The 115343-nt window shown below is 68.8% G+C and carries 104 protein-coding genes, 1 tRNA gene and 1 riboswitch (1 of these 106 running past the window's edge); of the genes, 53 read left to right on the forward strand and 52 right to left on the reverse strand.

The window, feature by feature from the left end:
- Window positions 1-112 precede the first annotated feature (112 nt).
- The 18 genes from Q9R39_RS13390 to Q9R39_RS13475 all read left to right on the forward strand — a co-directional run bounded on the left by Q9R39_RS13390 (window position 113) and on the right by Q9R39_RS13475 (window position 18630).
- On the forward strand, window positions 113-2329 hold the full coding sequence (locus Q9R39_RS13390) for an HAD-IIA family hydrolase (protein ID WP_311277622.1): 2217 nt from the start codon (window positions 113-115) through the stop codon (window positions 2327-2329).
- Between the two features lie 11 nt (window positions 2330-2340).
- The gene (locus Q9R39_RS13395; RefSeq protein WP_311277623.1) at window positions 2341-2631 is read left to right on the forward strand and encodes a hypothetical protein; all 291 of its coding nucleotides are present in this window, start codon (window positions 2341-2343) and stop codon (window positions 2629-2631) included.
- Between the two features lie 52 nt (window positions 2632-2683).
- Entirely contained in the window at window positions 2684-3571 is an 888-nt protein-coding gene (locus tag Q9R39_RS13400) for a TlyA family RNA methyltransferase (protein ID WP_311277662.1), read from the forward strand.
- A 70-nt stretch (window positions 3572-3641) separates the two neighbouring features.
- Complete coding sequence (locus tag Q9R39_RS13405) at window positions 3642-4661, forward strand: NAD kinase (RefSeq protein WP_311277624.1); 1020 nt, start codon at window positions 3642-3644, stop codon at window positions 4659-4661.
- 2 nt (window positions 4662-4663) lie between these two features.
- Complete coding sequence (recN, locus tag Q9R39_RS13410) at window positions 4664-6418, forward strand: DNA repair protein RecN (RefSeq protein WP_311277625.1); 1755 nt, start codon at window positions 4664-4666, stop codon at window positions 6416-6418.
- Between the two features lie 102 nt (window positions 6419-6520).
- The gene (gene steA / locus Q9R39_RS13415; protein WP_058253215.1) at window positions 6521-7708 is read left to right on the forward strand and encodes a putative cytokinetic ring protein SteA; all 1188 of its coding nucleotides are present in this window, start codon (window positions 6521-6523) and stop codon (window positions 7706-7708) included.
- 3 nt (window positions 7709-7711) lie between these two features.
- Entirely contained in the window at window positions 7712-8647 is a 936-nt protein-coding gene (locus Q9R39_RS13420; RefSeq protein ID WP_205333699.1) for a copper transporter, read from the forward strand.
- 142 nt (window positions 8648-8789) lie between these two features.
- Window positions 8790-10589 (forward strand): CTP synthase, encoded by a 1800-nt coding sequence (locus Q9R39_RS13425; protein WP_078113827.1) that lies wholly within the window; start codon window positions 8790-8792, stop codon window positions 10587-10589.
- 5 nt (window positions 10590-10594) lie between these two features.
- A complete protein-coding gene (locus tag Q9R39_RS13430; RefSeq protein ID WP_058253154.1) occupies window positions 10595-11230 on the forward strand; it encodes an NUDIX hydrolase in 636 nt (211 codons plus the stop codon).
- Complete coding sequence (gene xerD / locus Q9R39_RS13435; RefSeq protein WP_058253155.1) at window positions 11227-12147, forward strand: site-specific tyrosine recombinase XerD; 921 nt, start codon at window positions 11227-11229, stop codon at window positions 12145-12147. The genes Q9R39_RS13430 and xerD overlap by 4 nt, the downstream gene beginning before the upstream one ends.
- 138 nt (window positions 12148-12285) lie before the next feature.
- The gene (locus Q9R39_RS13440) at window positions 12286-13254 is read left to right on the forward strand and encodes a ParA family protein (protein WP_374100831.1); all 969 of its coding nucleotides are present in this window, start codon (window positions 12286-12288) and stop codon (window positions 13252-13254) included.
- Window positions 13251-14177: a segregation/condensation protein A gene (locus tag Q9R39_RS13445; RefSeq protein ID WP_311277626.1), complete on the forward strand. Its 927-nt coding sequence runs from the start codon at window positions 13251-13253 to the stop codon at window positions 14175-14177. Before Q9R39_RS13440 ends, Q9R39_RS13445 begins: the two co-directional genes overlap by 4 nt.
- Entirely contained in the window at window positions 14174-14932 is a 759-nt protein-coding gene (gene scpB / locus Q9R39_RS13450; RefSeq protein WP_311277627.1) for an SMC-Scp complex subunit ScpB, read from the forward strand. The genes Q9R39_RS13445 and scpB overlap by 4 nt, the downstream gene beginning before the upstream one ends.
- A gap of 6 nt (window positions 14933-14938) precedes the next feature.
- Window positions 14939-15871 carry a pseudouridine synthase gene (locus tag Q9R39_RS13455; protein WP_058253158.1) on the forward strand — a complete coding sequence of 311 codons (933 nt, stop codon included), beginning with the start codon at window positions 14939-14941 and terminating at the stop codon, window positions 15869-15871.
- The gene (gene cmk, locus Q9R39_RS13460; protein WP_058253159.1) at window positions 15868-16581 is read left to right on the forward strand and encodes a (d)CMP kinase; all 714 of its coding nucleotides are present in this window, start codon (window positions 15868-15870) and stop codon (window positions 16579-16581) included. Before Q9R39_RS13455 ends, cmk begins: the two co-directional genes overlap by 4 nt.
- Window positions 16578-18017, forward strand: coding sequence for a ribosome biogenesis GTPase Der (gene der / locus Q9R39_RS13465; RefSeq protein WP_058253160.1), 1440 nt, complete (start codon window positions 16578-16580; stop codon window positions 18015-18017). The genes cmk and der overlap by 4 nt, the downstream gene beginning before the upstream one ends.
- A gap of 126 nt (window positions 18018-18143) precedes the next feature.
- Window positions 18144-18407, forward strand: coding sequence for a GlsB/YeaQ/YmgE family stress response membrane protein (locus Q9R39_RS13470; protein ID WP_058253218.1), 264 nt, complete (start codon window positions 18144-18146; stop codon window positions 18405-18407).
- Window positions 18408-18556: 149 nt separating this feature from the next.
- Window positions 18557-18630, forward strand: a tRNA-Pro gene (locus Q9R39_RS13475).
- Between the two features lie 57 nt (window positions 18631-18687).
- On the opposite strand, the gene Q9R39_RS13480 is transcribed toward Q9R39_RS13475, so the two are convergent.
- The 8 genes from Q9R39_RS13480 to Q9R39_RS13515 form a co-directional block, all read right to left on the reverse strand.
- Window positions 18688-19776 (reverse strand): ATP-binding protein, encoded by a 1089-nt coding sequence (locus Q9R39_RS13480; RefSeq protein ID WP_254859773.1) that lies wholly within the window; start codon window positions 19774-19776, stop codon window positions 18688-18690.
- A gap of 37 nt (window positions 19777-19813) precedes the next feature.
- Window positions 19814-20287: a GNAT family N-acetyltransferase gene (locus Q9R39_RS13485; RefSeq protein ID WP_265968337.1), complete on the reverse strand. Its 474-nt coding sequence runs from the start codon at window positions 20285-20287 to the stop codon at window positions 19814-19816.
- A 42-nt stretch (window positions 20288-20329) separates the two neighbouring features.
- Entirely contained in the window at window positions 20330-21271 is a 942-nt protein-coding gene (locus tag Q9R39_RS13490) for a diiron oxygenase (RefSeq protein ID WP_205333698.1), read from the reverse strand.
- Window positions 21268-22149 carry a prephenate dehydrogenase dimerization domain-containing protein gene (locus Q9R39_RS13495; protein ID WP_311277628.1) on the reverse strand — a complete coding sequence of 294 codons (882 nt, stop codon included), beginning with the start codon at window positions 22147-22149 and terminating at the stop codon, window positions 21268-21270. Before Q9R39_RS13495 ends, Q9R39_RS13490 begins: the two co-directional genes overlap by 4 nt.
- Entirely contained in the window at window positions 22146-24287 is a 2142-nt protein-coding gene (pabB, locus tag Q9R39_RS13500; RefSeq protein ID WP_311277629.1) for an aminodeoxychorismate synthase component I, read from the reverse strand. The genes Q9R39_RS13495 and pabB overlap by 4 nt, the downstream gene beginning before the upstream one ends.
- Window position 24288: 1 nt before the next feature.
- Window positions 24289-24687 carry a chorismate mutase family protein gene (locus Q9R39_RS13505; RefSeq protein WP_311277630.1) on the reverse strand — a complete coding sequence of 133 codons (399 nt, stop codon included), beginning with the start codon at window positions 24685-24687 and terminating at the stop codon, window positions 24289-24291.
- Window positions 24688-24977: 290 nt separating this feature from the next.
- Window positions 24978-25280 carry a hypothetical protein gene (locus tag Q9R39_RS13510; protein ID WP_065629820.1) on the reverse strand — a complete coding sequence of 101 codons (303 nt, stop codon included), beginning with the start codon at window positions 25278-25280 and terminating at the stop codon, window positions 24978-24980.
- On the reverse strand, window positions 25277-25849 hold the full coding sequence (locus Q9R39_RS13515; protein ID WP_065629821.1) for a recombinase family protein: 573 nt from the start codon (window positions 25847-25849) through the stop codon (window positions 25277-25279). Before Q9R39_RS13515 ends, Q9R39_RS13510 begins: the two co-directional genes overlap by 4 nt.
- A 269-nt stretch (window positions 25850-26118) precedes the next feature.
- On the opposite strand from Q9R39_RS13515, the gene Q9R39_RS13520 reads away from it, so the two are divergent.
- Window positions 26119-27033 carry an alpha/beta hydrolase gene (locus Q9R39_RS13520; RefSeq protein WP_311277631.1) on the forward strand — a complete coding sequence of 305 codons (915 nt, stop codon included), beginning with the start codon at window positions 26119-26121 and terminating at the stop codon, window positions 27031-27033.
- 146 nt (window positions 27034-27179) lie between these two features.
- On the opposite strand, the gene Q9R39_RS13525 is transcribed toward Q9R39_RS13520, so the two are convergent.
- A complete protein-coding gene (locus tag Q9R39_RS13525; RefSeq protein ID WP_211539538.1) occupies window positions 27180-27683 on the reverse strand; it encodes a methylated-DNA--[protein]-cysteine S-methyltransferase in 504 nt (167 codons plus the stop codon).
- A gap of 108 nt (window positions 27684-27791) precedes the next feature.
- Between Q9R39_RS13525 and Q9R39_RS13530 the strand changes: the two genes are divergently transcribed.
- The gene (locus tag Q9R39_RS13530; RefSeq protein ID WP_086536526.1) at window positions 27792-28217 is read left to right on the forward strand and encodes a nitroreductase family deazaflavin-dependent oxidoreductase; all 426 of its coding nucleotides are present in this window, start codon (window positions 27792-27794) and stop codon (window positions 28215-28217) included.
- Window positions 28218-28297: 80 nt separating this feature from the next.
- Window positions 28298-28774 carry a phage tail protein gene (locus tag Q9R39_RS13535; protein ID WP_211539537.1) on the forward strand — a complete coding sequence of 159 codons (477 nt, stop codon included), beginning with the start codon at window positions 28298-28300 and terminating at the stop codon, window positions 28772-28774.
- A 9-nt stretch (window positions 28775-28783) separates the two neighbouring features.
- On the opposite strand, the gene Q9R39_RS13540 is transcribed toward Q9R39_RS13535, so the two are convergent.
- Together Q9R39_RS13540 and Q9R39_RS13545 are read right to left on the reverse strand one after the other, a co-directional pair.
- Entirely contained in the window at window positions 28784-29836 is a 1053-nt protein-coding gene (locus tag Q9R39_RS13540) for a fused (3R)-hydroxyacyl-ACP dehydratase subunits HadA/HadB (protein WP_211539536.1), read from the reverse strand.
- A gap of 64 nt (window positions 29837-29900) precedes the next feature.
- The gene (locus tag Q9R39_RS13545) at window positions 29901-31160 is read right to left on the reverse strand and encodes an oxygenase MpaB family protein (protein ID WP_311277632.1); all 1260 of its coding nucleotides are present in this window, start codon (window positions 31158-31160) and stop codon (window positions 29901-29903) included.
- Window positions 31161-31300: 140 nt separating this feature from the next.
- Between Q9R39_RS13545 and Q9R39_RS13550 the strand changes: the two genes are divergently transcribed.
- Window positions 31301-31951 (forward strand): MBL fold metallo-hydrolase, encoded by a 651-nt coding sequence (locus Q9R39_RS13550; protein ID WP_211539534.1) that lies wholly within the window; start codon window positions 31301-31303, stop codon window positions 31949-31951.
- Here the strand turns inward: Q9R39_RS13550 and poxB are convergent.
- Window positions 31948-33684, reverse strand: coding sequence for a ubiquinone-dependent pyruvate dehydrogenase (poxB, locus tag Q9R39_RS13555; RefSeq protein ID WP_211539533.1), 1737 nt, complete (start codon window positions 33682-33684; stop codon window positions 31948-31950). The two genes, Q9R39_RS13550 and poxB, sit on opposite strands and share 4 nt — an antisense overlap.
- A gap of 130 nt (window positions 33685-33814) precedes the next feature.
- Between poxB and Q9R39_RS13560 the strand changes: the two genes are divergently transcribed.
- Window positions 33815-34846: an LLM class flavin-dependent oxidoreductase gene (locus Q9R39_RS13560; protein ID WP_211539532.1), complete on the forward strand. Its 1032-nt coding sequence runs from the start codon at window positions 33815-33817 to the stop codon at window positions 34844-34846.
- Window positions 34847-34875: 29 nt separating this feature from the next.
- On the opposite strand, the gene Q9R39_RS13565 is transcribed toward Q9R39_RS13560, so the two are convergent.
- The 10 genes from Q9R39_RS13565 to Q9R39_RS13610 all read right to left on the reverse strand — a co-directional run bounded on the left by Q9R39_RS13565 (window position 34876) and on the right by Q9R39_RS13610 (window position 47500).
- A complete protein-coding gene (locus Q9R39_RS13565; RefSeq protein ID WP_211539531.1) occupies window positions 34876-35511 on the reverse strand; it encodes a GyrI-like domain-containing protein in 636 nt (211 codons plus the stop codon).
- A gap of 10 nt (window positions 35512-35521) precedes the next feature.
- A complete protein-coding gene (locus tag Q9R39_RS13570; protein ID WP_211539530.1) occupies window positions 35522-36325 on the reverse strand; it encodes an ABC transporter permease in 804 nt (267 codons plus the stop codon).
- Window positions 36322-37320 carry a daunorubicin/doxorubicin resistance ABC transporter ATP-binding protein DrrA gene (locus Q9R39_RS13575; RefSeq protein WP_058253173.1) on the reverse strand — a complete coding sequence of 333 codons (999 nt, stop codon included), beginning with the start codon at window positions 37318-37320 and terminating at the stop codon, window positions 36322-36324. The genes Q9R39_RS13570 and Q9R39_RS13575 overlap by 4 nt, the downstream gene beginning before the upstream one ends.
- 31 nt (window positions 37321-37351) lie before the next feature.
- Window positions 37352-37837, reverse strand: a complete 486-nt coding sequence (locus tag Q9R39_RS13580; RefSeq protein ID WP_205333689.1) for a PPOX class F420-dependent oxidoreductase — start codon at window positions 37835-37837, stop codon at window positions 37352-37354.
- A gap of 28 nt (window positions 37838-37865) precedes the next feature.
- On the reverse strand, window positions 37866-39065 hold the full coding sequence (locus Q9R39_RS13585; RefSeq protein WP_311277633.1) for a serine hydrolase domain-containing protein: 1200 nt from the start codon (window positions 39063-39065) through the stop codon (window positions 37866-37868).
- A 73-nt stretch (window positions 39066-39138) separates the two neighbouring features.
- Window positions 39139-40446 carry a polysaccharide pyruvyl transferase family protein gene (locus Q9R39_RS13590; protein WP_311277634.1) on the reverse strand — a complete coding sequence of 436 codons (1308 nt, stop codon included), beginning with the start codon at window positions 40444-40446 and terminating at the stop codon, window positions 39139-39141.
- 88 nt (window positions 40447-40534) lie between these two features.
- Window positions 40535-42163: an FAD-dependent monooxygenase gene (locus tag Q9R39_RS13595; protein WP_311277635.1), complete on the reverse strand. Its 1629-nt coding sequence runs from the start codon at window positions 42161-42163 to the stop codon at window positions 40535-40537.
- 116 nt (window positions 42164-42279) lie between these two features.
- Window positions 42280-42693: a hypothetical protein gene (locus Q9R39_RS13600; RefSeq protein ID WP_137810019.1), complete on the reverse strand. Its 414-nt coding sequence runs from the start codon at window positions 42691-42693 to the stop codon at window positions 42280-42282.
- A 57-nt stretch (window positions 42694-42750) separates the two neighbouring features.
- Window positions 42751-44178 (reverse strand): FAD-binding oxidoreductase, encoded by a 1428-nt coding sequence (locus Q9R39_RS13605; protein WP_137810018.1) that lies wholly within the window; start codon window positions 44176-44178, stop codon window positions 42751-42753.
- A 121-nt stretch (window positions 44179-44299) separates the two neighbouring features.
- A complete protein-coding gene (locus Q9R39_RS13610; protein ID WP_311277636.1) occupies window positions 44300-47500 on the reverse strand; it encodes a BTAD domain-containing putative transcriptional regulator in 3201 nt (1066 codons plus the stop codon).
- Between the two features lie 112 nt (window positions 47501-47612).
- On the opposite strand from Q9R39_RS13610, the gene Q9R39_RS13615 reads away from it, so the two are divergent.
- Both Q9R39_RS13615 and Q9R39_RS13620 read left to right on the forward strand, forming a co-directional pair.
- Window positions 47613-47981, forward strand: coding sequence for a VOC family protein (locus Q9R39_RS13615; RefSeq protein WP_058253178.1), 369 nt, complete (start codon window positions 47613-47615; stop codon window positions 47979-47981).
- Window positions 47982-48021: 40 nt separating this feature from the next.
- Window positions 48022-48609: a mismatch-specific DNA-glycosylase gene (locus tag Q9R39_RS13620; RefSeq protein WP_058253179.1), complete on the forward strand. Its 588-nt coding sequence runs from the start codon at window positions 48022-48024 to the stop codon at window positions 48607-48609.
- On the opposite strand, the gene Q9R39_RS13625 is transcribed toward Q9R39_RS13620, so the two are convergent.
- From Q9R39_RS13625 to Q9R39_RS13640, 4 genes are read right to left on the reverse strand one after another with little or no spacing between them, the layout of a single operon-like run.
- A complete protein-coding gene (locus tag Q9R39_RS13625; protein WP_058253180.1) occupies window positions 48590-48886 on the reverse strand; it encodes a DUF503 domain-containing protein in 297 nt (98 codons plus the stop codon). The genes Q9R39_RS13620 and Q9R39_RS13625 overlap by 20 nt on opposite strands.
- Window positions 48886-49716, reverse strand: coding sequence for a polyphosphate kinase 2 (gene ppk2 / locus Q9R39_RS13630; protein WP_058253227.1), 831 nt, complete (start codon window positions 49714-49716; stop codon window positions 48886-48888). The genes Q9R39_RS13625 and ppk2 overlap by 1 nt, the downstream gene beginning before the upstream one ends.
- 11 nt (window positions 49717-49727) lie before the next feature.
- Window positions 49728-50708, reverse strand: a complete 981-nt coding sequence (locus Q9R39_RS13635) for a malate dehydrogenase (RefSeq protein WP_058253181.1) — start codon at window positions 50706-50708, stop codon at window positions 49728-49730.
- The gene (locus Q9R39_RS13640; protein WP_396275669.1) at window positions 50705-51229 is read right to left on the reverse strand and encodes an META domain-containing protein; all 525 of its coding nucleotides are present in this window, start codon (window positions 51227-51229) and stop codon (window positions 50705-50707) included. Before Q9R39_RS13640 ends, Q9R39_RS13635 begins: the two co-directional genes overlap by 4 nt.
- A 54-nt stretch (window positions 51230-51283) precedes the next feature.
- Between Q9R39_RS13640 and Q9R39_RS13645 the strand changes: the two genes are divergently transcribed.
- On the forward strand, window positions 51284-52498 hold the full coding sequence (locus Q9R39_RS13645) for a hypothetical protein (RefSeq protein WP_058253228.1): 1215 nt from the start codon (window positions 51284-51286) through the stop codon (window positions 52496-52498).
- Window positions 52499-52534: 36 nt separating this feature from the next.
- Here the strand turns inward: Q9R39_RS13645 and Q9R39_RS13650 are convergent, their stop codons facing one another.
- On the reverse strand, window positions 52535-54082 hold the full coding sequence (locus Q9R39_RS13650) for a hypothetical protein (RefSeq protein ID WP_058253183.1): 1548 nt from the start codon (window positions 54080-54082) through the stop codon (window positions 52535-52537).
- 153 nt (window positions 54083-54235) lie between these two features.
- Between Q9R39_RS13650 and secA2 the strand changes: the two genes are divergently transcribed.
- The 8 genes from secA2 to gcvP all read left to right on the forward strand — a co-directional run bounded on the left by secA2 (window position 54236) and on the right by gcvP (window position 64064).
- A complete protein-coding gene (secA2, locus tag Q9R39_RS13655; RefSeq protein ID WP_058253184.1) occupies window positions 54236-56647 on the forward strand; it encodes an accessory Sec system translocase SecA2 in 2412 nt (803 codons plus the stop codon).
- The gene (locus Q9R39_RS13660; RefSeq protein WP_058253185.1) at window positions 56644-57273 is read left to right on the forward strand and encodes a CDP-alcohol phosphatidyltransferase family protein; all 630 of its coding nucleotides are present in this window, start codon (window positions 56644-56646) and stop codon (window positions 57271-57273) included. Before secA2 ends, Q9R39_RS13660 begins: the two co-directional genes overlap by 4 nt.
- A gap of 20 nt (window positions 57274-57293) precedes the next feature.
- Window positions 57294-57698, forward strand: coding sequence for a glycine cleavage system protein GcvH (gene gcvH, locus Q9R39_RS13665; RefSeq protein ID WP_055475392.1), 405 nt, complete (start codon window positions 57294-57296; stop codon window positions 57696-57698).
- Window positions 57699-58013: 315 nt separating this feature from the next.
- Window positions 58014-58466 carry a glycogen accumulation regulator GarA gene (gene garA, locus Q9R39_RS13670; RefSeq protein ID WP_055475393.1) on the forward strand — a complete coding sequence of 151 codons (453 nt, stop codon included), beginning with the start codon at window positions 58014-58016 and terminating at the stop codon, window positions 58464-58466.
- 41 nt (window positions 58467-58507) lie between these two features.
- On the forward strand, window positions 58508-59194 hold the full coding sequence (locus tag Q9R39_RS13675; RefSeq protein WP_055475436.1) for a MerR family transcriptional regulator: 687 nt from the start codon (window positions 58508-58510) through the stop codon (window positions 59192-59194).
- 174 nt (window positions 59195-59368) lie between these two features.
- Window positions 59369-59881 (forward strand): bifunctional nuclease family protein, encoded by a 513-nt coding sequence (locus Q9R39_RS13680; protein ID WP_055475394.1) that lies wholly within the window; start codon window positions 59369-59371, stop codon window positions 59879-59881.
- Window positions 59882-60176: 295 nt separating this feature from the next.
- Window positions 60177-60821, forward strand: a complete 645-nt coding sequence (locus tag Q9R39_RS13685; protein WP_058253186.1) for a MerR family transcriptional regulator — start codon at window positions 60177-60179, stop codon at window positions 60819-60821.
- A gap of 29 nt (window positions 60822-60850) precedes the next feature.
- A riboswitch (glycine riboswitch) is annotated at window positions 60851-60954 on the forward strand.
- A 173-nt stretch (window positions 60955-61127) separates the two neighbouring features.
- Window positions 61128-64064, forward strand: a complete 2937-nt coding sequence (gene gcvP / locus Q9R39_RS13690) for an aminomethyl-transferring glycine dehydrogenase (protein ID WP_396275670.1) — start codon at window positions 61128-61130, stop codon at window positions 64062-64064.
- Window positions 64065-64155: 91 nt separating this feature from the next.
- Here the strand turns inward: gcvP and Q9R39_RS13695 are convergent, their stop codons facing one another.
- The 9 genes from Q9R39_RS13695 to Q9R39_RS13735 form a co-directional block, all read right to left on the reverse strand.
- Window positions 64156-65391 (reverse strand): substrate-binding domain-containing protein, encoded by a 1236-nt coding sequence (locus tag Q9R39_RS13695; protein WP_205333676.1) that lies wholly within the window; start codon window positions 65389-65391, stop codon window positions 64156-64158.
- A gap of 138 nt (window positions 65392-65529) precedes the next feature.
- Window positions 65530-67761, reverse strand: a complete 2232-nt coding sequence (locus tag Q9R39_RS13700) for a malate synthase G (RefSeq protein WP_205333675.1) — start codon at window positions 67759-67761, stop codon at window positions 65530-65532.
- Between the two features lie 36 nt (window positions 67762-67797).
- Entirely contained in the window at window positions 67798-68742 is a 945-nt protein-coding gene (locus tag Q9R39_RS13705; protein WP_396275671.1) for a 3-methyladenine DNA glycosylase, read from the reverse strand.
- Window positions 68739-69815 carry a hemolysin family protein gene (locus Q9R39_RS13710; protein WP_269553812.1) on the reverse strand — a complete coding sequence of 359 codons (1077 nt, stop codon included), beginning with the start codon at window positions 69813-69815 and terminating at the stop codon, window positions 68739-68741. Before Q9R39_RS13710 ends, Q9R39_RS13705 begins: the two co-directional genes overlap by 4 nt.
- Window positions 69805-71274: a hemolysin family protein gene (locus Q9R39_RS13715; protein WP_065629845.1), complete on the reverse strand. Its 1470-nt coding sequence runs from the start codon at window positions 71272-71274 to the stop codon at window positions 69805-69807. Before Q9R39_RS13715 ends, Q9R39_RS13710 begins: the two co-directional genes overlap by 11 nt.
- A gap of 1 nt (window position 71275) precedes the next feature.
- A complete protein-coding gene (locus Q9R39_RS13720) occupies window positions 71276-72709 on the reverse strand; it encodes a GuaB1 family IMP dehydrogenase-related protein (RefSeq protein ID WP_311277638.1) in 1434 nt (477 codons plus the stop codon).
- A gap of 16 nt (window positions 72710-72725) precedes the next feature.
- Window positions 72726-74183, reverse strand: a complete 1458-nt coding sequence (gene gndA, locus Q9R39_RS13725) for an NADP-dependent phosphogluconate dehydrogenase (RefSeq protein ID WP_311277639.1) — start codon at window positions 74181-74183, stop codon at window positions 72726-72728.
- Between the two features lie 86 nt (window positions 74184-74269).
- Window positions 74270-75223, reverse strand: a complete 954-nt coding sequence (locus tag Q9R39_RS13730) for a M56 family metallopeptidase (protein ID WP_058253194.1) — start codon at window positions 75221-75223, stop codon at window positions 74270-74272.
- Between the two features lie 44 nt (window positions 75224-75267).
- On the reverse strand, window positions 75268-75666 hold the full coding sequence (locus tag Q9R39_RS13735; RefSeq protein WP_058253195.1) for a BlaI/MecI/CopY family transcriptional regulator: 399 nt from the start codon (window positions 75664-75666) through the stop codon (window positions 75268-75270).
- A gap of 342 nt (window positions 75667-76008) precedes the next feature.
- On the opposite strand from Q9R39_RS13735, the gene Q9R39_RS13740 reads away from it, so the two are divergent.
- The 7 genes from Q9R39_RS13740 to Q9R39_RS13770 all read left to right on the forward strand — a co-directional run bounded on the left by Q9R39_RS13740 (window position 76009) and on the right by Q9R39_RS13770 (window position 81192).
- Window positions 76009-76431: a PaaI family thioesterase gene (locus Q9R39_RS13740; RefSeq protein ID WP_058253196.1), complete on the forward strand. Its 423-nt coding sequence runs from the start codon at window positions 76009-76011 to the stop codon at window positions 76429-76431.
- 133 nt (window positions 76432-76564) lie between these two features.
- Window positions 76565-76867: an urease subunit gamma gene (locus Q9R39_RS13745; RefSeq protein WP_058253197.1), complete on the forward strand. Its 303-nt coding sequence runs from the start codon at window positions 76565-76567 to the stop codon at window positions 76865-76867.
- 85 nt (window positions 76868-76952) lie between these two features.
- A complete protein-coding gene (locus Q9R39_RS13750) occupies window positions 76953-77327 on the forward strand; it encodes an urease subunit beta (protein ID WP_058253198.1) in 375 nt (124 codons plus the stop codon).
- A gap of 3 nt (window positions 77328-77330) precedes the next feature.
- The gene (locus Q9R39_RS13755; protein ID WP_265968354.1) at window positions 77331-79049 is read left to right on the forward strand and encodes an urease subunit alpha; all 1719 of its coding nucleotides are present in this window, start codon (window positions 77331-77333) and stop codon (window positions 79047-79049) included.
- A complete protein-coding gene (locus Q9R39_RS13760) occupies window positions 79049-79714 on the forward strand; it encodes an urease accessory protein UreF (RefSeq protein ID WP_058253200.1) in 666 nt (221 codons plus the stop codon). The genes Q9R39_RS13755 and Q9R39_RS13760 overlap by 1 nt, the downstream gene beginning before the upstream one ends.
- Window positions 79715-79774: 60 nt before the next feature.
- The gene (ureG, locus tag Q9R39_RS13765; RefSeq protein WP_058253201.1) at window positions 79775-80461 is read left to right on the forward strand and encodes an urease accessory protein UreG; all 687 of its coding nucleotides are present in this window, start codon (window positions 79775-79777) and stop codon (window positions 80459-80461) included.
- Window positions 80462-80463: 2 nt separating this feature from the next.
- Window positions 80464-81192, forward strand: a complete 729-nt coding sequence (locus Q9R39_RS13770) for an urease accessory protein UreD (protein WP_058253202.1) — start codon at window positions 80464-80466, stop codon at window positions 81190-81192.
- A 33-nt stretch (window positions 81193-81225) separates the two neighbouring features.
- Here the strand turns inward: Q9R39_RS13770 and Q9R39_RS13775 are convergent, their stop codons facing one another.
- Window positions 81226-82743, reverse strand: a complete 1518-nt coding sequence (locus tag Q9R39_RS13775) for an NAD(P)/FAD-dependent oxidoreductase (protein ID WP_058253203.1) — start codon at window positions 82741-82743, stop codon at window positions 81226-81228.
- Window positions 82744-82913: 170 nt separating this feature from the next.
- A complete protein-coding gene (locus tag Q9R39_RS13780; RefSeq protein WP_058253204.1) occupies window positions 82914-83519 on the reverse strand; it encodes a GNAT family N-acetyltransferase in 606 nt (201 codons plus the stop codon).
- 134 nt (window positions 83520-83653) lie between these two features.
- Here Q9R39_RS13780 and Q9R39_RS13785 point away from each other — a divergent pair, with 134 nt between their 5' ends.
- Genes Q9R39_RS13785 through recD form a run of 4 tightly spaced genes read left to right on the forward strand, consistent with a single transcriptional unit; the run spans window position 83654 to window position 92898 of the window.
- Window positions 83654-84169 carry a thioesterase family protein gene (locus Q9R39_RS13785; protein WP_065629855.1) on the forward strand — a complete coding sequence of 172 codons (516 nt, stop codon included), beginning with the start codon at window positions 83654-83656 and terminating at the stop codon, window positions 84167-84169.
- A 31-nt stretch (window positions 84170-84200) separates the two neighbouring features.
- Window positions 84201-87659 carry an exodeoxyribonuclease V subunit gamma gene (gene recC, locus Q9R39_RS13790; RefSeq protein ID WP_211539516.1) on the forward strand — a complete coding sequence of 1153 codons (3459 nt, stop codon included), beginning with the start codon at window positions 84201-84203 and terminating at the stop codon, window positions 87657-87659.
- Window positions 87656-91039, forward strand: a complete 3384-nt coding sequence (locus tag Q9R39_RS13795) for a UvrD-helicase domain-containing protein (RefSeq protein ID WP_211539515.1) — start codon at window positions 87656-87658, stop codon at window positions 91037-91039. Before recC ends, Q9R39_RS13795 begins: the two co-directional genes overlap by 4 nt.
- Window positions 91036-92898, forward strand: a complete 1863-nt coding sequence (gene recD / locus Q9R39_RS13800) for an exodeoxyribonuclease V subunit alpha (protein WP_211539514.1) — start codon at window positions 91036-91038, stop codon at window positions 92896-92898. Before Q9R39_RS13795 ends, recD begins: the two co-directional genes overlap by 4 nt.
- Here the strand turns inward: recD and Q9R39_RS13805 are convergent.
- Complete coding sequence (locus Q9R39_RS13805) at window positions 92895-93650, reverse strand: PIG-L family deacetylase (protein WP_058253209.1); 756 nt, start codon at window positions 93648-93650, stop codon at window positions 92895-92897. The two genes, recD and Q9R39_RS13805, sit on opposite strands and share 4 nt — an antisense overlap.
- A 172-nt stretch (window positions 93651-93822) precedes the next feature.
- Here Q9R39_RS13805 and htpG point away from each other — a divergent pair, with 172 nt between their 5' ends.
- Window positions 93823-95835: a molecular chaperone HtpG gene (gene htpG / locus Q9R39_RS13810; RefSeq protein WP_065629860.1), complete on the forward strand. Its 2013-nt coding sequence runs from the start codon at window positions 93823-93825 to the stop codon at window positions 95833-95835.
- 31 nt (window positions 95836-95866) lie between these two features.
- A complete protein-coding gene (locus tag Q9R39_RS13815; protein WP_311277640.1) occupies window positions 95867-96859 on the forward strand; it encodes a hypothetical protein in 993 nt (330 codons plus the stop codon).
- Window positions 96860-96884: 25 nt separating this feature from the next.
- Here Q9R39_RS13815 and Q9R39_RS13820 read toward each other — a convergent pair whose 3' ends face one another.
- Window positions 96885-97352 (reverse strand): nitroreductase family deazaflavin-dependent oxidoreductase, encoded by a 468-nt coding sequence (locus Q9R39_RS13820; protein WP_311277641.1) that lies wholly within the window; start codon window positions 97350-97352, stop codon window positions 96885-96887.
- Window positions 97353-97452: 100 nt separating this feature from the next.
- Between Q9R39_RS13820 and Q9R39_RS13825 the strand changes: the two genes are divergently transcribed.
- Window positions 97453-98448 carry a BadF/BadG/BcrA/BcrD ATPase family protein gene (locus Q9R39_RS13825; RefSeq protein ID WP_311277642.1) on the forward strand — a complete coding sequence of 332 codons (996 nt, stop codon included), beginning with the start codon at window positions 97453-97455 and terminating at the stop codon, window positions 98446-98448.
- 308 nt (window positions 98449-98756) lie between these two features.
- On the opposite strand, the gene Q9R39_RS13830 is transcribed toward Q9R39_RS13825, so the two are convergent.
- On the reverse strand, window positions 98757-99599 hold the full coding sequence (locus tag Q9R39_RS13830; protein ID WP_058253511.1) for a crotonase/enoyl-CoA hydratase family protein: 843 nt from the start codon (window positions 99597-99599) through the stop codon (window positions 98757-98759).
- A gap of 110 nt (window positions 99600-99709) precedes the next feature.
- Between Q9R39_RS13830 and Q9R39_RS13835 the strand changes: the two genes are divergently transcribed.
- Complete coding sequence (locus tag Q9R39_RS13835) at window positions 99710-100369, forward strand: PaaI family thioesterase (protein WP_159370916.1); 660 nt, start codon at window positions 99710-99712, stop codon at window positions 100367-100369.
- Between the two features lie 56 nt (window positions 100370-100425).
- Here Q9R39_RS13835 and Q9R39_RS13840 read toward each other — a convergent pair whose 3' ends face one another.
- The 5 genes from Q9R39_RS13840 to Q9R39_RS13860 form a co-directional block, all read right to left on the reverse strand.
- Window positions 100426-100980, reverse strand: coding sequence for a dihydrofolate reductase family protein (locus tag Q9R39_RS13840; RefSeq protein ID WP_311277643.1), 555 nt, complete (start codon window positions 100978-100980; stop codon window positions 100426-100428).
- Window positions 100980-101918 (reverse strand): AraC family transcriptional regulator, encoded by a 939-nt coding sequence (locus Q9R39_RS13845; RefSeq protein ID WP_211539511.1) that lies wholly within the window; start codon window positions 101916-101918, stop codon window positions 100980-100982. The genes Q9R39_RS13840 and Q9R39_RS13845 overlap by 1 nt, the downstream gene beginning before the upstream one ends.
- 69 nt (window positions 101919-101987) lie before the next feature.
- Window positions 101988-103736 carry an alpha/beta-hydrolase family protein gene (locus Q9R39_RS13850; RefSeq protein WP_311277644.1) on the reverse strand — a complete coding sequence of 583 codons (1749 nt, stop codon included), beginning with the start codon at window positions 103734-103736 and terminating at the stop codon, window positions 101988-101990.
- A 103-nt stretch (window positions 103737-103839) separates the two neighbouring features.
- Complete coding sequence (locus tag Q9R39_RS13855; protein WP_311277645.1) at window positions 103840-104652, reverse strand: ABC transporter permease; 813 nt, start codon at window positions 104650-104652, stop codon at window positions 103840-103842.
- Window positions 104649-105563, reverse strand: coding sequence for an ATP-binding cassette domain-containing protein (locus Q9R39_RS13860; RefSeq protein WP_311277646.1), 915 nt, complete (start codon window positions 105561-105563; stop codon window positions 104649-104651). The genes Q9R39_RS13855 and Q9R39_RS13860 overlap by 4 nt, the downstream gene beginning before the upstream one ends.
- Window positions 105564-105723: 160 nt before the next feature.
- On the opposite strand from Q9R39_RS13860, the gene Q9R39_RS13865 reads away from it, so the two are divergent.
- Together Q9R39_RS13865 and Q9R39_RS13870 are read left to right on the forward strand one after the other, a co-directional pair.
- Window positions 105724-106857, forward strand: coding sequence for a histidine kinase (locus Q9R39_RS13865; protein ID WP_311277647.1), 1134 nt, complete (start codon window positions 105724-105726; stop codon window positions 106855-106857).
- On the forward strand, window positions 106854-107504 hold the full coding sequence (locus tag Q9R39_RS13870; RefSeq protein WP_311277648.1) for a response regulator transcription factor: 651 nt from the start codon (window positions 106854-106856) through the stop codon (window positions 107502-107504). Before Q9R39_RS13865 ends, Q9R39_RS13870 begins: the two co-directional genes overlap by 4 nt.
- A 100-nt stretch (window positions 107505-107604) precedes the next feature.
- On the opposite strand, the gene Q9R39_RS13875 is transcribed toward Q9R39_RS13870, so the two are convergent.
- Window positions 107605-108690 carry a diacylglycerol kinase gene (locus tag Q9R39_RS13875; RefSeq protein WP_058253503.1) on the reverse strand — a complete coding sequence of 362 codons (1086 nt, stop codon included), beginning with the start codon at window positions 108688-108690 and terminating at the stop codon, window positions 107605-107607.
- A 135-nt stretch (window positions 108691-108825) separates the two neighbouring features.
- Here Q9R39_RS13875 and Q9R39_RS13880 point away from each other — a divergent pair, with 135 nt between their 5' ends.
- Window positions 108826-109560, forward strand: coding sequence for a glucose 1-dehydrogenase (locus tag Q9R39_RS13880; RefSeq protein WP_055475422.1), 735 nt, complete (start codon window positions 108826-108828; stop codon window positions 109558-109560).
- Here Q9R39_RS13880 and Q9R39_RS13885 read toward each other — a convergent pair.
- Window positions 109535-110548, reverse strand: coding sequence for an arsenic resistance protein (locus Q9R39_RS13885; RefSeq protein WP_175404376.1), 1014 nt, complete (start codon window positions 110546-110548; stop codon window positions 109535-109537). The genes Q9R39_RS13880 and Q9R39_RS13885 overlap by 26 nt on opposite strands.
- A gap of 25 nt (window positions 110549-110573) precedes the next feature.
- Here Q9R39_RS13885 and Q9R39_RS13890 point away from each other — a divergent pair, with 25 nt between their 5' ends.
- Window positions 110574-111284: a CPBP family intramembrane glutamic endopeptidase gene (locus tag Q9R39_RS13890; protein WP_082653006.1), complete on the forward strand. Its 711-nt coding sequence runs from the start codon at window positions 110574-110576 to the stop codon at window positions 111282-111284.
- Between the two features lie 198 nt (window positions 111285-111482).
- On the opposite strand, the gene upp is transcribed toward Q9R39_RS13890, so the two are convergent.
- The 4 genes from upp to katG all read right to left on the reverse strand — a co-directional run.
- Complete coding sequence (upp, locus tag Q9R39_RS13895; RefSeq protein WP_058253501.1) at window positions 111483-112112, reverse strand: uracil phosphoribosyltransferase; 630 nt, start codon at window positions 112110-112112, stop codon at window positions 111483-111485.
- 25 nt (window positions 112113-112137) lie between these two features.
- Window positions 112138-113382, reverse strand: coding sequence for a URC4/urg3 family protein (locus Q9R39_RS13900; RefSeq protein WP_247449343.1), 1245 nt, complete (start codon window positions 113380-113382; stop codon window positions 112138-112140).
- Window positions 113382-114629 carry a GTP cyclohydrolase II gene (locus tag Q9R39_RS13905; protein WP_058253522.1) on the reverse strand — a complete coding sequence of 416 codons (1248 nt, stop codon included), beginning with the start codon at window positions 114627-114629 and terminating at the stop codon, window positions 113382-113384. Before Q9R39_RS13905 ends, Q9R39_RS13900 begins: the two co-directional genes overlap by 1 nt.
- A gap of 169 nt (window positions 114630-114798) precedes the next feature.
- Window positions 114799-115343: the 3' end of a catalase/peroxidase HPI gene (gene katG / locus Q9R39_RS13910; protein WP_311277649.1), read on the reverse strand. 1699 nt of this gene lie beyond the right edge of the window; 545 of the gene's 2244 nt are visible here — the last part of the coding sequence; the start codon falls outside the window, past its right edge — the gene reads right to left on this strand; it ends in the stop codon at window positions 114799-114801.

Genomic DNA, 115343 nt, shown 5'->3' on the forward strand with positions numbered 1-115343 from the left:
TATTCGATGATTTCTTTCGTCGGATACGGGGTCTTTCTCGTGCGTCGGTCGCCTGATGCGTCATCGCCGGGCGGCACAACTCAGCAAGGTTCGAGGGCATAGATTGGCAGCTATGAGTGATCGTGATCGTCCGCGCCGCGACGGGCGCGGCCAGCGGGACACACGTGGACAGCGGGATGGCGGTCGAGGTGGCCGGAATGATCGTCCGGGGCGTGACCGCGGATCTGATCGCGGCAGCCGGCAGCCCGGGCCACCGCTACCCGAGGACATCGCGGCGTCGGATCTCGATCCCGAGGTGCGCCGTGATCTGCTGACGCTCGACAAGGCCAACGCCGAGATCGTCGCGCGGCACCTGGTCATGGTGTCGCGCATCCTGCTCGAAGATCCCGTCCAGGCGCTGGAACATGCACGTGCGGCTCGCGCTCGCGCTTCCCGGGTCGGCGTCGTGCGCGAGACCGTCGGCATCGCTGCCTACAACGCGGGCGAGTGGCAGGAGTCGGCGACCGAACTCCGCGCAGCCAAGCGCATCACCGGCAACCCGGCCCTGTTGCCGCTCATCGCCGACTGCGAACGCGGACTCGGGCGCCCCGAACGTGCCGTCGAGATCGCGCGCGGTGACGAGGGACGGTCACTGACCGGCGACGATGCCACCGAGATGCGGATCGTCGAAGCCGGTGCCCGCATGGACCTCGGTGAACCGGAGAAAGCGGTCGTCACGCTGCAGGCCGAGAACCTCAAGCCCGGGCAGCTCGGTACCGGACCGGCCCGTCTCTTCTATGCCTATGCGTCTGCCCTGGAAGCTGCCGGTCGTCGCGACGACGCGATCACCTGGTTCATGAACGCGGCGGCCGCCGACGTCGACGACGTCACCGATGCCGAGTTCCGGCTGACCGAGCTGGCCAACGACGACCAGCCGACCGAGAGTGTGGGAGTGAACGGCGCTGCGCCAGGCGAGCTCGACAGCCCGCTGTCGGTGCCGGCTGTCGAGCGGGACATCGACTCCGATGCGGACCCGATCCCGCCCGCCTCGGCGCCTGCGCCCGATGTCACTCCCGCAATCGATTCACCTGCTGCGTCCGGTGCCATCGAGAACGACACCATCGAGAAGGACTCCATCGAGGCCGTTCCGGGTACGGCCGACCTGTCACAGACCTCGAATTCGGTGGCGGTGTCAGCCGTTGCCGAGGAAGAGGGAGATGCCGGCGATGACGTGATCGCCGAGTCGACCATCGTGGAAGGGGTGCCCAATCCCCTCGCCACCCTGGACGAGTCGTCGGGAACCGAGTCCGTGGCCGAAACCACCACCGCCTCGCCGTCCGACTCCGTGACCCTCGTCGATCGTCACGACGCACTACTCCTCGACCTGGACGGCACGGTGTTCGCCGGGCATCACGCGCTGCCGAATGCGCTCGATGCCCTCGCCCGGCTGAACATCCCGCGGTTCTTCGTGACCAACAACGCGAGCCGGCGGCCGTCCGAGGTGGCCGCGCACCTGCGTGAGCTGGGGTTCGAGGCGACCGACGACCTCGTCGTCACGAGTGCACAGTCGGGCGCGCGGCTGCTGTCCGAACATCTCGAGCCGGGCTCGCGTGCACTGGTGATCGGTACCGACGGACTCGCGCAGGAAGTCCGCGAGGTCGGTGTCGGGGTGACGCGTAGTGCCGACGACCGACCGGCCGCGGTGATCCAGGGACACTCGCCGGACACCGGTTGGGCGCAACTGTCGGAGGCGGCGCTCGCGATCCGGGCCGGCGCGCTGTGGATCGCGACGAACATCGACGCCACCCTGCCGTCCGAACGGGGCCTGCTCGTGGGGAACGGTTCGATGGTCGCCGCGCTGCGCAACGCGACGGGCAAGGAGCCCATGGTGGCCGGCAAGCCCGCCGCACCGTTGATGGCCGACGCGATCGCGCGTGCTCGGGCGAGTGCGCCGCTCGTGGTCGGGGACCGGCTGGACACCGACATCGAGGGCGGCCATGCCGTCGGTATCGAGAGTGCCCTGGTCCTGACCGGTGTGAGCACGGTCGACGATCTGCTGTCGGCGCCCCCGGAGCAGCGGCCCACCTACGTTCTCGACGACCTCGCCGGCCTGTTCGTCGACATCGACGCCGTGCGGGTGTCCGACCAGCCCGGTTGGGACATCACCGTCGACGGTTCGACCGTGCGGGTCGCCGGTTCCGGCGCGGAGGCGGGACTGGTGCCCGCGCTCGCCGCCGCCGCCTGGGCCGCGGTCGATGCGGGGTCCGCGGATCCGGACGACTTGCGGGTGATCGCGGAGGGAGCCGCGAGGACCAAGCTCGAGTCCCTCGGTGTCACAGTCGTCGGCTAGCGTGGTCCACGATGACTCACCCGACCGCCTCCCCGGCTGACCCAGGACCGTCCCGGCCCACGCCGGGAGCGATGCCGCGTCGGCAGTTCGACCCCGTCGCCGACGCATTCGCCACCGCCGATGGGGTCGGGGAGCTGCCCGACGTGGAGGCCGAGGTCACCGAGATGCTCGCACAGGTCGACGAGATCCGTGAATCGGCGGGTGACGCCTTCTCGCTGGCGGCGCTCGAACGTCAGGCGGCGCTTCTCGAGCAGGCCCATGACTCGCTTACCGCGGCCCTCGACGCCGTGGACCGACGATGAGACCGGCCTCGGTGCGGACGCCGGAGTCGTCCACGAGGGAGCGGTTCTGACCATGGTCGCCAGAGCACGACTCGATGCCGAACTCGTCCGCCGAGGTCTCGCCCGATCGCGCGAACAGGCGCGTGAGCTCGTCGATGCCGGGTCGGTCCGGGTCAACGGGACCGTCGCGTCGAAGGCGGCCACCGGGGTCACCCGGGACACCCCGATCGTCGTCGACGAGGGTCCGCGAGACGACTGGGCGTCACGAGGCGCGCACAAGCTCCTCGGTGCGCTCGAGGCGTTCGAGCCGGCTGGCCTGACGGTGGAGGGGCGTCGGTGCCTCGACGCCGGCGCATCGACCGGGGGATTCACCGATGTGCTGCTGCGCCGCGGGGCCCGCGAGGTGGTCGCCGCGGACGTCGGATACGGACAACTGATCTGGCGGTTGCAGAACGACGATCGCGTCGAGATTCACGACCGGACCAACGTCCGGCACCTCGAGCCCGGGTCCATCGGCGGCCCGGTCGACGTCGTGGTCGCCGACCTGTCGTTCATCTCGTTGGGCCTGGTGCTGCCCGCGCTGGCCCGTTGCTGCGCGCCGGGCGCCGACCTGCTGCCGATGGTCAAACCGCAGTTCGAGGTCGGCAAGGACCGGGTGGGGTCGGGCGGCGTGGTCCGCGATCCCGCGCTGCGCGCCGAGGCGGTACTCGGGGTGGCGACCGAGGCCGCCGCGCACGGACTGCGGACGCGCGGTGTGGTGGCGAGCCCGCTGCCGGGGCCGTCCGGGAACGTCGAGTACTTCCTGTGGTTGCACAACGAGCACGTCGACCGGACGGGCGAGGAGTCGGGGTGGGGCGATAGGGTCGACCGGGCGGACTCGACCGACGCGGATCGCCTCGCCGGGTCCACGGACGAACTCCGGGCCATGATCGAACAGGCGGTCGCCGCGGGTCCGCGCTGACCGTCGGGTCCGCGTGTCCGTACCGACACCGCCCTTGTCCCAGACCGCACTTCGATGGAGGGGATCACCAGTGACCGACGATTCGGCACCGGACCACACCGGTGCCCGTGAGTTCTTGGTGGTCGCCCACACCGGACGCGAGAACGTGCTCGAGACCATCGAGGCGATCGCGCGCCACTGCGCGGCCGCCGACGTCGCGCTGCGCGTGGTCGACCACGACACCCTCGACCGCGACGCCCCCGATCACGATGTGCTGTACCGGAACAACGAGGGCGAGTCGCCCCGTCCCCGCAACGTACCGGTCGACCCTGAATACCTGCGTTCGCTCGGCGCGGTCGTCGAGGTCACGACGGCCGAGTCCGCGACGGCAGAGGGCTGCGAACTCGTCATCGTCCTGGGCGGTGACGGCACCTTCCTCCGGGCCGCCGAGCTGGCCTATCCCGCCGAGGTTCCGGTCCTGGGTATCAATCTCGGACACATCGGCTTCCTCGCCGAGGCCGAGGCGCATCGCGTCGACGAGGTCATGACCCAGCTGATCGCCCGGGACTACCGCATCGAACCGCGGATGACCCTCGACATCGCCATCGTGGACCCGGCCGACCCGGACCCGCCGACCGCGTGCAGCTGGGCGCTCAACGAGGTCGCGGTCTTGAACACGAGCAACAACGGTGTCCTCGAGCTCGTGACCGAGGTCGACGGCCGGCCGGTCTCGGCCTTCGGCGCCGACGGAGTGCTGGTGTCGACACCGACCGGATCGACGGCCTACGCGTTCTCCGCCGGCGGGCCGGTGATGTGGCCCGACCTCGAGGCCATCCTGGTCGTGCCGAACAACGCCCACGCCCTGTTCGCCCGGCCGATGGTGACGAGTCCGCGATCGCGGATCGCGGTGGAGGTGGACAAGAACGGGCGGTCCGCGCTGGCGCTGTGCGACGGCCGACGCGCACTCGACGTGCCCGCGGGAGCCCGGGTCGAGGTGGTGCGCAGCGAACGGTCGGTGCGTTGGATCCGGATCGATTCCGATCCCTTCGCCGACCGACTGGTCACCAAGTTCGCCCTCCCGGTCACGGGATGGCGAGGGAGGCAGGCATAGTCGTGCTCGAAGAGATCTCGATCACCGGTCTCGGTGTCATCGAGGAGGCGCAGGCGCGCTTCCATCCGGGATTCACGGTGCTCACCGGCGAGACCGGAGCGGGCAAGACGATGATCGTCACCAGCCTGCACCTGCTGTCCGGTGCCCGCGCCGACGCGACGCGCGTCCGGACCGGCAGCCCCAAGGCAGTTGTCGAGGGCCGGTTCCGGCTCGCGAACAACGGCGGAGCGCACCGGGATCCGGTCGTCGCCGACATCCTGGACTCCACCGGGGCCGAACTCGACGACGACGACACCGTCATCGCGGTCCGGTCGGTCAGCGCCGACGGACGATCCCGCGCCCATCTGGGCGGCCGGTCCGTCCCGGTGGGCGTCATGGGCCAACTCACCACGGCGGTCCTGGCCATCCACGGCCAGAACGACCAGTTGCGGCTCCTCCGCCCCGAACACCAGCGCGCGGCACTCGACACGTTCGCCGGCCCGAAGGCGGCGGCGGCGCTGGACTCATACCGGAAGGCACGATCGGCCTGGGTCGAGGTCCTCGACGAACTCGACGCCCGCCGCGCCAACTACCGGGAACTCGCGCAGGAAGCCGACCGGCTGCGGTTCGGCATCGACGAGATCGCCGCCGTCGATCCGGTGCCCGGCGAGGACGAGGAGCTGACCGCGACGATCCGTCGGCTCTCCGACCTGGAGTCCATCCGTGGTGCCGCCGACCAGGCGCACGCCATCGTCGCCGGGGATTCGGGATCGTCGGTCATCGAAGGACTCGGAACAGTGCGCACGCTGCTGGAGACCGCGGCCGACGACACGCTGCGTGATCTCGTCCCGCGCGTCGCCGAGGCGCTCACCGTCATCACCGATGTCGGCGCCGAACTGACCGCCTTCACGTCGGGCCTACCCGCCGACGCCGAGGAGCTCGACAAGTTGCTCGCCCGTCAGGCCGAGCTGAAGACGCTCGTCCGCAAGTACGCGCCGGATGTCGACGGAGTGATCGACTGGCGCCACAAGGCCGAGGCCCGGCTCGCGGAGATCGAGGACCCACGGGCCTCCATCGAGGAGCTCGAGGTCGCCGCGACGGCGGCCCGGGACAAGGTGCAGGCCGCGGCGGACAAGTTGCACACGCTGCGGTCGAAGGCCGCGAAGTCGATGGCCGACAAGGTGTCTCGCGAGCTCAAGGGACTGGCGATGGGGGACTCGGCGCTGGCGGTCGCGGTCAACCCGGACGCGGCGACGCCCGACGACCGGCTGACCGTCACCGTCGCGGGCACCGCCGCGCACGCCGGCGCCGACGGCGCGGACAAGGTCGAATTCGCACTTCTCGCCCATCCCGGCGCCACGCCGCTGCCCATCGCGAAGTCGGCGTCGGGCGGCGAACTCTCGCGGGTCATGCTCGCCCTCGAAGTCGTCCTCGCCGCACCCACCTCGGGATCGGTGATGGTCTTCGACGAGGTCGACGCCGGGGTCGGTGGTCGCGCGGCCGTGGAGATCGGGAAGCGGTTGTCGAGGCTGGCCCGAGCACACCAGGTGATCGTGGTGACCCACCTCCCTCAGGTCGCGGCGTTCGCCGACAACCACCTGGTCATCGGCAAGAGCAAGAAGGGGGCGCTCGTCACCAGCAGTGTGCGCACGCTCGATCGGAGCGAGCGAGTGGCGGAGTTGGCCCGCATGCTCGCGGGCCTGGGGGAGTCCGACACCGGGCGCGCCCACGCCGAGGAATTGCTGGCCACCGCGGAGGCGGAGCGCGCCGCCGACTGAGCACCGCGGACGGTGAAACACATGGTACGTGTGTGACAAAAGTTGCTGTTGTTACGGCGCGCCTCCCCGGCTGAGGCGTGCCTTCGGCCGATCATGGCCGTCATGAAGATGCCTGCACTGCTCGCGCGTAACACCGAAGAACTGCCTGGCGTGACCGGTATCGCCAGAATCGACAAGAACACGAAACGGCTGCTCAACCGCGTCGGGCCGGGCGACATCGCCATCCTCGACGAGGTCGACCTCGACCGGGTGACCGCCGACGCGCTCGTCGAGGCCAACGTCGTGGCCGTGGTCAACGCCTCGCGGTCGATCACCGGCCGCTACCCCAACCTCGGACCCGAGGTCCTGGTGGCCTCCGGCATCGTGCTGCTCGACGATGTGGGTCCGGAGATCTTCAAGCGGGTCAAGGACGGTGCCAAGGTGCGGGTCCACAACGACCGGCTCCTCGTCGGCGAACGGCGACTCGCCCTCGGTACCGAACTCGAGGAGCGCGACATCGCCGACATCATGATCGGTGCCAAGGCGGGCCTCGTCGACCATCTCGAGGCGTTCTCGGGCAACACGATCGAGTTCATCCGCAGCGAGTCGCCGCTGCTGATCGACGGGGTCGGTGTGCCGGAGATCGACGTCGACGTCGCAGGCCGTCACGTCGTCATCGTCGGCGAAGGTGCCGACCGTGCTGCCGACCTCCGCTCGCTGAAGCCGTTCATCAAGGAGTACCAGCCCGTCATGGTGGGCGTCGGGGCCGGTGCGGACACGCTGATGAAGGCCGGGTACAAGCCGTCGATCATCGTCGGCGATCCCGAGACCATGAAGACTCCGACGCTGAAATCCGGTGCACAGCTGGTGCTTCCGGCCGACACCGACGGACACGCGACCGGGCTCGAACGCATACAGGACCTCGGCATCGGGGCCACCACTTTCCCGGCCGCCGGGTCGGCCGGCGACCTCGCGTTGCTGCTCACCGACTACCACGGCGCCGACCTGATCGTCACCGTCGGCTACCCGGGATCGCTCGACGACTTCTTCGACCGGTCACGCCGGGAGAGCAATCCGTCGATGTTCCTGACCCGACTGAAGGTGGGCCAGAAGCTCGTCGACGCGAAGGCGGTCGCCACGCTCTACCGCAGCCGGGTGTCCGGTGCCGCGATCGCGTGTGTCGTGCTCGCGGCACTCGTCGCCGTCATCGCCGCCGTGCTGCTGTCGAACGCGGGCACCGACATCACCGACTGGATCGTCGTGCAGTGGAATGCGCTGCTCGACTGGGCTCGAGAGGTCTGGAACCGGTAGCCGATGATCTCGCTACGACAGCATGCGATCTCGCTGGTCGCGGTCTTCCTCGCGCTCGCCCTGGGATTGTTCCTGGGGTCGGGATTCGTCGGGGACCGCGTCAACTCGATGACCGGCACGAGCCGTGACCGCATCGGCGACCTGGAGAGCGAGCGCGACGATCTCAACGCAAAGCTCAACGCCTCCAACAGCTTCGACCTCGCCATCACGCCCCGGCTGATCGCGAACAAGCTCAAGGGGCAGTCCGTGCTGGTGGTCACCGCACCGAACGCGGCGGATGCCGATGTCGATGCGGTCAAGGAATCGATCTCGGGTGCCGGTGCCCGCTTCGGAGGACAGATCGGTTTGACCGACGCACTGCTCGCCGACGGCAAGTCCGAGGAGCTGCGGACGATCGTCGATCAGACCATTCCGCCGGGCACGATGCTGCGCGCGGAGCTGACCGATTCCGGGGGCCGGGTCGGGGACCTGCTCGGGGCCCTCGTGCTGTCGAACGAGACGGCACGGCCGGCGTCGTCCGGGGACCGTCGGACCGGTCTGGCGACACTGCGCGACGGTGGGTTCATCGACTACGCCGACAACGCGATCACCCCGACCGATCTGGTGGTGGTGGTGACCGGTGACGAGTTCGGTCCGGACTCCGGTGCGCAGGGCACGCTGGTCGGCCGCCTGGCCGCCACGCTGTCGGCACGCGGGGTCGGCGGGGTACTGGTCGGACGCACCGGTTCCGCGGCGGGCGGGTCGCCGATCGCCATCGTCCGCTCGGATCCGTCGCTGGCCAACGCGGTCTCGACCGTCGACAACATCGACCAGCCGACGGGTCTCATCACGACGATCCTCGCCCTGGCCGCCGAGGCCGACGGGACGACCGGCTCCTACGGCACCGGCCCGGGCGCGACCGCGATCACCGTCGGTGCCGACGGACGACCGGCCGCCTGAGATCGAGTCCGCCACCGCACGCGAGCACCGCCACACCCGTCGACGGTGTGGCGGTGCGGCGTCGGGCGTCGGTGGTGTTACCCTGGAGTCCCGTAGGTAATCAGGGCATCGGCCCCGATTCGGCCGACGGGAGACATTTCTTTTGCGACCACTTCGCCATGTACACGACACCAAGCACATCTTTGTGACCGGTGGCGTCGCCTCTTCGCTGGGCAAGGGCCTGACGGCCTCCAGCCTGGGTCAGCTTCTCACCTCGCGGGGCCTCCGGGTCACCATGCAGAAGCTCGATCCGTATCTGAACGTCGATCCGGGCACCATGAATCCGTTCCAGCACGGCGAGGTGTTCGTGACCGAGGACGGCGCCGAGACCGATCTCGACGTCGGACATTACGAGCGTTTCCTCGACCGCAATCTCTCGCAGTCGGCGAATGTGACCACCGGACAGGTGTATTCGTCGGTCATCGCCAAGGAGCGCCGCGGCGAGTACCTCGGTGAAACCGTTCAGGTCATCCCGCACATCACCGACGAGCTCAAGTCGCGCGTGCTGGCCATGGCCGAACCCGACGCCGACGGTGAGGTGCCCGATGTGGTCATCACCGAGATCGGTGGCACGGTCGGCGACATCGAGTCGCTGCCGTTCATCGAGGCCGCGCGCCAGGTGCGCCACGACGTCGGCCGCGACAATGTCTTCTTCCTGCACGTCTCGCTCGTGCCCTACCTCGCGCCGTCGGGGGAACTCAAGACCAAGCCGACCCAGCACTCGGTCGCCGCGCTGCGCAACGTCGGCATCCAGCCCGACGCGCTGATCCTGCGCTGCGACCGCGATGTGCCCGAAGGGCTCAAGAAGAAGATCGCGCTCATGTGCGACGTCGAACTCGACGGCGTGATCTCGACCCCCGACGCCCCGTCGATCTACGACATCCCGAAGGTGCTCCACAGCGAGCACCTCGACGCCTACGTGGTCCGCAAGCTCGGTCTGCCGTTCCGCGACGTCGACTGGACGGTGTGGGGCGAGCTCCTCCGCCGTGTGCACGAGCCGCGCGAGACAGTGCGTGTCGCGCTGGTCGGCAAGTACGTCGATCTCCCCGACGCCTACCTGTCGGTGACCGAGGCCATCCGCGCCGGTGGCTTCGCCTGGAAGGCGCGCACCGAGATCAAGTGGGTGCCGTCGGATGAGTGCGCCACCCCGGCCGGCGCGCAGGCCGCCCTCGGCGACGTCGACGCGATCCTGATCCCCGGCGGCTTCGGCATCCGCGGCATCGAGGGCAAGGTCGGTGCCATCTCGTACGCACGGCGGCGCGGGATCCCGCTGCTGGGCTTGTGCCTCGGGCTGCAATGTGTGGTCATCGAGGCGGCGCGCTCGGTCGGCCTCGACGAGGCCAGCTCGACCGAGTTCGACCCGGAGACCCCGCACCCGGTGATCTCGACGATGGCCGATCAGGCCGACGCCGTGGCCGGCGACGCCGACCTGGGCGGCACCATGCGACTCGGTGCCTACGACGCCGTGCTGAAGGCCGGATCCGTCGTCGCCGAGGCCTACGGGACGCGGGAGGTGTCCGAACGTCACCGTCATCGCTTCGAGGTCAACAACGCCTACCGCGACAAGATCGCCGACTCCGGGCTCGTGTTCTCGGGTACCTCGCCCGATGGGCACCTCGTCGAATTCGTCGAGTACCCCAAGTCGGTGCACCCGTACCTGGTTGCCACGCAGGCACACCCGGAGCTCAAGAGTCGGCCGACCCGGCCGCATCCGTTGTTCCGGTCGTTCATCGAGGCGGCCCTGAAGTACAAGGCGGCCGAACGTCTTCCGGTCGACCTCGGCGACGACTACGAGTCGAACGACGCTCCCGCGGACGCGGTGGCCGCCGTCAACGCGGTCACGGTGGAACCGGTCGCCGGGCTGGGCGAGGCAGTCCTCGACGACCCTGCCGGCAGGGACTGACCGCGTTGGGCCACGACTTCGAGGTCAAGGACAGCCGCACCGTCTACGACGGCGCGATCATCACCCTCCGGGTCGACGACGTCGAGATGCCGGGCGGGCGCGTCGCCGAGCGCGAGGTCGTCGAACACTTCGGCGCCGTCGCGATCCTGGCGCGCGACGACGCCGGCCGGGTGGCGATGGTGCGGCAGTACCGTCACCCCATCGGCCGACGCCTGCTCGAGTTGCCCGCCGGGTTGCTCGACCAGGCCGACGAAGAACCCCTGGCCGCCGCCCAGCGCGAGCTGGCCGAAGAGGCCGACCTCGCCGCCGACTCGTGGCACGTCCTGGTCGACCTCGCGCTGTCACCCGGCTTCACCGACGAGGCGCTGCGGTTGTATCTCGCCGAGGGGCTGCACCATCTCGACGCGGCCGAACGCGTCGACGAAGAAGCCGACATGTCGATCGAGTGGGTGCCGCTCGACGACGCCGTCGCGAAGGTGTTGTCGGGGGAGATCGTCAACGCGACGAGCGTGGCCGGCATCCTGGCCGCGGCCGCAGCCGGCGGGTCGACGGCCGGCCTCCGCGGCGTCGACGCCCCGTGGCCGGACGAGCCGACCGCGTTACGGAATCGACGTGCCGACGATCGGGGCCGCCGGTCGTGACCCTGGCCGCCGACATCGCGCGCTACCTCGATCACCTGACGGTGGAGCGGGGTGCGGCGGCCAACACGGTGTCGTCCTACCGGCGCGATCTCGAGAGGTACCGCGGGTATCTCGACCGGCGGGGGATCCCGTCACTCGACGCCGTGACCGAAGAGGACATCCGCGAGTTCCTCGTCGAACTCCGTCGCGGTGACGCCGAGGCGGGCTTCGCCCCGCTCGCCGACAGTTCGATCGCGCGAACTCTCGTCGCCACCAGGCGTTTTCACAAGTTCGCGGTGGACGAGGGGATCGTGCCGACCGACGTCGCGCACGAGGTCCGGCCGCCGCGCGCGGCGCGGCGCCTGCCGAAATCCCTGCCGGTCGACGAGGTGCTCGCCATTCTCGATTCGGCCGGCGTCGAGGACCATCCGCGCGGGTTGCGGGACCGCGCGCTGCTGGAATTCCTCTACAGCTGCGGGGCGCGGATCTCCGAGGCCACCTCCCTCGATCTCGACGATCTCGATCTCGACGACATGCGCGCGGTTCGCCTCCGGGGCAAGGGCGGGAAAGAGCGTCTCGTGCCGCTCGGCGGGCCCGCCGTCCAGGCACTCGAGGCGTACCTCGTCCGCGGGCGACCCGCGCTGGTGTCACGGGCGACGCCCGCGGTGTTCCTGAACGCGCGCGGCGGGCGGCTCTCGCGGCAGAGCGCGTGGCAGGTGCTCGTCACCGCGGCCGAGCGCGCCGGCCTCGACAAGGCGGTCTCGCCGCACACCCTCCGGCACAGCTTCGCGACCCATCTGCTCGACGGCGGCGCCGACGTCCGCGTCGTCCAGGAACTGCTGGGCCATGCCTCGGTCACCACCACGCAGGTGTACACGCTCGTGACGGTCAACACGATGCGGGAGGTCTATGCCGTCGCCCATCCGAGGGCGCGTTGACCCCGCGGATCCCCCGGGCGCGCCGACGCCGGGATGACCGGGGAGATGTCCTAGGCTGATACGAGGCTCGGCCGTGGACGGACAGGACGACTGAACCACCGAGAAGCGGCATCGAACAGCGAAGGGAGCGGCGGACACGTGACCACTCCGAGCGCACCCCTGTCTGGCGCCCGTCCGGGAGGGTCTGGCGCCCGTCCGGGAGATCAGTACAGCATCCAGGTGTCGCCCGGAAACGACACCGAAGAGGCCGAGCACGATGCCGACGAGATCGGCCCCACCGGGCGGCCGTATCGCGACGTGCCCCAGCCCGCTCCGCTGGACCGTCACGGACCTGCCACGGTGATCGCGGTCTGCAATCAGAAGGGCGGCGTCGGCAAGACGACGTCGACCATCAATCTCGGTGCGGCGCTTGCCGAATACGGTCGTCGGGTCCTGCTCGTCGACCTCGACCCGCAGGGTGCGCTGTCCGCGGGACTCGGTGTGCCGCATCACGAGCTGGAACAGACCGTCTACAACCTGCTCGTGCCGCCGCAGGTGGCGACCGACGAGGTCCTGATGCGGACCCGCGTCGATGGTCTCGACCTGCTGCCCAGCAACATCGACCTGTCGGCCGCGGAGATTCAGCTGGTGACCGAGGTGGGTCGCGAGCAGTCGCTCGGCCGGGCACTGCATCCCGTGCTCGACCGCTACGACGTCGTCCTCATCGACTGCCAACCGTCGCTGGGTCTGCTCACCGTCAACGCGCTGGCCTGCGCCGACACCGTGCTCATCCCGATGGAGTGCGAGTACTTCAGCCTGCGCGGGCTGGCCCTGCTCACCGACACGATCAACAAGGTGCGCGACCGGCTCAACCCGCGCCTGGACCTCGGCGGCATCCTGGTGACGATGTTCGACGCCCGCACGCTGCATTCCCGTGAGGTGATGGCCCGCGTCGTCGAGGTGTTCGGTGACGCGGTCTACGACACCGTCATCGCCCGCACCGTCCGGTTCCCGGAGACCAGCGTCGCCGGGGAACCGATCACTTCGTGGGCGCCGCGGTCGGCCGGCGCGAAGGCGTACCGGGCGCTCGCACGCGAGGTGATCGCCCGCAACGTCACGCCCGCATGACGACCGGCGCCGACCAGGCAGTCACCGAACCCGCCGTCCCCGAACCCGCCCTATCCGAACCCGGCGCGTCCGATTCGGTTGTGCCCGAAGGTGCTTCGAGCTCGGCGGAAGCGTCGTCCGAGGTCGGTGTCGAGGAGTCCGGTTTCCGGGTCAAGCTGCGCAACTTCGAGGGTCCGTTCGACCTGTTGCTGAACCTGATCTCGCAGCACCGCCTCGATGTGACCGAGGTGGCGCTGCACGAGGTGACCGACGACTTCATCGCCTACACCCGCGAACTCGGCCCGGAGATGGGGCTCGACCAGACGACCGAATTCCTCGTCGTCGCGGCGACGCTGCTGGATCTCAAGGCGGCTCGCCTGCTGCCCTCCGGCGAGGTCGATGATCCGGAGGACCTCGCACTCCTCGAAGCCCGGGACCTGTTGTTCGCGCGGTTGCTGCAATACCGCGCCTACAAGCAGGTCGCCGCCCTGTTCGGCGAACTCGAGGCCGCCGCGCTGCAGCGCTACCCACGCGCGGTGTCGCTGGAGAAGCGCTTCGAGGATCTGCTGCCGGAGGTCACCCTCGGTGTCGACGCCGACGGCTTCGCGCAGGTCGCCGCGGCGGGGCTGACGCCGCGTCCGGTGCCCACCGTCGGCCTCGACCATCTGCATGACGTCCAGAAGGTGTCGGTTCCGGGCCAGGCACGTCGGATGGCATCTCTGCTCAGTGCCGTACCGGGCACATGGCTGACCTTCGGCGAGCTGACCGCGGACTGCGAGAACGTGCTGGAGATCGTCGGTAGCTTCCTCGGCCTGCTCGAGTTGTTCCGGGAGCAGGCCATCACCTTCGAACAACCCGAGGCACTCGGCGATCTCGCGGTGATGTGGACGGGGGAGCGCGGTGCCGACGACCTGCGCATCGACAAGGCAGAGGACTACGGATGACTGATCACGCTCCTGAGGTCGACCACCACGACCCGACCGGCGCAGCCGAGGGAGAGGACCCGGGACCGGCCGAACCCGTGCAGACCGCTCTGCACGGGGAAGGGGAGTACCTCGACGACGCGCGCCTCCGCTCCGCTCTGGAGGCGGTGCTGCTCGTCGTGGACACACCGGTCACCACCGAAGAACTCGCGAACGCCGTCGACCAGGATCGGACGCGGGTCCGGGAGACGCTGAACGCCATGTCGTCGGAGCTCACGGCGTCGGGCAGCGGCATCGATCTGCGCTTCGCCGGCGACGGCTGGCGTTACTACACCCGTGCGGAGTACGCCCCCTACGTGGAGCGGCTGCTGCTCGACGGCGCGCGGTCGAAGCTCACGCGGGCGGCGCTCGAGACGCTGGCGGTCATCGCCTACCGGCAACCGGTCACCCGGGCACGGGTGAGCGCCATCCGCGGCGTCAACGTCGACGGCGTGATCCGCACCCTCGTCGCTCGCGGACTGATCAACGAGGTCGGCAGCGAACCGACCACGAACGCGACGACCTATGCCACCACCGAACTCTTCCTGGAACGGCTCGGGCTGGCGTCACTGTCGGAACTGCCCGATCTGGCGCCCCTGCTGCCCGACGTCGACCTGATCGACGACCTCGACGAGGAGCTGCTGTCGGATCCCCGATTCGCCAAACTGTCCTCCCAACCGTCAGACTCGAATGAACTGATCATCGACGGTGGCACCACCACCGACTCACAGGACTGAGAGAACATGGCATCCGCTGGCCGAGATGGCTCACCGGGAAAACGCCGCAAGGGCGCGCCCGCACAACAGCCGCGAACCAAGAAGACCCACCGCAAGGGGTCGTCGAAGCCGAACGCCGAAGTGGGCCGGATCCGGCTGAACAACGCCCGACCGGCGCGGCACCAGACACCTGAGCACGGCGAGGGTGCCGGCGCCAACTACGTCGAAGACGGCGTCCGCCTGCAGAAGGTGCTCGCCCAGGCGGGAGTGGCCTCGCGTCGCGGCGCCGAGGAACTGATCGCGGCGGGTCGTGTCGAGGTCGACGGGGAGATCGTCACCGAGCAGGGTCTGCGCATCGACCCGGACACCGCGATCATCCGCGTCGACGGTGCCCGCGTCATCATGGACGAGACCCGTCAGTACCTGGCGTTCAACAAGCCGAAGGGCTGGCAGTCGACCATGTCCGACGACCAGGGCCGTCCCTGCGTCGGCGATGTGGTCGCCGAGCGGGTCATGGCCGGTCAGCGTCTGTTCCACGTCGGCCGCCTCGACGCCGACACCGAGGGTCTGCTGCTGCTGACCAACGACGGTGAACTCGCGCACCGGTTGATGCACCCGTCCTTCGAGGTGCCCAAGACCTACCTCGCCACGCTCAAGGGCGAGGTGCCCCGCGGGATCGGACGTCGCATGCGCGAGGGCGTCGAACTCGACGACGGCCCGGTGACGGTCGACAAGTTCACCGTGATCGAGGTCCACGAGGGCCAGTCGCTGGTGCGGATCACCCTCCACGAGGGTCGCAACCGCGTGGTGCGGCGCATGATGGACGAGGTCGGCTTCCCGGTCGTCAAACTGGTTCGCACCCATGTCGGTTCGGTCGCGTTGGGTGAGCAGCGCCCGGGCAGCCTGCGCGTCCTCGGCAACGACGAGGTCGGTGGACTGTACAAGGCGGTCGGCCTGTGAGCGACGGAGCTTCGGAGTCCGCCGGCGGGACCACGCATGTCGTGGCGATCGACGGTCCGGCCGGTACGGGCAAGTCCTCGGTGTCCAAGCTCCTGGCGGCCGAGGTCGGCGCCAGTTATCTCGACACCGGCGCGATGTACCGCGCAGTGACCCTCGCCGTTCTCGATGCCGGTGTCGCGCTGGATGATCCGGCCGGAATCGCCCGCGTGGTCGCCGACGTCGCCATCGAGTTGGTTCCCGATGGGGACGGCGCCAAGGTCTTCCTCGACGGGCGCGACGTCTCCGGGCCGATCCGCACCGACCACGTCACCAGCGCCGTCTCCGCGGTCTCGGCGGTACCCGAGGTGCGCACCAAACTGGTTGCGCTACAACAGCAGAACGCGCAGGGTCGGTTCGTGGTAGTGGAGGGGCGCGACATCGGGACCGTGGTGTTCCCCGACGCCGACGTCAAGATCTTCCTCACCGCGACACCCGAGGCGCGGGCCGAGCGCCGGCACAAGCAGAATCTCGCCGGCGGTCGCGACAGCGACTACGACGCGGTGCTGGCGAGCGTGAACCGGCGCGACCATCTCGACTCGACACGCAAGGTCTCGCCGTTGCGCGCGGCCGACGACGCGACCGTCGTCGACACCAGCGACAAGACCCTCGACGAGGTGCTCGCGGAATTGAGCGGCCTCGTGGCGACCCGGATCGGAGCGGTGGAACGGTGAGTGACGACTACTCGAACGACCTTGCGGCGCTACCCGGCGACGGCACCTGGTCGGACGAATCCGACTGGCAACTGACCGATGTCGGGGGAGCAGACGACGCGTCCGGTGTCGAACACATGCCGGTGGTCGCGATCGTCGGGCGGCCGAACGTCGGCAAGTCGACGCTCGTCAACCGCATCCTGGGGCGTCGTGAAGCCGTGGTCGAGGACATCCCCGGCGTCACCCGGGACCGGGTGTCCTACGCGGCGTCGTGGTCGGGCCGGCGGTTCACCGTCGTCGACACCGGCGGCTGGGAGCCCGACGCGAAGGGCCTGCAGCAGGCCGTCGCCGCGCAGGCCGAGCTGGCGATGCGCACCGCCGACGCGATCGTCGTCGTGGTCGACGCCACGGTCGGCGCGACCGCGACCGACGAGGCCGTCGCACGGGTTCTGCGACGCTCGAAGACCCCGGTCATCCTGTGTGCCAACAAGGTCGACAGCGAGCGACTCGAGTCCGACACCGCATCGCTGTGGTCGCTGGGACTCGGTGAGCCGTATCCGGTGTCGGCCGCACACGGCCGCGGCGCCGGCGATCTGCTCGACATCATCCTGGACAAGCTGCCCGAGACCCCGCGGGAGGCACCGACTCTCGGCGGTCCGCGTCGCGTCGCCCTGGTGGGCAAGCCGAACGTCGGCAAGAGTTCGCTGCTGAACAAGCTCACCGGCACCGAGCGGTCGGTGGTCGACAATGTCGCCGGGACGACCGTCGACCCGGTCGACGAACTCGTCGAACTGGGCGGCAAGACCTGGAATTTCGTCGACACCGCCGGTCTGCGCCGCAAGGTGCGGACCGCGAGCGGCCACGAGTACTACGCGTCGTTGCGGACGCGGTCGGCGCTCGACGCGGCCGAGGTGGCCATCCTGCTGATCGACGCATCGGAACCGATCACCGAACAGGATCTGCGGGTGCTGTCGCTCATCATCGAGAGCGGCCGCGCCCTCGTGATCGCGTTCAACAAATGGGATCTCGTCGACGAGGACCGCCGGTACCAGCTTGACAAGGAGATCGACCGCGAACTGGCCCGCGTGCCATGGGCGCGTCGGGTGAACATCTCGGCGTCGACCGGCCGGGCCGTCCAGAAGCTGGTGCCCGCACTGGAATCCGCGCTCGACTCGTGGGACAAGCGCATCTCGACCGGCCCGCTGAACAACTGGCTCAAGGACGTCATCGCCGCCAACCCGCCGCCGCTGCGCGGGGGCCGGCAGCCGCGCGTGATGTTCGCGACCCAGGCCTCGGTGCGGCCGCCGACCTTCGTGCTGTTCACCACCGGCTTCCTCGAGGCGGGCTATCGCCGGTTCCTCGAGCGGCGCTTGCGCGAGGAATTCAACTTCGACGGTTCGCCCGTCCGGATCAACGTCCGCGTCCGAGACAAGCGGGAGCAGCGCCGCAAGCGCTGATCACCGTCCGGCGACTCCACCACCGTTGGGCAGGTCCGCCACCGCGCAGGTGGCGGACCTGCCCATCTCCGGTGGACGTGTCGCGTGCCGGTGGCGCACGACACCTGCTGTGAGATACTGCGTCTCGTGCTCATCCTGGCAATCATCGTTTTCGGCATGGTCATCGGCGCCCTGGCGCAGATCCTCCTCGGCGGCAAGAGCCTGCGCACCGTCGATTGGGGTCTCGCCCTGGTGGCCGGCATCGTCGGCTCCTTCGTCGGCGGACTGCTCATCAGCCTGCTCTCGGGCGACGGCCTCGAGCTCCGTCCCAGCGGCATCATCGGCTCGCTCGTCGGCGCCGTTCTGGTGACCGCCGGGTGGATCTTCTTCAAGAAGCGTTCGACCGTCTAGCAGCCGGTCAGATGTAGCGCTTCGTGGCGGCAGAAGCAACGGCACACTACATCTGGCCACCGGCCCCGAAATGAGGCCTGACCAGGCGATTGGTTCGGGACCGTGCTCGTCGGCTAGGCTTTACATCGCTCCGCTTCTCCAGGGAGCAACGGGCTGTGGCGCAGTTTGGTAGCGCACTTGACTGGGGGTCAAGTGGTCGCAGGTTCAAATCCTGTCAGCCCGACAGAAAACCCCGGTGAGCGTCGCTCACCGGGGTTTTGTTCTCGGAACCATCGACCGCTCACACGACCAGCGGCACCGCGACGTCGGCGCCGCCTTCCTCGGTGATCCGGGCACCCATCTGCGTGTACGTGGGCGCGGTGATGAACCCACCGGCGAGGAGTGCCTCACCCTGGCGGAACCCGGGCGACTCCGCCAGGAGGTGTTCGGGTACGAAGCCGAAGGTGTCGGCCAGCTCGGCGAGATCGCGTGGGGCGTTCATCCGCATCAGGCACAGGTTGTCGCACTGGGACAGGACATTGGGGTGGATCTTGGTCGGCCGCTGGGTCGACAGCAGCAGCCAGAGGCCGAACTTGCGGCCCTCGGCCGCGATCTGCACGACCCGGTCGATCAGCGCCTGCTCCACCGCGCTGGTGGCCTGCGGTGGGCATATGTTGTGGGCCTCGTCGATCACGATGAGTATCGGGCGCCGCTCGTCGCGGTGGGCCCAGAGGTGTTCGAGCACACTGAGAGCGGCGACCTTCGGTTCCGCTGGATGGGCGAACCCACCCAGGTCGAGCACGGTCGCCTGGGGTCGCTCGTCGATGACGTCGGTCGCTGCGAGGTCACCCCGCGCCCAGAGTGCCCAGTCGAGGACCTGCAGATTCTCGATACGCTTGGCCAGCCGCTGATGTCCGGGGTCGGCGGAACTGCGCAGCGCATCGAGGTAGGTCGTCTGGTCGGATGTCTCGGTGAGTGTGGCGTCGGCGTGCAGGAGGACGTTGTACTCGTCGGCGTCGGCGATCGGATCCAACTGCAAGACCGCGGCCTTCGCTGCCAGGGGCAGGGTCAGGAACCGTGTCCGCAACTGCGGTCCGTCACGTCGCGTCGAATGCAGGACCCGGATGTCAGAGGCCGCGATCGCGTCCGCGGCGGTGGGGTCGGCGGTGCTGCGTGTCTCGGGCAACCGGGTGAAATCCGCGTTCGGATCGAGGATCAGCAACGGGAGTCGGGTTCGGAGCAGCAGCTGTTCGAGAACCACGCCGAGCGCGTAGGTCTTCCCGGAGCCGCTCTGGCCGCACCAGAAGGTGTGCCGATTGAACTTCTCCGCGGTGAGGAGGACGTCGGTCGTCGCGTTGTCGCGATGGCTTCCCACTGTCAGCTGAACCACGCCCGTACCTTACTGGCACGGGCGGGATTCCATCGGATTACGGAGCGGTCAGCTCCTTGCGGAGAACGAACGCCCGGTCGCCGGTCTCGGGATCGCGCAGCGGGAACCCGTGCCGGGCATAGAAGCGGTGCGCGTCGACGTCGGGTTCGTCGACCTCGATCTCGAATTCCCCGGCGCCCCGTCGCGCCGCCTCGGCAACCGCGGCGGTGAGGACGGCACCACCGAGTCCGCGGCTGCGTTGGCCAGGCGTGGTGTACATCTCGTCGAGCAGGGCGATGCCGCCGTCGACCCAGACGTTTGTCCGGATGGTCACCAGGCCCAGCGAGGTGATCGGGTCGCCGGCCACGATCGCGAAAGTCGAACTGCGCGAAAGTAAATCGGTCAGTCGATCGGCCAGGGCGGCCGGTCCGGGAGACGGTTCGCCGTACTCGCGGTTGAAGGCGTCGAGCAGTTCGGCCATGGTCGCCGCGTCGGCCGGTGTCGCCACTCGCGGGCTGTCGGGCTCGTTCACGGTCACCACCGTAGCCGCCCACCCGACGATCACCGGCGCAGGTCAACCCAGGGCGCCGAACCGGGCGAGTAGCCGGTCGACCGCACTGCAATCCTGCAGGACTCGTCGTCGATCGGGGTCCTCGGCGGACTCGCGCAGCATCGTGGCGCCGTCCGGGATCCGCTCGGCGGCGAGGATGGCCGACCACGCGGCGGTGTCGGTCGCCGTGAACGCGTCGACGCCGTCGCGCAGCGCATGCGCCAGGACGAGCCGGTCGTCCGGGCCGAGCCGGTCGTGGACCATCGCGATCATCTCGCCGGCGACCGAGCCGTGCGCGCGCTCGTCGCGGCGATGCAGGGCGACGGTGGCTTGGTGAACCGGTTGGATCGTCCGATCCTCGGCGATCAACGTGAGGTAGTCCCCGATGGAGGTCTCGGCGACCGTCGCGTAGGCCAGGGTCGTGAGCGCCGCGGCTCGTGCCGACTCCGCACGTGCGAGCGCAGCCCGATGGCGGCGCACCATCAACGACTCGGGCAGTGTGGCATCCGGAAGCGTCCAGGCACGCCGACGGCGGGTCAGCGCGGACGCGTTCAGATGCATCAGCGTGTGGTACTCCTCGTCGACCATCGACTGGACGACCGCCGCCCTCCCGGCGTCGGAGAACCCGGTGCCGAACGCGTCCCGGAACAACAATCCGAAACCGGGTGTGACCACGTCTTGTTCGATGTCGACGACATTCTTGTTGTACGCGATCCACCCCCACGCCCGGACCCGGGACCGGCGGTCCTCGTCGAGCCCGTTCCATCCCGGATGTCCGGCGAAGGGGAGCAGTGTCTCGGGATAGTCGACGCAATCGTCGTCGTAGAGATCGTCCATCGTCGGGCCGTCGAGTTCGGGCTCGGTGCGGCGCACCGTGGCCCGCCGCGACCAGCTGCGCACCAGCCCACGGATCACCGCCGTCTCCACCGGGTCGGCAGCGTCGTGGTCGGGCAGCGTGCCGGTCACGACGCCAACCCGGCGAACAGTCGCGCGCACAGCCCGGCATACTCGCTGCCGCGATCGCCCAGCGGCGCTCCGGCCCGGGCGAGCAGTGCCGTGAACTCGTCGCTGTCGCCGTCGCAGGTGGCGGAGACCCGGGACACCGCACGCGCCAACGCATCCCGGGCCGTCGACGCGCACGGGTTCGACGACTGCACGTCCCGGTACACCTCCGGTGTCCCACCGGCGACGCGCGCCAGCATCGCCGCCATCGTCATGAACGGTGGGGTGGCCAGTGTCGCCGCCTCGTCGGCCTCGACGCCGAGGTCGGCGAGCGCGACCCCGAACGACAGGATGGTCGCATGGGTGAGGGCCTGTACCGCGGCGCACAGGCGGTCGTGCCGATCGGCGGTGGTGACCCGCACGCGAGCGCCCCACCTCGCCAGATCGTCGATCAGGCGGTCCACGCCGGGTCCGTCGCGATGGACGACCACCGCGATCGCCCGGCCGGGCAGACCGAGGGACGGGGCGAACATCGGGTTCACGCCGACGACCGGGCCTGTTGTGGCGCAACGGCTCTCGTCCGGTCCGCCGACGGCCGCCGCGAACCGGGTCTTCACCGACAGCGTCTCCACCAGCATCGCGGTCGGGCGCATCAGTGATCGCACCGTCACCAGCGAGGCGACTGCGACATTCTCCGGTACCGCGAGGACCACGATGTCCGCCGCGCGCACCCGCGCGGTCGCCTCTGGGCCGGGGGCACGGATGTCGTCGCCGGAGGTGGCGTCCAGGATGTGTACGAGGTCGCCGCCACTGCGCCACCGGTCGGCGAACATGGATCCCACCGCCCCTGCTCCGCCGGCCACGACCACCGACCGCGCACCGGGGGCGGCCGATTCGGTCACGGGCCGCTCTCCTCGGCGACGGACAGGCAGCGTCGCATGGTCAGGGCCTTGACCATCGTCTCCTCGAACTCCTCGTCCGGATCCGACAGCGCGACGATCGCGCCGCCGACCCCGAAGGTCACTTCGGAACCGGTCGCCACCATCGTGCGGATCACGATCGACAGGTCAGCGGTTCCGGTGAGCGAGAAGAAGCCGATCGCCCCCGAGTACACGCCCCGCGGACCCGCCTCGAGTTTGTCGATGATCTCCATCGTGCGGATCTTCGGTGCGCCGGTCATCGAACCGCCGGGAAAGGCCGCCCGCACACAGTCGACCGCCGACACCCCGTTCCGCAGCGTCCCCCGCACGGTCGACACCATTTGATGCACGGGTGCGTAGGTCTCGATGTCGAACAGTGACGGCACATGCACCGACCCCGGGACGCAGACACGCGACAGGTCGTTGCGGACGAGGTCCACGATCATCAGGTTCTCCGACCGGTCCTTCTCGCTCGCCCGTAGCGCGGATCGCAATTGGTGGTCCTCGGTGGGATCGGCCGACCGCGGCCGTGTCCCCTTGATCGGCTTCGACTCGACCGTCCCGTCGGCACCGATCTTCAAGAACCGTTCCGGCGACGCGCTGAGCACCGACATCCCGGCGAACTGCAGCAGGGCGTTGTAGGGCATCGGGCTGATCTCCCGCAGACACGAATACCCGGACACGGGGTCGAGGCTGCGGTGCACGGTCGCCGAGTTCGTCAGACACACCTCGTACGACTCCCCGGACCGGATCTCCGCCAGACAGTCCTCGATGAGCCTCAGGTACGTCTGGCGGTTGTGGCGGAACACGATCGGCACCTCGTGGGGCGCCGGGACCAGCGGGAGAGTCGTCGCCGGAGCGGGTGTGGCGGTTCGCATCTCCCGAATGGTCGACGCCGTCTCGTCCAACCACGTCGCGACATCGGGATCCGGGCTCTCGACTGCTTCCAGTGCGAGCACATACGCACACCCGTGTCCGTGGTCGATCACCACCGCGCGGTCGGCGAACACGAGCGCCGCGTCGGCCTGCTCGGAGGCATGCGCCAGCTGGCCGCCGGTGTCCGCTTTGAGCTCGTAGCCGAGATAGCCGACGTACCCCAGACAGAACGCGAACGGCAGCTCAGGTTGCGCAGCCACCGCACGCGCCCGCAGCTGGGCGTCGAGGTAGTCGAAGAAGGTGCTGCGGACCTCCTCCGCTGTACCGTTCGAATGTTCGACTCGCACAGTCATTTCCGGGACCCGGTAGGTCACATACTCGGCGTGGGGACCCGAGCAGTCTCCCATGACGGAGTAGCGACCGTCGGTCTCCTCGGCCGCCGACCGGTCGAGCCAATAGCTGTTCGGGCCACCGGCGAACAGTCGTTCATAGACGCTGTTCGGGTCCACCACGTGGTCCACCCGAACCGATCGGACCCGGTAACCCTCGTGCCGATTCCCCGCCGATTCACTCCCCGCCGATTCACTCGCCGACGCCTCACTCGCCGGCCGCTCCGTCGTCGCCGACGCCCGACTCGCCCCGGCCGAGACCCCGCGGTGCGCTCGCACCCGTGTGGCCGCCGCGAAGTTGGCCAACAGCTCCCGGCCGTACTCGCTGCAGATCGACTCCGGATGGAACTGCACTCCCCACATCGGCAACACCCGGTGGCGCACCGCCATCAGGACGCCGTCGTCGGACCACGCCTGATCCTCCAACTCGTCGGGGACATCCACCACCGCCAGCGAGTGATACCTGACCGCCCGGAACGGGGAGGGGAGCCCCGTGAACAAGCCGCGGCCGTCGTGGTGGACGGCGCTGAGTCGTCCGTGCCGCGGTTCGGGGGCCCGTACCACCGGGCTGCCGAACACATGGCACAGGCCCTGGTGGCCCAGGCACACCCCGAGCACGGGTAGTCCGCTGTCGGTCAGCGCCCGTGCGCTGATCCCGAAGTCGCGGGGGTGATCCGGACGGCCCGGGCCGGGGGAGACCACCACGTTGTCGAAAGCTGTCAGGTCCACCGACGTCCAGGGCACATCGTTGGCGACGACGACCGGCTCCCGGCGGTTGACCTGGGTCAACAACGCGTACAGGTTGTACGTGAACGAGTCGTAGTTGTCGATCAGCAGTGTGCGCACCGGGTCCACCTCAGTCCGCGCTCGCGACGGCGGACGGGTGTCGGGCGGGGTCACGATCGTGCCCCGCTCGCTGCGACGTCTCGGTTCCGACGATCAGATCCTCGACCCGACAGGTCTCCGAGATCATGAGGTCGTAGAGGGCATGTAGGAAATCGGTGGAGAGGTCGTGCTCGATGGCGAACCGGTGGGCGTGTTCGTGTACAGCGCCGACCCGGCGCGGCTGCATCACCGGGATGGCGTGCCGTCGTTTGAGTTCCGCGATGCGTGTGCAGACCTCGATCCGGGCCCGCACGTCTTCGAGCAGACGGTCGTCGATCCCGTCCAATTCCGTTCGCAGGGCTTCCAGTTCGCGTGCGGTGGGGTCGTCTCCACCCTGCGCACGGCTGTTGATGTTCGTCGATCGGGTCATGGCGCGACCACCTAGCAGTGTCCGAAAGTGCGGCCCGCCGACTTGACCCGCCCGACATGCGGCGCCTGCCCCCGTCCGGCATTGCGCCCGGCCCGCGTTCGCGAACCGCATCCCCCGACTCGGTCCATGGTCGCACCGAGCATGCGTGTCGCGAGGGGCGTTGACGTCACCAGGTGATCACGATTCGCCAACGACCAGTACGTCAGTGCACGAGATCCGTTGCCGGGGCGGCGGTTCGATTGCGGCAAGTCCGACCTTCCGGGCGTCGTTGCCGAGACCCTTTGCCGCGCTTACTTTCCGGCGTGTCGGAGGTGTCCGTAGAGGGCGGCGCGATAGCCGCGTGTGTAACTCGGTTCCTCGTCGTCGGGGTCGGGCGGGCACGCGAGCGTCGACGACGCCAGTTGTCGCGCCCACGGCGCGGGAAGCGCACCGAGATCGGCCGCGGCATCGACGAAACCTTGCTGGAACAGGTCCGGATCGAGGTGCTCGTCGAGTTCGGCGTCGAAGATCGGGAACGAGGTGGGCAGGCGCGTGACGACGCCGTACTCGGTGACGATGTCGAGTTCGGGGAGGTCGGAGTCGGGATTCTTCAACGGACCGAACGCCTCTCGGCCAGGGTGCGATACAGGGTCGCGCGGCTCACCCCGAGCTCTTGCGCGATCCTGGGTACGGAAACCCCCTGCGCGCGCATCTGTTCGGCGCGCACCACCTGATCGGCATCGAGCGCCCGCGGCCGGCCGATCGCCGACGTGGACCCACGCAGGGTTCTCGGCGTGGAACGGTCCGACCGTCTCGGCGCGTCGTCGTCGAGTTCGGCCAGCGACGCCAGCACCGCAACGATCATCGCTCCGGCCGGGTCGGCGGTGTCGATTCCCTCGCGGAGCGAGCGCAGTCCGATGCGGCGCCCGGCCATCTGGTTCGCGACCTCCATGACCTCGCGAACGTTCCGGCCGAGGCGGTCGATGCCGACGACCACCGTGGTGTCGCCGGCTCGCGCGTAGTCGAGGAGGGCGGCCATCCCGGGCCGCTGACCCGCGGGCGCGGAGCGATCGGTCGCATCGGTGTAGATCCGCGCGGGGTCCACCCCGGCATCGGTGAGCGCGTCGATCTGGGGCGCGAGCGCGTGGGCACCGGGGGAGTCGCGTGCGTAACCGAGGGCCATCCCCGACGGCTGTGTTGCGTCTGCTGTCACCGCGACAGCGTATCTCAGAAGTATCGAGACAGACTCAAAAGACGCGCCGGTGTTTCGAGACTTCAATCAGAAATGGCGGTCAAAAGTCTTGATAGTCGCAAAAATGTCTCGAAATAGGAGAGATGACTCGGGTGCGGCCGCGTTCGGGTTCACCCGTTCGCGCCGTTTCACCGCGTTGTGCCGCGCGGGCGTCGCGCCGGCGCTACCGTCGCACCACGGTCGTCGGAGGAGGTACATCCATGGGGCTCGCTCACTCGGACAGTCACTCGACGGAACCGCGCCTCGTCGAGACGCCGACCGGGCCGGTCGAATATGTCGACGTCGGGTCCGGGCCGCCGCTGGTGTTCGTGCACGGGTCCCCGGGTGGCTGCGACCAGGGGGTCCTGATGACGCGCTTCCTGGCCGGGGCGCATCGCGTCATCGCGGTCTCTCGCCCGGGCTACCTGGGTACGCCCCTGGGCGGCGACACACGACGTCCGGCCGCGCAGGCGGAACTGGTCAGGGCGGTGCTGGACTCGGTGGGGATCGATCGTTTCGGGCTGATGTGCTGGTCCGGTGGCGGGCCCGTCGCCTACTCGTTGGCGGCTTCCGTACCCGAGCGGGTGTCCGCGATCGTCGCGGTCGCCGCGGTCAGCACCCGCTTCGATCCGCGGAGCAGCCTGCGTGGACGACTCGAACTGTCCGAGGAGAAGCTTCTCTTCAGTCGTTTCGGTCAGTGGCTGGCGACCACGGTCGCGTCGAAGGCGCCGTCCACGGCCATCTCGACACTCCTGTCCGGTGAGGGAGACCTGTCGCGTGTACAGATCAGGGCGCTCACCGCGGAGATCATCGCCGATGACGACCAGCGCACGCTGGCGATCGATCTGTTCGACACCGTGTCGGGGTCGCGAAAAGCTGGTTTCAACAATGACTTCGACCAATTTCGCGAACTCGACCTACCGCTCGCGGAGGTGACCGCACCCGTGCTGGCGATACACTCCCGAACCGACGCCGACGTCCCGTTCGATCAGAGTGTCCATGCCGCGCAGACGCTGCCCGATGCTCGCCTCGAAGCCGTCGACGAGGGAACGCACCTGTCGTTGTGGCTCGGCTCGGACGCTCCAAGGCTGCAGTCGCTGGTCGTCGAACATCTGTCCGGGGCGTCGCGCACATGACGCTCGACGCTCGAGGATGCCGGATCACGAACTCACGTCGCGTGCGACATCGGTTCGCTGATGCGACTTCGATCGAGGTCGCGTAGACGGATTGATGTCGCATGCGACATCGATCTCAGGGTCGGCGTAGTCGGCTGGGCTCCTGATCAGAACAGTGTCGGCGGGAGAGCGCCCTCGAACTCGAGCAGCCAGCGTTTGGTCGCCAGGCCCTGACCGTCCGCGCCGCCCGAGTAGCCGCCGAGTCCGTCGCCGGCGACGACGCGATGACACGGGATGATCAACGGCAGGGGATTGATCCCCATGATCGTGCCGACGCCGCGCGCAGAGACCCGCGTGCCGCTCATCGCCGCGAGTTCGCCGTAGGTGACCGTGTCGCCGTGGGCGACCGTCCGGTGCAGCGTCGACAGGACCGCCCGGGCGGCGTCCGACATCCGGTCGAGATCGACAGGCAGGTCGAACTCGGTCAGGTCACCGGCGAAATAGGCGCGGATCTGTCGAATCGCCTCTGCGAGAACGGGATCGATGGTCTCGTCATCGGTCGGTACGTCGGTGGTCACTCGCCAGGCCACGCGCACGACGGCCGATCCATTGCTGTCGACGGCCACGGTGCCGACCGGCGTCGGTACGAGAGCACGGCATGGTGTGGCCATCGGTGAGATCTCACGGTCGAGGTCAGGTCCCGCCACACAGTATCGGAGAGTCACGACACAGACGGCGCTGCGGGGAATACCCGGCCGAGCTGTGGTGTTCCGCCCACCATGAGTGCTAACGCAGAGTTGAGTCCTGAAGGCTGGGTCCGCGAGCAGACCGAGAAGATCCTGGAGCAGGGCACGACCGACGGTGTGACCGTGATGGACCGTCCGATCGTCCTGTTCACCACGACCGGCGCGAAGTCGGGCAAGAAGCGCTACGTCCCGCTGATGCGCGTGGAGGAGAACGGCAAGTACCTCATGGTCGCCTCGAAGGGCGGCGCGCCCGAGCATCCGGCGTGGTACCACAACGTGAAGGCGAACCCCCAGGTGACCGCGCAGGACGGTACCGAGGTGAAGGAATTGACCGCGCGCGAGCTGAGTGACGGCGAGGAGCGCGATCACTGGTGGGAGCTGGCCGTCGCCGCCTTCCCGCCCTACGCCGAGTACCAGACGAAGACCGATCGGCAGATCCCGGTGTTCGTCCTCGAGTGAGCGTCGCGCTGCATCGATAAAGCCCCCGACCGCGGTCGGGGGCTTTACGCTGTCTGAGGCAACCTGCCGGAGGGAGAGTCATGGGTGACGTGATCGACTTCAAGCAGGTCTCCACCGCGGGACTCGAGAGTTCACCGGTCGCCGAGGCGTTGGCCGGCCTCCGGGCCAACGAGGCCCGGTATTACAAGACGAAGTACGGGCACGATTTCGTCGTCGTCCCGGCATCGGAAGCACCCGACATCCTCGACCGGGTGACCACGATCCTGGCGAACGAGCGCGACATCACCATCGCGTCGCCGGCTCTTGAGGTCAGCGACTTCGAGGTGGGCCCGGACGACGGCAGACTCCACATGTCGTACGTGTTCTACGAGTCGGGCCTGGCCGTCAACGTCATGTACAGCATCGACCCCGCCGGGAAACGTGCTGTCGGGTTCAAGCTGTCCGAGGGTATGGACGTCCCGGCCGAGTTGGAGGCGAAGTTCAAGTTCGCCCGCCAGAAATCGAAACTCGCCGGCGTCATCCGCGGGTCCTACTTCGTCATCAAAGGGGAGTACTGACCCCGACGGTCACTTGAAGCGGATGTTCAGGGTGGCGAGACCGAAGATCTTGCGGCCACCCGACTTCGCCACCACGATGACGACGCCCGTTCGGGTCGCCGGATCGAGCGACTTGATCCGCCCGCTGTACTCGATCTCCCCGCCCTCGGCGCGGGACACGACGGCGGGCTGGGACAGGCGCACCGCGTACCGGGTCACGGCACCCGGATCGCCCGACCACGAGGACACGTACGCCGCCCCGAGGCCCATGGTCAGCATCCCGTGGGCGATCACATCGGGGAGGCCCGCGAGCTTCGCACTCGTCTCGTCCCAGTGGATCGGATTGGCGTCGCCGGCGACACCGCCGTAGTTGACCAGGTCGCCGCGGGACAGTCGGATGGTGTGCGGCGGGAGCTCGTCGCCAACGCTCAGGTCGTCGAAGCTCCGGGCCCCGGAGGTGCGACCCGTGTCATCGGCGGCCGGGACATCGCGCTCGGGGCGAACCGTTTTCACGTATCGTTGGGCAGCCTCGTCGTGGCTGAAGATGTTGACGTCGTGCATCATCACCTTGCGAACCGCACTGCTCAGTTCGGGATCGACCTCGTCCGCGGTCACGCCGACGACCGTGGTGTGCATGGTGTGCACTCGTTCGCTCGCGGCGTCGGTCATGGTGTTGGTCACGGTGATCAGGTCTTTGCCCGCGATCCGACGAACGCTGCTCAGCTCGACGTCGGTGGTCAGCTCGTCTCCGGCGACGATCGGCCGGTGCTGTTCGAAGACCTGCTCGGTCTGCACGTAGGTGTCATATCCGACGATGACCTTCTCGAAGAGTTCCCGGTTGGCCGCCATCGCCGGGATCGAGGTGAAGGTGAGCGGCGTGACGAGTCCCGAATAGCCCAGTGCGGCTGCGGCTTCGGGTTCCCAGTGCGCGCCGTGGTAGTCCTGGACCGCGCGGGCGTACTCGCGCACCTTCTCGCGTCCGACCTGGTACGAGCCGTCGAGGACGTAGTAGTGCCCGACTCGGGATTCGATCCCGGCGGGATCATCGGCGGTCGTGGCGGTGGTCGTCGGAGTGTGCGTCACCCCGAACACGCTAACGGTGTACCGATCCGAGTCCAACTCCGGAGTAACCTTCCGGTCGTCGCCGTCAGCGTCGGAGCCCCTTGCCGTGGGCGTACTCCGCCGGGCGACCCGAGGTCTGCCAGTCGTGCCAGTTCTCCCGATGGCGGCACATCCACTTCTCGTGAAGTCGACGGAATCGAGGTGAGAGTCGACGGGTGGTTTCGACGACGATCACCACCGGTAGTCGGAGCACGATGACGAGCATCCCCGGAACCGGACTGGGCATCCGGTAGCGCAGCCGCGTCGTGGGCAGCATGTAGACGCTCGAGTACGCCGCGTACATCGCCGCGTTGTATGTGCCGCGCAACCGCTGCAAGCCGCTCGACCCGCGCTTCGCGAACGCGGCCGGGAACGACTCGATGAGCTCTGCGCCGTCGGCCCCGGCGTCGTAGGTGCGGGTGGACGTGACGAAGGCCAGCAATCGCAACGAGTCGGCGATCGTTTCCGGATACCACTGCGTGCGCACCCCGAGTAGGTGGCCGAGGTAGCGCTGATAGTGCAGCAGGACGCGGATCTCGCGGGGTGTCGTCTGTATTCCGGTCAGCCACAGCGCCATCGCGGGCACCACGCTGCCGCCCAGCAGGGTCAGTAGTTGGTAGGACTGACTGATCGGGTCGCCCCAGCGTTGGCGGTCCCATTCCGGGTGTTCGGCGACGGTGCGCCGGACCCACACGTGCATGATGCGTACCCGCATCGCCGTCGCACGACCCTGCGACCCCGGCGTGAGCAACGCGTCGGGTTGCGAGACGTCGATCCAGAAACGCGAGGTCTCCAGGAACCGGCGCAGAGCGTTGTCGCCCGCATAACCCCCGGCCAGCGAGAGCGGTTTCGCGACCGCGGCCTCGGTGTACATCTCCAGGGTGATCCCCCCGGCGACGCTGAACAGGCCGGTACCCCACCGGCGCCAGATGGCCTCGCCCTCCGCGATCAGCTCGGGGTCGACCCAGTCGGGCACCGTCTCGAACTCCTCGAACAGGTCGACCAGTGCGGGCGGGGGATCGTCGATGCTGTCCAGGCCGTCGGTGAGTGCCTGATCGAGCAGGGCCCGGGCCGCCTCGCCGCCCAACGTGCCGTAGACCTCGTCGACGAAACGTTCGGCCACGGGGTCGGTGCGGAACATGTCCTCGGCGAAGGTGCGGAGGTTCTCCGGCTCCGGGAAGAGGTCTTTGCGGGTGAACTGCCGTACCAGCGCCCGCACGCCTCGCAGACGCTGGTTGGTCATCGCGGACTCGTAGGCGACCGCCGCCGGAAAGGCAGGAGTATCGGGTGGCAGCGAGGTGGACACGGGGACTCCTGACGTGAGACGGATTCCTAGATGTGTATCACCCGCGGTGCTCTGCTGACCAGTCGGCAACGGCGTCTTGACTTCAAGTGAACTCGAAGTTGCACCGTGGTGGGACATCCAACCAACTCGTGGAGGTATCGATGCGCCGCGTATTCGCCGACCTGTGGGAGACCAGCTCCGACAACCCGTTTCCGGGACTGACCACGCATGCCTACCTGTGGAGGTCGGCTCGAAACGTCCTCTTCTACTCGGTTGCGTCGGATTCCGAGTTCGATGAGCTCTACCGCCTGGGCGGGATCGACGAGCAATATCTGTCGCATCAGGATGAGGCCGGGCCGCTGCTGGCCGCGATTAACGAACGATTCGGGACGACACTGCACGCTCCTTTCGCCGAAGCGGACCGGATCGGCCGCTACGCGCGGATCGGGGTGGGGCTCGCGGACCGGCACACGGACGGCAACGGGGTCGAGGTGATCCCGACACCCGGCCATTCCCCGGGTAGCACGAGCTACCTGGTGCACGGCGCCGACGGCGACCGCTACCTGTTCACCGGGGACACCCTCTATCGCAGCGAGTCGGGGCGGTGGACCGCCGGGTATCTCCCGGGCATCAGTGACCCCGTCCAGCTCGCGGGGAGCGTCGAACTGCTGGCCACTCTTGCCCCGGACGTCGTCATATCGAGCGCGTATGCGGGGGAGTCAGCCGTTCACCGTGTCGACACGTCCACCTGGACAGCCGGTGTCACCGAAGCGATTCTCGGCCTGCAGGTGGCTGCGGACCGAAACGCCTAGTCGAACAGCCGCCGGAAGAGATTGGTCTCGGCGAGGTCGACCAGTTCGTCGCCGCGTCCGGACAGTACGGTGCGGAGCGCGTACAGCGTGAAGCCCTTGGCCTGGGCGGCGGTGATCGTCGGCGGGATGGACAGCTCCTGCCGAGCGGTGACGACATCGAGAAGCGCCGGACCATCGTGGGCGAGGAGCTCGTCGACCGCACCGGCCAGGTCGTCCGGCCGCTCGACGCGCCGACCGTGGATACCGAGCGACTCCGCCAGCGCGGCGAAGTCCGGATTCTTTAGGTCGGTTCCGTAGTTGACGAATCCGGCCGCCTTCATCTCGACCTCGACGAAGTTCAGCGACGAGTTGTCGAAGACGACGATCTTCACCGGCAGGTTGTTCTGCGTGATGGTCAGCAGCTCGCCGAGCAGCATCGCGAGCCCGCCGTCGCCGGCGAGCGCAACGATCTGGCGGTCCGGGAAGGCGGTCTGTGCGCCGATCGCCTGGGACACGGCATTGGCCATCGAGCCGTGGGTGAACGAGCCGATCAGGCGACGGGCCCCGTTCATCTCGAGGTAGCGCGCCGCCCACACCACCGGTGAGCCGACGTCGGGGATGAACACCGCGTCGCGGTCGGCTTTCTCGCTGATCAGGCGAGTCAGGTACTGCGGGTGGATCGGTGCCCGGTTGCGGTCGTTGTCGGCGAGGTCGTCGAGGCGGCGACGTGCCGTGGCGTAGTGGGCCAACGAGGTCGACAGGTGTTCGGAGTCGCGGCCGGTGGAGATCTTCGGCAGGAGCGCACGGGCGGTGTCGCCGACATCGCCGACGAGTGGCAGGTCGACGGGGCAGCGTCGACCGATCTGCTCGCCACGGATGTCGACCTGGATGATGGTCGCCTTCGACGGATAGAACTGTTCATAGGGGAAGTCGGTGCCCAGCATGAGCAGTGTGTCGCACTTCTCGATCGCCCGGTATCCGGACGAGAAGCCGAGCAGCCCGGTCATTCCCACGTCGTAGGGGTTGTCGTACTCGATGAATTCCTTGCCCCGCAACGCGTGCACGACGGGGGCCTGCAGGGCACGGGCGAGCTCGACGACCTCGTCGTGAGACCCCTGCACCCCCGCCCCGGCGAGAATAGTCACGCGCTCGGAGGCGTTGAGAGTGTCTGCGGCGCGGTCGATCTCGGCATCGGTGGGCCGGGTGACCCGCGGGATACGGCGGATGGGGGCGCCGGCGCGCCGTTTCGGGCACGGCGCCAGGAAGGTCTCGCCCGGGATGACGAGGACCGCCACATCCTGTTTCTCGACCGCGGTGCGCAGGGCGATGTCGAGCAGGCGCGGCATCTGGTCGGGCGTGCCGACCATCTCGCAGAAGGCGCTGCATTCCCGAAACAGCTGCTCGGGGTGGGTCTCCTGGAAGTATCCGGTGCCGATCTCCGTCGCCGGGATGTGCGCGGCGATCGCGAGGACCGGGACACGACTGCGGTGTGCGTCGAACAGTCCGTTGATCAGGTGCAGGTTGCCGGGCCCGCAACTTCCCACGCACACCGCGAGTTCACCGGTGAGCGCGGCTTCGGCGGACGCGGCGAACGCCGCCGACTCCTCGTGTCGCACATGTCGCCACGAGATGGTGTCGTTTCTCCGCAGGGCATCGGTGAAACCGTTGAGTGAATCACCGGGCAACCCGTGGACGTGCCGGACTCCGGCGCGCTCGAGTTCCTCGACGATCCTCTCCGCGACAGTGGGCGGCATGGCGATCCGTTCGGTCGGCGGCGGTGTGCCCCGACTATAGACGCGGCGCGCCGGTGTGACTTTCGAAGAATTCGACCCACCCTGATTCGCCGACATGTCTCCGCTGCCAGACGGTGTGAAAATCGATTGCATGCCACGACGCGGTGAACCACTCCGGAAGCTCGGTTTCCTGACGATCGGACGCTTCGACGGTGACGACCCGCGCCCCGGTCACCTCGAGACGCTCCGGATGATCGAGCTGGCCGAGCAACTCGGCTTCGACAGCGTGTGGGTGCGCAACCGGCATCTGCAGTGCGGCATCTCCTCGCCGGTGGCCCTGCTGGCGGCCGCGGCGGTGCGCACCAGTCGCATCGAGCTCGGTACCGCGGTGATCCCGCTCGGTCTGGAGAATCCGCTGCGGCTGGCCGAAGACCTGGCGACGGTCGACATCCTCAGCGGGGGACGGCTCAACCCGGGGGTCTCCGTCGGTGTGCCGATGCGCTACGACGACTTCAAGACCGCGCTGTATCCCGAAACCCATGCGCTGGAGAATTTCTCGAAGGACCGGGTGGTGAGGCTCCTGGACAACCTGCGGGGCGAACCCGTCAGCGACTTCGAGGGCACCGTCGGGATAGAGACGTTCTCCCGACGGGTGCAACCGCATTCGCCGGGTCTCGCCGATCGGGTCTGGTACGGAGGTGGATTGAGCTCGGCGATCTGGGCGGGCCGGCAAGGCATCAACTATCTGACGTCCTCGGTGGTGACCACCGAGGGCACGGAGTCGCGCGACTTCGCGACCATCCAGGCCGAACACATCGACGCCTACCGTGCCCATCACGTTAACCCCGACCGTGCGCGCGTGTCCCAAGGGCTCGTGGTGATCCCCACGGATTCCGCGACCGCGGACCAGATCCGCAAGTACCGGGCGTATGCCGACAGTCGGTTCGAGCGCACGCTCACCCCGCAGGGTCCGCGAGGCCTCCTGTTCTCGCCGGATCTCGTCGGACCGTCCGATGAACTCGCCGAGAGACTGTATGAGCACGCGGGATTCCAACGCGCCACCGAGGTGGCCTTCGCGTTGCCGTTCTCCTTCGACGAGCCGGACTACCTGCAGATCGTGGGTGATCTCGCCGGGCAGCTCGGACCGGCACTCGGATGGACGCCGGCCGGCGGGACTTCGTAACGAGAAACCCTGCTTTCAGCCATCTTTCGCTACGGGATGATGGAGGACGAGGACTCGACCGGTTGACGCAGCAGGGTCCGAAGTTTCTCCGGAGCTACTCGGCGGAAGTCGCTGAAGTAGATCTCATGGTGACGGCCCGACATGCGTAAGCCGTTGTCGGGTATGAACCGATCGTGCATCTCGGCCAGCGCCGGCCCCTCGTCGTCGAAGGGCCCGTGGTGCAGCGTCTGAACGCACGACCCCTCGTCCAACGACTCCGTGCGTAGATCGGCGAGACGCGGCGGCGGCTTCGTCGCGCCGGCCCCGAGAACAGCGGCGTCGAGCAGATCCTCGCCGATCCAGTCGGGAACCATCAGCATGAGCGTCCAACTCCAGCGGCACTTGTCCCGGGCGCCGGTGAAGGTGCTCATGTCGTCGGCCCACCAGAGCCCCTCGAGAGGCGGGACGACGTAGTCACGGCCGAGTTCACGACTGCTTGCGAACTTCAGCTTGTACGCGACCGGATACAGCGTCTCGATCGACGCCGCGAACTGTGGTGTCGAGTTGGGGTCGCCCGATCCGTCGATCATCAGGTAGCGCATGGCCGGAACGTCGAGAATGCGGAACTGGCCGCGCCGCGCCTTGTACGAGTCCAGCGTCTTCTTGAAGTCCACCTTCTCGGGCACGCCCTCGACACTATCCGGGAATGCGTCGCCGCTCATAGGTTCGCAGCGCGAGAAAGTCTGCGGCCCCGCCGATGGCGAGACTCCAGGCGAGCGAGGCGACAACACTCGCGGTGGGGACCGGGGCGTCGGTGAGGGTTCCGCGCAGGACCTCGATGACGGGGGTGAAGGGCTGATACTCGGCGAATTGCCTCAGGCCGGTGGGTAGGGATTCGGCCGGTACGAAACCCGTGCTGAGGAACGGCAGGATCGTGAGGAACATCGGTGTGTTGCTGGCGGTCTCGACGCTCTTGGCCGCCAGCCCGAGGTAGACCGAGAGCCAGATCAGCGCGACGGAGAACACGGAAGTCACGCCGAGCGCGCCCAGCCAGTCGAGCGGACCGGCCGACGGCCGGAATCCGATACCGACCGCGACGGCGAGGACCACGACGATGCTGAACAGCGCCTGCAGGAGGCTGGCGAGTACGTGACCGGTGAGGACAGCGGAGCGAGCGATGTCCATGGTGCGGAAACGGTTGATGATCCCCGAGGTCATGTCCATGGCAACGACGATGGCGGTGCCCTGAACCGCCGACGCGACAGTGACCAGCACGATCCCGGGCACCACATAGTCGAGGTAGGCGGCCCGCCCGCTGTCGCCGGACTGCGTGGTCATCCCGGCGCCGAGCTGGCCCCCGAACACGAAGACGAACAGCAGCAGGAAGACCACCGGGATGCCGACCAGCATCACGGTGAGCACCGGGAACTTGATGAGCCGCCGAACGTTGCGGCGGACCATGACCCGCGAATCCGACACCGTGTGTGTCAGGGTCGTCATGAGGCGGCTCCGGACGGATCCGGGTCGGTGGCACCGGGTTCGCCGGTGTCGGCATCGGCGGCCGCGGAAGCGGGATTGCCGGTGAGCGCGAAGAACACATCGTCGAGGGTCGGGGCGTGGACACCGACGTCGGTGACCGTGATGCCGGCGGCCTCCAGCTGGTTCAAGGTGGTCCGGACAGTGGTGACGGTGTCGTCGGTCGCGATGTCGAGGCGTCGTGCTTCGGGAACCGGACGCGCATCCGGCAGAAGCGAGGCCGCCTTGTCGAAGGAGTCGCGGTCGGCGAAGGTCAGGCGCACCTCGGAGTCGTGCACCCGGCTCTTCAATTCGGCGGCGGTGCCCTCGGCCACGATGTGGCCGTGGTCCAGGACGGCGATGCGGTCGGCGAGCTGGTCGGCCTCCTCGAGGTACTGCGTGGTGAGGAAGATCGTGACGCCTTCGGCGGCGAGCCGGGAGATGGTCTCCCACAGCATCCGTCGACTCCTGGGGTCGAGACCCGTGGTCGGTTCGTCGAGGAAGATCACTCGCGGAATGGACACCAGAGTCATGGCGAGATCGAGGCGCCGACGCATGCCGCCGGAGTAGGTCGACACCGCGCGGTCGGCGGCCGCGATCAGATCGAACTGCTCGATCAACTCCTGGGCGCGGGCCTGTCCGTTGCGTCGGCCCAGCCGTCGTAGGTCGGCCATGAGCACCAGATTGTCGCGCCCGCTGAACAATTCGTCGACCGCGACCGACTGGCCGGTGACACCGATCATCGCGCGCACCGCACGCGTCTGCGCGACCGTGTCGTATCCGCCGATCGTCACCGTCCCCGAGTCGGCGGGGAACAGGGTCGACGCGATGCCGACGGTCGTGGTCTTGCCGGAACCGTTCGGCCCCAGCAGGGCGGTCACGCTGCCGGCGGGTATCTCGAGATCGATGCCGTCGAGAACGCGATGTCCGCCATAGCTTTTCGTCAACCCGCGGATCTCGATGTCGGCGCCGGTGGTCAACCGATCGGGTCCGTCCGGCGGGCCGGTGCGCTCATCGGTCCTGCGCGTCGAGCCGGGCCGCGACCTCGGCGGGGAATCCGCCGGTGGCCACCGGACCCCACCTCGTCGGCGTGATGCGGATCAGCGACTTGCCCTGTGTTCGCATCGCCGCTCGGTACTCGTCCCAATCGGGGTGCTCACCGGAGATGCTGCGGAAGTAGTCGACGAGCGCGTCCTCGGCCTTGGGCATGTCGAGGACCTCGGCATCACCGTCGACCTGGACCCAGGCGCCGTTGAAGTCGTCGGAGAGCACCACGACACTGGCCACCGGCGTGTGCCGGAGGTTCGCCGCCTTCGCCCGGCCGGGATAGGTCGAGATGACGATGCGGCCCTGCTCGTCGACCCCACCGGTGACCGGCGACATCTGCGGGCTGCCATTGGAACGGACGGTGCTGAGGATCATGTGGTGGCGCGGCCGGATGAACTCCAGCAGTTCGGCACGGTCGACACCATCGGCTTTCGCGACTGTTCTGGCCATGCGCCGACCTTACGCCGGGACCGGGGTCTCAGGGCAGCGCGGCGATGAGGCCGGCCTGGACGGCGCTGACCGGGGTCGTCGACTTGCCGTCGACCGTCATCGCGTCGTCGGTGTTGATCACGATGATGATCGTCGTGTCCGAATCGTAGTTGTGGAACAACGAGGTGTTGTATCCGGGGAAATCCCCGTCGTGACCCCACCATCCGTCGCGGTTGCCGATACCGATTCCGTATCCGGAGGTGGCGGTGTTCGGTGGCGGCGAGGTGAGAATCGAATCCCGGCGCAGTTGCTGGGTCGCCGGATTCAGGACGCCCTGCCCGGTGAACAAGGCCTCACCCCAGCTCTGCAGGTCGTCGACGGTCGAGATGACGGCACCGGCGGTGGACGCGAAGGACGGATTCCAGCGCGTCGAGTCGACCGTCTGCCCGTCGGGCTGACCCTGATCGGTGAGGCCGTCGAGATGCGGATCGGGGATCTCGACCGACCCGCCGGGCCACGTGGACTCGTCCATGCCCAAGGGGGTGAAGATCCGGTCGGCGAAGACCTCGCCGATGGGTTTCGCCAGCACCTTCTCGATGACCAGGCCCAGCAGGACGTAATTCGTGTTGGAGTACTCCCAGCCCTGCCCCGGCGGAAAGCTCGGTGGCAGCGCCTTCGCGGTGTCCACCAGTTCGGTGGGCGTCCAGACGGATTCGGGGTCGGCGAAGAACTTCCGGTCGAAGGACTCGGACGCGGTGTACGACGGGATGCCGCTGGTCATGTCGGCGACCTGGCGCAGCGTCGCGCTGCCGTTAGAGGCGTCCGGGACGAACCTGTCGATGCGGTCGTCGAGCGAGACGCGGCCCTCCTGGACGAGCTGCAGCAGCAGGGTGGCCGTCATCGTCTTGGTGAGCGAGCCGATGCGGGTGTGATCCGCCGCCTGGATGGGATCGTCCCCGCCGGCCGCCCGGACCCCGGACGTCCCCGTCCAGGTTCCGGCCGGTGAGATGACCCGGGCGATGACGCCGGGGAGATTCCCGGCGGCCCGGGTGTCGTCGATCGCCTTCTGGAACGCCGCCGCGGTGTCGGCCGGCACCGAGGTCGTCTGACCCGAGCCGGGCGCTGCACTCGACGATCCCGCACCGGATGCCGTCTCCGAGGGTGAGCATGCGACGAGGCCGAGTACGGCCGCTGCACCGATCGTCACCATGCGGAGGAGGGCCGTGGCGCGCACGGGGTTTCGGCTCATGTGGTCACTCTAACGGCAGGTCGGCGCACCGAGGCGACTTGGCGCAAATGGGACAACGTCCGGGGCGGGTATGTCAGATGCGGTGCGCCAGCGCCGGCGAGACCGGGTAGATGTCGACGGCCGTGGCGAGCTTCGCGGCGACGGCCCGCTCCCGCGCCACCGGGTCGAAACCCCGCCCGTACGGCCGGTCCGGGACGGACGTACCGGAATCCACCACCGTCCAGTCCGAGCCGGCCTCGACCAGTGACCAATGTTTGGTGGTGTAGTAACCCGGCATCGCCGCGACCGCGATCCCGGGATCGCCCGCGGCCGCGGCCATCAGGTGCGGGTGGAACCGCGTGCTGATCCAGGTGTTGTGGTGACCGGCGGGCAACCCGTCGTTCCAGACGTCGCGGAAGGTGAGCACGGTGGCGCCGGCCAGACGCGCGCCGAGCCGGTAGGGAACCTCGTTGTCGTGTCCCGGGATTCCCTCGACGACGGTGACCGCCGAACCGGGCACGTCCCAGGAGTCGAGCGTTGCCCGCACGAAGTCGGCCAGGGCCTCGACGCCGGTCGCCCGCGGTCCGGCGAACTTCTCGGTGAGGTCGGACTGCAGGCACAGCACGACGCCGTTCTCGGCCGGTGTGTCCATCTCTCGATACAGCGGAGGCCGGGGCCGGTGGAGGGTCAGCCACGCGTCGTCCCCGGAATGACGTGCGCCGATGATGCCGTCGAGTACGTCGTACGACGCGGTGTCGCGCACGTCCACGACGTCGAATGCGGCGAACGCCTCGGTCAACGCCGCCCACGCGGCGCCCTGCAGCGCGGGAACGAGTCCCTGACCCGTCGCGGCGAGGCGCGCCCCGGAGCGCCGGGCCACCGCAGCAGCTGCGACGAACAACGAGACATGGTGTGGCCACACGGTATTGAGGTAGCCGCCGCCCAGGAGGTGGATGGTGGTCGCCGACTCCAGGAGGTCGATCCCGGCGGTCAGTCGCGGCGCCAGACCTGAGTCGAGGGCGGCGGCGCCGACCCACTCCCAGGGCGCGGGTTGTTCGGCCTCCGCGGCGTAAGTGGTCAATTGCCAGAGGGTGTCGACGACGAGCATGTTCGGGTGGGCATCGCGCAGCAGCGTCGTGGCCGTGCCCGGGCTGTGGCAGTCCAGCACGATCGTGGCATTCGGACGCACCCGGGTCAGGTGCCGCAACCAGGTTCTTGCGATCAGTTCGTCGCCGTAGTTCGGGTGGCCGGCCGGTGCCACCAGGTAGATCACCTCGCCGGCACCCATCGCGCGGCCGAGACGTGACTCGGCGGAGCGCTGCCGGACCGAGGTGCCGATGCGGTCGGCGAGCACGCCCGCGGCCCGGAACAGGGGGCGGTTGAGTGCCGGTCTGCTGGTCACGATCCCCAAGGTTACGGCGTGCGCGGCCGGTGGCCCCGGTCGGACAGAGATCGGACGACACGGCGCGCGCTGGTACGAGGTGTCGCCGCTACCCGAAGGTGCCCTCGAGGTGACGCAGCGCGGCCTTGCCGTCGGTGGTCGGCCCGCGGTACCCGACGTACCCGTCGGGACGGATGACGAACACCGTCGAACCGTCGGGGCGGTAGCCATCGGCGAAGCGGCCGTCGGTGTCCCGGAGCAGCGGTAGTTCGGTGCTGCCGACCTGCGCGGTCGGCGCGGCGATCACATGGATGTCGAGGTGGCCGTGCGCCCTCGTCGACATCTCGTCGGCGAGTGATTCGAGTACCGCGACCTCGTCGGCGCCGGCGGTGGGGTCGGCGTAGAGGACGAGCGAATGGTCGACGCCGCCGATCACGTCGAACAGTCGCAGCGGGAAATTGACGGAATCGCGGCTGAGGCCGGCGGCATCCGGTGCGCGTTCACCGGCACGCGGCGCGGCCGGCGCCGTGGGCACCGCCGACCCGGCGACGAGCGGACTGTCGGCGTAGGAGATCAGCAATTGGCCCTCGCGCCGCATGATGAAGTCCAAGTCGTTGGAATCGGCGCCGATGCCCTCGCGGGCGTCCCGGACCGTGCGTCCCACGACCTCCTCGCCGACGGGCCGACGTTCGAGGTCGTAGCTGTCGAGGAGCCCGTCGGAGCCGACACCCGCGACAGCGAGGGCGAGCTTCCAGGCGAGGTTGTGTGCATCCTGCACGCCGGTGTTCATCCCCTGCGCACCCGTGGGCGGGTGGATATGGGCGGCGTCGCCGGCGACGAACACGCGTCCACGACCGTAGGAATCGACGATGCGGTGACTGATCCGGAACACCGAGGACCAGCGCAGGTTCGACACCGTCGCGGGTTCCGGTGCGAGGCGGTCGACCACGGCCTGGATGTGGGACAGTTCCGGCGCCCGGGTTCCCTCGAAACCGTGCGCCACACCGTCTCCGCCGGTGGTCGGTGCGACCGCGAGTTCGTCGGGGACGAGCATCGACATCCGGTAGCGGCCGCGGCCGGGAAGGGGGATGCACACCAGCTGGTCGTCGGTCGTGCCGTCCGCGGTCTGGTGCATCGAGCGGATCGCGTACCCCTGGGGCATCGACCAGTCCGCCACGATGTCGCCGAGCATGTACTGCTCGGTGAAGGCGGCCCCTTCGAAGGACAGCCCGAGTCCCTTGCGCACCACGCTGTGGGCGCCGTCGGCGCCGAGCAGATAGCCCGCACGGACGGTGGTGTCCCCGTCCGGACCCGTGAGCGTCACGGTCACCCCGTCCGCGTCCTGGTCGAACGCGGACACGGCGGTGCCCCGGTCGACCTCGGTACCCAGATCGGTCAGGCGCGCACGCAGGATGCGCTCGGTCGCGTACTGGGGGAGCAGGTGGAATCGGTAGGGCACATCCGGTGGCGTCGACAGATCGACCCGCGAGACCTGACTTCCGTTGACGTAGACGAGTTGTCCGCGCATCTCGAGCCCGGCGTCGAGCACCTGTTTCACGACGCCCATGCTCTCGAAGACCTCGAGCGTCCGCGGTTGGATCCCGACCGCCTTGGCGTACTGCGGGGGTTCGAGGAGCGGATCGACGATCCGCACGCGAACTCCGCGCCTGCGCAGCTCGATGGCGGCGGTCAAGCCGATGGGGCCCGCGCCGGCGATCAGGACATCGACTTCGGTCATGGAATCCTCCCGTTGTCGGCAGTCGCCGACGCTCTGAGGATTATCGGGCGGGTGGCATCCCACCGCCACCAGAACGGAAAAATAGGACGTCAAACGGACGGTCGACTCCGGCCCGGTCACCTCGGGATGGCGGCGGGGCCGATCGTCCGGGCGCCCAGTTGCGCGACTCTGGCCCGCAATTCACGGTCGGCGGTGACGACGATGCGCTCGCGACGAGGATCCGAATCCGCGACGACGCCGACGATCGTGTCGTCCCCCGAACCCGGCGCGTCGACGATTCGGACCTGTTCGCTCGCCACGACACCGCGGGCCCGACCCTCGACGACGAGCACCACCTCGAGTGGCCCCGGCAGTCCTTCGAGTCCGCCGACGGCGACGGAATCGAGACGCGTCCGCAACCGTTCGGTGGCTCCGCGGCGATCGCGCCACCACCCGTCGGGCACCGAACCCACGACGTTGGCGGCGTCGACGACGAGCAGGGGCCGGTCGTTTGGGGTGCGATCGTGCCGGGGTTCGGACGGTTCAGACATGCCGACCATCAGTCCACATCCGGCCACCCGGGGCAAGTGCGCCGTCCGGTTGGCCGATCACAGGTCGCCGTGACAGAAGCGATTCGCCGGGTCGAGGGCGGCCTTGATCTCGTCGAGCCGGCGACGGTTGTCCGCGCTGAACGCGTCCGCGGCCCGGGCGACGCGTTCGGAGCCGGAGGTGAAGTTGAGGTAGGCGGCGCCGGTCACGTAGGGCTCGAGCTCGGCGCGGGTCACCCGCAACGTCGACTCGACGGCCAATGCGACGTGCGGATCGGCTACCGCCGCAACGAGTTCGAGAAGGAACCGGCCCTGTCGCCCCCGATCGTTGGGCGCGTTGTCCGCGCTGCGAGCGATCGCTCCACCGGCGTGGCGGATCTCGCCGCACACGATGAGCGGCGCCGACGCCGGGGCCGGTCGGACCCGCTCGGCGACGATGTCGACGGCCTCGTCGGGGAGATCGTCGAACAATTCGGTGGTGACCATCACCGGCATCGGCTCGGTCGGGTCCATGCTGACGGCGTCGATCGCCGAGAACGGCAGCGCACCCCACATGTCTACGACCGGCGTCCGCCACTCGCGCCATTCGTCGACGACCGCGCGACCGGCGTCGAGATCCCCGGACCAGCAGCCGCGCACGACGGCGAAGCTCCGGCCGCGGAGCGGCGCCGGGACGTCGTCCGTGGGCGGGAGGTTGAGAATCGCGACGGCCGACGTCAGCTCCTCGGACTGGGCGGGCGCCCAGTCGCGGAACCGGCGGATGATCTCCTCGGCGTCGGCGGCCGGATAGAAGAGATTGCCGGCGTACACGGTCGACACCTCGACGAGCGCGATCTCCATGGACGTCACGACACCGAGACCGCCGGCGCCGGCGCCGCGCAACGCCCAGAAGAGGTGCGGGAAACTGGTATCGGTGACCCGGATCGGTGTCCCGTCCGGAGTCACCAGGTCGAACGAGAGCACGCGGTCCGACGAGAGGCCGTGGCGTCGACCGAGCCAGCCGAAACCGCCCCCGAGCGTGTAACCGACCGCCCCGACCCCGCCGGCCGAGCCCATCAGTGGCGCGAGACCGTACGGCGCCGCCGCGTCAACGACCGTTCGCCATGGGGCGCCGGCGCCGACCCGGGCGGTCCGGGTGACGGGGTCGACGCTCACCGACGAGAGCCGGGAGGTGTTGATCAGCAGTCCGCCGTCGGCCGGTCTCCCCGTGCCGTGACCGGTCGCCTGGACGGCGACGCGTAGATCTTCCTCGACGGCGAAGCGGACCGCCTCGACCACGTCGAAATGATTGTCGGGCACGGCGATCACGGCCGGGCGGTGCACGTCGAGCCGGTTGAAGCCGGATCGCGCGTCGAGGTAGCCGGCATCGCCGGGGCCGAAGACGTCGCCGGCGATCCGGTCGCGTAGTTGCGCGAGGACCGAGGTACGGGTCCGGACGGTGAGGCGCTCGGCGTGCTCGGGCAGGGAGGAGGCGGGTGTTGCGGGCATCGGCAGGTCCTCGGTCGCGGCCGGAACGATCCGGCGGAATTCGTCGGGCTCCGGACGACGCCGGAGTCCTGACCAGGGTCGCCGACGGCGCTTGAAGGCGACTTGAGGCGGACTTGGCGACTCAGGTCGGGGACGTCAGACCCCAGGTCGTGGCCAGCGAATCGATCCGTCGGATCAACCCGGCCGCCTCCTGCGCGCGGGCGGTGTCGCGCGCGGTCGCCAGCGTGGCGCCGACCACGGACGCCGGACGCCCGTTGGCGTACTCGTAACGTGCGCGGACGAGGAGGCGGTGGGCGTCGGCATAACGTTCACCGGTGCGGTCGGCGAAGTCGTCGGCCCGGTCGAGCAGTGTGGCGGCGTCGGTGAGCTTGCCGGCGACGATGAGGACCTCGGCGTGCAGACCCAGCCAGTAGCCCTCACCCGTCCGCGGGTGATCCTCCATACCGACCTCGTCGGCACCCAGTCGCTCGATGTGCTCCAGGGCGTCGTCGAGGTCGCCGGTGAGGGCGCGCGCCCACCAGTACATGCGTTCGCCGCCGCGACGGAGGTAGGCGAGGGGCCCGACGCCGTCGGACGTGATGGCCGGGCCCGCGTCCAGAACCCACCTCGTGTCGCCGAGCATCGACGCCCCGCCGACGGCGAAGATGGCCATGGCGAGCCGGGACCGTGGATCGGGATGGGCATCGGCCATCGCGGCGAAGAGGTCTCGGCCGGCGTCGACACCGCGATGCACGGTCGCCGCCCAGGCGCGGAAACCGCGGGCCATCGCGAGCTGATCGTCGCGGAGACCGTCGACGACGACGTCGATCGGCGCATAGTCCTCCAGGATGCGATGCGCCGCACCGAAATTGCCGCGTGTGAACTCGTCGATGCCGGCGGCGTGCATGCCCAGATGGGTGACGACCGGGTCGTCGGATCTCTCGGCGCGCCGACGCAGATCCTCCGCGAGACGGTGGCCGGTGTGTGCATCCGCGATCTGGATGTGGGCCGCGCAGCGGGCGTAGTCGAGGGTGGCGAGGAGCCGGGCGTCGCCGAGGGCGGAGGCGAGTACACGGGCGCGGTCCTGCAGCTCGGGATCGGCGGCGAAGTACCCGTGCGCCGCGACGTCTCCGGCCAGTTGGGTGGTGATCGCGACGAGCTCCGCCTGCTGGTCACCGGTCGCGCGGGCGAGCGTCGCCGCATCCCCGAGATGCCGGCGCGCCCCGTCGAAATCGTAGGTGCGCAGCGCGATGTTCCCCGCCGCGAGGAGGGCGGTCGTGGTGCGCTCACGGTCGGCCAGCGGCCCGGCGGACCACAGATGCCGCGCGACTCTCGCCACGGCATGCGGCGACGAGTTGCCGGCGAGGGCGTCGGCGATCGCGAGATGCAGTCGCCGTGCGCGCATGGCGGCGATGCCGTCCGCGATCGCCTCCCGGATGATGTCGTGACTGAAGCCGAATCCGAACGGATCCTCCGGTCCGAGATCGATGACACCCGCCTCGCCCGCGGGTTCGAGGAGGTCGAGCGCCTCGTCGACCGGGCGCTTCGCGGCGGTCGCCAGCAGGACCAGGTCCACGCGGGTCCCGATGAGGGACGCGAGTTCGAGTAGTTCGGTCGTCGCCGCGGACATGCCGACCAGTCGCTGGCGCACCACATCACGGATGCCGGACGGGACGGCGCTGCCCGCGATGGACCCCCGGTCGGCCAGGATGCGGGCGAGTTCGCGCACGAAGAAGGCGTTGCCTCCGGTGCGTCGCTGGATCGACGACACGGTGGCGACCTCCGGCCACTGCCGGGTCTCGCGCCGGATGAGCTCGGAGATGTCGTCGCCGCCGAGCGGGCCGACGTGGAGGCGGCGATGCTCCGGCAACCGGGCCAGCGTCGCCAGGGTGGTGGCGACGACGGGCCGGTTCGACGGCGAACGCAACGAGGCGAAGAACGTGACCCCGGCGGTGCGTCGGGCGGCCATGTGCGCGAACAACTCCAGAGACGCACCGTCGGCCCACTGCAGATCGTCGAGCACGATGATCAGCTTCGACGTCGCGGCCACCCCCTCGAGGAGATCGGCGGCCTGGTCGTAGAACTGGAATCGAGCGGCCGCGTCCGGCATCTGCCGGGGCGGCGGGATCACGTTGACGCCCTCGGTCACCATCCGGCCGAGTGAACTGTCGAGGAGTCGTTCCCGATCGGCGGGGTCGAGCCGGGGGAGGACCGCACCGAGGATCTGCACCCACGGCCACATCGAGGGTGCGGCCGGGTCGTCGACGCAGCGCCCCCACAGGACCCGGAGGTCGGCGGCGCCCGCGGCCCGACGGCCGGCTTCGTCGATGAGCGCCGTCTTGCCCGCGCCCGGTTCGCCCTCGACCACGACCACGCCGCCGTGTCCTGTCATCGAGGCGAGCACCGCCCGATGCAACGCGGCGAGTTCGTCGGTCCGGCCGACCACCGACGGGGCGTCGTCGAGGTCGGCGTCGTCGACCGATTCGTCCGTCGTCGACTGCGCCGACGTCCGCGGGCCCGGTGTCGGGACGTCCGGCGCAAGCGTCACCTTGCCCGCGGCGGTGGCGGCCGGGGCGTCGAGATGCGGAGCGTGGTCGAGGATGTCGCGTTCGAGGGTGCGGAGACGGGGTCCCGGGTCGACGCCGATCTCCTCGGCGAGGGTCCGGCGGGCGGTGGCGATCGCCCCGAGTGCGTCGGACTGACGGCCGAGTCGGTAGAGGGCGGTGGCGAACAGCACCCACAAGCCCTCGTCGAGCGGCGCGCGTTCGACCTCGGTCTCCAGTTCGGTGACGAGCAGGCGGTGGTCGCCGTCGGCCATGCGGGCCTCGAAGGACATCTCCCGCGCCGCCTGCAGCATGCGGTCGAGGTGATCGGCGGCCTCGTCCCGGAAGGCGAGGCCCTCGAACTCGGGGAGCAGGGGACGATAGTCGGCGAGCACCTGGTGCAGCAGCGGTGCGGCACCCGCCGCGTCGCCCTGTTGCATCAATGCACGAGCATCGCCGACCCGGGCGGTCAGCCTGCGCACGTCGACGTTGTCGGCGGCCGTCGGGAGGCTGTACCCCGTCCCGTGGGTGAGCAGGACCGTGGAGGGAGTCCGAGGCTTTCGATGCGGCTCGAGGACTTTGCGCAGGCCCGAGATGTAGGACTGGAGCGACACCTCGGCGCGCTCCGGAGGCGAATCGCCCCAGATGCCCTCGATCAGACTGTCGGCGCGCACCGGAACACCCTCGGCGAGAATCAGCTGAGCGAGTGTCGCCCGCTGCTTGCGCGTGCCGAGTTCGACGGGGTCGGAACCGATCTGAGCCCCGAGGCCGCCCAAGACCGTATAGGAGATTTCGAGCATCAGCGTGAGTGTAAGTGGTGATCGGGTCCTTCCGGGCGGCTAGCGGCGAACGTGCCGACGATCTGCCCGCGACCGCCCGGGGATGTCGGTGGCCGGGAGTAGCTTGGCAGGCATGAGTCTCGCACTGGGCATGATCACCGTCGACGCACTCGCGCCCGCGCCCCTGGCGACGTGGTGGGCCGAGCAGCTCGGCGGCCGCATCGTCGAGGACAACGACGGTTACTTCATCGTCGTCGCGGTCGGGGAGGGCGGGCCGCTGTTCGCGTTCCAGCAGGTCGAGGACCCCACGCCCGGCAAGAACCGCGTCCACCTCGACCTGACCACCGACGATCTCGAGACGGAGGTGGATCGACTCGTGGCGGCGGGCGCGAGCCGGATCGCCGATCGTGAGATGCCCGGCTTCGTGTGGGTGACGCTCGCCGACCCCGACGGCAACCAGTTCTGCGTGTCGGCCCGACACGGTGCGGAGACGGCATCCTGACGCGTTCCCGCATCGCCCGGCCGGATACCCGGTGTGCCTGATGGGATTCACCCGGGCCGACCTGCTCGCCTACCGAGACCGCACCGTCGACGACCTCGTGGGCGAGGGCTGCAAGCTGCTGTTCGTCGGCATCAACCCCGGCCTGTGGACCGCGGCCACCGGTGCGCATTTCGCCCGGCCCGGCAATCGGTTCTACCCGGCGCTCGCCCGGGCCGGCATCGTCGACCACGTGATCGACGCATCGACGGGCATGTCCGACGCCGACCGGACGATGCTGCTCGACCGCGGCGTGGGGATCACCAACGTCGTGCCACGCGCCACCGCGACCGCCGCCGAACTGACCGTCGAGGAGTTCCGCGAGGGGGGACGCCGCCTGCGCGAACGGGTTCGTGAGATCCGCCCACGGGTTGTCGCGGTCGCCGGGATCACCGCGTATCGCAGCGCGTTCGGGCGCCGCGATGCCGTGCCGGGGCGGCAGGACGAGACGTGGGACGGGGCCGAACTCTGGGTGGTCCCCAACCCGAGCGGACTGAACGCGCACGAGACGGTCGAGTCCCTCGCGGCCGCCTACCGCCGGGCCGCGGCTGCCGCCGGGGTCGTCGACGACCTCAGAAGTCCTCCGAGCTGACGACCCGGCGTCGCACCGACAGCAACTCGACTTCGGGATGGGCTGCCGCAGAACGTTCGACGGCGTCGAGCACGTCGACGACATGTCCGCGGTCGGCGGCCACCGCACTGACCCCGATGACGGTTCGCCGATGGACGTCGAGGTGTCCGACCTCGGCAGCCGAGACCGTGTACCGCTTGCGCAGGTCGGCGACGATCGGTCGCACCACGGACCGCTTCTGTTTCAGCGAGTGCACGTCACCGAGCAGATAGTCGAACTCGCAGAACCCGATCCACATCAGTGGTCGGTGCGGATCAGCGTCGCCACGTGGTCGGGTACGTACTTGGACAGCGAGCGCGGCGGGCGGTGATAGTTGCCCGACTCGATCGGATGCTTGGGCAGGGACACGCGGGGGCGGGGGACCTCGGCGTACTCGATGGTCGACAGCAGATGCGAGATCATGTTCAGGCGAGCATGCTTCTTCACGTCGGATTCGACGACGTACCAGGGACTCAGCGCGGTGTCGGTGTGGACCATCATCTCGTCCTTGGCGCGCGAGTAGTCCTCCCACCGGTACACCGACTCGAGATCCATCGGGCTCAGCTTCCATTGCCGCACAGGGTCGTTCATGCGTGACCGGAACCGCTTGAGCTGTTCGTCGTCGGACACCGAGAACCAGTACTTGCGCAGCAGGATGCCGTCGTCGATGAGCATCTGCTCGAAGATCGGGGTCTGCCGCAGGAACCGCGAGTGCTCCTCGGGGGTGCAGAAACCCATGACCTTCTCCACGCCGGCGCGGTTGTACCAGGACCGGTCGAACAAGACGATCTCGCCGGGCGCGGGCAGATGCGCGACGTAACGCTGGTAATACCACTGTCCGCGTTCACGATCCGTCGGCGCCGGGAGCGCGGCGACCCGTGCGATCCGTGGGCTCAGATACTCGGTGATGCGCTTGATCGTTCCGCCCTTGCCGGCAGCGTCACGCCCCTCGAAGATGACCACGACGCGGGTGCCGCTGTCACGGACCCATTCCTGGAGCTTCACGAGTTCGGTCTGCAACCGGAACAACTCCGCCTCGTAGACCTTGTTCCCGATCTTGGCCTTTTTCGCCTTGTCCTTCTTCGACATGAGCAGAAACACTACGGGGTGGACACGGCCTCGCGCTCGGATTGGAGTTCGGCGACCGACGCGTCGATCCGCGCCCGCGAGAACTCGTTGATGTCGAGACCCTCGACGATCTGCCACCGGCCGTCGATCGAGCGCACCGGAAACGAGCACACGAGTCCCTCGGGGACTCCATAGGCTCCCGGGGACGGCAGCGCCACCGACGTCCAGTCGTCGGGCGGTGTCCCGAGCACCCAGTCGTGGACATGGTCGATGGTGGCGTTCGCCGCCGAGGCCGCCGACGACGATCCGCGAGCCTCGATGATCGCGGTGCCACGGCGGGCGACGGTCGGGATGAAGTCGTCGACGAGCCAGTCACGGTCGGCGGCGATGTCCGCGCCGCTTCGGTTGCCGACCCGGGCGTGGAAGATGTCGGGGTACTGCGTGGCGGAGTGGTTGCCCCACACCGTGACCCGGCTGATCTCGGCGACGCTCGCGCCGGTCCGGCGAGCGAGCTGGGCAATCGCGCGGTTGTGGTCCAACCGGGTCAGCGCGGTGAACCGTTCAGGCGGGACCTCGGGTGCGTTCGCGGCGGCGACCGCCGCATTGGTGTTGGCGGGATTCCCTACGACGATCACCCGGATGTCATCCGCGGCAACGTCGTTGATGACCGACCCCTGGGCGGCGAAGATGTCGGAGTTGGCGGCGAGAAGATCGGCGCGCTCCATTCCCTTGGTGCGGGGTCGCGCCCCGACGAGCAGGCCGAAGCTCGCGCCGTCGAACGCCTTGCGCGGATCGTCGAGGACGTCGACGGACTTCAGGAGGGGGAACGCGCCGTCGTCGAGTTCCATCGCGGTGCCCACTGCGCCGGAGACCGCCTGCGGCAACTCGAGAAGGCGCAGGGCGATGGGCTGATCCTTGCCGAGCATCGCCCCGGCGGCGATCCGGAAGACGCTGGCGTACCCGATGCTGCCGGCCGCGCCGGTCACGGTCACGGTGACCGGTCGGCGGTTCACGAGGGCTTCTCGGTGAGCAGGACCTGCGCCGCGGGGCCGACGAGGACGAGCGCGTGGCCCACCGAATACCAGGTCAGCGGTTCCTTGGTGAACGTGGTCACCCAGGCGTCGGCGCCGGCGTGCGGACCGGGGCAGGCCATCATCGTCGAGGCGAGGGAGCCGAGACGCAACAGTGAGTCGTCGACGCGGAGATCCCCGATGTGCCGGTTGCAACCGGCCGACAGCGCGATCCGATTGGCGGCCGGGAAACTGATCTCCAGGGGTCCACCGCCGGGGATCTGTTCACCGGTCACCGCGGTCGAGGTGTAGGTCTTGCCGACGAAGCCGGGGGCGGGGGGAGCGGCGACCGCGGACCCGGGGCCGACGAGCATCGTGCCGACCGCGGCGATCACCGCGCTGAGCAGTAAGGCCATGCGTAAGCTGATGCGGTGTTCGCGGGCCGGGGATCGGTCGCGCGCGGGTAGACGTCCCGCCTCGGATTGACGTCGCTGCGCCGGTTGACGGCGTTCGCCGGAGCTCACGCGCACAACGGTAGCCGACCGGACAGGGGTATGGATATGACGAATGTGGGCACCATGGTCCCGGTGACGTGTCGGACTGAATACCTGACCGGTCGCCACCACCGCTCGGCCACCGCAGCCTGGGTTCTCATGGTCGTCGCGATGATCGCGCTCGTGACCCTCAACATCGCCGGCGTCGACGGTCTGATCACGTCGGCGGTGGTCGGTGGGGCCATCGTGGCATCGCTGCTCGGAGCGGCCTACGGCCGGCTCGGCGAACGAGGCGCCGTCCTGCTCACCGTCGACGACGACACGGTCTACTTCGGCAACGAGGACCGCACACTCGTCGGGTACCCGCTCTCGTCGCTGGTGACGGTCGCGGTGGGAGGTCCGGCGGACTCCACCTCGGACATGGCCGGCGAGCGTGCGCGTCACCTGACGGTCGTCGGACAGAAGTATCTGAAACTCACCTTCGCGAGCCGGGACGGTGAGCCCGTTCCCGCCGACCGGACGCCACCCAGCTCGCGGCACGAGTCCGACGATACGCCCGAGACGGAGTTCTGGCGGGTCGCCGTCGTCGAAGGAGACCCGGCGGTCGCGGAGATCCTGGCCCGACTCCGGCGGCACGCGCCCGAACGCATCGCCACGAAGAAGAAGGGCGCCCCGACGCCGGCCGGGTCGCGGGCGGCAGCGGCGAGTGCCCCGCCGGACGAACCGGTCGACCTGACCCGACCCGCATCCGGCGGGCCCCGGATCGCCGACGCGGGCTCTGACGAAGCGGCGCAACGGTTGTGGGAGGAAGCGGCGCGTCGCCACGACGAGGTCCTCGGCGCCTACGGAACCTACGAACTCGATCCCGCCATGCTGCTGAGGTATCCGGCCGTGACCGACGTGACGGTCGAACAGACGCAGACCTTCCATCTCGCGCTCGACGAGGCGATGGCTCTGCGGACCGACGACTACCCGGGCAACCGCTCGCGCGCCGACGCCTACCAGCAGTCCGTCGCCAGACTGCGGCGGGCCTGGATCGCCTGCGAGAAGAACGGCCGGCGGGTGGGCGCAAGCTACCTGGAGCAGACCGATCAGGACGACCTCGATCGCGCGCTCAAGCTCTACAACCACGCCGCCGCCAGCAGCACGCCGGCCGAACAGGCGACGTACTACGGCCGCGTCCGCGACATCGTCACCACGATGACCGATCGCGGGGTGCTGCATCCGCCCGAAGCGGCGGTGGCCGAACTGCAGGCCGTTACCCGGAGGGCGCTGGAAGCGGGGACGCCGAAGGTGTGAGGCCGGCCAGTGTGGTCGCGCCGGCCGGCTCCGGTGTCAGTACCGGCCTTCCTTGATGAAGCGTCCGTCCAACGAATAGACCGCCTCGGCGTCGTCGGTGTTGGCGATGTCCATGCGGATGACGAACTGCGAAGCCTCGTCGATGCGGTTGCGTTCGACCTCGACGCCCACCGCATCGCGGTCGTACTCCGGGACCGACGCACGTCTCATCAAGTCGGCCCTGACCTGGTCGAGGGTGTCTGCCGAGATGCTGTCGAAGCGGAAGCCTTCGCTTCGGTAACGGCCTTCGCTGACAGAGGCCACCGGGAATTCGCCGGGCGCGACGGCGACTTCGCCGCCACGGTCGCCGAGCCGGTACCGGACCAGGACCCCGCCAGAGTTCTGGATGATGCTCGCTGTGACCGGGGACACACCGTCCGCTGTCCCCTGGATGATGAACTCCTCGATGACGGGTGCGTCCAGAGGGACACGCGCAGCCGCCAGTTCACGTCGTGCCAGTTCAAACGACTTGGCGAAGTCCGCGGGGTCGAAGAACTCGGCGACGGTGCCGTCGGGTGTCGCCTGGACAACGTAATCATCGACGACGCCCTCGTCGGGTTCGATGGTCCCGGTGATCAATACCGGACCGTCCGGTCCGCGCCGTTCGATGACCACCTTGTCCAGTTCCGGTTCGGTGGAGTACGGCCGGACCGCCGCCACCATCGGGTCGGCGAGTGAGCCAAGCGTGTTCGGGTCGATGGCCGCGGCGTCGAAGGTCTTGTTCGCTCTTTCGGTGTTGGGCACGACTGACGAATTCGAGTACCCGTCACCGATGTTGATCGTCCTGGCACGGCCGGTAGTGGGATCGAAGACGCGCGCAGAGGCCGACGGAGAGCCGATCTCGTAGTCGAGTTGCAGCACGTTGTGTACGCCCTGCGGGCCTACGTATTCAGCGATTGCATCCAGCATCCGCCGATGGTGATCGGCGAGAGTCGCCGCGTTGTCTTCGTCGGCCTCGTCGCCGGAATCGATCGCGGAATCGAACCCGGAGAGCGACGGCCCCTCGACGTGCCACCCGCCGGCGACGCCGAACAGCAAGGCGCCGGCCACGAGCAGGGTGACCGCGGGATAGACGAGCGCCCAGCGGCCGGGCTGGTCGTCGAATTCGGGGGTCTCGGGCTGGTCGCGGGGCGGGAGAGCATCCGGCGGCAGTGTCGTGAACGGGGTGTCGGTCAGCGACTGGAAATTCCCCTTGGTCATCGAGGTGATCCAGCGCGCCCGGTACGCGGTGTCGTTCGGTGGGTTGATCGTCGCGGTGACCATGGTCGGTTGCGAGTCGTCGGCGGTGAGGCTGCTGCGGGTGAGCGCCTCCACCTCCACCTGCGGGGCGTCCGGCGACGTCGCGCGGCGGAACTCCGGCAGTTCCGACACCCGGGAAGCGCGGGGACTGACCGCGATGCCGGCGAAGACCAGGGGGATCCCGAAGAACAGCGCGACCCACCAGTCGTTGAATGCACCGAGGCCTACCCCGACCGCGATGAGCGACCCGGCGATCGTCGCGCGCAGGAGACGGAGTCGAACCCTGGTCCGGCGAGTCCTGGTCATGGGCCGTCCTTAGTCCTCGAGCCGAATCGGGTGGACTGATCATAATGTCGGCGTTCTCGGTCGACCAGCGGCCGCGTACCGTTGTTGCTGACCTGACCCGCCCGGAGGGGGTGGGTCGCGACGGAACCGGGAACGATCAGGAGAAATGTTTCGGTGGGAAAGCTGAGCAACAGCATGTGGCGCCTTCTGGGCGCCCAGTCGACTCGCAACCAGTCGAAGTCGTTGGGTGTGATCAAGGACGCCGAAGCCCACACCGACTGGGCCGCCGAACTCGCCGACGACGCGTTCGGCGCGGAGGCCGAGAAACTCGACATCGCCGAGAAGCCCGCGGACCGCGCGAAGTTCCTCGCCCTGGTCCGGGAAGCCGCCGACCGCACCATCGGCCTGCGGCCCTTCGATGTCCAGTTGCAGGGCGCCCTCCGACTCCTGGAGGGCGACATCGTCGAGATGGCCACCGGTGAGGGCAAGACGCTCGCCGGCGCCATCGCCGCGATCGGCCATGTGCTGCAGGGACATCAGGTCCACGTGATCTCGGTCAACGACTATCTGGCGACCCGCGACGCGGAGTGGATGAAGCCGCTGTTCGACGTCTTCGGCATCACCGTCCACGCGGTCTCGGAGAACTCGAGCCGCGAGGAACGGCGACGCGCCTACACCGGTGACGTCACCTACGGGTCGGTCAACGAGATCGGCTTCGACGTCCTCCGTGATCAGCTCGCCCTGTCCGAAACGGACCTCGTCTCGCCGACACCCGACGTGGCGATCATCGACGAGGCGGATTCGGTGCTCGTCGACGAGGCGCTCGTGCCGCTGGTGCTCGCCGGTTCGACCGAGACCGAGGTACCGGACGCGGCGATCCACGACGTCGTGTCGCGGATGAAGAACAAGCACTACGAGGTCGACGCGGAGGGCCGCAACGTCACCCTGACCGACGAGGGCGCGGTGTTCGTCGAGGAAGAACTCGGCGGCATCGACCTCTACAGCGAGGAACACGTCGGCACGACGCTCGTACACGTCAGCATCGCCATGCACGCCCACTATCTCCTCGAACGCGACATCCACTACATCGTCCGCGACGGCGGCGTGCACCTCATCAACGCCTCGCGCGGCCGCGTCGCGCAGCTCCAGCGCTGGCCCGACGGGGTGCAGGCCGCGGTCGAGCTCAAGGAAGGGCTGACGCAGACCGATTCGGGAGAGGTCATCGACACCATCACGGTGCAGGCCCTGATCGGCCGCTACCCGAAGGTCTGCGGCATGACCGGCACCGCGCTCGCCGCCGGCGAGCAGTTCCGCCAGTTCTACGAACTGCGCGTCTCGCAGATCCCGCCGAACACCCCCAACGTCCGGACCGACCTGCCCGACCGGGTCTACGACACCAAGGCCAACAAGGTCGAGGCGATCGTCGCCTACGTCAAGGAGATCCACGAGACCGGACAACCCGTCCTCATCGGTACCCACGACGTGGCCGAGTCCGAGGAACTCGCGTACTTCCTCGACAAGGCCGGGGTGTCGTCGGTCGTGCTCAACGCGAAGAACGACGCCGAAGAGGCGAAGATCATCGCCGAGGCCGGCGCCCGGGACGCCGTCACCGTGTCCACCCAGATGGCCGGACGGGGCACCGACATCCGCCTGGGTGGTTCGAAGGACGACGCGGACGCCCACGACGAGGTCATCGAACTCGGCGGGTTGTGCGTCGTCGGCACGGGCCGCCACGACACCGAACGTCTCGACAGTCAGCTGCGCGGACGCGCGGGGCGTCAGGGCGATCCCGGTACGTCGGTGTTCTTCTCCAGCCTCGAGGACCCGGTCGTCACCAAGAACCTCGCGTTCAAACGAGATCCCGTGTCGCCCAACGAGGACGGTTCGATGGGCAGCAAGGGTGTCGACCTCATCGAGCAGGCCCAGCGGATCGCCGAGGGCGTGATGCTCGAACTCCACGCGAACACCTGGCGTTACAACAAGCTGGTCAATCAGCAGCGGGACATCATCGTCGAACGTCGTATGCAGATCCTGACCACCGACGCCGCGCTCGAAGAGCTGGCGGATCTGGAACCGGACCGCTACGCGCAGTTGACCGGGAGCACGACGACGGTGGAGACCACCACCGATGAGGCCGACGCCGAGAAGGCCGACACCGAGAATGCCGCGACCGAGAATGCCGCGACCGATCACGAGGCCACCCCCGCCGTCGCGCCCGTGCCTCGCGAGGTGTTGTCACAGGCCGCGCGCGAGATCGTGCTCTACCATCTCGACCGCGCCTGGGCCGATCATCTCGCCTTCGTCTCCGACGTCCGCGCCAGCATCCACCTCCGGTCGCTGGGCAAGGAGAGCCCGCTGGACGAGTTCCATCGGCTGATCCTCGCCGAGTTCGCCGATCTGCCCGGTACGGCCCTCGCGAAGGCGCGCGAGACGTTCCGGGAGGCCGACATCACCCCCGACGGCGTCGACCTCGGGTCGGCGGATCTGCACCGGTCGACGACCACCTGGACCTACATGGTCCACGACAACCTGTTCTCCTCGGGCGGAGCGAAAACCTTGCAGGGCATCATCGGGATCTTCCGGTGACCGAGCCGGAGGCGGCGACCATGCCGGCTCCGGACCGGATCGTCACGGTCCCGAACGCGCTGAGCGTGCTTCGGCTCGCACTCATCCCGGTGTTCGTGTGGCTGCTCCTCGTCGAGAAGGCGGATGGCTGGGCCTTCGCCGTCCTGATGTTCTCGGGCTTCTCCGATTGGGCCGACGGCAAGATCGCGCGACTCCTCGACCAGTCGTCGAAGATCGGTGCGCTGCTCGACCCGGCCGCCGACCGGCTCTACATCGTGATCATCCCGATCGCGTTCGGCATCCGGGAGTTCCTGCCGTGGTGGCTGATCGGTGTGATCATCGCGCGCGACGTCCTGCTGTTCGCGTCCGCTCCACTGTTGCGATCGCGGGGCGTGCTGGCGCTCCCGGTGCTCTACATCGGCAAGGCGGGGACCTTCGCGCTGATGAGCGCATTCCCGTGGCTTCTTGCCGGACAGCTCGATTCGATCGTGGGGACCATCGCGTACCCGATCGGCTGGGCTTTCATGATCTGGGGCGTCGGACTGTATCTGTGGTCCTTCGTCCTGTACTGGTATCAGACGATCCTGGTGATGCGGCTCATGCCGCCGCGTCACCCGGCAGGCGACTCGGCAGACAGTAGAGTCTGACGAGGACGAAAGGGGTTCGCGTGACCGACAGCAAAGTGCCAGAGACCTTGCGCTACACCGCGGAGCACGAGTGGATCGAGCGACTCGGGCCGACGACGGTGCGCGTCGGGATCACCGACTACGCCCAGGACGCCCTCGGCGACGTGGTGTTCGTCCAGCTACCCGAGAGCGGTGCGGAGGTGACCGTCGGCGAGTCGTTCGCCGAGGTCGAGTCGACGAAGAGTGTCTCGGACATCTTCGGGCCGCTCGCAGGCACGGTGTCGGCGGTGAACGACGCCCTCGACGCCTCGCCGGAACTGGTCAATTCGGACCCGTACGGCGAGGGGTGGCTGGTCGAGATCGAGGCGGCAGACGAGGCGACCCTCGACGAACACCTGGGTGAGGTACTCGACGCCGCGGGGTACCGCGCCGTCATCGAGGGGTGAGTTCTCCCGGCCGTGAACGGCCGGAGCCCCGATCGACCCGGCTGATCGCCTCCGGAACGATATGATCGTCGATGCCGGAGTCGACTCGCGCGCCGGTGGGATCGGCAGGACCGGTACGGTTACGGCAGTGGGAACGAGGCGCGACGTGACACCGATGCTCACGATCTCGCGCCGAGAACTACCCGGCCGCACAAGTCATGTAGATTCGACCGGCCATCGTGGCGAGAGCCGACGGGCACCGTCCCAGGCGTTGCCGGCGGTTCCGAGAACGAGGTTGGCGACTGTGCGGTCGGCACTGACGACGACGAAGGAGAAGTGGTGAGCGAAAACGACAGGGACTTCGAGGCGCCGGTGGAGACCACATCGGTGTTCCGGGAGGAGTTCATCAATGAACTCGATGCCGGGACCAGCACCTCGAGTGAGCCGGCCGACACGGGGGTCGAACGACTCGCTCCCGGGACCGCGCTGCTTGTCGTGAAGCGAGGACCCAATGCGGGGTCGCGGTTCCTCCTCGATCAGCCGACGACCTCGGCCGGCCGGCACCCCGACAGCGACATCTTCCTCGACGACGTGACCGTCAGCCGTCGTCACGCCGAGTTCCGTCTCGGCGACAACGACTTTCAGGTCGTCGACGTGGGCAGCCTCAACGGCACGTACGTCAACCGCGAGCCGGTCGACACCGCGTCGCTGAGCAATGGCGACGAGGTTCAGATCGGCAAGTTCCGTCTGGTGTTCCTCAGCGGTCCCCGCGACGAAGCAGACGCCTGACACCCGTGACGGCGTCCACGGCCCCCCGCGGCGAAGGATCGATGTCGATCGGCACGGTCCTCGCCCAATTGCGTGATGACTTCCCGGACATCACGATCTCGAAGATCCGATTCTTGGAGTCGGAGGGTCTGGTGACCCCGGAGCGGGCTCCGTCGGGGTATCGGCGGTTCAGTCAGGCCGACTGCGAACGGCTGCGGTTCGTGCTGACCGCGCAGCGGGACCGGTATCTCCCGCTGAAGGTGATCAAGGAACAGCTCGACGCGATCGACAACGGCAACGGCGGCTTCGGTCCCGGCGGAACGCGCGTGCTGTCCGCGGCCCGCGGGACCGTGGCGCCGGCCACCGACTTCGGTGCGCGCGCCGGACGCGTCTCCCGGGAGTCGCTGATCGAACGCACCGGGGTGGATTCGGCTTTCGTCACCGAACTCCAGCGCAACGGCCTGTTGACCGCCGGGCCCGCCGGGTTCTTCGACGAGGACGCCGTACGGCTCGTCGAGGCGGCCGCGGCCCTGGCCAGTTACGGCCTGGAGACGCGTCATCTCCGGGCATTCAAGGTGTCCGCAGATCGCGAGGCGGGCCTCGTCGCCCAGATCGCCAACCCGATCGCCAAGGGCAAGGGCACCGGTGCGCGGGACCGCGCCGAGGAACTCGTGCGCGAGATCGCGGCCTTGTCGGTGACGCTGCACACGCAGTTGGTCAAGGCGGCCGTCAAGGGTGCGCTGGACTGAGATCGCGGTGCGCGCGTGCGACCGCCGCACCGGACTGAACAGCGACGATCCGTCGAGGGCATCCGCTGAGGGGATCCGCTGGGGCGCCGCGAGTCGGCCGCCGCTGTCCGCTCAGTCGGTGTAGCGTCGAGGTCACTGAATCGAGCGCCGTACAAGGCGTCTGGGAGGTGCGAGATGAGCGAGATGCGTGTGGTGGGCATCAGGGTCGAACCCCCGCAGAGTCAGCCGGTGTTGTTGCTGCGCGAGGTCGAGGGCGAACGCTACCTGCCGATCTGGATCGGACAGAGTGAAGCTGCGTCGATTGCGCTGCGGCAGAAGGGGATCGAGCCTCCTCGTCCGTTGACCCACGATTTGATCGTGAACCTCATCAAGGAGTTCGGGCAGACCCTCGTCGAGGTCCGGATCGTCGACATGCAGGAGGGCACCTTCTACGCCGAGATGATCTTCACCGGCGATCTGCGGGTGTCGGCGCGGCCGTCGGATTCGATCGCGGTCGCGATGCGTGCCGAGGTGCCGATCATCGCCGACGAAGAGGTTCTCGCCGAGGCGGGGTTGCTGATCCCGGACGAGGATTCCGACGAGTCCGCCGAGGTGCAGCCCGAAGAGGTCAAAGAGGACGAGGTCGAGAAGTTCAAGGAGTTCCTCGACAACGTGTCCCCGGACGACTTCAAGGCAAGCGGCGCCTGACCGGTTCGTGGAATCCGTCGACGAACGTGTTCGCCGACCGGAACCGAAACTCAGATCACGGAATCGACACCGCCCGATCACCATTTGTCTTGATCTCAAGTTGAGGTTGAGTGTCGTGGCGAGTCGCGTTGATCCACCGTCCTCCGCCGCATAGCGTCATCAGCGACATCGAGCACCGGACACGGGCCGATGAAGATGATCGGCCGACCGGAAACAGCCTGGACCGCGTACTGTGGACGTGGACGTCAGGCACCGTGGTGCGGCGTCCGATCCGAGCTTTGCGAGGGAGTCAGAAGTGGGCGATCGTCCGGTCGACAGCGAAATGACGTCGAGCGACCAGTCACCCGATCGTCCGGTGGGCGAGCGTCCCGACGCCGTCCCGACCCAGGGCAGTCTCGGCGACATCGCCCCGGGCCTCTTCCCGGACGACACGGTGCCCGACGAGCTCGTCGGCTACCGGGTGCCGAGCGCCTGCCAGATCGCCGGGATCACCTACCGCCAGCTCGACTACTGGGCCCGCACCTCGCTGGTCGTCCCGTCGATCCGTGGAGCGGCTGGTTCCGGAAGCCAGCGCCTGTACTCGTTCAAGGACATCCTCGTCCTCAAGATCGTCAAGCGTCTGCTCGACACCGGGATCTCCCTGCAGAACATCCGCGTCGCCGTCGACCACCTCCGTCAGCGCGGTGTCGAGGACCTCGCGAAGATCACCCTGTTCTCGGACGGTACGACCGTGTACGAGTGCACCTCGGCCGAAGAGGTCGTCGACCTCCTGCAGGGCGGGCAGGGCGTGTTCGGCATCGCCGTCAGCGGCGCGATGCGCGAACTCACCGGCACCATCGCCGACTTCCCCGGCGAGCGGGCCGACGGCGGTGTCAGTGAGACCGCACCCGAGGACGAACTCGCTGCGCGACGCAAGAACCGCGCCCGTCGCACCGGGTAGTCGAGACTCCGCGTAGACTGGCCCCGCGTCGCTACGCTGCGGGAGAGCGCCGTCGGATACTCATCGCCGGCGGCCGCCGAAGGAGCAACACCTCTCCGTCAAACTCTCAGGCACCCAGGACCGCGGTGGTGACGACGTCTCTGGAAAGTGACGATCCGTCGTCCGCCCACGGTGAAAGGCGATCGCGCAGAGTTGCGCAGCGCCGAATCTCTCAGGCGTCACATCGGCTGTGGCCGAAGACATGACAGAGGGGGAGGGTCAGCAGCCGGTCCGTGTACCGGCGCCTGCGAGAGGTTGCCCGCCACCGTGTCCACCACTGAAGCGACCCCGTCCGACGCCCCAGAAGGATCCAGCCCAGACGGATCCAGCCCGGACCCCACACGGGCCGCTCCCCAGCTGTCGGCCGCCTTCGTCGACCGCCATGTCGGTCCGGACGCCGACGAGACCCGCCGGATGCTCGAGGCGATCGGCGCGGCTTCCCTCGATGATCTGGCGCACCGTGTCATACCCGCAGTCATCGCCGACGAACTCGATTCCGATGTCCTGGGGGCGCTGCCCGCACCGCTGAGCGAGAGTGCGGTCCTCGCACAACTCGGTGACCTCGCAGCCCGCAACACCGTGGCCCGGTCGATGATCGGGCTCGGCTACTACGGAACCCACACGCCCGGCGTCATCCTGCGCAACGTGCTGGAGAACCCCGCCTGGTACACCGCGTACACGCCGTATCAGCCGGAGATCAGCCAGGGACGTCTCGAGTCGCTGCTGAACTTCCAGACCATGGTCGCCGACCTCACCGGCATGGAGGTGGCCAATGCCTCCATGCTCGACGAGGCCACCGCGGCCGCCGAGGCGATGACGCTGATGCGTCGCGCGGGCAAGTCGAAGTCGAACCGCGTGATCGTCGACGCGGACCTGTTCCCGCAGACGCGTGCCGTCCTCGACACGCGCGCCGAGCCCCTGGGCATCGAGGTCGTCGAGGCCTCGTTGCACCCCGATCTGCCCGGATGCGGACTGCCGGACGGCGACTTCTTCGGCGTGATCCTCCAGGTGCCCGGCGCATCGGGTCGCATCGTCGACGCCACCGCGATCGTCGACGCCGCGCACGAGCGCGGCGCTCTCGTCGCGGCCGGTGCCGATCTCCTGGCGATGACACTGGTCACGCCGCCCGGCGAGCAGGGAGCCGACGTCTGCTTCGGCACGACGCAACGCTTCGGTGTGCCGATGGGCTTCGGCGGACCGCACGCGGGTTACCTCGCCGTCGGGTCGAAGCACGCCCGACAGCTTCCCGGGCGGCTCGTCGGCATCTCCAAGGATGCCGACGGCAACCTGGCCTACCGACTCGCGCTGCAGACCCGCGAACAGCACATCCGCCGGGAGAAGGCCACGAGCAACATCTGCACCGCGCAAGTGCTGCTGGCGGTGATGGCCGCCATGTACGCCTCGTACCACGGGGCGGACGGCCTGCGTGCCATCGCACGACGCACCCACGACGCAGCGGCCCGGATCGCCGACTCGATCGCCGCGGGCGGGTTCTCGGTGGCACACGCGAACTTCTTCGACACCGTCGAGGTGCACGCACCCGGTCAAGCCGACACGATCCTCGCCCGCGCCCGCCACGACGGGATCAACCTGCGACGCGTCGACGCCGACACCATCGGCATCGCCTGTGACGAGACGACGACCGACGCCGACATCGATGCCGTCCTGCGGGCCTTCGACGTCGCCGGCGTCACCCCGCGGGCACTCGCGCAGCCGATCGAGAATCGCACCAGCGAGTACCTGACCCACCCGGCGTTCAACCGGTACCGCACCGAGACCGCGATGCTGCGTTACCTGCGGGCCCTGTCGGACAAGGACATCGCGCTCGACCGCAGCATGATCCCGCTCGGGTCGTGCACGATGAAACTCAACGCCACCACCGAGATGGAACCCATCACGTGGCCCGGCTTCGCCCAGCTGCACCCCTTCGCCCCGGCCGACGACACCGCGGGCATCCGCGAGCTGATCACCACGCTCGAGGGCTGGCTCGTGGCGGTCACCGGTTACGACCGCGTCAGCCTCCAGCCCAACGCGGGTTCACAGGGGGAGTTCGCGGGACTGCTTGCCATCCGCGGCTACCACCTCAGCCGCGGCGACGTCGACCGGGATGTCTGCCTCATCCCGTCGAGCGCCCACGGCACCAATGCCGCGTCGGCCGTCATGGCCGGAATGCGCGTCGTGGTGGTCGGGTGCCGCGAGAACGGCGACGTCGACCTCGACGATCTGCGCGCCAAGATCGCGGCAAACGAAGGCCGGGTCGCGGCGATCATGATCACGTACCCGTCGACGCACGGCGTCTTCGAGCACGACGTCCGCGACGTCTGCGGCGCGGTGCACGACGCCGGCGGCCAGGTCTACGTGGACGGCGCCAACCTCAACGCGCTCGTCGGTGTCGCACGGCCGGGTCATTTCGGCGGTGACGTCAGCCATCTCAACCTGCACAAGACGTTCTGCATCCCGCACGGCGGCGGCGGGCCCGGCGTCGGGCCCGTCGCGGTCCGGGAGCATCTGGCCCCGTTCCTCCCCGGACACCCGCTCGCCGACGAGCTGCCCGGGTCGGCCACGATCGCCGCGGCCCCGTACGGCTCGGCGGCGATCCTGCCGATCACCTATGCCTACATCGCGATGATGGGCGCAGACGGTCTCCGGCGGGCGACGCTCACGGCGATCACCGCCGCCAACTACGTCGCCAAGCGGCTCGGTGAGCACTATCCGGTGCTCTACACCGGCGAGGACGGCTTCGTCGCCCACGAGTGCATCCTCGACCTCCGGGCCATCACCAAGGCCACCGGCGTCACCGTCGACGACGTGGCAAAACGACTCGCCGACTACGGTTTTCACGCACCGACCATGAGTTTCCCGGTGGCCGGCACGCTGATGGTCGAGCCCACCGAGAGCGAGAACCTCGACGAGATCGACGCGTTCTGCGATGCGATGATCGCCATCCGCGGCGAGATCGAACTCGTCGGACGAGGGGAGTGGCCCGCCGAGGACAATCCGCTCCGCGGCGCCCCGCACACGGCCGAGTCGCTCGTCGGCGAGTGGGACCACCCGTACTCGCGGGAAGTCGCCGTCTACCCGCAGGGACTGCCGTCCGCAGGCGGCCGGGCGAAGGTGTGGCCGGCCGTCCGGCGGATCGACGGGGTGTACGGCGACCGCAACCTGGTGTGCAGCTGCCCGCCGATCGAGGCCTACAGCAGCTGACTTCTTCATCGTCTTAAGCTCCTCACCTGTTCGTTGAGCAGGTGAGGAGCGCAGCCACGAACCGTGTCGAAACGACCCGTCCTCGCGAGCTCTAACCCCCCGCGCTTCCCGACGGCACCGAGGGCGGCGTGGAGCTCGCCGGAACGCTGGCCGGCCCGTAGACGAGCCGGTTGATGGCGACGATCGCGCCGTTCTCGGGTGTCGGCATCGGATCGGGCGTGCGCGGGAACGTCACGGTCGGGGTCGGGGAGGGCATCGGGGCGTCGCCGCGGAAACCGAGCTCGGTCAGCAACTGCAACTGCTCGGGCTCCGAGGCGAACTGGATGAACTCGGCGACGGCATCGGCTGCCGACTCGGAGACCTCGGGACCCGACATCCGGATGACAGGGTAGTCGGCGATCGGCGTCGGACCCGACGGGATGAGTTCGGCCAGGCGTGCGCGGTCGTCCTCGCGGGTCATCTGGAACAGGCGTTGTTCGGTGATGGGCACGACGTGGATCTCCGCTCGGGCCGCGTCCGGCGCGTCGGCGATGGCCGTTGCCGCGCCCTGGGGTGTCCCGTCCGGGGAGAGCGGCGCGCCCTCCAGCATGGCGCGGACACTGGAACTGACCCGCGGCGACTCGGCGTCGGCGGTGGTCAGCGGTCCGGTGGTCCGGGTGACGCGTGTCGCGACCGCCTGGGCGGCCAACGCGCTGGCGTCGGACTGTGCTCCGATCGGCATCGCCATGCGCAACGATCCCCAACCCTGGAGTCCGAAGTCGGCGAGTGAGTTGTCGCGGCGCTGCAGGGTGGGGATCTGTGACCAGTCGAGGCGGCCGGTCAAGGAGCTGTTGAGCTCGGGGGACACCGCCAGCACGACCGGCGTCGAGACCAGCGATCGGGTGTTGCCCTCGATCGCATCGGGTTTCGCCGCCGCCAGATCTGCCGACCACACCGACGACTGCGGCACCCAGGCGGCCGGGTACGCGCCCATCGACATGGTGTCCCACGACCCCGACAGACCGTCGAGGGTGATCTTCGCGTCGCCCGGCCGGACGTCGACGCTGACGCATTTGTCGCGCACGACGGGGTTCGTCTCGCCGAAGTTGCGGGCGACGGCCGCCAGTCCCGGCGCAATATCCGGATCGGCGACGATCGGTACCGACTCACGACCCTCGACGCACTGCGCGGCGGCCTCCTCGGCCTGGCGATCGATCTGATCGCCGAGGTCCTGCCAGATGACGACGACGGCCGCGACGAGCAGGATCGACAAGAGTGCGGCGACGACACCTCGGCTCACGCCGCGGCTTCGGATGCTCTCCCCGCCGCTACTCCGGTGATGTGCCAACGCCGATGCCCTCCCTGCTCGGTGCGTCCCTCGCCCGGTCGGCCGTGGCGAGCCGGTGCGCAGTGCAGGGTACGACGATACGCCGTGCCGATCCTCGGCAGTTCGGCACGGTCGTATCGCCTACGTGGAACCCGGTGCTCAGCCGGCCGGGTTCGCCGCCTTGTACTCGCGGCGACGGCGGTGCAGGATCGGCTCGGTGTAGCCGCTCGGCTGCGTCGTGCCCTCGAGGATCAGCTCCTTGGCCGCCTGGAAGGCGATGTTGGAGTCGAAGTCCGGCGCCAGCGGGCGGTAGGTCGGGTCACCGGCGTTCTGCCGGTCGACGACCGGGGCCATCCGCTCGAGCGAGGCCACCACGTCGGCCTCGCCGACGATGCCGTGGCGCAGCCAGTTCGCCAGCAGCTGGCTCGAGATCCGAAGCGTCGCACGGTCTTCCATGAGAGCGACGTCGTGGATGTCGGGGACCTTGGAGCAGCCGACACCCTGGTCGATCCATCGCACCACGTAACCGAGGATGGACTGGCAGTTGTTGTCGAGTTCCTGCTGCTTCTCCTCGTCGGACCAGTCCGTCTTCGGCGCGAGCGGGATGGTGAGGACGTCCTCGACCCGGGCGGGATCGCGCTTGGCGATCTCGTCCTGGCGCTCGAAGACGTCGACGAGGTGGTAGTGCAGCGCGTGCAGTGTCGCAGCCGTCGGCGAGGGGACCCACGCGGTCGTGGCGCCGGCCTTCGGATGCCCGATCTTCTGCTCGAGCATGTCGGCCATCAGGTCGGGCATGGCCCACATGCCCTTGCCGATCTGCGCCTTGTGCTGCAGGCCCGCGTGCAAGCCGGTGTCGACGTTGAAGTTCTCGTACGCGCCGATCCAGGTCTGCTGTTTCATCTCGGCCTTGCGGACCATCGGCCCGGCCTCCATGGACGTGTGGATCTCGTCGCCGGTGCGGTCGAGGAAGCCGGTGTTGATGAACACGACGCGCTGCTCGGCCGCCTTGATGCAGGCCTTGAGGTTCACCGTGGTGCGGCGCTCCTCGTCCATGATCCCGACCTTGAGCGTGTTCTCGGGCAGGCCGAGGACCTTCTCCACACGGCCGAACAGTTCGACGGTGAAGGCGACCTCGTCGGGGCCGTGCATCTTCGGCTTCACGATGTAGACCGATCCGGTCCGCGAGTTCTGTAGACCCTCTGCTTGCGATCCATTCGGCCCGCTCGCTTCGCTCCCGGCGCCGCTCAAACCGTGGATGCCGATCAGTGACGTGATCAGACCGTCGAGGATGCCCTCGGGAACCTCGTTGCCATCGGCGTCGAGAATCGCGTCGTTGGTCATCAGGTGGCCCACGTTGCGGACGAACAGCAGCGAACGCCCGTGCAGGTCGAAGGTGGTGCCGTCCGGCGCGGTGTACTCGCGGTTGCCGTTGAGCACGCGCGTGAAGGTCTTCCCGCCCTTGGTGACCTCTTCGGACAGGTCGCCCTTGTTGAGGCCCAGCCAGTTCCGGTACCCGACGACCTTGTCCTCGGCGTCGACCGCAGCGACCGAGTCCTCGAAGTCCATGATCGTGGTGATCGCGGATTCGACGACGACGTCCTTGATTCCGGCCGGGTCGGTGGACCCGATGGGCGAGGACGGATCGATCTCGATGTCGAGGTGAAGGCCGTTGTTACGCAGCAGGATCGAGGTCGGCGAAGCCGCGTCGCCGCGGTAGCCGACGAACGCGGTCGGGTCGGCCAGGGTGGAGGTCTTGTCGCCGTCCAGCGTCACCTGCAGCGCGCCGTCGGTGACGGCGAACGCCCGCACATCGGTGTAGCTGCACTGTTCGAGCGGCACGGCCTGGTCGAGGAAGTCCTTGGCGTAGGCGATGACCTTGTCACCGCGCACCTTGTTGTACGACGAACCCTTCTCCGCGCCGTCGGCCTCGGAGATCGCGTCGGTGCCGTAGAGCGCGTCGTACAGCGAACCCCAGCGGGCGTTCGAGGCGTTCAGCGCGAACCGCGCGTTGAGGATCGGGACCACGAGCTGCGGGCCCGCGGTGTCGGCGATCTCGCGGTCGACGTTCGACGTGGTGATCTGGAAGTCGGCGGGGACCTCAGCGAGGTAGCCGATCTCGGTCAGGAACGACTTGTAGGAGTCGAAGTCGGCGCTGCCGGGGGTGAGGTCGGCGTCCTTGTGATCGCGGTGCCAGGCGTCGAGCTTGGTCTGCAGGTCGTCGCGGACGGCGAGCAGTTCGCGGTTGCGCGGGGCGAGATCGGCGATGACCGAGGCCGCACCGGCCCAGAAGGCGTCCGCATCTACACCGGTACCGGGCAACGCCTCGTTGTTGATGAAGTCGTGCAGGACGGTAGCGACCTGCAACCCGTTGACGGTGATCCGGTCAGACATGGCAGCCTTTCTCGAGCGAATGACGACGCATACATGCTACTCGTCGGTAACGGCGGACGGCAGGCGCCTCCCGCCGGGCACGGTCGCGAGGTCCGCGAGCTCCGTACAGATGGTGAGCAACCGCGTCCGCAGGGTCATTCCCCGTTCGGCGATCGCCGACTGCTCGCGCACGTAGTCGGCCCTGCCGGCGGCTGTCTCGATGCGGACCGGCTCGTAACCGAGGTCGCTGAGATCGTAGGGACTGGCGCGCATGTCGAGGTCGCGGGCTCGGAGTGCCAGCGCGAAGCAGTCGAGCGTCAGGTCCGACGGCACGAGCGGCGCGAGGGTGAAGCAGTACCGGTAGAGGTCCATCGTCGCGTGCAGGCAACCCGGTTGTTCGTGCGCGATCTGCGTCACCCGGCTCAACGTGGTGTCGTTGCGCGGACGCGCCGGGTCGGTGAAGAACCGGTAGGCATCGAAGTGGGTGCACCGCAGCGGCATCGACTCGACGACCGCGTCGGTGCCCGCGGACCCCAATCGCAGCGGCAGGTCGTGCCGGGTGTCGTCGGTGCGGTAGACCATCGCCCACTCGTGCAGGCCGAAACAGCCGAGCCGAGCGGTTCGTCGGGCGGTGGCGCCGAGCATGTCCACGGCGGCGGCGAGCGCTTCGCCGCGGTGCCGGAGATAGGCGTCGCCGACGCTCACACCGGCGGCGGTCTGCTCGTAGCCACGCAGGCCGAGGAACTCGTCGCCGTCCTCGATCGTCACACCGAACCCGGGATGCCAGCGCAGCACGTGCGCCGGACGTGACGAGTAGTAGGTGAACAAGAAGTCGATCACCGGGTGACGGGCGCCGCGACGCCGGGCGTCGAGGTAGGGGCCGATCAGCTCCTCCACCGCCCGCCGATGGGCGTCGCGGCGTGCTCGCCACTCGTCGGCGTCCAGGACCTGCGCCGCCAGGTCGAGATCCGGATGTTCCAGTTGCGCGGTCATCGTGGTCACACCCGGTGTGTCTCGTCGCGGACGTTGCCGACGAACTCCTCCACCAGGTCGGCGAGCGGGACGATGCCGATGGTGCGGCCGCTGTCGTCGACCACCGCGCCCAGATGCGAACTGGTCCGCCGCAGCACTCCCGTGGCCTCGTCGAGGGGCGTCGTCGAATCGATGACCGGCAGCGGCCGGATCTTGTCGACGCCGATGATGGTGTCCGGTCCGACGTGCTCGTCGAGGATCTCGTCGAGTACGTCCTTGAGGTGCAGATAGCCGGTGAAGGTGCCGTCGGGTCCGCGGACGGGGAACCGGGAGAACCCCGTCTCGCCGACCGCTTTCTCCACCGCACCCAGGGTCGGTCCGATGCCGCCGGAACCGGACACCTGCACACCGACACTGCGCATCTGGTCCAGCGGGATCATCACCTCCGACACCGTGCGGCCGATGGATTGCAGGGCGCGGGTCAGTCGTTCGTGCTCCTCGGCGTCGATGAGGCCTTCCTGCTTGGACTCGCCGACCATCTCGGCCAGCTCGCCCAGCGACACCGTGGACTCGAGTTCGTCCTTCGGTTCCACTCGGAGGAGCCGCAGGGAGATGTTTGCCAGCCAGTTGTAGAACGCGATCAACGGCCGGACCAGCCGGATGAACATCAGATGTGCCGGCACGAGGAGCATTGCGGACGACTCCGGGCCGGCCAGCGCGATGTTCTTCGGGACCATCTCGCCCAGCAGGATGTGCAGCACCACGACGAGCGACAGCGCGATGGCGAACGAGATCGGGTGGAGGAGGGCATCGGGAACGTGCGCCAGGTGCAGCGGCGCCTCGATGAGATGCGCGACCGCGGGCTCGCCGACCCGGCCGAGCAGGATCGAGCAGATCGTGATGCCGAGCTGTGCACCGGCCAGCATCAGCGACAGCCGTTCGCCGGCGTAGATGACGGTTCGCGCACGGCTCTTGCCGCTCTCGGCGAGGGCTTCGAGGCGGTCGCGTCGAGCCGAGATCAGGGAGAACTCGGCACCCACGAAGAACGCGTTGCCGGCCAGGAGGACGACGGTCAGCCCGACCGCCCACAGATCACCGCCCATGCGGGTCCTCCTGGATGTTCGACGGTTCGCCGTTTCGTTCGGCAGCGATGGAGAGGTCTCGATCCGCGTGAGCCGGCCGGACCTGATCCGCGGGAGCCGGCCGAATCGCGACCACGTCGACCCGGCGTCCGTCCATCTGGGTGACGGTCGCACGCCAGGTGACGTCGGGGCCGCGGTCGGGCGACTGGGCGGTGTCGTCGTCGGTCTCGCCGACGGCCGAGCGTCGTGGGAGGTCCACCTCGTCGTCGACGGTGGGAATGCGGCCCAGGCAGTACATGACGAGTCCACCCAGCGTGTCGTAGGGCCCTTCGGGGGCGTGGTAGCCGACGGCGTCGTACAGCTCGTCGATGCGCAGCAGTCCGGCACAGAGGTAACCGTTGCCGTCGACCGCGACGTCGGCGCGTTCGTCGTCGTGTTCGTCGGTGACGTCGCCGAGGATCTCCTCGATGAGGTCTTCGGTGGTGACGATGCCGGCGGTCCCGCCGTATTCGTCGATCACGACGCACAGCTCCATCCCGTCGGCGCGGATGCGTTCCATCAGCGCGTCACCGTCGAGGCTGGCCGGCACACGTGGCACCGGCCGGGCGATCGAGGTGACCGAGGTGGTGGCCTGTCGCTCGGGGGGAACGGTGAAGGCCTGTTTGATGTGCACGACCCCGACGAGGTCGTCGAGGTCGCCGTCGATGACGACCGGGAAACGGGAGTGCCCGGTGCGCGACGACGCCATGACGAGGTCGCGGACGGAGTCGGCGCGGTCGAGACAATCGATCGTCACGCGGGGGGTCATCAGGTCCTCGGCGGTGAGTTCGCCGAAGCGCAGCGAGCGGTCGACGAGGGTCGCCGTCTGCTGGTCGAGGGCACCGCGACGCGCCGAGTTACGGACGAGCGAGACGAGTTCCTGGGGCGACCGCGCGGAGGCCAGCTCATCGGTCGGTTCGATGCCGAGACGGCGGACGATCCAGTTCGCCGTGCCGTTCAATCCGTTGATCGCCCAGCGGAAGACCGCGGAGAACACGGTCATCGGGCCGGCGGTGGCCCGCGCCACCGCGAGCGGCTTGGCGATCGCGAGGTTCTTCGGGATGAGCTCGCCGAGCACCATCGACAGGGAGGTCGCGATCACCAGCGCGAGGATGAGCGAGGTCGCCGAGGCCACCGACTCGCCGACGCCGAGTGCGGTCAGCGGCGGCCGGAGGATCCGGGCGAGGACCGGTTCGGCGATGTAGCCGGTGATGAGGGTCGTGATCGTGATGCCCAGCTGTGCGCCCGACAGCTGGAACGACAGGGTGGAGTGCGCGCGTTGGACCATCCGAGAACGACGGTCCGCACGATCGGCCACGTCGGCGGTGATCGTCGACCGCTCCAACGCGGTGAGGGAGAACTCGGCCGCCACGAACAGCGCCGTCCCGAGCGTCAGCGCGATGAATCCGACGAGACTCGCGACCAGGAGCAGGATCTCCACGTCACCACCCGCCCGGCAGGGGCCGTCCTTCGGCGAAGCCGGCGGGCGACTGGATGCCCAACACCACCTTGTCGTGGAGTTCGCGCAGGTTGCGGGCGCCGGTGTACGTGGCCGTGCTGCGGACGCCCGCACAGATGTGGTCGATGACGTCCTCGACGCCGGGCCGCTCCGGGTCCAGGCGGATCCGTGAACTCGAGATGCCTTCTTCGAACAAGCTCTTGCGTGCTCGGTCGTAGGTGCTGTCGCCGCTCGACCGGGCCGCGACCGCCCGCTTCGAGGCCATGCCGAAACTCACCTTGTACGGACCCCGCTCGTCCACGAGCAGGTCGCCCGGTGACTCGTGGGTCCCGGCGAACCACGAGCCGACCATCACGTTCGACGCCCCGGCGGCCAGTGCGAGCGCGACATCGCGCGGGTGTCGGACACCGCCGTCGGCCCAGACCGCTGCACCGTGTCCCGAGGCGACCGCGGCGCATTCGGCGACCGCCGAGAACTGGGGACGCCCGACGCCGGTCATCATGCGGGTGGTGCACATCGCGCCCGGCCCGACACCGACCTTGATGATCGACGCGCCGGCGTCGATGAGGTCGAGCGTGCCCTCGGCCGACACGACATTGCCGGCCGCGATCGGGACGCCGAGGTCGGCGTCGGCGACCGCGGACAGCGCGGTGAGCATCTTCTCCTGATGGCCGTGCGCGGTGTCGATCACCAGTAGATCCGCTCCCGCGGCGACCAACGCGCGAGCCTTGCCCACGACGTCGCCGTTGATGCCGACGGCCGCCGCGATCCGCAGGGCGCCGGCGGAGTCGAGGTTCGGCGTGTAGATCGCATGCCGCAGGGCACCGACGCGGTTGAGCACCCCGGTGAGCCGGCCGTCGGGTTCGACGAGCACGGCCAGGCCCAGGTGCAGGTCACCCAGCGCGTCGAAGACCTCGCGGGGCGGGGTGTCGACGGGCAGCGTCACGATGTCGGGGTCGGCGATCTCGCGGACCCGGGCGAACCGGTCGACGTCGCGGCACCGTCTCTCGGTCACGACACCCACCGGCCGGCCGTCTTCGACCACGACGGCCGCGCCGTGGGAACGCTTCGGGATCAACGCGACCGCATCGGTGACCGACGCGTCCGGGTCGAGGGTGACGGGTGTGTCGGCCACCAGGTGCCGTGACTTCACGAAGGCGATGGACGCGGCGGCCGCCTCGATGGGCAGGTCCTGGGGGAGGACCACGAGCCCACCGCGGCGGGCCACCGTCTCGGCCATGCGCTTGCCCGCCACCGCCGTCATGTTCGCCACGACCAGCGGGATCGTGGTACCGCTGCCGTCCGACGTCGACAGGTCGACGTCGAATCGGGAACTGACATCCGACCTGCCGGGGACGATGAACAGATCGTCGTAGGTCAGATCATGTGTCGGCCGGTGGCCTTCGATGAATCGCACTGGGGTTCGCAGGCTCCTATTCGGTCACTTCGGAGCGGTCGCCGCTCCACAGTGTGTGGAACGTGCCCTCCTTGTCGATGCGCTGGTAGGTGTGCGCACCGAAGAAGTCGCGCAGACCCTGGGTCAGCGCGGCCGGCAGCCGTTCGGCGCGCAGACCGTCGTAGTACGACAGCGACGACGCGAAGGCCGGCACGGGTATACCGAGCAGCGTCGCGGTCGAAACCACCCGGCGCCAACTGTCGATGCCGACCTCGACGGCTTCGCGGAAGTACGGCGCGAGAAGCAGGCTCGGAAGGGCGGGGTCGTCGTGGTAGGCCTCACGGATGCGGTTGAGGAACTGTGCCCGGATGATGCAGCCGCCGCGCCAGATGGTGGCCAGTGCTCCGCGGTCGACATCCCAGCCGTACTCGGCGCTGCCGGCGGCGATCTGATCGAAGCCCTGGGCGTAGGCGACGACCTTGGAGGCGTATAGGGCCGTCTTGATGTCGTTGACGAAGCTCTCGCGGTCGGCGGGGGCCGAGCCGAGGTTGCCCGACGACAGGCCGCGCGCGGCGACGCGCTGATCGGTGGCGCTCGACAGGGCGCGGGCGAACACGGCCTCGGCGATCCCGGTCGTCGGGATGCCCAGGTCGAGTGCGGACTTCACGGTCCAGCGGCCGGTGCCCTTCTGACCCGCGGCGTCGACGATGACGTCGACCAGCGGCTTGCCGGTCTCGTCGTCGACCTGGCTGAGGACCTCCGCGGTGATCTCGATCAGGTAGCTCTCGAGTTCGGTGGTGTTCCAGTCGCGGAAGACGTCGGCGATCTCCGAGACCGGCATGTCCAGGGCCTTGCGCATGAGGTCGTAGGCCTCGCCGATGAGCTGCATGTCGGCGTACTCGATGCCGTTGTGCACCATCTTGACGAAGTGGCCGCTGCCGTCGGGCCCGATGTGGGTGCAGCACGGCTCGCCGTCGACCTGGGCGGCGATCGACTCGAGGAGGGGCCCGAGCGACTCGTAGGACTCGGCGGGTCCGCCCGGCATGATCGACGGGCCGTTGAGCGCGCCCTCTTCGCCGCCGGAGATGCCCGCGCCGACGAAGTTGAGTCCGCGGGCCGACATCGCGGCCTCGCGCCGGATGGTGTCGGTGTAGAGGGCGTTGCCGCCGTCGATGATGATGTCGCCCGGCTCCATCGCGTCGGCGAGTTCCTCGATGACCGCGTCGGTCGCCTCGCCCGCCTTCACCATGATGAGGACCCGGCGCGGACGCTCGAGTGCGGCCACGAAGTCGGCCACCGTCTCGGTGCGGATGAAGTTGCCGTCGCCGCCGTGGTTTTCGAGCAGCGCGTCGGTCTTGGCGATGCTGCGGTTGTGCAGCGCGACCGTATACCCGTGACGGGCGAAGTTGCGTGCGATGTTCGAACCCATGACGGCCAGGCCGGTGACACCGATCTGGGCCTTCGCGGAGGAGGACGATGCGTCGACATTGTTCATGCGGACAGCCTATTGCCTCTGTGTCCGAAGCGGCGATCTGCCTCCACGTGTGACGGCGGGCAGATGAGGCCGGGGGGCAGGAGTCGTCAGAACGCCGACATGAGTCGGTTGAGCTCGGTCAGCCACGGGATCGCGACCGCGAGTGTCGGCAGGACCAGGATCGCGGCGGCGGCGATGTAGGCGCCGGCCGCGAGAACGCGTGCGGGACGGTCGTCGCGGAGCCGGTGGACGCGGGTCAGGGTGGTCGGCCCGCCGACCGCCATCGCCCCGCGGGGAGCCACCGCGTCGGCGCACGCGACCAGTGCGCGACCCAGTGTCGTCGGGGTGGTCGCGCGGACGGCCTGGTCGTCGGCCAGTGCCTCGACGAGCAGTTCCGCGGCGCCGAGCGCCGAGCTGCTGCGGACGAAGCGGGGGAACGCCTCGTGCAACGCGATGAAGGCCTCGAGGACGAGGTCGTGGCGGGCGCGGAGGTGCGCGCGTTCGTGGGCGATCACCGCGACGAGTTCGTCACGGGTGAGCCGATGCACCACGCCTTCGCTGACCACGACGCGCTGACGCAGCCCGGGCAGGCAGTAGGCGAGGGGTTGTTCGACGTCGATCATCCGGACGTCGCGGGCGTAGAGCGGATCGTCGGCGTCGTCGGTCCGGTCGCAACGGTCGAGGATGTCGATGAGCTGACGGTGCGCCTTGCGCCGGGCGCGGGTGCGCAGGCCGACGCGGATCACGGTGTAGAACAGCCGCGCGCCGACGAGCAGGGTGAGCACGAAGACCCCGACGCAGAGGAGCCACAGCGGCCAGCCGAGGCGTTCGATCTCACGGACCGGGTGGGTCGTCGGGGTGCCGTCGGGACCGATCACGAGGATGTTCGCCGCGATCGCCAGGCCACAGCTGAACGCCGACAGCACGGCGGCCAGGGCAATGGCCTGCCACAGCGTCATCGCCGCGCGTGGTGCTCGGATCGGCCAGCGGGCCCGGGACAGTGCCTCGGGTACGGGTCCGGCGAGCACCAGGCTGACGATGCCGAAGAGCAAGGCGGTCATCTGGTGATTCCTCAGGGTGGGCTGCGAGTGGTGGTGCCGCGAATCTAGCCGGTGTCGCTCGTTCCGCGGGCGGCTTCGAGTTCATCGAGTGCGGAACGGAGGGCGGCCGCCTCGTCGGCGCCCACGCGACCGACGAAGGACACCAGGGCCGCATGTCGGGAGCCGGGAGCGGCGGCCTCGCTGAGCGCGTCGACCATGAGGCTGGCGACCAGGTCCTCGCGGGGATGGGTGGGGACGTACTTGTGGGCCCGGTCGTCGCGGATCTGCGTCACCAGGTTCTTCTTCGCCAGTCGCTGCAGGACCGTCATGACGGTCGTGTACGCAAGGGAGCGGTCCCGGGACAGTGCGGCGTGTACCTGCCGCACGGTCTGCGGGGTCGAACTCTCCCACAACGTGTCCATCACAGCGCGTTCGAGGTCGCCCAGGCCATTCATCTTTCGCATTTTACTGCTGTGCCTCCGTTTGTGGGTCCGGTGGATACCCAGTTGTTGCGTGTCGGTGTGCCGAGCGACGCCGATGTCGGTCACCACGCTCCTGACGTGGCCTTTTCCCGAACGCTTGACAGGTTGGTAAGGCTAGCCTACATTAAGTGTCACGTCGGACCGCGCGAGAGTCCTGAGGGCTGCAGAGACCCCCGGTCCACGGCACGGAAGGCCCCGCATCTCCCAGAGATGCGGGGCCTTCTGGGATCCTCGGGGGGCAAACGATCGGCGGTCGAGCCCGGTTCCCCGCCGAGTCCCGGACTGCTGTCGCCACGATCCGACCGACATGCGACTGTTGACGTCATGACTGCTGACAGTGCGGACGATGTTCTCCGGGATTCATTCGGCAAAGGGCTCGACGGGGTCCTGGGACTCGAGGTCGTCGAGGCCGGGCCGGACCGGATCGTGGCCACGATGGAGATCACCGAGCGTCATCATCAGCCGTTCGGCATCGTGCACGGCGGCGTCTATTGCGCGGTCGGTGAGAGTGTCGCCAGCATGAGCGGTTTCCTCTGGCTGCAGGATTCCGGGATCGGCGGCACCGCCGTCGGGGTGAACAACAACACCGACTTCCTCCGGTCCGTCCGCGCCGGCACGGTCACCGCGACGTCGACCCCGATCCACCGGGGCCGTCGCCAGCAGCTGTGGGCTGTCGACATGGTCGACCAGGACGGAAAGATGCTGGCCAAGTCGCAGGTGCGGCTGCAGAACATCGAGGTCACATAGGCCGTTGAGGCCCGCGTCACCCCATCGCCACTCGGCGCGCCGACCCCGTGTCGGCATGGCAGGATGACTCCTACTGCCCGGCCGGACCCACCGAACAGACCGTCCGGCCGAACACTCTCGAGGAGCGCTCCCGGTGCGACTGTCGCCGCATGAACAAGAACGGCTGTTGATCTCCTACGCGGCCGAGCTGGCCCGGCGGCGGCAGGGGCGCGGCCTGAAGCTCAACCACCCGGAGTCGGTCGCGCTGATCACCGATCACGTCCTGGAGGGCGCCCGCGACGGCCGGTCGGTGGCCGAGCTGATGACCTCCGGCCGCGAGGTGCTCCGGCGCGACGACGTCATGGACGGGGTGCCGGAGATGCTGCACGACGTCCAGGTGGAGGCGACGTTCCCCGACGGCACCAAGCTGGTGACCGTGCACGACCCCATCGCCTGACGCCCCGCGATCGGGGCACCGTCCGAGGTGGATCGTGGCGCCCCGCGCCCGTCCATCGAACAGCAGCAGTCCAGAGGAGACCGAAATGTCGGGTACGCATCCCGGCCCGCGATCGACACTCGTGCCGGGTGAGGTCATCGCCGCTGACGGGACCATCGAGCTCAACGCGGGTGCCGACGCCGTCGAACTCCGGGTCGTCAACTCCGGCGATCGTCCGGTGCAGGTCGGCAGTCACGTCCACTTCCCGCAGTCGAACGCCGCACTCGTCTTCGACCGCGCTCGCGCACACGGCCGCCGCCTCGACATCCCGGCCGGGACCGCGGTGCGTTTCGAGCCCGGCATCGAGATGACCGTCGGTCTGGTCCCGCTCGGCGGAACCCGCGAGGTGTACGGGATCTCCTTGGAGCCCCCCGGTGCCTGCGGACCGGTCGACGCCGTCCGTACCGACGAGAGTGAGTGACGCATGGCCATCCTGGGACGTGACCGGTACGCACAGCTGTTCGGCCCGACCACGGGCGATCTGATCCGCCTCGCCGACACCGATCTGCTCATCGAGGTCACCGAGGACCTGTCGGGCGGACCGGGTCGCGCCGGAGACGAGGCCGTCTTCGGCGGTGGCAAGGTGATCCGCGAGTCGATGGGACAGAGTCGGGCGACCCGCGCCGACGGCGCCCCCGACACCGTCATCACCGGTGTCGTGGTCCTCGATCACTGGGGAATCATCAAGGCCGACCTGGGGATTCGGGACGGACGCATCGTCGCGATGGGCAAGGCGGGTAATCCCGACACCATGGACGGGGTGCATCCGGACCTGGTCATCGGGCCGTCGACCGAGATCATCGCCGGCAACGGCAAGATCGTCACCGCAGGCGCGATCGACTGCCATGTGCACTTCATCTGTCCGCAGATCATGGACGAGGCGTTGGGCAACGGGATCACCACCGTGATCGGCGGCGGTACGGGTCCGGCCGAGGGCAGCAAGGCCACCACCGTGACACCCGGCGCGTGGCATCTGGCCTCGATCCTCGCCGCAACCGATCACTGGCCGATGAACATCGCGCTCCTCGGCAAGGGCAACACCGTCAGCGCCGAGTCGATGCACGAGCAGATCCGCGCGGGCGCTTCGGGTTTCAAGCTGCACGAGGACTGGGGCAGTACGCCCGCGGCCATCGAAGCCTGCCTGCGGGTGGCCGATGAGACCGGCGTGCAGGTCGCCCTGCACTCCGACACCCTGAACGAGGCCGGGTTCGTGGAGACGACCCTCGGCGCGATCGCCGGCCGCGGCATCCACGCCTACCACACCGAGGGCGCGGGCGGTGGTCACGCGCCGGACATCATCACGGTCGCGGCCTACCCGAATGTGCTTCCGTCGTCGACGAATCCGACGCGCCCGCACACGGTCAACACACTCGACGAGCATCTCGACATGTTGATGGTCTGCCACCATCTCAACCCCACCGTGCCGGAGGACCTCGCCTTCGCCGAGAGCCGGATCCGGCCGTCCACGATCGCGGCCGAAGACCTCCTGCACGACCTGGGCGCCATCTCGATGATCGGCTCGGACTCGCAGGCGATGGGCCGGATCGGCGAAGTCGTGCTCCGGACGTGGCAGACGGCGCACGTGATGAAGCGCAAACGCGGATCGCTGCCCGGCGACGGTCGGGCGGACAACAATCGCGCACGGCGCTACATCGCGAAGTACACGATCTGTCCGGCGCGTGCGCATGGCTTCGACGACGAGATCGGATCCGTCGAGGTCGGTAAGCTCGCCGACCTCGTGCTGTGGGACCCGGCGTTCTTCGGGATCCGCCCCGATCTGGTCATCAAGGGCGGCGCCATCGCGTGGGCGGCGATGGGCGACGCCAACGCCTCGATCCCCACGCCGCAACCGGTCTTCCCGCGCCCGATGTTCGGCGCCGCACCGAAACTCGCGGCCGCCACGTCGGTCAGCTTCGTCGCCCCGGGTGCCGACGCCGATCTCGCCGGGCGCATCGGGGTCGACCGCAGGCTCGTCCCGGTCAAGAACACCCGCGGCGTCGGGAAGGCCGACATGGTCAACAACGACGCCTGCCCGACGATCGAGGTCGACCCCGACACGTTCACGGTGCGGGTCGACGGTGAGGTGTGGGAGTCCGAGCCCGTCGCCGAACTCCCGATGGCGCAACGGTATTTCCTGTTCTGATGCGACCCGACGACACGAACGCGGGCGCCTCCGCGCCGCTGGCGATGATGCTGGCCCTGGCGGATTCGCGTCTACCGGTGGGCGGGCACGTCCACTCCGGTGGCGTCGAGCAGGCGATCACCGACGGATTCATTCGCACCGCAGGCGATCTCGCGTCCTTCCTGTACCGCCGGGTGACCACGAGCGGTCTCGTCGCGGCATCGGTGGCGGCGGCCGTGGCCGACGGCGCGCTCGACGTGCCCCGCGCGCAACGCGAAACCGATGCGCGCACACCGTCGGCGGCCGCACGGAAGGCATCGCTGGCGCAGGGCCGCGGGATGGTGCGGCTGGCGCGGCGGATGTGGCCGGACGTCGATTGGTCGGCCCACCGGCCGTCGACGCATCTCCCCGTCATCAGCGGGTCGATCGGCGCGGTGTCCTCGCTGTCGGGTTTCCACACGGCCCTGATCCTCGTGTACACCACGATGAGCGGGTCGGCGACTGCCGGCCAGCGCCTGCTCGCACTCGACCCGGCCGACGTGTCGATCATGATCGCCGAACTCGGTCCCGAGTGCGAACGCGTCGCCGCCGAGGCCGCGGTCGGCCTGTCGGACCTGTCCGATCCGGTGCTCGACATCTTCGCCGAACGCCATGAGCGGCAACCGATGCCGCTGTTCATGTCCTGACCACCGCCCATCCATCCCGTGACCCGGCGAAGTCGCCGTCGCGAACCGAGAGGAGTTCCCATGCCCCCGCATCTCATCGACGGGCAGCCGCACACCCACGACCACAACCGGCCGCGCCGCAAGCGCGAGCCCGGCGAGGCGCTGCGCATCGGTGTCGGTGGCCCGGTCGGATCGGGCAAGACCGCGCTGGTGGCCGCACTGTGCCGACAGCTCCGGGACGAGTTGTCGGTCGCCGTGTTGACAAACGACATCTACACGACCGAGGACGCCGACTTCCTGCGCCGCAACGCCGTTCTGCCCGATGAACGGATCACCGCCGTCCAGACCGGCGGATGTCCGCACACCGCCATCCGGGACGACATCACCGCCAATCTCGACGCCATCGACGATCTCGTCGAGGCGAACCCGCCGCTGGATCTGATCCTCGTGGAATCGGGCGGCGACAATCTCACCGCGACATTCTCGACAGGTCTGATCGACGTGCAGATCTTCGTCATCGACGTCGCGGGCGGGGACAAGGTGCCCCGCAAGGGCGGACCCGGCGTCACGTTCTCGGACTTGTTGGTGATCAACAAGATCGATCTGGCCGAGCGCGTCAACGCCGACCTCGAGGTCATGCGGCGCGACGCGGCGAAGGTCCGCGAGGGCCGGCAGACCGCCATGATCTCGCTGACCGAGGACCCGGCCGCGACGGACGTGCTGGCCTGGGTCCGGGCCCAACTGGCGGCCCCGGTCGCCGCCGGGTGACGATGCGCACCGAGGTCGACATCGTCGCCACCGTCGAGCGTGGCGTGCGTCATCGGGCGGTCGGGGGACTGGGCGTGCGGGTGACCGCGCCGGGCCACGTTCAGCTGATCGGCACCGCCGCCACGCCGCTCGGTGGTGACGAGATCGTGGTGCGCATCGAGGTCGAACCGGGTGCGCAGTTGCGCCTCGGCAGCGTCGCGGCGACGATCGCGCTGCCGGCCCGCGACCGTCCGGACTCGTCGGCTCGGTGGGAGATCGCCGTCGGCGACGGTGGTCGCCTGCGCATCGACCCGCAACCGACGGTCGTCGCCGGTGGCGCGGTCCACCGCTCGGACATCACGGCACGACTCGCCGCCGGCGCCACCCTCGATCTCCACGAGCACGTCCAGATCGGCCGGGCGGCGAGCATGACGGACGCCACCCTGGTCGACCGCGACCGGATGGGTGCCTGGACCGGGGGTCTGCGCGTCGAGGTCGACGATCAAGTCGTGCTGGCCCATCGGCTCTCGCTCGGTCAGGGCACACCCGCGGGGGCCGCGGGCCACCGAGCGGCGAGCAGCGTGTTCCGGTACCCCGACAACCGGCCCGGCGACGTGCACGAGACCGAGTTCGCCGCGCGTCTGCAGCTGGCCGGCGGCGCCAGTCTGACCACGGCGCTCGGGACCTCGGTCAGCACCGCGCGGCGGCTGGCCGACGGCCTGGAGATCGACTCTCTGGCCGTCGTGCCATAGACGACCGCCCAAGGGCCGGCCGCCGCCCGCGGGTCAGCTGGCCTCGGCCTCGGATTCCTTGCCGTCGGCGTCCTTGCCCTCGGTGGGGACCGAGCCCGTCGCCCCGGGAGCGGTCGACGCGGTGTCCACCGTCCCGGCATCGGTCTTCGCCGGTTCCGCATCGGATGTCTCGCCGGCCTTCTCGAGCGCCGACAACTGGCCGATCGCGGTGCGCGCGTAGACCTGCTGCTCGGTCACCGCGAGCTGCGAACGGCCGCGCGTGGTGAACGCGAAGAACCAGTTGATCAGGGTGTTCAGGCGGTTGCGGAACCCGACCAGATAGACGAGGTGCAGCGCCAGCCAGCCGAGCCAGGCGAAGTAACCCTCGGTCTCGAACGTCTTCTTGATGCCGGGGATCGGGACCTGCATCACCGCGGAGTACCGCGAGATGGTCGCCATCGAGCCCTTGTCGTAGTAGCTGAACGGCTTGCGCTGGTCGGGGGTCTGCCCCTTCAGCTCGGCCTTGATGGCGTCCGCGGCATAGCGGCCGCCCTGGATCGCGCCCTGCGCCACACCCGGGACCCCGTCGACGGCCATCATGTCGCCGACGACGAACACCTCGGGATGGCCGGGGATCGTGAGGTCGGGGAGCACCTTCACCCGGCCGGCGCGGTCGAGTTCGACGCCCGACTGCTCGGCGAGCTGCTGGCCGAGCGGGCTGGCCTGTACGCCGGCCGACCACACCTTGCACTGCGACTCGATGCGGCGGGTGGTGCCGTCCTTCTCCTTGACGACCAGGCCGTCGTAGTCGACGTCGACGACCATCGCGTTCAGCTGGATCTCGACGCCCATGCGCTCGAGGCGGGCCGCGGCCTTGCCACCGAGCTTCGGGCCGAACGGCGGCAGGACGGCCGGCGCGGCATCGAGCAGGATCACCCGGGCTTCGGTCGGGTCGATGTTGCGGAACGCGCCCTTGAGGGTCTTGTCGCTCATCTCGGCGATCTGGCCGGCCAATTCGACACCGGTGGGGCCGGCGCCGACGACCACGAAGGTCAGCAGCTTGGCGCGCTCGGCGGGGTCGTGGGACAGCTCGGCCTGCTCGAAGGCGCCCAGGATCCGTCCGCGCAGTTCGAGTGCGTGGTCGATGGTCTTCATGCCGGGCGCGTACTCGGCGAAGTGATCGTTGCCGAAGTACGACTGATCGGCGCCGGCGGCGACGATGAGGTCGTCGTACGGGGTGACCGTGATGCGCTCGAGCAGGCGGGAGGTGACGGTCTTGGCCTCGAGGTCGATGTCGTACACGTCACCCATGAGCACCGCGGTGTTCTTCTGCTTGCGCAGGACCACGCGGGTGGCCGGTGCGATCTCGCCCTCGGCGACGATGCCGGTCGCCACCTGGTAGAGCATCGGTTGGAACAGGTGATGGGTGGTCTTGGCGATCAGCGTGACATCGACATCGGCCTTGGCCAGTCGCTGGGCGGCGAACAATCCGCCGAAGCCCGAACCGATGATGACCACTTTCCGACGGGTCGTGGCTGCTCCAGCGGGGGCCTGGACGGCGGGGCTGCTCATCTCCAGACATCTCCTTCCAGGTCGTTGGGCGACGGTCGTGCGGACTTCGGCGAACCCGAGTGGGGTGCTACCCGAGGGGGCCGTGTAGCGCCGGGGCCGGAGTACGACCGTGCATGTTCTCAACGGTAGTCAATGATGATCCGATGGGCGCGGCCAGAGGGGTGTTGCGCTCACGCGGTGAGACCCCCGGCCGACGACCATCGTTGCGATCGCTCCTGCCAGTCGGCCCGGAGGAGCTCGTATTCGACCTCAGACCGGTCGCGGTCCGGGTGGATGGTCAGCAGCTCGGCCGAGTCCGCGGCGTCGTCGCAGAGGTGGATGGCGCAGAGCGTCATCCCGAGCTTCTCCATCACGCGGCGCGACGACGCGTTGCGGGCGACCGTGCTCGCGAACACCCGCTCGGTGCCGAGGTGGTCGAACGCGAACGCGACGAGGGCGAACGCCGCCTCGGTCGCGAGGCCGCGGCCCCACACCGTGCGCCGGAGGCGATAGCTCAGTTCGAGTTCGGCACGGTTGCTGTGCCGTGGTGTGCGCAGCGAGATCCAGCCGAGGAAGGCGGCGGTGGCGGGGTCGCACAGGATCCAGGTGCCGGTGCCGTGTCTGCGGTGTTCGGTCTCGGCGCGGGGGACCACCCAGTCCTCGATCACGGCGCGCGGTGTCGCGGCACCGCCGCTCACGTACCGCATGACCTCGGGATCGCTGTCGAGGTGGACGAGCTCGTCGACATCGACGGCGGACACCGGGCGCAGCCGAGCCCGTGCCGTGTCGATGTTCACCCGAGCCCCTCACCGCGCGCCGGGGGTGCGCGCACCGATACGCCTGACGTCCTGCCCCGGCGAGTGAGTCTACGGTCTGGTCGGCGGTGACTCCTGCAGTTCGTCGTACGCGTGTCCCGCACTAAGATCGCGCCGTGGCCCCCCACCGAGATGCCCCCGACCCAGATGCCCTCGATCCCGAGGCAACCGCAGCCGGTTCCGCCGGACCGGACTACGTCCTCGACATCCCGGTCGCGCTGCGCTGGGGCGACATGGACATCAACAACCACATCAACAACGTGCAGATCTCCCGGATCTTCGAGGAGAGCCGGGTGCGTTCGTTCTATGAATGGATGCCCGACCGGCCGCGGAAGTTCTCGTTCCTCGTCGCGCGTCAGGACATCGAGTTCTCCGCTCCCGTGCACTACTCGCTCGACCCGGTGCACGTGCGCACCTGCATCGGACGCGTGGGCCGGTCGTCGTTCGTCATGGCCCTGCGCCTGTTCGACCAGTCCGGGACGCTGTGCGCCACGGCCGAGACCACGATGGTCGTCGTCGACCCGGACACCGGCCGACCCACCCCGATTCCCGACGACGCCCGGCCGCTGCTGACCGCGCGCCTCGGCGAGCCGGTGCGTTTCCACACGCCCCGGTCGAACGCCGCGGGCTGACCGGGCCGGGCCCCGGAGTCACAGCCGTCCCATGCTCATCCTGCACCGCGCCGAACGCACCGACACGCTGGCCGATGCGCTGGCCGAGGTCCTCGCGCACCCGCTGGGCGACCCGATGCGCCCGGAGATCGTGTCGGTTCCCGCCGCGGGAGTCGAGCGGTGGCTCGCCCAGCATCTGGCCCGACGCCTGGGGGCAGGGGCTGGCGACGACGGGATCGCGGCCAACATCGATTTCACCGGACCGCCCCGCCTGGCTGACGCCATCGTCGCGGCGGTGCTCGGTGACACGCGTCTGAACACCTCGGGCTCGCTGACGGCGTCGGACGATCCGTGGCGCGCGGCCGAACTGACGTGGCCGGTGCTGCGTGTCCTCGACGACCGCGTCGACGACCCCGCGCTCGACGTGATCGCGCGGCACATCGGCGCGGGCGACACCTCCTCGCCCCGGATCGGGCGCCGCTACGCCACCGCACGCCATCTGGCCGAGTTGTTCGACCGGTACGGGCGGTCGCGTCCGTCGCTGATCGCCGACTGGGCCGCCGGCCACGATCTCGACGGTGCCGGCCGCCCCCTGCGGGACGACCTGGCGTGGCAGCCCGGGTTCTGGCGTGCGGTCCGCGCCGAGATCGGCCGGCCGCATCCCGCGGAGGATCTCGCCGCGGTCTGCGATCGGCTGCGCACCGACCCCGCGGCGGGGGGATTGCCGGAACGACTGTCGGTCTTCGGGCCGACGCGGATCACCGAGTCGTTCCGTCAGATCGCCGCGGCCGCAGCCGTCCACCACGATGTCCACCTGTTCGTGCCCCACCCGAGTCCGCGGCTGTGGGCGGACCTCGGTGCCCTCGTCGACCCCGACTCCGGCAACGGGGTCCCACCTCGACGCGGGGAGTGCGAGCTCCCCGAACTGCGAAACCCCCTGCTCGCCGGTCTCTCCCGTGATCTGCAGGAACTCCAGTTGCGGCTCGCTCCGATCGTCGATCGGGACCTGCACCATGTGCCGCGGGAGTCGGTGCTGGGCGACACCGCGCTGCACGTCGTCCAGTCGGGGATCCGCGACGACCTGGCTCCCGCGCCCGGCCTCACCGACACGTCGGACCAGACCGACACGTCGGACCCGACCGTCTCCGCGGACCCGTCCGTAGAGGTGCACGCGTGTCACGGGCCCGAGCGGCAGATCGAGGTCCTGCGGGATCGGTTGCTGCATCTGTTCGCCGCCGATCCCGAGCTGCAGCCGCGCGATGTCCTCATCATGTGCCCGGACGTCGAGACCTACGCACCCCTGATCCGTGGCGCATTCGGACAAGCGGGACTGCCGCATCCGGCGTTCGATCTGCGAGTTCGGCTCGCCGACCGTGGAATTCGCCATGTGAACCCGATCCTCGACGTGATCGTCGGAGTCGTGGAGCTGGCCGCGGGCCGGGTGACCGCCGGTGACGTCGTCGACCTCCTCGGCGCCCCGCCGGTACGAACCCGGTTCGCGATGACCGACGACGACCTGGATCTGATCCGGGAATGGCTGGCGCACAGCAACGTCCGGTGGGGGATAGGCGTCGCCGAACGCGCCCGCTACGGTCTCGAACGGTTCCGCCAGGGCACCTTCGACGCCGGCCTGGACCGCATCGCCCTCGGCGTCGTCGCCGAGGAGGCCGACGACGAATGGCTCGGTACTGCACTGCCGCTCGCCGGAGTGGAGAGCACCGGCATCGATCTCGTCGGTAGGTTCGACGAGTTCCTCGACCGACTCGGTCGGGTGCTGGCCGAACTGCGGGAAGCCGCTCCCGCGCACCGATGGGCGGAGACGCTCATCGACGCCGTCTCGTCGCTGACGGCGACCGAGCCCGCCGAGGATTGGCAACGCGCACAGGCAATCCGGATGCTCAGCGAGGCCTTCGGGGACACCCGACCGGTCGAGCCGGAGGAGGTGCTGCGTCTGGCGGACGTGCGGGACCTCCTATCGGCGCTGGTCGCCGGCCGGCCGACGCGCTCGAACTTCCGCACCGGAGAACTGACGGTGTGCACGATGGTGCCGATGCGCTCGGTGCCGCACCGGGTGATCGTGCTGCTCGGGATCGACGCCGAGGTGTTCCCGCGTGTCCAGCGGATCGACGGGGATGACGTACTCGGCGTCGATCCGCTGGTGGGCGAACGCAATCCGCGGGACGAGGACCGGCAGTGTTTCCTCGACGCGATCTGCGCCGCGCAAGATGCCCTCCTCGTCTTCTACAGTGGCGCCGACCCCGTCTCCGGCCGGCGGATCCCGCCCGCTGTGGTCGTGAGCGAACTGGTCGACACGCTCACCGGTCTGACCGGCGTGAGTCCCGTTCGCCGGCATTCGCTGCACGGGTTCGACGCGCGGAACTTCACCCCCGGTGGCGTGCCGGGAATCGCGGGGCCGTTCAGCCACGACGCGTCGATGCTTCGCGGAGCCGAGGCCTTACGCGAGCCGACGCGGCGCGTGGTGGTCGCCGCTGCCGAGGTGCTGCCCGCGCCGGAACGGACCCCCGACACCGAGGACATCGACCTCGCGACCCTCATCGACTTCCACGTGGACCCGATCGTGGCGTTCGTCCGCCAGCGCCTCGGTGCCCGCATCCCCGACGACGACCGGCCACACGACGACCAACTCGATGTCGAACTGGAACCACTGGACAAGTGGGGGATCGGCGACCGATTCCTCTCCCGGATGCTGACCGGGGTGTCCATCGGGGAGTGCGAGGCGGCCGAGCTCCGGCGCGGGACACTGCCGCCGTTCGCCTTCGGCACCCGTGAGCTCCGCGCGATCTCGCGGACGGTCACGCGGCTGTACGGCGTCGTCGAGCCGTTGCGCACAGGGACTCCCACGACCCTCGACGTCCTGGTCCGACTACCCGACGGCCGCCGGGTGCACGGAACGGTCGGTGACGTGTTCGGCGACACCGTGCCGGCCGCGTTGGTGCGGCCGACGTACTCCAAGCTCAAGGCCAAACAGCAACTCAGCGGCTGGATCACGCTTCTCGCGGTGGCCGCCGCCGCGACCCAGGGCAATGCCGCGGCGCGGTCGGTGGACTCGGCGGTCCTGATCGGGCGGGCCCCGCGAGGCGGCGGGACCAGCACCATCACACTCCGGCGCCCCGCGGATCCGGTTCCGTTGCTTCACGACCTCGTCCGGCTACGTGACGAGGGTCTTCGTCGTCCGCTGCCGCTGCCGCTGGAACCCGCGTACACGTTCGTCGAGAACGACGGGCCCGGCCGGCGCAGCACGTTCTCGCTCGCCAACGCCCGCCGGAACTTCGACGACAGATTCGGTGCCGCGCACGACCCATATGTGAAGCTCGCATTCGGCGGGGACGTGCTGGCCGAGGTCGATTTCGACGACCTCCTCGACAGCGCGACGCCCGACCATCGCACCGTCGGCGGTGTCGAACTGCCCATGGGTGACGACGAACCGTTGTTCGCCGGGCTGGCGCGAACCGTGTGGGTGCCACTCGATGAGCACCGGGAGGGCACGTGAGACGGCCGGCCACCTTCGACGTCACCGCCGACCTGCCGGATCACACCACGGTCCTGGAGGCGAGCGCCGGAACCGGGAAGACCTACGCCATCGTCGGACTCGCCGCCCGGCACATCGCCGAGGGAGTCCCGATCTCGGAGATGCTGCTGGTGACCTTCAGCCGGGCCGCGACCGCCGAGCTGCGTGAACGCATGCGAGACCGCGTGCGCGAGTTGCTGGACGGACTCGACCGTCCCGGTGCCGCCCCCGGCCACGACGCGCTGCTGCAGATGCTGGCGCAGGGATCACCGGACGAGGTCGCCACCCGTCGTCGCAATCTCGCCCGCGCTCTGAGCGACTTCGACGCGTCGACGATCGCGACCACCCACACGTTCTGCAACCGCATGCTGGAGGCGCTGGGCTTCCTGGGTGAGCGTGAACTGGTCTACTCGATCGTCGAAGAGGTCGACGAACTCACCGAAGAGGTGGCGCTGGACCTCTACCTGCGCGGTTTCTGGGCAAGCGACACACCGGAATTCGACTTCACCGAGGCGCAGTCGATCGCCCGCGACGCGGTACGCCAGGCGTCGGTCGCACTGGCGCCGGACACCTCCGAGTCGACCGACGGGCCGGGTGGCGATGCGGTGGCCGCCCGTCGGGTGAGTTTCGCGTCCGCGGTCCGCCGCATCGTCGAGGCGCGCAAACGTGATGCGCGCGTACGGACCTACGACGACCTGCAGGCCATCCTGCAACGCATCGTGACCGACCCGGTGGTCGGCGAGCGCGCGTGCGAACGTATCCGCAACACCTTCACCGTGGTCCTGGTCGACGAGTTCCAGGACACGGACCCGTTGCAGTGGGACATCCTGCGCCGGTGTTTCCACGGCCATCGCCGACTCATCCTCGTCGGCGACCCCAAACAGTCGATCTACGGGTTCCGCGGTGCCGAGGTCCTGAGCTACCTCGCCGCGGTGTCCTCGGCCGACACCTTGCAGGCGCTCGACGTGAACCGGCGATCCGACGGCGCCCTCGTCGACGCCCTCGGACATCTGTACGGCGAGGCGGCGCTGGGGCATCCGGGCATCGTGGTGCATCCGGTCTCGGCGGCACACCCGGGCAGCCGACTCGACGGTCGTCCGCCGCTGCGCATCCGCGCCTTCCTGCGCAACGATTTCACGTCCCGCAACGCCTACAACCTGCCCGCGGTGAAGGACGTCCGCGACCGGATCGCGGTCGATGTCGCCGACGACATCGCGCAGACCCTCGCCCAGGGCGCTCGACTCGAGGCCGGCGGAACCTCCCGCCCGGTGGATCCGGGCGACATCGCGATCCTGGTGCGGCTCAACAGCACCATCGAACCGCTCCAGCGGGAGCTCGCCGAGCGCGGCATCAACTCGGTCATCGGGTCGGGGGTCAACGTGTTCTCCACGACCGCGGCCCAGCACTGGCTGTGGGTGATGCGTGCCGTCGAACAACCCTCCCGCGCGGACCGCGTGCGGTTGGCGGCGCTCACGACCCTGCTCGGCTGGTCGATCGAAAAGGTGGCCACCGCAGGCGAACCAGAGGTCGCCGAGCTCGGGGCCGAACTGGCCTCGCTGGGACGGGTGTTCGTGCAGGGCGGGTTCGCGGCGATGGCGCAGCGCCTGCTCGACTCGCACGGTGTCGCCGCGCGCGTCCTGGCCACCGAGAACGGTGAACGCATCCTCACCGATCTCCTGCAGGTGTCCGCGCTCTGCAACAAGCACGTGGTCGAGACCTCGGCAGGAGTCAGCGGCCTCGTCGAGTGGCTGGCCGAGCGGATCGCCGACACGTCCGCGCGCCAGCGATACGAAGACCAGAGTCGACGCCTCGACCGCGACACCCAGGCCGTCCAGATCATGACCGTGCATGCCAGCAAGGGCCTGCAGTTCCCGATCGTCTACGTGCCCTACGGCTGGGACGGGACGTGGATCGGCGACCGCGGCAACATCACCTACCACGACGAGTCGGGTACCCGGCGCCTCGACGTCGGTGGCGGACAGGCGCCCGGCCGCGCGGCGCGGCGCAAGCGGTACGCCGAGGAGACGGCCGGTGAAGACCTCCGGTTGCTCTACGTCGCGCTGACACGGGCGCAATCGCAGGTCGTGGCGTGGTGGGCGCCGTCGATGAACACCACGAGCGGGCCGCTGCACCGGCTGATCTTCGGGCGCGACACCGCGACCCGAATCCCTTCCGAGACCGGCGAATCGGTGTGGTCGGTCGCCCCCGACGTCCCCATACCCGACGACGACGCCACGTGCGTCGGCGTCCTGCGCACCCTGACCGGGCGCGATGCCGCGATCTCGGTCGAGCCCGCCGGCCGGATCGAGGCCGGTGCGGTGGCGGCCCCGCCGCACGCCGATGTCGAGACGGCGACCCTCGGGGTCGCGCGGTTCCGGCGCGCCATCGATCAGGAATGGCGTCGTACGTCGTACTCGGCCATCGTCGCCGACGTCGCGCACGGCGCACCCGGGGGCTCCGCCGGTTCTGCCGTCACCACCGGCAGCGAACCGGCCGACGACATCCTGGGTGACGAGCCGGCCGCCGACCCGGTCGAGCACGACGAGCCGCCCGCAGAGGGGCACCGAGCGGGGTCGCCGTCGCTGATGAACGGGCTGCCCTACGGTGCGGCGTTCGGCACCCTGGTGCACGAGGTCCTCGAATACGTCGACACCTCGGCGCCCGACATCGAGACCCATGTGCGCGAATTGTGTTCGCGCGCACTCGGGGTCCTGCCGGCCGACATCGACGCCGACGTACTGGTCGCCGCGCTCGTCGGCGTCCTCACCACGCCACTCGGTTTCGGCGATCTCTGGGGCGTCGAGCCGGGAGATCGCCTCGCCGAGCTCGACTTCGAGCTCCCGCTGGGGCCGCCGGATCGCGCCCCCGGCGCCCGTGGGGCGACGCCGGGGGTGTTGGCCGAACTGCTGGACCGGTATCTGCCCGACGACGATCCGTTGCGTGACTACGTCGATCACCTCCGCGAGCTCCCCGATCGTGAACTGCGCGGCTTCCTGACGGGCAGCATCGACTCGGTGCTGCGCACCCCGGACGGCCGCTACGTGGTCGTCGACTACAAGACCAACCGCATCCGGGCGGGGGACCTGGTCGTCGAGGACTTCGACACCGCGGCCATGGCAGGCGAGATGATCGCCGCCCACTATCCGCTGCAGGCGATGCTGTATTCGGTTGCGCTGCACAGGTATCTGCGCTGGCGCGTCGTCGGCTACGATCCGGTCCGGCATCTCGGCCCGGTGCAGTACCACTTCGTGCGCGGCATGGCCGGGCCGGGCACGCCGCCCGGTTGCGGCGTGTTCGAGTGGGATCTGCCCGCAGACCTGATCCTCGCATTGTCCGATGCACTGGCGGGTGCGTCCCGATGACCGTGTCCGACGTCCAGGTGGTGGAGTGGGCCACCGGTGTGCTCGCCGAGTGGAACGCGGCCGGAGTCCTCGCCGCCGCGGACGTGCACATCACCGACCGTCTCGTGACGATGTGCGCCGAGCCGGTGTCCGAGATCGCGCGTCTCGGCGCCGCGCTGGCGGTCCGTGCGGTGCGGCTCGGTTCGACGTGCCTCGCGCTGGACCGTTTGGGCGAGCTGGCCGGCGACGACACCGCCGACCTCACCATCCCGTCGTCCGATGCGGTGCTCGACGCACTGCTCGAGAGCCCGCTCGTCGCCGGCAGCGAGGCGGGTCCGTTGCGTCCGTTGGTGGTGCGACGGTCCATCGATGGGCCGCTGGTGTACCTCCAGAAGTACTTTCGGCAGGAACAGACGATCCGCGAGACGCTTGCCCGCCGCGCACAGACGACACCCGTGGTCGAAGCCGATGCGCTGCGCGCTGCGATAGCCGCCGTCTACACCTCGCCCGAGGACGGGCACCTGCAGAAGCTGGCGGCAGTGGTCGCCGCGACCCGCTGGACCACCGTCCTGGCGGGCGGTCCCGGCACCGGCAAGACCTACACGGTCGCACGCATTCTCGCGGTACTGGACGCCCTGCAGGGACCCGGCCTCCGTATCGGACTGTGCGCGCCGACGGGCCGGGCGGCGGCTCAGCTGCAGGCCTCGGTGGAAGCGGAGTCGACGGTTCCCGTCACGGCGCACGCCGTCACGCTCCACTCGTTGCTCGGCTGGCGCCCGGGTGCCAACCCGAGGTACGGCCGCGGGCGGACACTGCCGCACGACGTCATCGTCGTCGACGAGACCTCGATGCTGTCGATGACCGCGATGAGCCGTCTGCTCGACGCAGTCCGTCCGGATGCACGGGTGATCTTCGTCGGTGACCCGCACCAGCTCGCGTCAGTCGAGGCCGGAGCGGTGCTCGCGGATCTCGTCGAACGGGCGGATGTCGCTGGAGTGCAGGGAGATTTGGGAACCATGACGGCGGTATCACAGGCCGCGCTCGAGGCGGTGGGCGGGGATGCCGATCATGAACTGGAACCCGAGGACACCGATCATCTCGCCGGTGGCGTCATCACCCTGCGGCGCCAATTCCGTTTCGGCGGCGGCATCTCGCGGGTCGCGGCGGCCGTGAACGCCGGTGACGCAGACGAAGTCCTGAGACTGGTCGCCGCGGACGACGTCCCGAACGTCGAACTCGTCGCGCCCGACGACCTCGATGCCGTCCGTGCCGATCTCGTCGAATGGGGCCGGGCGCTGCGGGCAGCGGCCCGTCGTGCCGATGCCGACGGGGCGCTCGACGCGCTCGACGCCCACCGGGTGCTGTGCGCGCACCGGGAGGGCTCATGGGGTGTCCGTGGCTGGTCGGCCAGGATCACCGAGTGGCTGGGCACCGCCGGCGCCGAGCTAGCCGGATGGTATGCGGGACAGCCCATCCTGGTCACCGCCAACGACCGCCAGACGGCGACGTTCAACGGCGACACGGGCGTGGTGATCGCCGATCCCGAGGGCCGGACGCAGGGGGCCGACGCAGTCCGGGTCGCCTTCCGTCGCGGCGGATCGGTGCGACTCCTGCACCCGACGCAGCTCGCCGACGTCGTGTCGGTCCACGCGATGACCATCCACCGCAGCCAGGGCAGCCAGTTCCGGCAGGTCACGGTGATCCTCCCGCCCACGGGCTCAGAATTGCTCACCCGGGAGTTGCTGTACACCGCCATCACCCGCGCCCGCGACCACGTGCGGATCGTCGGGACACCCGAGGTGCTGGCCGCGGCGGTCGACCGCCGCGTGCAGCGGGCCAGCGGTCTGCGATCGGCGGTGACGCCGTTCGACCGCTCCTAGATCAGGTCGCAACCACCGGGGACGAGGTCGCGGCGCTGATAGCACTCGACGCCGAGCAGCTTCTCCTGGATGTCGTCGGGCAGCGACATGAAGCCGGAGATGGCCCGGCTGCGATCGATCTCGGAACGGTGGGCGGTGACGGCGGCCCTCTTGCGGGCCGCGAGATCCGACACGTCGACGACCACGTCGATCTCGGACTCCGGGGTGCCGGGTAGCTGCTCCCGGGGGATGTCCGCGAACAGGCTCTCCGCGAGGATGTCCATCATCCACTCCGGGATGGTGGCGAAGTACAGCGAACGCACGCGCCAGGCCGGCCCGGCGCGGTGGTAGAGCTTCGTCGACGCCGCCGCGTCGGCCGCGGCGCACGCGAGCCGGTGCGCGTGGACGTGGTCGGGGTGACCGTAGATACCCAGCGGGTCGTAGGTGATGACGATGTCGGGTTGCAGTGCCCGGATGTGGTGGGTGAGCGCACGGACCTGTTCGTCGAACGACGCCTCGCACAGCCGCTGCGCATCGGGTGCGGATTCTGGTCGCCGGTCGTCGGCATAGCCGAGCATGATCGGTGGTCGCGGCATGCCGAGGATGTCGACCGCGTCGGCGAGTTCGCGGTGCCGGACGGTGCCGTCGGTCCAGGTGCACATCACGAGGTCGACCTCGCCGCCGGCGTCGGTGTGACGCGCGATGAGTCCACCGGTCCACAGTGATTCGTCGTCGGGGTGCGCGTGCACCAACAGCAGTCGGGGTGTGCCCATCCACCTGGCTTCCTGATCGTTCCCGCACGGCACGGATGTCGTGCGGGGTAGTCGGTCCCCGACCCAGGGTAGCCACACCACCGCTCGGTAAAGTCGGTGTCCGTCACACGTGTCGCACCGGCGCGGAGATGTTCGTCCGTCCGGTGCCGAGAACAGAACATGGAGGTCTGCGATGAGCGCTCAGCCCGAAGTCCACGAGTTCCAGGCCGAGACCCGGCAGCTGCTGGATCTCATGGTCCACTCGATCTACTCCAACAAGGACAGCTTCCTGCGCGAGCTGATCTCCAACGCGTCCGACGCACTGGACAAGCTGCGGCTGGAGTCCCTGCTCGACAAAGACCTCGACGTCGACACCTCCGACCTCCACATCACGCTCGACCCCGATGCCGAGGCCCGGACCCTCGTCGTGGCCGACAACGGCATCGGCATGACCCGCGACGAGGTCGTCGGCCTGATCGGCACGCTGGCCCGTTCGGGCACGGCCGAGTTGCGCCGGTCGCTCGCGGAGGCTCGCGCGAACGGGGTGTCCGACGCGGCGGCCGAGGAACTGATCGGTCAGTTCGGCATCGGCTTCTACTCGACGTTCATGGTCGCCGACAAGGTCACGTTGGTGACCCGTAAGGCGGGGGAGAGCACCGGCACCCGCTGGGAGTCGACCGGCGACGGAACCTACACGATCGACGACGTCCCCGACGCCCCGCAGGGCACCTCGGTCACGTTGGCGCTCAAGCCCGTCGACACCGAGGATCACCTCTACGACTATTCGGATCCGACCAAGCTCCGCCAGCTCGTGAAGCGGTACTCGGACTTCATCGCGTGGCCGATCCGGATGGACGTCGAGAAGACCGTTCCGGTGGAGACCCCCGACACCGAGGCCTCCGACGCCGACGACGCGGACGAGAAGAAGGCGCCGGAGACGAAGACGGTCGTCGAGGCCGAGACGATCAACTCGATGAAGGCGCTCTGGGCCAAGTCGCGCTCGGAGGTGACCGACGAGGAGTACCAGGAGTTCTACCGGCACGTCTCCCACGCCTGGGATGCGCCGCTGGAGACCATCACGCTGCAGGCCGAGGGCACCTTCGAGTACCAGGCGCTGCTGTTCATCCCGACGCAGCCACCGTTCGACCTGTTCATGCGCGACAGCAAGGTCGGCATCCACCTGTACGTCAAGCGCGTCTTCATCATGGACGACTGCGCCGAACTGATGCCGGAGTACCTGCGCTTCGTCAAGGGTGTCGTCGACGCGGCCGACCTGTCGCTGAACGTGTCCCGCGAGATCCTGCAACAGGACCGCCAGATCCGCGCGATCCGTCGCCGGCTCACCAAGAAGGTGATCTCGACGGTCACCGAGATGCGCGCCGGCCGGCCCGACGACTACCGCACGTTCTGGGATGCCTTCGGCCGGGTGTTCAAGGAAGGTCTGGTCAACGATCCGGACAACCGCGAGGCGCTCCTCAAGGCCTCGTCGTTCGCGACCACCCACTCCGAGGACGAACTGACCACACTCGCCGACTACATCGGCCGGATGAAGAGCGGTCAGGACACGATCTACTACATGACCGGCGAATCGCGTCAGCAGATCGTGAACTCGCCGCACATGGAAGCGTTCCGCGCCAAGGGAATCGAGGTTCTCGTCCTGTCCGATCCCGTCGACGAGATGTGGGTCTCGGCGGGTGCGGAGTTCGACGGCAAGTCGTTCCAGTCGATCGCCAAGGGCGCCGTCGACCTCGACGGTGACGACGAGGACGCCGACGATTCCGCCAAGGAGGAGCAGAACAAGACCTACGCCGACCTGCTGGGGTGGCTCACGAGCACCCTCTCCGACGACGTGAGTGAGACGCGACTCTCGTCGCGCCTCACCGAGTCGCCGGCGTGCCTGGTCGGTGACACGTTCTCGATGTCTCCGCAGCTGGAGAAGCTCTACCGGGCGTCCGGTCAGGAATTCCCCAAGTCCAAGCGGGCACTGGAGCTCAACCCTGATCACCCGCTCGTCGCCGCGCTGAACAAGGCCTACGGAGCCGGGGATCACGAACAACTGGTGCCGACGGCGAAGCTGCTGTACGGCATGGCCGTGATCGCCGAGGGCGGTGAGCTCGACGACCCGGCCGAGTTCGCGAAGCTGTTGGCCGGTCGGCTGACCGAATCGTTCGCGGCGAGCGGACCGTCGGCCGGTTCGGAGTCCTGATCGGTCTGTCCAGACCACGGGTACGCCGCACGTGAGCCGCCGAAGACGGATCGTCGTCTTCGGCGGCGTGGCGGTTGTCCTGGCGGTGGTGCTGGTCGCCGCGCTCGTCGTCGGGCTGGCCCGCGAGGACGAGCGGGCGGCCACCCCGTCCGAGGCGGTGCAGACCTATCTCGACGCGCTCGCCGATGCCGACGCCGACGCGGCTCTGGGTGTCATCGATCCGCGCCCCGACACCCGGTTTCTGTCCGACAACGTCCTGCGGGCTCAACGCGCCGCGGCGCCGCTGGGCGACATCGAGGTCCGGTCTGCTGCCGACGGTGCGCCGGAGGAGAACGTCCGGGCGAGATACCGGATGGGTGCCCGGGTCATCGACACCGAGATCCGGACCGTACGGGTCGCCGACGGCTGGGCCGTCGTCGACGGCGCGATCGCGGTCCGGATCGAGTCGCTACGGGTTGTGCAACCGACGTTCTTCGGCGGCGAGGTCGAGGAAGGGGACACGGTGCACGTGTTCCCCGGACCGCAGCGCTGGGGCTCCCGCGACACCGACTTCGTCGCGCGCGTCGCAGACGACGATCCTCCGACCACGCCGAGAGGACCCATGTCCGTCCGCGTCGTCGGCGAACTGAGCGCCACCGGCGCCGGAGCCGTCAGCGATTCGGTGTCGGCGCACCTGACCGCGTGTGCGGCGTCGACCCAGGCCGATGCGGGGCGGCAGGTCGCGGGCTGTACCCAACGGTTGTACCGCTCCGCGGTGGACGGCAGTGTGCGGTGGACGGCTCCGAAAGACCTGTCCGGGCTGCGCTATCTGCTCCGTGTTCCGGTTTCGGATGCGAGTGGGGACAGCAGCCGGGACGGGTCGGGTCTGGGTGTCGTCGACGTCGTCGGCCCGGTGCGCTGGCGGGTGTCCTACACCCCCGAGTACGACGCGGACGGCCCCCGGGTGGAGACCGTCGACGAGCAGTACCTCGTGGGCCATGTCGACCTCACCGAGAGCAGTCCCGAGTTCGTCACCGACGGCTGACCCACCGAGTTCCGACCAGGTCGGGTCAGCGCGGTCGCAGCCGGAACACCGGGATGCGGCGGTCGGTGCGCTTCTCGTACAGATCGAAGTTCGGCCACACCGCCCGCAGCGTCTGCCAGGCCGCGTCCCGCTCGGCGTCGACCAGTTCGGTGGGCACCGCCTCCGACACCTCACCGTGGACGATGATCTCGATCTCGTCGGCAGCGCGGAGGTTGAAGACCCACGCCGGCATCTTGGGACCGCCGAAGTAGGAGCCTGCGATCAACCAGTCCGACCCGTCCGGGACGGCCAGGAGTTGCGTCGTCCGGATCGCACCGCTCTTGCGGCCCGGGACCCGGATCGTGATGTTCGGCAGATCACCGATGTCGAGCAGGCTCAGCCGCTGTCCCGACACAGATTGAAGAACGCTGTCGCACCTGACGATCTGCGGGAGGAAGCGAGGCATCCAGGAGATCGACCCGATCTTCACCGCGAGTCCGCGCCGCACCTTCATGCGCCCAGTGTGTCACGGGGATTCGGCGAATCGACGTCGACTCCCCGGACCCGTGTCGAGTCTCCGCCGACGCCGTGACGGTTCGATGCCCTCCGGGCGGATGGGCACCGAGGTAGCGTTGCGGTCCGTGACGACCGGTGACAGCGTGACGCACATCTTGATCGACGGCGGCCAGACCGGCACCCGCGTGCGGATCGAGACGCCCGACGGTGGTTCCGGCCACGACGCGCCCCCGATCCGTACCGACCGACCGGTCGTGGAGCAGATCGCCGCAACCGTGCGGGACATCCTTCGAACGGCGATGGTGAGGTCGGGTCCCGACGGGTCGCCCGGCCCGTCGGTGGTCGCGGCCGGCGTGTCCGGACTGACCCCCGGCGCCTCCCGCCCAATCGATCTCCTCGCCGCGCTCGCCGACGCAGGCGTCGACTCCGTTGCCCTCGCCCATGATTCGGTGACCGCGTATTTGGCCGCGAATCGTCACGAGTTCGGCGCGGTCACCGCGGTCGGGACAGGCGTGGTCACCCTCGGGGTCGGCCGGGGCGGTGTCTGCCGGGTGGACGGCTGGGGATACCTCTTCGGCGACGCCGGCAGTGCCTACTGGATCGGGCGGTCGGGCATCACCGCGGCACTGCGCGCCTTCGACGGCCGGGGGCCCGAGACGGCACTCCGCGTGGCGACCGAGGAGGAATTCGGTCCGCTGGCCGAGTTGTACATGTCGGTTCAGGCCGACCCCGACCGCGTCGCACGCATCGCCGCGTTCGCCCGGGTGGTCGACGCCGCGTCGGAGGCCGGCGATGCGGTGGCCCAACAGGTCATCGACGACGCCGCCGACGAACTGGCGACGTCGGCGATGACCGCGCTCGGACGCAGCGGCCGCGAGGCCGGCGAGCCAGCACGCGTGAGCTGGGTCGGCGGTGTGATGTCGGCCAGTGATCGACTCCGAAACCGGTTCGTCGACAACGTCTCTCGCCGAGCCCCCGAGGCGTCCGTGGAACCGCCGCACGGCCCGCCCTTCGACGGCGTCCGACTCCTCACCGATCTCGACGCCGCACACCCGCTGTCCGAGCACGTCTACCGTGCGACCTCTGCTCCCTGAGCCGTCAGAACCGCGCAGCCCCCGCTCCCTGATGCGAAAGAAGCGCATAACCCCGGCTCCCTGACGAGCGCTCGGAAGCTTGCGGAGGGCGCGTCCACCCCACCGCTCCCTGAGGAGCGCCCGGAGCTTGCGGAGGGCGCGTGCACCCCACCGCTCCCTGAGGAGCGCCCGGAGCTTGCGGAGGGCGCGTCACGAAGGGTCCTGGCGACCGAGCTCGGGAGACCCTTCGTGACGCTCGCAAGCTCGCTCCTCAGGGAGCAGGGACGGGCTCGCTTGCTCGTGGGGAGCGGGAGAGCCGCCCCACCGGCTCAGCGACCCTTGAACTCGGGTTTGCGCTTCTCGAAGACGGCGGTGATGGCCTCGGTGAGGTCCTCGCTGGGCAGGAACGCGGAGTTCCACGCGGCGACGTAGCGGAGGCTGTCGTGGACGGCGGCGCTGCGCGAATGGTCGAGAACGGACTTGATGCCGTGGACCACGAGCGGCGGGTTGTCGGCGATCTCGCGGGCGGTCGAGCGGGCGAGCTCGAGCACGGCGGTCTGATCGTCGGCGACGTCGTTGACCAGACCGATCTTCTCGGCGCGGGCGGCGTCGATGTCCTTGCCGGTCAGCGCCAGCTCCCGCATGTGACCGTCGCCGATGATGAACGGCAGGCGCGCGAGTGTGCCCACGTCGGCGACCATCCCGACCTTCACCTCACGCACGCTGAACTTGGCGTCGGCGCTGGCGTAGCGCACATCGGCCGCGCAGATCAGGTCCACACCGCCACCGATGCACCAGCCGGACACGGCTGCGACCACCGGCTTGCGACAGTCGGCGACCGCGGTGATGCCGGCCTGGAGTGTGCGCAGCGAGTCGAGGAATTCGGTGCGCGGCGCCGCTTTCGCGTCCCCGGCGAGGACGGCCGACAGCGTCCCGCCCATCGCGACGAGGTCGAGGCCGTAGGAGAAGTTCTTGCCCGACCCTGTCAGCACCACCGCGCGCACTTCCGGATCGGTGTCGAGGTGCCCGAACAGCTCCGGGAGTTCCTGCCAGAAGTCCGGTCCCATGGCATTGCCCTTGCCCGGGCCGATGAGGGTGACTTCGGCGATGTGGTCGGACACGGTGACGTCGAACGCGGTCCAGGCGCGGTCGTTCCAGGCGTGGTCTGTCATGCGAGGGAGCCTACTCGGCGGTCAGAAGCGGCCGTGTCCGGATCCGCCGACGGCAACCGACGGCGACCGGCCGGGGCGAGAGCGGTGCGTCGACCCTGTTAGATGGGCACATGAGCGGATACATCCAGGAGGACATCGACCCGGAGGAACTCGCGCACCGGACCGAACTCGCGTCCGCGATCGCGGGAAGCGTCCGGGACTTGATCGATGCGACGGTGCGCACCGAGGTCGGTGAGACAGACATCGCAGAGGCGAGGCGGCTCATCGCCGCCGCCACCGAGGTCCTCCGGAAGGACCAGCTGCCGGGCCCGTTCGGCATCCGATTCAACTCCGACGGCACCAAACGGTCCTGGGGCAATGCCGTTCTGGGGCGGCGGAACCCGATCGCACCGCCGGTCGAGCTCCATCACGAATCCGAGTACAGCTGGCTCGAGGTCGCACTCGGTCCCCAGTACGAGGGTCCGGCCGGACTCGTCCACGGCGGCGTGCTCGCGCTCGTCTTCGACCAGCTGCTGGGCTCGACCGCGGAGTTCCAGGGTGTGCCCGGGATGACCGGCACCCTCACCGTCCGGTATCGGCGCGGTACGCCGCTCGGGGTGATCCGCGGCGAGGCGCGCGTCGATCGGGTCGAGGGTGTGAAGACGTTCGTCACGGGGACGATCTCGGTCGACGGCCAGCTCACGGCCGAGTCCGAGGGGATCTTCATCCTGCCGCGGTGGGCTCGCGGTGAGGTGCCCGACGCCATGCGGAACTCGGTCGGCGAGGGCTGACGCCCCGCCACCGCCGACAGACCCCCGACGCGGCCGGCCCGTCGCCCGATGACTGGTCAGACCTCCGGATGAGTCGACCGCGGCCCGACAGGCGAGTAGCGCGCACACAGGAACGCGCCGTTGCGTGCGAAGTCCTGCAACTCGAAGTCGTAGGCGCGCGGGAAGAGTGGTCGGCCCGACCCCAAGGTGACGGGCGCGATCGACACGATGACGTCGTCGAGCATTCCGGCTTCGGCGAACTGCGCGGCGAGGTCGCCGCCGCCCACGACCCAGACGTGGCGGTCGCCCGCTGCGTCGACCAGACGGTCACGGAGGTCTGCGGGGCTCCCGGCGACCACCGAGATGGTGTCCGACACCGGCGTCAGTGACTGATGGGTGAAGACGAACGTCGGTATGTCGTATGGCCACGGCTTCCCGTCGGAGACCTCGTGGTCGAGGATCCACCGGTAGGTCGTCGCGCCCATCACGGCGACACCGACCTGCCGGAAGAAGTCGTCGTAGTTCATCGGCCCGCCCTCCTCGAGCGGCTGGCTGAGCAGCCAGTCGAGGTTGTCCCGGTCGTCGGCGAGGAAGCCGTCGAGGGTCGTTGCCGTGTAGTAGCGGAATGCCATCAGAATCCTCCGGAGTGTTTGCGGTGCCACATGATCGGGTCGGGATCGAGAGTCGGGGCGGTGACGTCGACGCCGGAGTCCCGCAGCATCCAGCGGGCGACGAGCCGACGATGTGCGGAGAACGTCAACACGTGCGCGACGATCTGGGAGAGCAGGAACGATTCGGGTGGGTCGCACAAGGCGTCGATCACGCGGTCCTGCCACGCGCCGCGTCGGTCGATGTCACGGATCAGGGCGAGCCAGCGCGGTGCAATGTCGCGATGCAACTCGATGAGGTCGGTCAGTTGGGTCGGTGCGGCCGGCGGCAGGTCGGCTCCCTCGATCGTCGACAACCAGGGGAGTTTGTCGCCGACGAGATGGGAAATGACCTCTGCGAGAGAATCTTCCGGTCCACTCCAGGACAGCAGCTGGTTACCCGCGAGACGCGGCGCGGTCCACGACGCGGCGTCGAGCCCCTTCGCGGCGTCGAGGAGCGCCTCGATGTCGTCGAGGTCGTGGCGAATCATGAGCATCACCACGTTGCCCGCATCCTCGGTCGTGGGTGAGCCGCTGTCGACGTACAGCGCAGTGGGCGAGTGGAAGTGGATGCCGTTCGGCGCCGGCAGCCAGTGGCTGTGCTCTCCCACCGCACCCATGCGGCCGGGACTGTGTCCGAAGGCGCGGCTGAAGGCACGCGAGAAGCCGTCGACGGACGAGTACCCGGACTCGAAGGCCACGTCGGTCACCGACTGTCCCCGCTGGAGGAGCCACGCCGCACGTTCGAGGAGGACGCGGCGCCGCAGGGCCACCGGTGCCTCGCCGGCACCGCGCCGGACCTGCCGGGTGAAGTGGAACGGCGACGCGTAGGCGCCCGAGGCCATGTCGTCGAGCGAGGTGTTGTCCTCGGACAGCACCGCGTCGAGAAGCTGCCGGAGACGGTCACGGTCGGTAGAGGTCACCCTCTGAGTATGGAACCGCGAAAGCCGTTCCCGCCCGACCGAAATTGCTCCACCGGGCGGCGGTGCCGATCAGTCCCTCGTCAGCAGGGGGATCAGACGTTCGGTCTTGGCCTCGGTCCAGCCCGGCGGCTGCAGGATCTTGGCCCAGGCTGCCGGGATCGCGGACATGTAGTTGTGTCCGTGGCCGTCGGGGACTCCGACTGACACCGCCATGTCGGCGCTGACCTGCAAGAAGGTCACGAACGGGATCCACCGCATCGCCGACAGCACGTCGCGTCCGGGTTCCTCCTCGAGCCAGTCCGGCTCGCGGAGGATCAGTCGCGGGTTCCACCACGAGATCGGATCGGAGGCGTGCTGCAGATACACCGCGCGACCCGACGGCGACGTCCACTCGGTGGTCGGCTTGTCGAGGTCGGGTGCGTCGGCGATGAATCGGACCTGTCGTCCGTCGTCGTAGGTGGGCAACACTTCCGGCGTCCCGTCGTCGCGTGACCCGGTCGTGTCCACCCACAGTTTGTTGTTGAAGGTCGGTCCGCTGAACAACGCACCGTCGGTTCGCGCGCTCAGCGCCGGGATGGTCCCGAACGCCGACTCGGCCGCGAACGAGCCGAGGCTCTCGCCGAAGACGACGAGCTTGGGGCGTTGGGCCTCGGGTACCTCGCGCACCCGTTCCGAGACCGCCTCGAAGAGCGCCTGCCCGGCCTGCCGCGCGCGTTCCTTGTCGACGAGGAACGACAACCAGCTCGGCAGGTACGAGTACTGCATGCTCACCGTCGCCGTGTCGCCGTTGTACATGTACTCGAGCGAGTCCACCGTCGCCTGGTTGATCCACCCGGTGCCGGTGGTGGAGGCGACCGCGATGAGTTTGCGCTGCAACCCGCCGGCGCGGACGAGTTCCTCTGCGGCGAGTTCGGCATTGGCACGCAGATCTGTACCCGAGCCGAGCCCGACGTAGGCGCGGATTGGTTCCATGGCGGGGGACCCGTTGAACGCGCTCAGCTCTTCCACGGTGGGCGACACCGAGATGAAGATCCGGCCTTGACGCCCGAGCGAATCCCAGGTCACCAGCGAGCCCGGACCGCCCGAGCGCTGCGGGGTGGTCGGCGGACTGGAGTCCGCGGTCGTCTCGTCGTTGACCGCGGCGAACGACGAGTTCAGCGCCTGCATACCGTAGTTGGCGACGACGCCGTTGAGGACCAGCACCGTGATGATGATCGCGATGGTCGCCGCGGCGAAGGCCGAGATACGCGGCGGCGCCACGCGATTGAGTTTCCGGACGAGCCACTTCACCCCGTCGCCCCACGCCTGCCCGATGGTCATCAGCAGGGCGAAGACCACCACGGCGATGAGCAGGATCTGCGGGTAGGCCGTCCAGGACAGGAGGTCGACCCCCATCATCGTCCGGACCTGGTCCTGCCACCGCTGGAACGCGACCAGCATGACGACGGTGCCCGCGATCGCGGCCAGGCCCAGCGCCGCCCAGAGTCGGCGCATCGGCGCGGGCCAGGGTTCCTCCCGGGAGATCATGTAACGGATCAGCCAGGACACCAGCACACCGAGGCCGTACCCGACCGCGGCCGAGGCCCCGCTCACGATGCCCTGGAACAGCGGCCCGCGCGGCAGGAGCGACGGCGTCACCGACAGCCACAGAAAGACGAGCGCGACCGTCAACCCGACGCAGGAATACCGGTGGAGCCGCCGCCACCACGACGGCTTCTGTCCTTCTGCCGGGCCGGTGGCGCCGGACTGCTCCGGAACCGATGCTTCGTCCGGTTCCGGAGCGGCAGGTGGTTGCGAGGTGGGCGTGGTCGACGACACGTGGGTTCCTCTTTTCTCGAGAACCCGAAAACCGTAACACCGATCGCGGTGTGGCAGCGGCGCTTACGGCGACCGTGACCGTGGTGCCATCCAGCGGCGTCCGTTACTTGACCTCGGACCGCAGAATCCGTAGCACCCCGAACGCCAGGGGCAGTCCGATCCAGATCACTGCCGAGACGAGCATCCTCGCCCATTCGCCCCCGGTCGCCCAGTCGCCCTCTTGAAAGGGCACGTTCGTCAGGCCGGTGTCCACCCACTGGCCGAGATTGTCCTTGAACCACGGAACCAGCTGGCTGACCACGGTCAGAGCGGTGGGCAGCGCGAAGTAGGCGACGATCGCGCCCGGGGTGTTCAGGATCAGGGCGGCGAAGCCGAAACCGAGCAGCAAGCCGAAAGTCTGCGAGACAAACGAATTCACGAACCCGGCGAGCGTGAGGTCCCAGGAGCCGGCGGGATCGGTGAACGCCAGACCGGCGATCCCGTTGCCGATGACGCCGAGGATGAGCGCGACCACGACCGCCGCGACGGCGGTGAGGAGCGCCGCCACCAGCTTCGCTCCGACGACGCGCTGCCGTCGGGGTTCGAGGGTGAATGTCGTCAGCGCGGTGCGTTGGCTCCATTCCCCGGTCACGAGCAGGATCGCGAGGATGGGCAGGATGATGGCGGTCGGGATGTTCATCATCCCGAAGAACTGTCCGAGGTTGAGGTTCTCGGGGCTGTTGCGGTTCGCGATGAGCATCGCGATCACGACGATCGCCGCGATGACTCCGATCGAGGCGGTCAGCCAGAAACCCGCACGCGTGTCGACGAGCTTGCGCAGTTCGACGCGGACGAGTCGGGAGAACGGGATTCCGGGGCGCTCGACGTCGATCACGTCGGTGTGCGGCACGGGGGTGCCGAAGTCGGCGAGGGTCATCGAGCTACTCCTTCGAGTGTGGTGTGTTCACGCTGGGTGTCCGCGGTCAGCTGCAGGAACATCGCCTCGAGCTGGGCGCCGTCCGCGGGCCGCAGCTCGGTGAGGACGACGCCGACGGCGGCCGCGGCGCGGCCCACGTCGACGGGGTCGGCCTCGACATCGAGTCCGCCGGAGGCGTTGCGCTGCACGGTGATCCCGGCTGCGTTCAGCGCCTCGCCGAGGGTCGCGTCGTCGAGTGATCGGACGCGTGTCCCGGCGCCGGCGAGCAGTTCGTCTTTGGTGCCCTGGGCCACGATCCGGCCGTTGCCGATCACGACGATGTCGTCGGCGACGATCTCGATCTCGTGCAACAGGTGCGACGACAGCAGCACCGTGCCACCGCGATCGGCGTACCCGCGCAGCAGGGTTCGCATCCAGTGGATGCCCGCCGGGTCCAGTCCGTTGGCCGGTTCGTCGAGGATCAGGATCTTCGGGTCCCCGAGCAGGGCTGCGGCGATACCGAGACGCTGGCGCATGCCGAGGGAGTAGTTGCGCACTCGTCGCCCGGCCTCCTCCGGGGTGAGGCTGACCAGCTCGAGCATCTCGTCGACGCGGTCGTGGCCGATGCCCATGGTCATCGCCGACAGTCGCAGGACCTCCGCGCCCGTCCGGCCGGCGTGCTGAGCCGAGGCGTCCAGGAGGATGCCGACCTGCGTGCCGGGATTCGGGATGGACCGGTAGTCGACGCCGTAGAGTTGCGCCACCCCCGACGTCGGCGGCGTCAGCCCGGCGATGATCCGCATCGTCGTCGACTTCCCGGCGCCGTTGGGGCCCAGGAATCCGGTCACCTGCCCGGGGCGGCAGGTGAAGGACACGTCGTCGACTGCGACGTAGTCGCCGTAGCGCTTCGTCAGATTCTTCACTGTGATCATGTCGTCCATCGTGTCGTTCCCGCACGGCGCGCACATCGGACCTCCGGACAGCGTCGTATCGACCGAAAGTCGTAGGGGTCGACACCCATCGGGAGGACGCGGGCACCACCGGCGCCCGACTACGGTGACGGTTGTGCGTCCTGAGCAGTACCAACCACCGATGACGTGGGCCGGCCGATTGTGGCGGCTCGCCGTGATGCTCTGCGTCTCGGCCGGCACCTTCGCCACCCGTGCGTCGTACCTGTGGGACGAGGCCCGGTGGTGGTTCGTCGCCGACCTCGTACTCGGGGTGCTCTCCTACATCGTCATCTGGTGGCGCCGAAGCCATCCCGTACCGGTCACGACGTTCACGAACATCGTGACCATCGTGTCGTCGTCGTCTCTCGGACCGGGCATTCTCGCCATGGTGTCCCTGTCGACCCGGCGTCGGTGGCGCGAGATCATCCCGCAGGCGGTGTTGTCCGTTGTCGCGGGGATCATCGCCCTCGCCTTCTTCGCCACGCCGACCGAGGCGAACGATCCCGTCATCATCAGTTACTCGGTCACGGCGGTCGCGACCGCGGCGATGGTCGCGTGGGGTCTTTACATCGGTTCGCGCCGTGAGCTTCTCGCCAGCTGGCAGGCGCGCGCACTGGCCTCCGAGGCCGAACAGCAGGCGAAGGTGATGCAGGCGCGTTCGCTCGAACGGGCGCGGATCGCACGCGAGATGCACGACATCCTCGCGCATCGGATCTCGGCGATGAGCATGTACGCGGGCGCACTGGCCTACCGTTCGGACCTGTCCGGAGAGCAGATCCGCGAGACGGCGCAGACCATCCAGGAGACCTCGCACCTGGCGTTGACCGAGCTGCGGGAGGTGCTCGGGGTTCTGCGGGAGGGGCCCGGCGACGCCGCGCCCGAGGAACCGCAAGGGGTTCCGGACCTGGCCGCGCTGATCGAGGAGGCGCGCCGGCTGGGGATGCGTGTGGACAGCCGATGCGACATCGATGTCGATTCGCTGGGCCCGGCGATCTCACGCACGCTGTATCGGTGTGTGCAGGAGGCCTTGACCAATGCGCGGCGTCATGCGCCGAGCGCGCCGGTGACCATGCACATCCGGGGCGGACCCGAGCACGGTGTGGACCTGCTCGTCGAGAACCCGCTACCGCTGACAGCGGGTTCTACCGGTCCCACACCAGGATTCGGACTCGTCGGCCTGGCCGAGCGGGTCGGGTTGCACGGCGGCAGGCAGTCGGTGACCGTGAGCGAGGACAAACGGTTCCTGTTGCACGTCTGGTTACCGTGGCAGTCATGACCGCCCGCATCATGATCGTCGACGACGACCCCCTCGTCCGTTCCGGACTCCGGCTCCTCCTCGGCGGTGATGCCGGCCTCGACATCGTCGCCGAGGCGGGCAACGGGCAGGAGGCCCTCGACACCCATGCCGCGGCGCCCGTGGATCTCGTCCTCATGGATCTGCGGATGCCGGTGCTCGACGGGATCGCGGCCACCGGCCGCTTCAAGGCACTGGTCTCGCCACCCGCGATCATCGTGCTCACGACCTTCGACGCCGACGACTACGTGGTCCGCGCACTCGCGATGGGTGCCGACGGATTCCTGCTCAAGGACACGCCACCCGACGACATCGTCGCGGCCATCCACCAAGTGCTCGACGGTCGACCTGCCCTGAGTCCCTCGGTGACCGCCGCGTTGATCAAGCAGGTCGTCACCAGCGGCGGTCACCGAACCTCGTCCGCGGTCGAACGTGTCGACCGACTCACCGCACGCGAGCGTGATGTGGCCGTCGAGCTCGCCCGCGGGGCGTCGAACGCCGAGATCGCCGAACGGCTCTACATGAGTCTTGCGACGGTCAAGGCGCACATCTCGCACATCTTCACCAAACTCGACGCGGGCAACCGGGTCCAGGTCGCGATCCTGATGCACGACGCCGGGATGGTGTGAAGTCGACACACCCACCCCTCTTCCGTGAACCCACCCGGTCCGGGCGTGGTGCGTTTACGGAAAAGGGGTGGGTCTGCGAATTCCGTGGGCGCGGAGCCGCCTACCTGCCGGTTGAGCTTGTCGAAACCCCCGGGCCCGTCACCAGCGGAAGGTCGAGTGTGGTGCGAAGTCCCGCGGGCCCGTCGACCACCGCGGGGATGGCGTTCACGATCCGGCCGGCCGCGGCGACGATGGCGGCGTGGTTGTGGTCACCCTTGCGGCTCGTCGGCATGATGTCGACGGTGTACGACGGTTCGCCGGTGATCTCGACGCGGTAGCACCCGCCGGGCTGAGCCGGCTGCGCCCAGTCCGGCCGCAGGTCACCTCGAAGCCGCGTCACGTGCTCGATGACGATCACGGGTTCGCCGGCCACCTTGCCGATGATCTCGAAACGCACGGCCGCGCGGGTGCCCGCAGCGATGTGACCGGCCGCGATGTCGAAATCCTCCGGCGCAGGCTCGCTTTCGGAGATCTCCTCGATGTCGTCGACGGTGACGCCGAGACCGGCGGCCAGTTGCCGGATCGTCGTTCCCCATGCCAACCCCAGTACCCCCGGCAGGAACAGCATGGGGGTCTCGTCGAGCGGTTTGCCGAAGCCCATGACGTCGAACATGACGGTCGCCCCGTCATAGGTCGCGTAGTCGGCGATCTCCATGCAGCGCACCTGCTCGATGTGCTGGCAGGTGCCCGCGAAGACGAACGGGATGAGGTCGTTGGCGAATCCGGGATCGACGCCGGTCACGAACAGGCTGGCGCCGCTGCCCGCGGTGGTTTCGTCGATCTTGGCGATCGCCTTCGCGGGCATGACGTCCCAGGGGTACTGGAGCGTGTTCGGGGAGGACCCGACGACGTCGATCCCGGCGACGAGGATGCGCAGCACATCGTCGAAGGCCTCGACGGGACGCGTGTCACCCATGGCGCAGTACACGACACAGTCCGGCTTCGTCGCGATCACCTCGTCGAGGTCGCCCACCGCCAGGACTCCGGTGGGTGTCTCCAGCCCGGCGAGCGTCGCGGCGTCGACACCGACTTTTTCAGGGGTGGACACGCAGACGGCCACGAGTTCGAACCGCGGGTCCTCGATCAGCTGGGTGAGGCACAACCGGCCGACGTTGCCGGTTCCGACGAGAGCTACCCGGAAGGACATGGCGTGGAACTCCTTGTGTTCGATCGGCGCCGGTGGGGCGTGGTGTACACCTGTCCGGACGTTTGTCTGTTCAGTAGACCATTTTTCGGTGGAACCTGTTCTATTTTCGCGCTCGTCGCGGTAGCGTTGCCGCCCATGGGACGCGTAGACGACAAGGTTGCAGTGATCACCGGTGGTTCGCGGGGCATGGGCGCCGAGCACGCCCGGGCCCTCGTGGCCGAGGGGGCGAAGGTGGTGATCGGCGACATCCTCGACGACGAGGGCAAGGCGCTGGCCGCCGAACTGGGGGACGCGGCGCGCTACGTCCACCTCGATGTCACCTCGCCCGAGGACTGGCAGACGACGGTGTCCACCGCGGTAGACGAGTTCGGCAAGGTCAACGTCCTGGTGAACAATGCCGGCATCGTGAACGGTTCGACGATCCAGAAGTTCCGGCTGGACAAGTGGAAGCAGATCCTGGACGTGAACCTGACGGGCACGTTCCTCGGAATCCAGGCGGTCGCGGACCTGATGATCGACGCCGGCGGTGGCTCGATCATCAACGTCTCGTCGGTGGAGGGCCTGCGCGGAAGTCCCTGGGCGCACGGCTACGTCGCGAGCAAGTGGGGCGTGCGTGGTCTGGCGAAATCGGTTGCGCTCGAACTGGCTCCGCACAACGTGCGGGTGAACTCCATCCACCCGGGTCTCATCCGGACGCCGATGACCGAGGGGATCCCCGACGACATGGTGACCGTGCCGATGGGCCGGGCCGCGGAGTCACGCGAGGTGTCGACCTTCGTGGTGTTCCTGGCCAGCGACGAGTCCTCGTACGCGACCGGTGCCGAGTTCGTGATGGACGGCGGCCTCAGCGCCGACGTGCCACACAAGTGAACGCCCACACCAGGACGACCATCCCGATCAGTTCGACGAGTGTCTGCGTGATCACCGTCGCCGCGGCCAGTTCCGCCCCGACCGGCAGCGCCAGCGCGAGTGGCAGGACGACGAGCGAGTTGCGGGTGGCTCCGGAGAAGACGACCGCCGTCGACGGCTCCGGGGCCAGGCGGAACATGTGTGCCACCGCGACACCGGCCGCCACCATGATCGCGAGGAACGCGGCGTAGACCGGGATCACCCCGGCGATGTCGGCAAAACGCGAACCGACCAGAGGTACCTGGGAACTCACGGCGACGAAGAGTACGGCCACCATGAGCGGGACCATCGTCATCGTGGCGCCGACCGAGGCTCGACGACCCGCCTCGGATCGTTCCGCCCACGCCTGGGTGAGCCACGCCAGTGCCAGCGGGCAGAGGATGAGGACAGCGAACGCCCAGAGGAACGGCTCCGGTTCGATCACCGACCGTCCGTCACCGAGCAGCAGCACCAAGTACAGCGGTGTCAGCAGCATCTGGGCAAGGAGCAGCAGCGGCGTCGCGGCAAGGAGTCGTCGGGCGTCCCCGCCGCCGAGTCCGGCGAATACGACGACGTAGTCGACGCACGGACACAACAGCACCAATAGCGCGCCGACACGGATCGCGTCGTCGGCGGGCAGCGCTGAAGACAACACGGCCACCAGAAGGGGCGCCACGACGAAGTTCAGGAACAGCACCGCGACCAGGAACCGCCGGTCCCGCAGCGATTCCAGGAGATCGGACCGGCGGATCTGCAGAAAGGTGACATAGAGCAGCGCGGCGAGCAGCGGCGTGATCGCCGACTCGAGGCCCTCGGCGGGACCGGGTGCGGCCAGTCCCGCACACAGTCCGGCGACTATCGCGCCGAGGTAGAGGGCGACCTGGTGACGTTCGAGGCGGTCGACGACAGTCGCGGGTCTTGGCACCGAATCATTCTGCGACACCGCGGCCGCGTTCACCGACACCGCCATGGCGCGGTACGGCAGACTCGACCGGGTGATCACCCCGTCCCGGCGCACCGACGTCGCGCTGCTGGTCGTGGTGATCGTGTTCCTCGTCGCGGTGAACGTCGGTGCGCATCTCGCGGACGGCCCGCTGTCGGTGGCGATCGTCCCGGTTGCCGCAGTCGTGGCCGTGGGCCTCGCCCGCCTCGCCCGCCTCGGCTGGCGGGACCTCGGCCTGAGCCGTGCGGAACTGCGCGCCGGCATCCCGGTCGCCGTGGCCGCGGTCCTCGTGGTCGCGGCTGTGGTCTCGACAGCGGTCGCGATCCCGGCGACGCGTGAGTTCTTCCTGTCCGACCGCTATGACGATACCTCCGAGGCCCTCCTGGCGGCGTTCGTGATCATTCCGCTGCAGACCGTTCTCCCGGAGGAGGTCTTGTTCCGCGGTGTGCTGCAAGGGGTTCTGGGCCGGTTGTTCGCCCCGTTGACGACGCTGGTCGTCGGTGCGATCGCCTTCGGTCTGTGGCACATCCTGTCCTCGACCGGTCTCACCGCGGGCAACGAAGGCCTGAGCGGCGTGCTGGGTGCCGGGACGGTTGCACAGATCGCCGGCATCGCAGGTGCGGTCGTGGCAACCGGGGCCGCGGGTTTCGTGCTCGGGTGGTTGCGGCAACGCACCACGAGCCTCCTCGCACCGATCGCGCTGCACTGGGCACTGAACGCCACCGGGGCGATCGGTGCCGCGGTGGCCTGGCAGGTGTCGTAGATCGAACACCGCTGGTATGCGCGCAGCAGCACCACGAACCATGCTCCCTAATCCGAAAGAAGCCCATAACCCCTGCTCCCTGAGGGGTGAGGAGCGCAAGCGACGAGCCTCGAAGGGCCTGGTGAGACGTGTTGCTACACCCTTCGTGGCTCGCTTCGCTCGCTCCTCAGGGAGGGGGGCTCCTTCCTGTTCTCGAGGTCACGCTGTCCCGAAGATGCGATCGCCGGCGTCACCGAGTCCGGGGCGGATGAAGCCGTTGTCGTCGAGTTCGCGGTCGACCGCCGCGGTGAAGATCGGCACGTCGGGGTGTGAGCGATGCAGGACCTCGATGCCCTCCGGGCAGGCGAGCAGGCAGACGAACTTGATGGACTTCGGACCGTACTCCTTGATCCGGTCGATCGCGGCGACCGCCGAATGCCCGGTCGCCAGAAGCGGATCTACGATCACGACATCACGCTCGGACAGCTCCGACGGCATCTTGAAGTAGTACTCGACGACGACCATGGTCTTCGGGTCGCGGTAGAGGCCGATGTGTCCGACGCGCGCGCCGGGAACCACGGTCAGCATGCCGTCGGCGATACCGGCGCCGGCCCGCAGGACAGCGGCGAACACCAGCTTCTTGCCGTCGATGACCCGGGCGGTGGTGGTCTCGAGCGGTGTGTCGATGGTGATCTCGTGCATCGGGATGTCACGCAGGACGTCGTACGCCATCAGGATCGAGATCTCGTCGAGCAGACGGCGGAAGTCGTTGGTCGACGTCTCCTTACGACGCATCAGGGTCAGTTTGTGTTGGACCAGCGGATGGTCGATGACGGCGACGCTGCCCATGGGTTCCTCTCGGTCAGTGGTCGGCTCAGAAAACAGTGCCGGTACTGCGTATCGTCAACGGCGGCAACCCATCGCGAAGTCGGCTCGCGAGCACGCGGCCGGCCGCCCACGTGCCACCCTCGAGCACGCAGGCCAGGGGCATCGAGGCTGCATCGGCGTCGAGGCGGTCGCGCACGAGGTCGGCGATCTCGTCGAGAAGGGCGACGGTGAGCGCCCGCCATTCGACGACGAGCTCGTCGCCGACCTCCCACTCCCGGTCCGCCCAGGCCTCCTCATGCAGCGCGAGCACACCCGAGTCGAGGAGAAGGCCACCGTTGCGGTATTCGGGGAGGCCGGTCAGCTCGTCGAGTCCGGTCACCTGGACACCGGCCCAGCGGAACGGTTCGAGAAGCGAATAGGTCAGCCACTGGGACAGTTTGTGGAACGGCACCCAGCCGGCGGTGAGGCCCGGGCCGACGACGGCGTCGTGATGCCAGCAGTCGCCCAGTGGGTGGGTGTCGATCGTGTTGTCCGACGGCCAGATCGGGCCCAGATACTCGAGTACCCCGCTCAGGATGTCGACCGCGGGCACCTCCGCACGACCACCGCGGGTGAGGTGATCGAACAGGCCGCCCGGCCGGGCGTCCGGACCGAAGATCTCGGGGCGGCTCGACAACACCTCGCCCAGGCGGCGCAGGAGATCGACCCGCCCGGGCAGGCCCGTGAGCGGGTTGTCGGGACCCACCTGGAAGGCCGCGCCGAGAGTGTCCGCCGTGACGCGGCCCAGACCGGTGGCGTCGACCCGCAGGGGATCGGCCGGGTCGCTCGAGAACACCCCCTCGCAGAACGCCACCCAGCTCGCGACGCCGAGCCCCTCGGAACGGGTGAGAACCAGGTCGCTCGACCGTTCCCGAAACGACCACTCGGGTCCCGCGCCGGCATCGAGGAGGACGCTGACCAGCACGACGTCGATGAGCGCGCGGGTTCGCTCCGCCGAGCCGGCCGGGGGCAAGGCGGCGTCGAGAGCGCCGAGGCGGTCGATACCGCCTGCCTCGAAATGTCGCCACCTGCTGTGAAAAGGGATGTCTCCGTCGGGATATCGCAACCGAGTCGTTTCCACGACGATGTCAGCTGCCGCGTCCCGCGCATCGTCGTGGACGATGAACCACGACGATTCGCCGGCCCGCGCCCGTTCGAGGAGTTGTCGCGACCGGCTCCGGACGGTGGCGGTGGAGCGCAGCAGCCGGGCGGCCTGTGAGGCGGAGAGTTCCACCTCTGGTGCTCCGGTCATCACAACCCCCGGCCCTTGACCTGACGCAGCTGTTCGGCATCGGGCACGGGTCCGGGCGTGAAGTAACCGGCAGCCATCTTCGCGTCGATCTCGACGCGGGCGTCGGCGGGGATCAGTTCGTCGGGGATGTTGACCCGTTCGCCGACCTCGATACCCGAGCCGGTGATGGCGTCGTACTTCATGTTCGACATCGACACCAGGTGATGGATCCTGGTGATCCCGAACCAGTGCAGGACGTCGGGCATGAGCTCCTGGAACCGCATGTCCTGTACGCCCGCAACGCATTCGGTGCGGGCGAAGTACTGGTCTGCGGTGTCACCGCCGAGTTGGCGTTTACGGGCGTTGTACACCAGGAACTTGGTGACCTCACCGAGCGCGCGTCCCTCTTTGCGGGAGTAGGCGACCAAGCCGACGCCACCGCGCTGGGTGCCGCGGATGCACTCCTCGATTGCATGCGTCAGATATGGACGGCACGTACAGATGTCGGAGCCGAACACATCGGAGCCGTTGCACTCGTCGTGCACCCGTGCGGTGAGTTCCACCGACGGGTCGGCAAGGTCGCGGGCGTTGCCGAAGATGTAGACCGTCTGCCCGCCGATCGGCGGGAGGAACACCTCGAGATCCGACCGCGTGACGAGTTCGGGATACATGCCGCCGGTCTCCTCGAACAGCACCCGGCGCAGCTCGGCCTCGGAGCAGCCGAACCGCTCGGCGACGCCGGGAAGATGCCACACCGGTTCCACGGCCGCCTTGGTGACCAGAGCCGCGCCACTCGGCAGCAGGACCTCACCGTCGGGCACCAGACGGCCCTTCTCGATCGCCTCGGCGATCTCGGGAAGGATGACGTGCGCTTTGGTCACCGCGATGGTCGGCCGGATGTCGTAACCGCGAGCGATCTCGTCGGGGAAACTCTCGGCGACCGTCGCACCCCAGGGATCCAGCGAGACGATCGCGCGCGGATCGCCCCACTGTGGATACGGTCCGATGTGGTCGGTGGGCGAGGTGTTGGTGAGATCGGCTCGGTGCTCTCGTGCAAGGGCGCCGGCGGCGACGGCCAGTGCGCGATAGACGCTGTAGGAGCCGCTGTGGGTGCCGATGACATTGCGATGCGCACGCGTGCCCGTCGTCCCGATGACAGGACCGCGTTCCGCCGCGGTGGCCGCCCCCCAGTGGATGGGCGGGGCGTCGACCCCGCCGCTGTGTGAGGTCAGTCGGATATGGCCCAGGGACCTGTGTTCGCCGGACATCGTCGTCGTCCTCACCTTCGTCTCGAGGCGGTCACCCGCCACGGAGGGAAAGCGCCAGCATAGTTCCGGATGCCCGTGTGCGCCGGGTGATGCGAAACGCCACGGCGGCGGCACCCCACGAAGGGTGCCGCCGCCGTATCTGAGTGCTTCGACGATGAACCGGTCTCGCTCAGAGTTCGAACCGGTCCAGGTTCATCACCTTGTCCCAGGCCGCGACGAAGTCGTTCACGAACTTCTCCGCTGCGTCGTCGGCTGCGTAGACCTCGGCCAGGGCGCGCAGCTGTGAGTTCGACGTGAACGCCAGATCGGCGCGAGTGCCGGTCCAGGTCTGCTCGCCGGTGGCGCGATCGCGCCCGACGTACAGGTTCTCGCCTTCCGACGCCGACCAGGCCGTCGACATGTCCAGCAGATTCACGAAGAAGTCGTTCGTGAGGACGCCTGGACGGTCGGTCAGGACGCCGGCCGTCGAGCCGCCGAAGTTGTTGCCCAGCACCCGGAGTCCACCCACCAGCACCGTCATCTCGGGGGCGCTGAGAGTCAGTAGCGATGCCTTGTCGACGAGGGCGAACTCGGCCGGGAGACCACTGGTCTTGCCGACGTAGTTGCGGAACCCGTCGGCGGTGGGCTCGAGATGCGCCATCGAATCGGCGTCCGTCTCCTCCTGGGTGGCGTCGGTACGTCCAGGGGTGAACGGCACCGTGATCTCGACCCCGG

It is taken from the genome of Gordonia sp. AC31, from assembly GCF_031844505.1.
In the GTDB taxonomy this organism is placed as follows: domain Bacteria; phylum Actinomycetota; class Actinomycetes; order Mycobacteriales; family Mycobacteriaceae; genus Gordonia; species Gordonia hongkongensis.

Bases quoted from the DNA above. Each gene is read 5' to 3' on its own strand.
- Q9R39_RS13390 (WP_311277622.1), top strand. From the start codon at position 113: ATGAGTGATCGTGATCGTCCGCGCCGCGACGGGCGCGGCCAGCGGGAC.
- Q9R39_RS13395 (WP_311277623.1), top strand. From the start codon at position 2,341: ATGACTCACCCGACCGCCTCCCCGGCTGACCCAGGACCGTCCCGGCCC.
- Q9R39_RS13400 (WP_311277662.1), top strand. From the start codon at position 2,684: ATGGTCGCCAGAGCACGACTCGATGCCGAACTCGTCCGCCGAGGTCTC.
- steA (WP_058253215.1), top strand. From the start codon at position 6,521: ATGAAGATGCCTGCACTGCTCGCGCGTAACACCGAAGAACTGCCTGGC.
- Q9R39_RS13420 (WP_205333699.1), top strand. From the start codon at position 7,712: ATGATCTCGCTACGACAGCATGCGATCTCGCTGGTCGCGGTCTTCCTC.
- Q9R39_RS13445 (WP_311277626.1), top strand. From the start codon at position 13,251: ATGACGACCGGCGCCGACCAGGCAGTCACCGAACCCGCCGTCCCCGAA.
- scpB (WP_311277627.1), top strand. From the start codon at position 14,174: ATGACTGATCACGCTCCTGAGGTCGACCACCACGACCCGACCGGCGCA.
- Q9R39_RS13455 (WP_058253158.1), top strand. From the start codon at position 14,939: ATGGCATCCGCTGGCCGAGATGGCTCACCGGGAAAACGCCGCAAGGGC.
- Q9R39_RS13505 (WP_311277630.1), bottom strand. From the start codon at position 24,687: ATGACCCGATCGACGAACATCAACAGCCGTGCGCAGGGTGGAGACGAC.
- Q9R39_RS13515 (WP_065629821.1), bottom strand. From the start codon at position 25,849: ATGGCCCTCGGTTACGCACGCGACTCCCCCGGTGCCCACGCGCTCGCG.
- Q9R39_RS13520 (WP_311277631.1), top strand. From the start codon at position 26,119: ATGGGGCTCGCTCACTCGGACAGTCACTCGACGGAACCGCGCCTCGTC.
- Q9R39_RS13525 (WP_211539538.1), bottom strand. From the start codon at position 27,683: ATGGCCACACCATGCCGTGCTCTCGTACCGACGCCGGTCGGCACCGTG.
- Q9R39_RS13530 (WP_086536526.1), top strand. From the start codon at position 27,792: ATGAGTGCTAACGCAGAGTTGAGTCCTGAAGGCTGGGTCCGCGAGCAG.
- Q9R39_RS13535 (WP_211539537.1), top strand. From the start codon at position 28,298: ATGGGTGACGTGATCGACTTCAAGCAGGTCTCCACCGCGGGACTCGAG.
- Q9R39_RS13550 (WP_211539534.1), top strand. From the start codon at position 31,301: ATGCGCCGCGTATTCGCCGACCTGTGGGAGACCAGCTCCGACAACCCG.
- poxB (WP_211539533.1), bottom strand. From the start codon at position 33,684: ATGCCGCCCACTGTCGCGGAGAGGATCGTCGAGGAACTCGAGCGCGCC.
- Q9R39_RS13560 (WP_211539532.1), top strand. From the start codon at position 33,815: ATGCCACGACGCGGTGAACCACTCCGGAAGCTCGGTTTCCTGACGATC.
- Q9R39_RS13570 (WP_211539530.1), bottom strand. From the start codon at position 36,325: ATGACGACCCTGACACACACGGTGTCGGATTCGCGGGTCATGGTCCGC.
- Q9R39_RS13580 (WP_205333689.1), bottom strand. From the start codon at position 37,837: ATGGCCAGAACAGTCGCGAAAGCCGATGGTGTCGACCGTGCCGAACTG.
- Q9R39_RS13585 (WP_311277633.1), bottom strand. From the start codon at position 39,065: ATGAGCCGAAACCCCGTGCGCGCCACGGCCCTCCTCCGCATGGTGACG.
- Q9R39_RS13595 (WP_311277635.1), bottom strand. From the start codon at position 42,163: ATGACCGAAGTCGATGTCCTGATCGCCGGCGCGGGCCCCATCGGCTTG.
- Q9R39_RS13600 (WP_137810019.1), bottom strand. From the start codon at position 42,693: ATGTCTGAACCGTCCGAACCCCGGCACGATCGCACCCCAAACGACCGG.
- Q9R39_RS13605 (WP_137810018.1), bottom strand. From the start codon at position 44,178: ATGCCCGCAACACCCGCCTCCTCCCTGCCCGAGCACGCCGAGCGCCTC.
- Q9R39_RS13610 (WP_311277636.1), bottom strand. From the start codon at position 47,500: ATGCTCGAAATCTCCTATACGGTCTTGGGCGGCCTCGGGGCTCAGATC.
- Q9R39_RS13615 (WP_058253178.1), top strand. From the start codon at position 47,613: ATGAGTCTCGCACTGGGCATGATCACCGTCGACGCACTCGCGCCCGCG.
- Q9R39_RS13620 (WP_058253179.1), top strand. From the start codon at position 48,022: ATGGGATTCACCCGGGCCGACCTGCTCGCCTACCGAGACCGCACCGTC.
- Q9R39_RS13625 (WP_058253180.1), bottom strand. From the start codon at position 48,886: ATGTGGATCGGGTTCTGCGAGTTCGACTATCTGCTCGGTGACGTGCAC.
- ppk2 (WP_058253227.1), bottom strand. From the start codon at position 49,716: ATGTCGAAGAAGGACAAGGCGAAAAAGGCCAAGATCGGGAACAAGGTC.
- Q9R39_RS13645 (WP_058253228.1), top strand. From the start codon at position 51,284: ATGGTCCCGGTGACGTGTCGGACTGAATACCTGACCGGTCGCCACCAC.
- Q9R39_RS13650 (WP_058253183.1), bottom strand. From the start codon at position 54,082: ATGACCAGGACTCGCCGGACCAGGGTTCGACTCCGTCTCCTGCGCGCG.
- Q9R39_RS13675 (WP_055475436.1), top strand. From the start codon at position 58,508: ATGTCGATCGGCACGGTCCTCGCCCAATTGCGTGATGACTTCCCGGAC.
- Q9R39_RS13680 (WP_055475394.1), top strand. From the start codon at position 59,369: ATGAGCGAGATGCGTGTGGTGGGCATCAGGGTCGAACCCCCGCAGAGT.
- Q9R39_RS13700 (WP_205333675.1), bottom strand. From the start codon at position 67,761: ATGTCTGACCGGATCACCGTCAACGGGTTGCAGGTCGCTACCGTCCTG.
- Q9R39_RS13710 (WP_269553812.1), bottom strand. From the start codon at position 69,815: ATGGGCGGTGATCTGTGGGCGGTCGGGCTGACCGTCGTCCTCCTGGCC.
- gndA (WP_311277639.1), bottom strand. From the start codon at position 74,183: ATGAACAATGTCGACGCATCGTCCTCCTCCGCGAAGGCCCAGATCGGT.
- Q9R39_RS13730 (WP_058253194.1), bottom strand. From the start codon at position 75,223: ATGACCGCCTTGCTCTTCGGCATCGTCAGCCTGGTGCTCGCCGGACCC.
- Q9R39_RS13735 (WP_058253195.1), bottom strand. From the start codon at position 75,666: ATGCGAAAGATGAATGGCCTGGGCGACCTCGAACGCGCTGTGATGGAC.
- Q9R39_RS13740 (WP_058253196.1), top strand. From the start codon at position 76,009: ATGACTGCTGACAGTGCGGACGATGTTCTCCGGGATTCATTCGGCAAA.
- Q9R39_RS13750 (WP_058253198.1), top strand. From the start codon at position 76,953: ATGTCGGGTACGCATCCCGGCCCGCGATCGACACTCGTGCCGGGTGAG.
- Q9R39_RS13755 (WP_265968354.1), top strand. From the start codon at position 77,331: ATGGCCATCCTGGGACGTGACCGGTACGCACAGCTGTTCGGCCCGACC.
- Q9R39_RS13760 (WP_058253200.1), top strand. From the start codon at position 79,049: ATGCGACCCGACGACACGAACGCGGGCGCCTCCGCGCCGCTGGCGATG.
- ureG (WP_058253201.1), top strand. From the start codon at position 79,775: ATGCCCCCGCATCTCATCGACGGGCAGCCGCACACCCACGACCACAAC.
- Q9R39_RS13770 (WP_058253202.1), top strand. From the start codon at position 80,464: ATGCGCACCGAGGTCGACATCGTCGCCACCGTCGAGCGTGGCGTGCGT.
- Q9R39_RS13775 (WP_058253203.1), bottom strand. From the start codon at position 82,743: ATGAGCAGCCCCGCCGTCCAGGCCCCCGCTGGAGCAGCCACGACCCGT.
- recC (WP_211539516.1), top strand. From the start codon at position 84,201: ATGCTCATCCTGCACCGCGCCGAACGCACCGACACGCTGGCCGATGCG.
- recD (WP_211539514.1), top strand. From the start codon at position 91,036: ATGACCGTGTCCGACGTCCAGGTGGTGGAGTGGGCCACCGGTGTGCTC.
- Q9R39_RS13805 (WP_058253209.1), bottom strand. From the start codon at position 93,650: ATGGGCACACCCCGACTGCTGTTGGTGCACGCGCACCCCGACGACGAA.
- htpG (WP_065629860.1), top strand. From the start codon at position 93,823: ATGAGCGCTCAGCCCGAAGTCCACGAGTTCCAGGCCGAGACCCGGCAG.
- Q9R39_RS13820 (WP_311277641.1), bottom strand. From the start codon at position 97,352: ATGAAGGTGCGGCGCGGACTCGCGGTGAAGATCGGGTCGATCTCCTGG.
- Q9R39_RS13825 (WP_311277642.1), top strand. From the start codon at position 97,453: ATGGGCACCGAGGTAGCGTTGCGGTCCGTGACGACCGGTGACAGCGTG.
- Q9R39_RS13830 (WP_058253511.1), bottom strand. From the start codon at position 99,599: ATGACAGACCACGCCTGGAACGACCGCGCCTGGACCGCGTTCGACGTC.
- Q9R39_RS13835 (WP_159370916.1), top strand. From the start codon at position 99,710: ATGAGCGGATACATCCAGGAGGACATCGACCCGGAGGAACTCGCGCAC.
- Q9R39_RS13840 (WP_311277643.1), bottom strand. From the start codon at position 100,980: ATGGCATTCCGCTACTACACGGCAACGACCCTCGACGGCTTCCTCGCC.
- Q9R39_RS13855 (WP_311277645.1), bottom strand. From the start codon at position 104,652: ATGACCCTCGCCGACTTCGGCACCCCCGTGCCGCACACCGACGTGATC.
- Q9R39_RS13860 (WP_311277646.1), bottom strand. From the start codon at position 105,563: ATGATCACAGTGAAGAATCTGACGAAGCGCTACGGCGACTACGTCGCA.
- Q9R39_RS13865 (WP_311277647.1), top strand. From the start codon at position 105,724: ATGACGTGGGCCGGCCGATTGTGGCGGCTCGCCGTGATGCTCTGCGTC.
- Q9R39_RS13870 (WP_311277648.1), top strand. From the start codon at position 106,854: ATGACCGCCCGCATCATGATCGTCGACGACGACCCCCTCGTCCGTTCC.
- Q9R39_RS13875 (WP_058253503.1), bottom strand. From the start codon at position 108,690: ATGTCCTTCCGGGTAGCTCTCGTCGGAACCGGCAACGTCGGCCGGTTG.
- Q9R39_RS13880 (WP_055475422.1), top strand. From the start codon at position 108,826: ATGGGACGCGTAGACGACAAGGTTGCAGTGATCACCGGTGGTTCGCGG.
- Q9R39_RS13885 (WP_175404376.1), bottom strand. From the start codon at position 110,548: ATGGCGGTGTCGGTGAACGCGGCCGCGGTGTCGCAGAATGATTCGGTG.
- upp (WP_058253501.1), bottom strand. From the start codon at position 112,112: ATGGGCAGCGTCGCCGTCATCGACCATCCGCTGGTCCAACACAAACTG.
- Q9R39_RS13900 (WP_247449343.1), bottom strand. From the start codon at position 113,382: ATGACCGGAGCACCAGAGGTGGAACTCTCCGCCTCACAGGCCGCCCGG.
- Q9R39_RS13905 (WP_058253522.1), bottom strand. From the start codon at position 114,629: ATGTCCGGCGAACACAGGTCCCTGGGCCATATCCGACTGACCTCACAC.